This window comes from Kribbella sp. NPDC050241, from assembly GCF_044459685.1.
GTDB lineage: Bacteria > Actinomycetota > Actinomycetes > Propionibacteriales > Kribbellaceae > Kribbella.
In genome coordinates this window covers 855,592-966,729 of the sequence record NZ_JBITJE010000001.1, presented here as the reverse complement: position 1 = coordinate 966,729, position 111,138 = coordinate 855,592, and the positions used below count along the sequence as shown (strand labels likewise).

Sequence of the window (111,138 nt, the reverse complement as noted above, 5' to 3'; positions counted from 1 at the left end):
GCGAGATGATGCCGCCGTACTCGAAGACCGTGCGGTCCGGGTCGGAGGCCAGATCGCGCGGCATGAAGCCGAGCTCGACGCACGGGCGCAGGCCGATCGCGAGCAGCTTGTCGTACACCTCGTCGATCCGGCCGAAGTCGTACGCCGGTTCGCCGTCGACCTCCCGGTAGACGCCGAGGTCGTCGTGCAGGATCGCGTGCGCCCGCACGGTCGAGACGCCGATCTCGTCGTGGACCCGACGCAGCGCGGCTTCCAGCTCGGTCCCGATCACCTGGCCGCCGGAGGTGTCGGTGCACAGCAGCTGGCTCAGCCGCTCGCTGCCGATCATCGGCTGCCAGGGCTTCGCGAGCGGCGTACCGTCCGCTGCGGTGGCGACGGTCAGGTCGACCACTGGGACGCTTCCGCCTGCGGGCTTCGCGGTGGCGGTGACCGGCTCGCCCACCTCGCCGTGCTCGGTCACGGTCGGCACCGAGGCGACGGCGTAGTCGTAGGCGGTACCGGGCTCGCCGGTGGTGTCGACGTACCACGTCTCCGGGACCGACAGGACGTCACCACCGAGGTGGTCGACGGGTGCCAGGTCCGCGTGCGGCGAACCGGCCGGCGCACGGTGCACGAGGTAGCCGATCGCGCCGTCCACCGGCTCCCAGCGCAGCGTCACGTGTCCGAGGCCCTCGACGGCGGTCAGGCCGGCGGGCGGTGGCAGCTCCGGCACGGGGACGGCCTCGCGCTCGTCGGAACGACTCGCGATGCGTTGCTCCCAGTTCTCGCGGGCGGTGGTTCCGGTGCTCATCAGTCCTCCAGGGCGTTTGGTCTGAAACCGGTTTCAGACCACCCCATCTCACTACCGGCGAGGTGTCAAGGCGGATTTCAGGACCGTCGGTATTCGCGCGGCGACACACCGAAGTGGGACCGGAACCGGCGCGACAGGTGGAATTCGTCCGCGAAACCGAGGGTCCGCGCGATCTCCCGGTGGGTCAGGTCGGTCAGCCGCAGCAGCGTGGCCGCGGCCTGGAGCCGACGCACACTCCGGTACGCCGCCGGTGTCTGGCCGACCTGTTCCGCGAACCGGCGCCGGAACGTGTCGTAGCTCAGCCCCGACTCAGCGGCAACGGTCGCCAGGTCCGTGCTCGCGGTGAGGTCGTCGGCCAGCCGGCCCATCGCGTCCACGATCTCCATGCTCACGTCGGGACTGTCCGCGGTGTCGTCGGTGTCGATCAGCCAGTCGGCCAGCGCCAGCAACTGATGCTCCGCGACCCGGCGCGTCCGCGGCGGCGAGCGCAGTACGGTGCGCAGCGCCTCGATCGACGGCGGCGGCACCGGGTACCGCGGTCCGGCGCCGGCCAGGTGGGCCAGCGAGTCGAACAGCGGTCCGGTGAACACGACGAACAACTCCGTCCACCGCTCCCCCGCATCGGTGCCGTACGTGTGCGGGAACCCGGGCGGCACGATCGTGTGCGCGCCCGGCCTGATCCGCTCGTCCCGCCCGTCGGCGTCGCGATAGTTGCCCTCGCCCCCGATCAGCACCGACAGCACGTAAGCGTCCATCACCCGCAGCGTCGACGGCATGATCGGCTCGTCGTCGACCAGCTCGCCCGCGAGCACGATCTGACCGAGCCTGGTCACCGGCCCATCGGAGATCGCGACGACCGTCCGCTCCGCCATGCCGGCCACCGTACGCCAAAATGTTCATGCCACGGTCGCGCGGAGACATTCTTTGCCGGTCCCTGCCGCCCTAGCGTTTGGAGGGCAGGGACGAGCCGACCGACCGGAGGACCGCATGACGACCTCGACCGACCTGATCACGCCCCAGCACCTGGCCCAGTTCCGCGACGAGGGCTACTTCGTTCTGGACAGCGTGCTCACCGACGAGCAACTCGAGCTGCTGCGCGGCGGAGCGCAGTATTCGATCGACAAGCTCGACGCCGCCATGGACGAAGCCAGCACCGACTCGCTCGGCATCAACCACCGGGGCAAGCGGTACTTCAGCAGCATGATCTACCAGGACCGGCCGGAGCTGCGGCAGTTCCTGTTCAGCGACACGATGGCCGAGATCTGCCGGGCGACGCTGGGCGACGACGCCTTCCTGTTCTGGGAGCAGTACGTGATCAAGGCCGGCGACCCGAACACGGCGTTCGCGTGGCACCAGGACTCCGGCTACGTGCACGAGGACCATGACCCCTACCTCACCTGCTGGATCGCCCTCGACGACGTCACCGAGGAGAACGGCTCGGTCTACCTGCTGCCGTACTCGCGGTCCGGTATCAAGTCGTACATCAAGCACATCCAGGACCCGGAACTCAACGACATGGTCTGCTACTTCGGCTCCGATCCCGGCATCCCGATGACCGCGAAGGCGGGCTCGATCGTGGTGTTCTCCAGCGTCGTCATCCACCGCAGCGGGGCGAACCTGACCGACCGGAACCGGCGCGTGTACATCGCGCAGTACTCCAAGGAGGTCATCCCGGCCAAGGACGGTACGACGGCGCACGGGGCGTTCGACCCGTTCCTCGACGGCGGCCGCATCATCGCCGATCGCTGACGGTCAGGAGTTGCGCGGCGCGTACATGATCACGACGACGCCGACGAGACAGATCGCGGCACCCAGGAGGTCCCAGCGGTCCGGGCGGAAGCCGTCGACCACCATTCCCCACGCGAGCGAGCCGGCCACGAACACACCGCCGTAGGCCGCGAGGATGCGGCCGAAGTTCGGATCCGGCTGGAACGTCGCGACGAAGCCGTAGGCGCCGAGCGCGATCACGCCACCCGCGATCCACCACAGGCCACGATGCTCACGCCATCCCTGCCAGACCAGCCAGGCACCACCGATCTCCGCCAGCGCGGCCAACACGAAGAGCCCCGCAGACCGCACCACGGTCACAGGCGATCGGCCAGGGCGTCCAGGACCGCGGTCTGGGTGGGGGGTACGCCGATGTGTAGGTGGAATTGGTTGTTGGTTGGGTCGGTGAGGGTGAAGGTGAAGAACGAGCAGCACTCGGACTCGCGGGCGGTCAGGGCTGCGGTGGCGGCGCGGGCTTCGGCCGTGAGCGTCAGGTCGAGTGTCTGGGGGTCGACGCGGTGGGCGCTGCGGAGGTGGTCGGCGAAGAGCTGGTCGAACTCCGCGACCCGGAGTGGTTGCTCCGCGGTCGGCAGGGTGCACGCGGCCGGAGCCCAGGCGAGGTGATCGGTCATGAGATCGACGGTAAACCTGTACCCAGGTACCGGATGCAACTATTCGGGCTGATCGGTCCAGGTGAGTACGTACGCCACCCCGCCGAATCGGACCTGGTCGCCCGGCCGGACCCGGACCGCAGTGGTGAGCCGGAGGCCGTTGACCTGGGTCCCGTTCATCGAGCCGAGATCGCGCAGCATCCATCCGTCTTTCACATACCGGAGCTCCGCGTGGCACCGGGACACGGACAGGTCGGCCAACCGCAGCGACGCGCCAGGCCCGCGTCCGATCCGGACCGTCGGCGATCCTGGTGCCGGCAACGCGAGCCCGGGCGGCGGCAGAGCGGGCGTCTTCTGCACGACTCCAACCCGCGGAAGGGACCCGAGCCGCTCGAGGAACCCGAACCAGGCACCGACGACACCGCTCGGCTGCCCAGGGGTCCTGGCACCCGGCGAGCCCTCCACCCGCGCTGGTGGCCGGGTCGGGCTGGGGCTGCGGATGACTTCCAGCCGGGGAAGTCGGGTACGGAAGTCCCGGAGCCGGCGGGTGACGTGGGGCTCCTCGCGAGGCAGATCGCGGATGGCGTCGGCCAGTTCGCCGCGGCTCTGCGCGCGCAGGACGAAGTTCATCCGGCGGACGAAGGTGTCGTGTGACAGCCGCCCGGTCCCGGCGCCCTCGCGCAGGATGGCCAGGGCACGATCCCGCTCGGCGTCCGACGGACGCGTCCCCTCCGCCGGAACCGATGTCATCCCTGCATTGTCCGGTCCGGTCCGGTTCACTGTCCACCGCCTCCCGGGGGCGGCCGGGGACCAGGTCAGCGGTACTGAATCCGGTAGGCGACGTGCGCGTCACCCTGCGAGAGCCCGATGTTCGAGATCCCGACGACCAACTGGTGACCGTCGGCGTCGTTCCGGTACGTCAGGTACGTCGTACCTGCCGCACCTTCAGTCGCGATCCGGCGCCAGGACGGTCCGCCGGGCGCGGAGATCTGTGTCAACGCCTTCGTCACCGCGGGCGTCGCGTAGTACGACATCCACTTCGTGTCGCCACGGCCCCACGCGCGGACCAGGTTGTCGGACCACTGCACCGCGTTCCAGGCACGCGGTTCGTTGGCGAAGCTCACGACTCTGGCGGCGTGCCAGCCGTCCGGCCCACGCAGCTCCGGCGCGGCGTTCGCCACGCCGAGGGTGAGATTCCCGCCGCGGGCGTCGTCGTGGTACGTCACATAGATCGTCCCGGCCGCGCCTTCCGCGGAAACCCGGCGCCAGTGGATCCCGCCGGGCGACGCCTGCGCGAACAGAGCACGTGTGACTTCGGTCGTGCCGTAACAAGCTGTCGTTCTCGTGTCACCGCGACCCCAGGCGCGGACCAATCGGTCCGCGTAGGTGACCGCATCCAGCCGAGCGACCGACGCACCGCACGAGGCGGCCGTCTGAGCACCGGCCGCAACGGCCGGAGCCGCCGAACCGCCGAGCACGAGCGGGGCAGCAACCGCGAGCGCGGCCGCCATCCCACCGGCCTTGGATAGACCCTTGATCTTCATGATCAACCTCCCGAGTTGGTCATTTCGTCCTCACTGGTTCGACGCGCCCGATCGCCCACGAGTTGGCCGTGGGTGAGAATGACGGGATGCGACTGCCTGTGATGCCACCGGTCAAGCCGATGCTCGCCAAGCCCGTGAAGGAGATCCCGCGCGGGGAGATGAGCTACGAGCCCAAGTGGGACGGGTTCCGCTCGATCATCTTCCGGGACGGGGACGAGGTGGAGATCGGCAGCCGGAACGAGAAGCCGATGACGCGCTACTTCCCCGAGCTGGTCGAGGCGGTGAAGGCGAACCTGCCCGAGCGCTGCGCGATCGACGGCGAGATCATCGTGATCGGCGCGTCCGGCGACCGGCTGGACTTCGAGGTGCTGCAGCAGCGCATCCACCCCGCCGCCAGCCGGGTGAACATGCTGTCGGAGAAGACGCCGGCCCGGTTCGTCGCGTTCGACCTCCTGGCGCTCGGTGACGACGACTACAGGGAGCGTCCGTTCGCGGAACGGCGTACCGCGCTCATCGATGCGCTGGCCGATGTGAAGGCGCCGATCCACGTCACGCCCGCGACGACCAACCGCGACACGGCCGCGGAGTGGTTCGAGCAGTTCGAGGGTGCCGGCCTGGACGGGCTGATCGCGAAGCCGTTGGAGGTCACCTACCAGCCGGACAAGCGGGTGATGTTCAAGGTCAAGCCGGAGCGCACCGCGGACTGCGTGGTCGCCGGCTACCGCGTGCACAAGAGCGGCCCGGACCGGATCGGATCGCTGCTGCTCGGGCTCTACAGCGACGACGGCACGCTGGCGAGCGTCGGTGTGATCGGTGCGTTCCCGCTCGAGCGGCGCAAGGAGCTCTTCCAGGAGATGCAGCCGCTGGTCACCACGTTCGACGATCACCCGTGGGCGTGGGCGAAGCAGGAGGAAGGCGTCCGTACGCCGCGCAACGCGGAGGGCAGCCGCTGGCAGGCGGGCAAGGATCTGTCGTTCGTGCCGTTGCGGCCGGAGCTCGTGGTCGAGGTTCGCTACGACCACATGGAGGGCATCCGCTTCCGCCACACCGCACAGTTCGTCCGCTGGCGCCCCGACCGCACCCCCGAGTCCTGCACCTACGAGCAACTGGAAGAGCCGGTCAAGTTCGACCTGGCCGACGTACTGTCCAGCGCCCAACGCTGATGAAGGTCCTGTACGACGTCTACGCCAGGATCCTGCGACGCCAACTGGCCGGACTGCCGATGCCACGGCACATCGCGATCGCGATGGACGGCAACCGCCGCTGGGCACGACGAGCCGGGTACGACGACGTGCGGGTCGGCCACCGGTTCGGGGCGGAGCATCTGGAGCTGTTCCTGCGTTGGTGTTCCGAGGCAGGCGTCCAGTGCGTGACGGCGTGGGTGGCGTCGGCCGACAACATCCGGCGCCGCGACTCGGCCGAGGTCGACTACCTCATGCAGCTCACCGAGACCGTCCTGGCCGAGCATGTACGGCGTGACCACCGGTGGCGGCTCCACGTCGCGGGCCAGCTGGATTTGTTGCCTGACACAACTGCCCGTGCGCTGAAGGAGGCCGTCGAGGCGACGCGCGACCGGACGGATGCGGGTGACCTGACGCTCGCCATCGGGTACTCGGGCCGGCTCGAGGTGGTGGACGCCGTACGGGCTGTGCTGGACGAGGCTGCGGTCGCGGGGCGTTCGCTGGAGGATGTGGCTGACGAGCTGAGCGAGGACGTGATCGGTCGACACCTCTATCTGCCCGAACTGCCGGATCCCGACCTGGTGATCCGGACGAGTGGGGAGCTCCGGATGTCGGACTTCCTGCTGTGGCAGGCGACGCGCTCGGAGGTCGAGTTCTGCGACCTCTACTGGCCCGCGTTCCGGCAGGTCGACCTGCTGCGGGCGCTCCGCACCTACGGGCGGCGGCGGCTGGAACGATCCAGTTGATCATTTGAGCAGGTACCTCGGCCAGGAGCGAATACATCGGGCCGCCTTGGGGGCACTATGGAGGCATACCGACTGGTAGGAACCGGAGGTTGCGATGTACGACGTCGTACTGCTCGTCGAACAGGAACTGTCGGCGCCGGACGCGAGACGCGTCGTTGAACTGCACCAGGACATGCCCGAGTCCGTCACGTACCACGTGCTCGTGCCGTGCCACAACGCCGAGGCCGGTGTCGAGGCCTCGATCAGCGCGCTGGGCACCGCGGATCTGTACGGTCCAGGGCTGGCCACTCAGCGCCAGGATCTCGCCGAGGCGCAGAAGGCGATCGACACCGAGGCGAAGGGCTGCAGCGGACGCAGCGTCCAGCGGCTGCGAGACCTCGGGCACCACGCGGAGGGCGGCATCTCGCACGACCGTCCGATCGACGCACTGATCGCCACGGTGGAGCACGTGCAGGGCCAGGAGGTCATCATCCTGACCCGGCCGCACGTGGTGGCCGAGTTCTTCCACCTGGACTGGACCAACTCAGCCCGCCGCCACCTCGGCGTACCGGTCCTGCACCTTCTGGAGCACGACCCGCAGAAGGCCTCCGCCTCGTAGCGGGTCAGAACCGGAGCATGACTGCGTAGGTGACGCCGACCGCGAGGGCGGCCATCAGCAGCGACACCGTGGTGCGGATCGTTCGGTCGCCGGTTTCGCCGTAGTGACGGCCGTCCTCGGAGTTGTACGCGAGCTTGTAGCCGGCGTAGCCCGCGGCGAGTGCCAAGGCCAGTTTGATCATCGTCTGCTCTCCCCCCACTACCCCTCAGAACCAAGGTAGCTCGCTCAGACGCCGGCGGCGGTTCCGGTCTCGGCGAACTGCGTGTGATACAGGTCTGCGTACTCCCCGCCCTGGGCGAGCAACTGCTCGTGCGTACCCCGCTCGACAATGTTGCCGCGGTCAACGACCAGGATCAGGTCGGCGTTCCGCACCGTCGACAACCGGTGCGCGATCACCAGCGACGTACGCCCTTCCAGCGCGGTGTCGAGTGCCCGCTGTACGGCGACCTCGGACTCGGAATCCAGGTGCGCGGTCGCTTCGTCCAGTACGACGATCTGCGGTGCCTTCAGCAACAAACGCGCGATCGCCAGGCGCTGCCGTTCACCGCCGGACAGCCGGTGACCACGGTCCCCCACCACGGTCTCGAGACCATCAGGCAGGGACGACACCAACTCCCACACCTGCGCGGCCTTCAGTGCCTCGATCATCTCGTCGTCGGTGGCGTCCGGCTTCGCGTAGGCGAGGTTCGCCCGGATCGTGTCGTGGAACATGTGCGCGTCCTGCGTGACGTACCCGATCGTGTCGTGCAGCGACTGCAGCGTCACCTCGCGCACGTCCTGCCCGCCGACCCGCACGGCTCCGCCGGTCACGTCGTACAGGCGGGCCACCAGGTTGGTGATCGTGGTCTTGCCGGCGCCGGACGGGCCGACCAGCGCAACCATCTGACCGGGCTGGACGACGAAGTTCACATCCTCGAGCACCTGCGAGGACACCCGCTTGTCGAGCACAGCGACCGACTCCAGGCTCGCGAGGGAGACCTGCTCAGCCGTCGGGTAGGCGAACGCCACGTGGTCGAACTCGACCCCGGCCCGCTCACTGCGCAGTCCCTGGGCGTCCGGAGCGTCCTTGATCATCGGCTCGAGGTCGAGCACCTCGAAGACGCGCTCGAACGACACCAGCGCGGTCATCACGTCGACCCGCACGTTCGACAGTGCGGTCAGCGGGCCGTACAGTCGGCCGAGCAAGGCGACCAGTGCCAGCAGGGTCCCGACGGTCAGCGCCTCGCGGACGGCCAGGTTGCCGCCGACGCCGTACACCAAGGCGGTGGCCAGCGCGGCGACCAGCGTGAGCGCCGTGAAGAACACCCGGCCGAGCATCGCGATCCGGATGCCCAGGTCGCGGACCCGTCCGGCCCGCTCACCGAAGTCCCGGTTCTCGATCGAGGGCGTACCGAACAGCGTGACCAGCAGCGCTCCCCCGACGCTGAACCGCTCGGTCATCGCCGTCGACATCTCGGCGTTGAGGTTCATCTGCTCGCGCGTCAATGTGGCCAGCCGGCGACCCAGGATCCGCGCCGGGATCAGGAACACCGGCAGTAGCAGGATCGCCACCACCGTCAACTGCCAGCTCAGCACGAGCATCGCGCCGACCACGAGGATCAGGCTGATGATGTTCGACACCACGCCGGACAGCGTCGAGGTGAACGCCTGCTGGGCGCCGATCACGTCGTTGTTGAGCCGGGACACCAAGGCACCAGTCTGCGTCCGGGTGAAGAACGCGACCGGCATCCGCTGCACATGCCCGAAGACCTTGGTCCGCAGGTCGAAGATCAGCCCCTCACCGATCCGCGCCGAGAACCAGCGCTGCATCAGCCCCAGGGCGGCCTCGACCACGGCGAGCAGTGCCACCACCAGCGCGAGCGCGGTGACGAGTCCGGCGTTCCCCTTGGTGATGCCGTCGTCGACGATCTTCTTGAACAGCAGCGGCGAGGCGATGACCATGAACGCCGACAGGATGACGAGCACCAGGAACACCGAGATGTACCAGCGGTACGGCTTCGCGAACCGCGCGATCCGGCGCAGCGTGCCCTTGGCGAGCTTCTGCCCGGCCACGGACGAATCCTGACGCCGCCAGCCGTAGGCGCCCATGCCGGCGCGTGCCATCCCTGAGGACATACGGTTCCTCCCCGCTCCTGTGTCGTGAAGCTTCACAACAGTTCAGGTCATCACAATGTTCCCACTCACCGTCATGCAACCAATGGTTGCGGATGCGATGAGAGTGCTCTACAGTCATAGGCAACCAAAGGTTGCGAAAGGACGGTGGGTGAGATGGCGGACCGGACCATCGAGCGGGAGATCAGGGTGGAGGCGGCGCCCGAGGTGGTCTACGAGGTGATCAGCTCGCCGGAGCACCTGCGCGAGTGGTGGCCGGACGACGCGGACCTCGAGCCGGTCGCCGGCGCCACCGGGACCGTGTCCTTCGGCGAGAAGCCGGACGGGAAGGTCGTTTCGCTCACGGTCATCGAGGCCGATCCGCCGCGACGGTTCGCCTTCCGGTGGGACTATCCCGACGGCGAGACAGCCACCGAGGCCAACTCACTGCTGGTGACGTTCGACCTCGTCGCCGCCGGCACGGGCACGGTCCTCCGCTTCGCCGAGACCGGGTTCGACCAGGCCTCCGACGCGCAGTACCGCGATCACATCAACGGCTGGAACTACTTCCTCCCCCGCCTCGTCCCGTACGTCGACCGGCTGGTGTCCGCGCCGTGATCGACGACGGGCTCTGGTCGGCGGTCGGCGATCCGACCCGGCGACGGATGCTCGACCTGCTGCTCGCGAACGGCGGCGGGACCGCGACCGGCCTGAGCGATCAACTGCCGGTCACCCGGCAGGCCGTCGCCAAACATCTCGCCGTCCTCGAGCGGGTCGGCCTGGTGCACGCCAAGCCGTCGGGGCGCGAACGGCGTTACACCGTGGACGAATCACAGCTTTCCCGTGCGATCGCGCAACTGACCTCGGTCAGTGACGCCTGGGACCGCCGGCTCCAGCGCATCAAGCGGATCGCCGAAACCATTCAACGCAGTACAGACACCTGAACGAGAGGCACTCCCATGGTCGACATCCTGCACCGCGTCGGAATCACGGCGTCCCCCGAGGACGTCTCCAAAGCCCTCACCACGATCCCCGGCCTCGCGGGCTGGTGGACCGACGACACGCAAGGCGACGACTCGGTCGGCGGCGTGATCGACTTCCACTTCCCCGTCGCCGGTGGCTCGTTCGGCATGAAGGTGCTCGAGACCAAGCCCGGCGAGCTCGTCCGCTGGGAGGTCGTGCACGGTCCCGAGGAGTGGATCGGCACCGAGGTCCGCTTCGACCTCAGCACGGCCGACAACTACACGATCGTCCTGTTCAAGCACGAGGGCTGGAAGGAGCCGGTCGAGTTCATGTACCACTGCAGCACCAAGTGGGGCTCGTACCTGCTGAGCCTGAAGAAGTACGTCGAGACCGGTACGGGCGACCCCGCTCCGCGCGACGTACAGATCAGCAACTGGCACTAGGCGAGGGTTGCCAGGAGCTCCTTCAGCCGGCGCTCCTGGGCCTCCCGCTCGGCCTTCAGCTGGTCCTGGTAGGAACGGTCCGCGGCACCGAGGAGCAATGCCTTGGTCTCGCGGATCGCTCCTGGCAGCGGCGACAGCAGGGCCTCGGTCAGATCCTTGACCGTCCCGGCGAGCTCCTCCGGCGGTACGACGATGTTCGCCAGACCGAGCTCCTTCGCCTCGTCCGCCTCCACCCAGCGGGTGGTCGCGCAGAGCTCCAGCGCCCGTGAGTACCCGACGAGCTGGACGAGCGGTTGGGTGCCGCCGAGGTCGGGCACCAGGCCGAGCGCGGTCTCGCGCATGCTGAAGCGGACGTCCGGGGTGACGACACGGAGGTCGCAGGCCAGGGCCAGCTGGAAGCCGGCGCCGATGGCGTGACCCTGCACCGCGGCGATGCTGATGATCTCCGGCCGCCGCAACCAGGAGAATCCCGCCTGGAAACCGGCGATCAGCTCGTGCACCTCGGCGGTGGGCTTCGCCCCGAGCGTGAGCAACGCCTCCTGGCCGTCGACAGCCTCACCCATCATCAGCCGCCGGTCGAGTCCCGCCGAGAACGACGGCCCCTCCCCCGACACCACGACCACGCGGACGTCGGCCGGCAGCGACGTACCGAAGTCGGCCAGCGCCCGCCACATCGCCGGGGTCTGTGCGTTGCGCACCTCGGGCCGGTCCAGCACCACCCGTGCGACCGGGCCTTCCACGGTCAACCGCAGTTCCTTCATGCGAGGAACATTACTCGCGATTAACTTAGGCGAGCGACACCAGGTCGGCGTAGTCGTTGGTCCACAGGTCTTCGACGCCGTCCGGGAGCAGGAGGACGCGCTCTGGTTCGAGGGCCTCGACCGCACCCTCGTCGTGGGTGACCAGCACGATCGCACCGGCGTACGACCGGATCGCGTTCAGCACCTCGGCGCGCGAGGCGGGGTCGAGGTTGTTGGTCGGCTCGTCGAGCAGCAGCACGTTCGCAGCCGAGACCACCAGTGTCGCCAGGGCGAGTCGGGTCTTCTCACCACCGGACAGCACCCGGGCCGGCTTGTCCGCGTCGTCGCCGGTGAACAGGAACGAACCGAGCACGCTGCGCGCCTGCGTCTCGTTCAGATCCGGGGCTGCGGACTTCATGTTCTCCAGCACGGTCCGGTTCACGTCGAGCGTCTCGTGCTCCTGCGCGTAGTACCCGAGCTTGAGCCCGTGCCCGTCGATCACCTCGCCGGTGTCCGACTTCTCCAGCCCGGACAGCACCCGCAGCAGCGTCGTCTTGCCGGCACCGTTCAGGCCCAGCACCACGACCCGCGAGCCGCGGTCGATCGCGAGGTCGACGTCGGTGAAGATCTCCAGTGAGCCGTACGACTTCGACAGTTCGCGCGCCATCAACGGCGTCTTGCCGCACGGCGCCGGCGTCGGGAACGCGATCTTGGCCACGCGGTCGGTCTTGCGCTCGTCCTCGAGCGAGGACATCAACTGCTCGGCCCGCCGCAGCATCTGCTGGGCCGCGGTCGCCTTGGTCGCCTTGGCGCGCATCTTGTTCGCCTGGTCGACCAGTTGGGTCGCCTTCTTCTCGGCGTTCGCCCGCTCGCGCTTGCGCCGCCGCTCGTCGGCCTCGCGCTGCGTCAGGTACGCCTTCCAGCCGACGTTGTAGACGTCGATCTCGGCCCGGTTCGCGTCCAGGTGGAACACCCGGGTGACGGTCTCCTCGAGCAGGTTCACATCGTGGCTGATCATGATCACGCCGCCGGGGTACGACTTGAGGAAGTCGCGCAGCCAGACGATCGAGTCGGCGTCGAGGTGGTTGGTCGGCTCGTCCAGCAGCAGCGTCTCCGCCTGGGCGAACAGGATCCGGGCCAGCTCCACCCGTCGGCGCTGACCGCCCGACAGTGTGCCCAAGGGTTGCCCCAGCACCCGATCCGGCAGCCCGAGGTTCGCCGCGATCCGGGCCGCCTCCGACTCGGCGGCGTACCCACCGGCCGCGTGCAGGTCGGCCTCGGCCCGCTCGTAGCGCCGCATCCCCTTCGCGCGGGTCTTCTCGTCCGCGCTGGCCATCGACTTCTCCGCGCTGCGCAACCGGCGTACGACGTCGTCCAGGCCGCGGGCGGACAGGATCCGGTCCCGGGCCAGGATCTCCAGATCCCCGGTCCGCGGGTCCTGCGGGAGGTAGCCGATCTCACCGGAGGTGGACACCGAGCCGCTGGCCGGCAGACCCTCACCGGCCAGGATCTTGGTCAGCGTGGTCTTGCCGGCGCCGTTGCGCCCGACCAGACCCACCTTGTCGCCGGGCCCGACCCGGAACGAGGCGGGCGCGAGCAACTGCCTGGCACCGACGCGGACCTCGAGATTGGAGACAGTGATCATCGCGGTGGCAGGCGTCCTCAGGGTCGGGAGTCAAGGCAGGGGGCGGGCGGTAGCGGGTCGGCGGCGCAGCGTCACGACACGCCAAAGGCCCCCGCTCTCGGGACTAGTCTATGTGCTGTGAAATTCAACCCGGACGCGGATCTCGACACCAGTGGGGTCGAGGACACCCGTGGGAGCGGCGGAGGCGGCGGCGGGCTGCCCGGCGGGATGATCCCGGTGGGTGGTGGCATCGGCGGCATCATCCTGCTGGTCGTCATCCTGCTGCTGAACGGCGGTCTTCCGGGCGGCGACGGCGGCAGCCAGGAGCCGAGCGTCCGCAACACCGCGGCCGGCAATCTGGACTCGTGCAAGAAGGGCACTGATCTGCAGGACAACCCCGACTGCCGGTTCGTGTTCTACCAGAACTCGATCGAGGGCTTCTGGGCCGCGGAACTGCCGCGCCGGGGCAAGAAGTACACCCGGGCGCCGATGCGGGTCTTCGACGGCTCGGTCAACACCGGCTGCGGACCGGCCACCAGCGCGGTCGGGCCGTTCTACTGCCCGCCGGACAAGCGGGTCTACCTGGACCTCGGGTTCTTCCAGACGCTCCAGTCCGAACTGGGCGCGAAGGGCGGCAACTTCGCCGAGGCGTACGTCGTGGCCCACGAGTACGGCCACCACATCCAGAACCTGTACGGCATCCTCGGCCGGATCAAGACCCGCAACGGCCCGACGTCGGACTCGGTCCGGTCCGAGCTGCAGGCCGACTGCCTGGCCGGGATCTGGACCAACCACGCGACGACCGTGCCCGACAAGGACGGCGACACGTTCATCAGCGGTCTGACCGAGGACGACATCGCCCGCGGCCTGGACGCGGCAGCCGCCGTCGGTGACGACCGGATCCAGCAGAAGACCCAGGGTCAGGTGAATCCGGAGAGCTTCAGCCACGGCACCGCCGAGCAGCGGATGCGGTGGTTCAAGGCCGGGATGGACTCCGGCGACATGAACGCCTGCGACACCTGGTCGGCCAACCCGCTCTGACCCCAGCCTGCCCCACCGATCCCCATCTGGCTGGCTGACCAGCGAAAGTGTGGGTTTGCCAGCCGTACACCGGTGGCAAACCCACAACCTGGATGGTCAGCCAACCAGATGGGGAGTGGGTCAGATGGGAGGGGGGTCAGTCGGCGCCGGAGCGTTTGTCGACGACGCGGCGGACGATCAGGCCGACCGCCAGCGCGGCGGCGACCAGGATGGCCGAGATGATCGCCCATTCGAGCGACGACGCGCCGAACTGGGTCCGGCCCCCGCGGACACGCTGGGCGCGGGCCCTCGCCAGCGCATAGCCGGCCATGGCACGCCAGAACTGCAGTTCCGAGTTCAACCGCTGTCCTCCCCTGTGCGATGGCCGCGAGGACCTGAGTATGCCCACATGGGAGGACGTTCACGCCTCAGCGCGAATCGTCCGGAGGGTCGGTCAACTCGATCCGGATCGCCCGGGCGTCGGCGCCGGCCTGCTCGAGGACTCTCTGTTTCGGATCGGGTACGCCGAGGAACGGCGGCCGCACGAGTCCGGCCAGGTCCTTCAGTCGCGGATCCTCCAGCACCGTGTCGATCGCCCGGCGGTCTCCCCCGCACACGAGCGCTTCCAGCCGGGCTGACCCGAGGATCCGCACCGCAACCTCGGTCGCGGCGGCGAACGCCTCCCGCGCCTGGTTGTCCCGCCGCCGCGCGTACCGCTGCTGCGACCAGCCACCCGCCTTGGTCGTCCCCTGCACGTGGCGTGATCCGACCTTGGAGTCGACAAGCTTGCCCCCGGCAAACACTCCGGCGCCGTAGCCACCGCGCCGGACGAGCAGCACACCCAGCCGCCACTCGCGCAACACATGGGCGAGGAGCCCGTCTTTCGACAACTCCTCCAGTGGTGCGAACGGCACCTCGACGACGGCGACGGAGCCGTCCGACGCGGAGGCAGTGAACCGTGTCGGCGTCACGTCGTACGTCACTACGCCGTGGCGGTCACCGAAGCCGGTCAGCCACCTGTCCAGCCGCTCCGGTGCCACCGACACCGTTCGGGTCACACGTTGAAGCCGAGCGCCCGCAGCTGGTCGCGGCCGTCGTCGGTGATCTTCTCCGGGCCCCACGGCGGCATCCAGACCCAGTTGATCCGGAAGTCGTTGACCAGGCCGTCCAGCGCCATCCGGGTCTGGTCCTCGATCACGTCGGTCAGCGGGCAGGCCGCCGACGTCAGCGTCATGTCGATGATCGCCGTACTGGTGTCGTCCACGGTGATCCCGTAGATCAGGCCCAGGTCGACCACGTTGATGCCGAGCTCGGGGTCGACGACATCCTTGAGCGCCTCGGTCACGTCCTCGACCGCGGCCGGGCTGGTGCCGGGCTGTGATGCCTGGGACGCCTGCGCCGCCGCCTGCAGGTCGACCTCGGGCAGCTCGATCTTCTCGTCGGTCTGGTCAGGCATTGCTCACTCCTTCTTGCTGTGCGGCGTCCTGGGACTCGTTCTGCGCCAGCGCCCGGGCGGTCGCGTCCCGCCAGGCCGACCAGCCCAGCAGCGCACACTTCACCCGGGCCGGGAACTGCGCGACGCCCGCGAACGCGACGCCGTCCTCCAGAACCTCTTCGTCCGGCTCGACATTCCCCCGGCCCTGCATCAGCTCGAGGAACTTCTCGTACGTCGCCATCCCCTCGGCGACGGGCTTGCCGATCACCAGATCGGACATCACCGAGGTCGCGGCCTGACTGATCGAGCAGCCGACGCTCTCGTGCGTGACGCCGGTGACGGTGTCGCCGTTCAGCTCCACGCGCAGCGTCACCTCGTCCCCGCAGGACGGGTTCACGTGGTGCACTTCCACGTCGTACGGATCCGCCAGCCCCGCGTGGTGCGGGCTGCGGTAGTGATCCAGGATGATCTCCTGGTACAGCGAGTCAAGCTGCATGAGACGTCAAGCCACCTTGAAGAAAGAACGGACGAACCCGAGGCCGTCGACCAGCGCCTCGATCTCCTCCGGCGTCGTGTAGAGGTAGAACGACGCCCGCGTCGAGGACTGTACGCCGAACCGCTCGTGCACCGGCCGCGCACAGTGGTGCCCGGCCCGTACCGCGATCCCGCGGGTGTCCAGCACGGTCGCCACGTCGTGCGGGTGCACGCCGTCCAGCTCGAAACTGATCGCGCCACCGTGGTCCTTGGCCTCGGCCGGACCGAGGATCGTCAGCCCCGGCACCGTCTTCAGCCCTTCGAGCGCGTACTCCACGATCGCGTGCTCGTGCGCCGCGATCTTGTCCATCCCGATCCCGGACAGGTAGTCGACGGCCGCACCGAGCCCGACGGCCTGCGCGATCGGCGGCGTACCGGCCTCGAACCGGGCCGGCGGCGGGGCGTACGTCGAACCCGTCATCCGCACGACCTCGATCATCTCACCGCCACCAAGGAACGGCGGCAGCGACGCGAGCAGGTCGTACCGGCCCCAGAGCACACCGACGCCAGTCGGCCCGACCACCTTGTGCCCGGTGAAGCCGACCAGGTCGGCACCGAGCTCCGCCACGTTCACCGGCAGCTGGGGCACCGCCTGCGCGGCGTCCACCACCATCAGAGCGCCGACCGCGTGCGCCTTGGCGGCGAGCTCCTTGATCGGGTTGATGGTGCCGAGTGCGTTCGACACCCAGGTGAGCGAGACGATCTTGGTGCGCTCGTTGATCAGCTCGTCGGCGTTGCTCAGGTCCAGCCGGCCGTCGTCGGTGACGCCGAACCACTTCAGCGTCGCCCCGGTCCGCTCACAGACCATCTGCCACGGCACGATGTTCGAGTGGTGCTCCATCTCGGAGATGACCACCTCGTCACCCGGCTTCAGCGAGCCGCCGGCCGTGTGCGCCACCAGGTTCAGCGCCTCGGAGATGTTCTTCGTGAACACGATCTCGTTGCGGTCGGGCGCGCCGATGAAGTCCGCGATCTTGTCCCGGGCACCTTCGTACGCCGCGGTCGCCTCGGCACCGAGCTGGTGCATGGCGCGGGCGACGTTCGCGTTGTGCTTCAGGTAGTGGTCCTCCATCGCCTGCACCACCTGGCGGGGCTTCTGCGAGGAGTTCGCCGAGTCCAGGTAGACCAGGGGCAACCCGCCGGCGAGCTCGCGCGACAGGATCGGGAAGTCCGCCCGGACCGACTGGAGGTCCAGCGGACTGCTGAATGTGGTCCGGGCGTCAGTCACTTCGCGCCTGCCTTCAGGAACCGCTCGTAGCCGTTGGCCTCGAGCTCTTCGGCCAGCTCCGGTCCGCCTTCCTCGGCGACCCGGCCGTCGACGAAGACGTGCACGAAGTCCGGCGTGATGTAGCGCAGGATCCGGGTGTAGTGGGTGATCAGCAGGATGCCCTTGTCGCCCTGCTCCGCGAACCGGTTGACGCCGGTGGAGACGACCTTCAGCGCGTCGATGTCGAGGCCGGAGTCGGTCTCGTCGAGGATCGCGATCTTCGGGTTCAGCAGCTCCAGCTGGACGATCTCGTGCCGCTTCTTCTCACCACCGGAGAAGCCCTCGTTCACGTTGCGGGTGCCGAAGTCCGGGTCCATCTCGAGATCACCGAGCGCCTTGTTGACGTCCTTGACCCAGGTCCGCAGCTTCGGCGCCTCGCCGTCGATCGCGGTCTTCGCAGTGCGCAGGAAGTTCGCCACCGACACGCCCGGCACCTCGACCGGATACTGCATCGCCAGGAACAGGCCGGCCCGGGCCCGCACGTCGACGGCCATGGCCAGCACGTCCTCGCCGTCGAGCGTGACCGTGCCGCTGGTGATCTTGTACTTCGGGTGGCCGGCGATCGAGTACGCCAGCGTCGACTTGCCGGAACCGTTCGGGCCCATGATCGCGTGCGTCTGACCACCGGCGATGGTCAGGTCGACGCCGCGCAGGATCTGCTTCGGGCCGTTCTCGGTGTCGACCGACACGTGCAGGTCGCGGATCTCGAGTGTCGCCATGAGGATCTTCTATCTCCGTCGCTTTACAGGGATGCCTGATTCAGGGGGTTCTTGACGTCGACGAGCAGGTCGTCGCCGTCCAGCCGGACCGGGTAGATCGGCACCGGGTCGTACGCGGGCAGGCTGGTCGGCTCGCCGGTGCGCAGGTCGAAGCGGGATCCGTGCAGCCAGCACTCGATCTGGCACTCGCCGACGTCACCCTCGGACAGCTGGATCTGCGCGTGCGAGCACTCGTCCCGCACCGCGAAGTACTGCCCCTCGCTCTTCACGACCGCGACCTCCACGCCGCCGACCTCGACCGGGATGACTCCCTCATCCGGTACGTCGGCGGCAGCGCAGGCGCGCTCGAAGCTGTCGCTCACTGCCCGACAACTGCCTTGGCCGATGCGCTCAACTCCGCGGCCCGCGCCAGCTTCTGCTCGATCACGTCGTGCAGGTGCTCGGTGACCTCGGGAACGCCGATCTTGGCGATGATGTCGTTGAAGAAGCCGGACACCACCAGCCGCCGGGCCTCGTCCTCGGGGATGCCGCGGGCCTGCAGGTAGAACAGCTGCTCGTCGTCGAACCGGCCGGTCGCGGACGCGTGCCCGGCGCCAAGGATGTCGCCGGTCTCGATCTCCAGGTTCGGGACCGAGTCGGCGCGGGCGCCGTCAGTCAGGACCAGGTTGCGGTTCAGCTCGAACGTGTCGGTGCCCTCGGCCGCGGCCCGGATCAGCACGTCGCCGATCCACACCGAGCGGGCCTTGTCACCGGCCAGCGCGCCCTTGTAGAGCACGTTGCTCTTGCAGTTGGTGGCCTCGTGGTCGACGAACAGCCGGTTCTCGTGGTGCTGGCCCGACTCGGCGAAGTACACACCGAGGAGCTCCGCGTCGCCGCCAGGCCCGGCGTACCGGACGTTCGTGGCGATCCGGACGACCTTGCCGCCGAGGGTGACGACGACGTGGTGGAGCTTCGCGTCCCGCCCGATCAGCGCGTCGTGCTGGCCGAGGTGGATCGACTCGTGATCGCCCTGCTGGATGCTGACCACGCGCAGCTCGGCGCCGTCGCCGACGACGATCTCGACGTTGCTGCCGAGCTCACCCGCGCCGGTGTGATCGATGATCACGATCGCGCGGCTGTGCCGGCCGGCGTCCACGATCAGGTGGCTGAAGCCACGGGCACCGAGGCTCGCGACGTTCACGTGCACCGCCTCGGTCAGCTCGGCCTCGACCGGGATCCGCACCGCCAGCGCCTCGCCCGCCTGGTTCCAGGCGATGGCCGCGGAGCGGTCCTGCGGCGTACTGACCTTCAGCGAGTCCGCGGCGACGGTCTCGAACACCACACCGTCGGGACCGGACGCGTCGACCTTGGGGGTCTCGGTGCCGGCCTCGTCGGCGAACAGCGCCTTGAGCGCCTTGACCGGGGTGAAGCGCCACTCCTCCTCGCGCCCGTTCGGCACCGGGAAATCGGCGACGTCGTACGACGTCGGCCGCTCGCTCCGGGCCTGGAGCGGGACCGGGGAACCCGGCCCGTGGGAGTGCGCCCGGTTGCCGGTGGCGACCAGGGTTTCAGCGGCGGACATCAGCCGACGGCCCCTTCCATCTGCAGCTCGATCAAGCGGTTCAGTTCCAGCGCGTACTCCATCGGGAGCTCGCGGGCGATCGGCTCGATGAAGCCGCGGACGATCATCGCCATCGCCTCGTCCTCGGCCATGCCCCGGCTCATCAGGTAGAAGAGCTGGTCGTCGCTGACCTTGGACACGGTCGCCTCGTGTCCCATCGCCACGTCGTCCTCGCGGACGTCGACGTACGGGTAGGTGTCCGAACGGCTGATGGTGTCGACCAGCAGCGCGTCACAGCGCACCGTGGACTTGCTGTGGTGCGACCCCGGCGCCACCTCGACCAGGCCCCGGTACGACGTCCGGCCGCCACCGCGGGCCACCGACTTCGACACGATCGAGCTGGAGGTGTACGGCGCGTTGTGGACCATCTTCGACCCGGCGTCCTGGTGCTGGCCCTCGCCCGCGAACGCGACCGACAGGGTCTCGCCCTTGGCGTGCTCGCCCATCAGGTAGACGGCCGGGTACTTCATCGTCACCTTGGAGCCGATGTTGCCGTCGATCCACTCCATCGTGGCGCCCTCTTCGCAGGTGGCGCGCTTGGTGACCAGGTTGTAGACGTTGTTCGACCAGTTCTGGATCGTCGTGTAGCGGCAGCGGGCGCCCTTCTTCACGATGATCTCGACCACCGCGGAGTGCAGCGAGTCCGACTTGTAGATCGGCGCCGTACAGCCCTCGACGTAGTGCACGTAGGCGTCCTCGTCGACGATGATCAGGGTCCGCTCGAACTGGCCCATGTTCTCGGTGTTGATCCGGAAGTAGGCCTGCAGCGGGATGTCCACCTTGACGCCCTTGGGCACGTAGATGAACGATCCGCCGGACCAGACCGCCGTGTTCAGCGAGGCGAACTTGTTGTCGCCGACCGGGATGACCGAGCCGAAGTACTCCTGGAAGATCTCCGGGTGCTCGCGCAGGCCGGTGTCGGTGTCCAGGAAGAGGACGCCCTGGGCCTCCAGGTCCTCGCGGATCTGGTGGTAGACGACCTCGGACTCGTACTGCGCCGCGACGCCGGCGACCAGGCGCTGCTTCTCCGCCTCCGGGATGCCGAGCTTGTCGTAGGTGTTCTTGATGTCCTCGGGCAGCTCTTCCCAGCTGGACGCCTGCTTCTCGGTCGACCGGACGAAGTACTTGATGTTGTCGAAGTCGATCCCGGACAGATCCGCACCCCACGACGGCATCGGCTTGCGGTCGAAGAGTTTCAGACCTTTCAGGCGCAGGTCGAGCATCCACTCCGGCTCGTTCTTGAGGGTGGAGATGCCCCGCACCACGTCGGCGGACAGGCCGCGCTGTGCGACCGCGCCGGCGGCGTCGGAGTCGGCCCAGCCGTACTGGTAGTTGCCGAGGCCTTCCAGTTCGGGGTGAGCGGTTTGCGTCATCGTGCAGTCCTCGCAGATTCGCCGTCGGATACAGGGGCAGGACCGGGCACGGCCTGGGGGGCCGGGACGTGTCCGGGAATATGTGTGGTGCAGACACCGTCGCCGTGGGCGATGGTGGCCAGTCTCTGGACGTGCCGGCCGAGCAACCGCGAGAACACCTCGGTCTCGGCCTCGCACAACTGGGGGAACTGCTCGGCCACGTGCGCGACCGGGCAGTGGTGCTGGCAGAGCTGCTCGCCGTGCGCGGCCTTCGCCGTGGACGCGGCGTACCCGTCCGTGGTCAGGGCCCGCGCGAGTGCCTCCGCCTTGTCGCTCTCGGGAGCGGCGTCGATCAGCTCCCGGTACCGCTGCTCCACCTCGGCGACCCGGCCGCGGGCGAACTCCGCGACCGCCTCGTCACCGCCGGCCTCGGCGATGAACTTCAGTGCGGTGGCCGCCAGGTCGTCGTACGCCTGGTGGAACGCGTGCCGGCCGGTGTCGGTCAGCACGAAGACCTTCGCGGGGCGGCCGCGGCCACGCGGGCCGTAGACGCGCTCCTCGCGGGACTCGACCAGGCCGTCCTCGAGCAGGTGGTCGAGATGCCGGCGAACCGCCGCCGGCGTCAGCTCGAGGCGCTCGGCGAGCACCGCGGCGCTGGACGGACCGTTGGTCAGGATCGAGCGTGCGACCCGGTCCCGGGTGGACTCGTCCCGCGCCACAACCGCGCCGGTGGGCGCGGTTCCGGTAGTCGCAGGAGTTTTCACAACATCAGTGTCGCGTAATTCCCGGAGGCCTTCAAATAAGGCTCCCCTAACCGCGTCCCGCTCGTACGCTGGGCCTGGGAGCCGATCGTGACCAGCGTCACGCTGCTCGGCTCCGCTCCCGACCCGGGCCGAAGGCCGGGCAGCCCGGTCCTAGACTTCATCCGTGCCAGTCGCGGTGGAGATCGACAACCTCGTCGTGCGGTACGGCGAGAAGGCCGCGGTCGACGGTCTCAGTCTCACCGTAACCGTCGGCACGGTGACGTCGGTGCTCGGCCCCAACGGCGCCGGCAAGACCACCACCGTGGAGAGCTGTGAGGGGTTCCGGCGGCCCGAGTCCGGGCGGGTCCGGGTGCTCGGGCTGGACCCGATCGCGGACCACGACGAATTGATGCCGCGGATCGGCGTGATGCTCCAGGAGGGCGGCGCCTGGTCCGGCGTCCGCGCCGTCGAGATGCTGAAGTACGTCGCCACCCTGCATTCGCACCCGCTGGAGATCCCGGCCCTGGTCGAGCGCCTCGACCTGGGTAGCTGTGGCAGGACGCCGTACCGGCGCCTGTCCGGCGGGCAGAAGCAACGGCTGTCGTTCGCGCTGGCGATCGTCGGGCGGCCGGAGGTCGCGTTCCTGGACGAGCCGACGACCGGGCTCGATCCGCACGGCCGACGGGAGATCTGGCAGCTGATCCGCGACCTGCGCGACGACGGCGTGACCGTCGTACTCACCACGCACGGGATGGACGAGGCCGAACAGTTGTCGGACCAGGTCCACGTGGTGTCCGCGGGCAAGGTGATCGCCTCCGGCACTCCGGACGCGCTGACCGAGCACGGTGCGAAGTCCCTGGAGGACGTCTACCTCGCGTTGACGGCACCACCCAAGCGGGAGCACTCATGAGCACCTATGCGCCCCGGCCGGGAAGTGCGCCGTGGCCGCGGAAGGTGCTTGCGCACTCACGGATGGAGTTCCGGCTCCTGATCCGCAACGGCGAGCAGTTGCTGCTGGCGCTCGTCATCCCACTCGGGATCCTGTTGCTTCTGGGTGGCACCGGACTCGGCGACCGGTTGCCGCTCGGCGACGGGCGGGCGATCGACGACGCCGTACCGCGGGTGCTCGCGCTCGCCATACTGTCCTCGTCCTTCACCTCGCTCGCGATCGCGACCGGCTTCGAGCGTCGGTACGGCGTGATCAAGCGGCTCGGCGCCTCTCCCCTGTCCCGGACCGGACTGCTGGCCGGGAAGATCGGCGCCGTCCTGGTCGTGCAGGTGATCCAGCTCGCCATCCTGATCGGGACCGGCTTCGCCCTCGGGTGGGACCCGGCCGGCGGTTTCGACGCCGTGTTCGGGGTGATCCTGATGGTCCTGTGCGGTACGGCGGCCTTCGCGTCCCTCGGACTGCTGATGGCCGGCGTACTCCGGGCCGAGGCCACCCTGGCCGCGGCCAACCTGCTCTATCTGCTGTTGCTGGTCGGCGGTGCGGTGATGACACCGGTCGACGAGTACCCGGCCGGCATGCAGGGTGTCGTCCGGCTGCTGCCGAGCGCCGCGCTGGCCAACGGGCTGGCGAACTCGACCATCGAGGGTGTGATCCCGTGGGCCGCCGCACTGTCCCTCGCGCTATGGGCCGGGGTGCTCGGATACCTGGTGTCCAGGACCTTCCGCTGGGACTGAGCAGACCTTTCTCTAGAGTGTGCCGGTGATGAGCACGGAGACCCCGCCGCAAGAGACCGAACCAGTCAACGCCTTCTGGCGGCTGGTACCCGAGCCGAGCCTGGATGTCGTCCGGCGCTGGGGCTGGGCGTCGGTGGTGGCGAACATCGGCATCGTGGTGACCGGCGGACTGGTCCGGCTGACCGGCTCCGGTCTCGGCTGCCCGACCTGGCCGCAGTGCACCGACGAGTCGTACGTGCCGCACGCCGCGCTCGGCATCCACGGCGCGATCGAGTTCGGCAACCGGATGCTCGGCTTCGTGGTCGCGGTCGTCGCGATCTGCACCTGGCTCGTGGTGATGCGGTACCGCCCGATCCGCCGGGACCTGCGCCGGCTCGCGACCGCGGCCGCGCTCGGCGTACCGCTGCAGGCTGTGATCGGCGGCATCAGCGTGCTGACCGGACTGAATCCGTGGATCGTCTCGGCGCACTTCCTGGTCTCGCCGGTGATCATCACTCTGACGGTGTCGATGGTGCGGCGGTCCCGGACCAGTCCCTACCCACACACTCCCCCGGTGGTCCGGGCGCTCGCGACCGCCTGTGTGGTGGCGGTCTGGCTGACCGTTGCTCTCGGCACCTTGGTGACCGGCGCCGGCCCGCACTCGGGCGACCCGGACACCGGGCGGAACGGGTTCAACGAGGAACTGATCAGTCAGCTCCACGCGGATGTCGTCTTCGGACTGCTCGGGATCTCGATCGCGCTGGTGATCGCGACCCGGGTGACCGCGACGTCACGGACCTTGCGGAAGCTGGCTGCCTGGCTGCTCGCGATGGAACTCCTGCAGGGCGCCGTCGGCTTCACGCAGTACTTCACCGGCCTCCCGTGGGGCCTGGTCCTGGTGCACATGTTCTTCGCGGGCCTGCTGATCGCACTCGTCACCGCGGTCTACGGCGAACGCGGCACGCCCGCAACCTAGGACCTGCGCTCATCGCCGAACGTAGGACCCGCCGGTGAGATCCTCGACGATCGCCGGGCGGCTCGGTCGCCAGCCGAGCTCGGCCCGAGTCCGTGTGCTGCTGATCGCTTGGTCCAGCGCCAGCCAGCGGGCGTACTGCTCACCCAGCGCCTCGGCCGCGGACGCGACCGGCCAGGCTTCGGCTCGCCCGGTCCCGCCGGCCGCCAGGTCCGCGGCGGCCGCGATCGCGCTGACCTCGACGGCCTCATCGCTCACGCCGTGCAGGACAGCACCTGATCGGGCTCGTTCGATCGCCAGCAGAACCAGGTCGGCCAGATCGTCGACCTGCACCGTCGGCCAGCGAGTTCCGGGGTCGCCCACGTAGCGGCCGACGCCGTATTTGCGTGCCCACCCGACCATCTCAGCGGGAATGCCACCGCCACGTCCGTACACGACCCCGGGCCGGATCACGACGGTGCGGACCCGGTCGGCCGCGGCGAGGACGGCCCGCTCGATCTGTGCACGCGGCGTGTCGCCGCCCGGTGGATCCTCGGTGAACGGCGTCTCGCCCACCGCGCCCAACCACCAGATGCCGCTGATGTAGATGAGCGGAACACCGTGATCGAGGAGCGCGGCGGTGGACGCCAGGTCGACGTCGAGGTCGCCGCTGGGATTGCCGGCGTGTACGACGACATCCGGCCGGACGGCGGCGAGCGCGGAGCGCAGTGTCTCCGGGCGGGTGAGGTCGCCCGGCACGGTCGGGTAGTCCGCGACGGTCCCGCGCCGAGACACCGCAACGACCTCGTAGCCGGCACCCGTCAAGCGCTCGGCGACCGCCGTACCGATGTAGCCGCTAGCACCGATGACTGCCGCCTTCACCGTGAACCCCCTTCGAACTCACCGAGTACGGCGGACCTCAGCACATCGAGACCGACGCTCCCGAGGTCGAGCGCGCGGCGGTGGAAGGACTTGAGCTCGAACCCACTTCCTTCCCTGGCACGCACCTCGTCGCGCAGCAACAGCCAGGCACGCTCCGAGTCGACCGGTACGGCGGCCGCCAATGCGGTCAGCGTCCGCGATCGCAGGGTCGAGATCTCGGCTCTGCCGTCGGGCGACAGATCTGGGAGGCCGGTCTCGTGCCCGGTAATGCCGGCTCCGGTCGCCGCGATCGGGTCAAGGGCGACGAAGTCCGCCACGAATCGATCCATCACCTGGTCGACCACGGTGGCCGGACGTTGTTCGCTCGACATCAGGTCTGCCTCCCACTCGCTGACGGATGCCGGGCGGCTCAGGCTCGGCAGAGAACAGTCTGCCGAGCTGGATCGCAAACGTCCATTTACGAATCCTTCGAGGATCTATAAGCTGAGCTATTGTGTTGGATCTTCGGCGACTCCGGCTGCTGCACGCTCTGGCCGGGTACGGGACGGTCAGCGCGGCGGCCGAGGCACTCCATCTGACAGGCCCGGCGGTTTCCCAGCAGCTCGCGACACTGGAGCGCGAAGCCGGCGTTCGTCTGTTGCAGCGACAGGGGCGCCGCTTGACTCTCACCGAGGCGGGCCGGGTGCTCGTCGCGCACACCGACGTACTGCTCGACCAGCTGGCGGCGGCCGAGTCGGACCTGCTGGCTCTTCGCTCCGAGGTCGCGGGAACGGTGCGGATCGGCGCTTTCGCCTCGGCCGCGGCAACTCTTGTCGCATCGGCCTGGCGCACGCTCGACGCGGAGGGCGGCCGGCTGAAGCTACGGCTGGTGGGCATGGAACCGGAGGAGAGCCTGCCCGCTCTCTCCCGCGGCGAGGTCGAGATCGCGGTGGCGCACTCTTACGACCTGTTGCCGTTCACGGTCCCGCCGACGTGTGAGCGCCATGAGCTGTTGACCGATCCGGTGGTCGTCGCGCTGCCCGAGGCCGACCGGGTGGCCCTCAGCGGAGAGCCGCTCGATCTTGCCGTTCTCAGTGATCACGCCTGGCTGTCGGTTCCCTCCGACACCTCGTGTCACCAGATGCTGCAACGCGCCTGCGGAGCATCGGGTTTCGTGCCTCAGCTCGTCGCGCAGACCGGAGAATACGCAGCGGTGCTGGCACTGATCGCCGCCGGAGCTGGTGTCACGCTACTGCCCTTGCTCGGCGCCCGGACCGTTCCGCCGGGCGTGGTCTTAAGACCGCTCGCGCGGCCGATCAGCCGTCACATCTTTGCCATCACGCGCCACGGCGGAGAGCGACACCCCGCCGTGAATGTCGTCCTCGACCGCCTGCGGACAGCGACCCGGGAGTTCGAGGTTCAGGCACCTTCCGGCGGGACCTAGGCGGTCCCACCGGAAGGAGCACTACGACCGACTGTCAGTGACGGACCTTGTAGACCGCACCAGGACCGAAGACCGGGCCTGCGACATACAGGTCGCCCCACTTGCTGAACGCGGCGCCGCCCGGCAGGTTGAGCTGTCCGCGGACCAGTTCCTTCTTGTACCCGGCCTTGTGGTGCTTGCCCGGGTACTGCAGGTACAGCGAACCGATGGTCGAGCCGCCCATCTCGAACTTCAGCCAACTGTCCCTGGCGAGCTGAACGACGGCGAGCGTGCCACGCGGGCCACCGGCCAGGTCGACGATCGACGTGTAACCGTCGGCATACCGCTGGCACTTGCCCTTGTACGGCTTGGCCGGATCGCACACCGCGCCCACCGAGCCCGGCTTGATCCGCCAGATCTGCGACGTCCCCGGAGTCGCCGGGAAGCCACGCAGCTCACCGACGTACCAGTAGCCGTCCGATCCCACCGTCACCGACGTGGCGACAGCCTCGGCCACCCACGGCGTCCCGGCGGGTGGCGCGTCCGGCCCGAGACCGGCGGGAACCTTGACCGTGCGTGGCTTCAACCGCGCGACGGTCTTGATCTTGCCGTTCGGCCAGACCCGGAGCAGGTCGTTGCCGGCGGCATCCGCTACCAGCACCGTGCCGTCCTTCAGGGCCGCGACGCCGAACGGGTTGGTCTCCGTCGGCGGATCGTCCTGGTTGTACGGATCCGGGTCCTTGGCCTGGTACTTCGCGATGTCGGCCACCGCCACCGGTGACCTGCCCGGCCGGAGCCGGAACAGCGTCGCGCCCCCCGGCGGGATCGCGCCCTCGGGTCCGCCACCGCCGGTCAGGGCATACGTGACACCCCACTTGTTGGTGTCGATCGCCGGTGCGAACCCACCCGGGACCTGGCCGAGCTTCCAGGTCTTCTTGCCGTCGGTCGCGTAGACCGAACCGTCCGTGACGCTGTAGATGACCTTCTTGCCGAACGTCGAGACGCCGCGCGGGCCGTCGAGACCCGTTGCCACCGGCTTCAAACTGCTGGAATGCCCACCGGCGTCGGCTTGTCCTGCCACCAGGACAGAACCGGCCAAGGCGAGTGCCGCCACTGCGGCAATGCGTGTTCGTGCCCCCACTGCGAAACCCCCTGAAGTCACGCCTCCCCAGGTGCGGATCCCCCCGCAGACCCTCACATCGCAACATCGGATCACGATGAGGTCAACCGGAGAACTCCCCGCGCCCGCGGGGCGACGCTCAGTGCAGGAGCGGATCGATGGCCGCGGCAATGAACAGCAGGGCCAGGTAGATGTTCGAGAAGTGGAAGAGCCGCATCGGCCGCAGCGCGGCTCCGTCGGCGCCGGTGTGGGCCCGGAGCAACAACGCGCGAGCCTCGCGCAGGAACAGGAAACCGAGCACGATCGCGGCCAGCGGGTAGACGAAACCGGTGCCCGCGACCGGCCACAGCGCGATCGAGGTGATCACCATGACCACGGAGTACGCCATGATCTGCCGGGCCGTGGCGACCGGAGTGGCGACGACGGGCAGCATCGGTACGTCGACCGACGCGTAGTCCTCGCGGTAGCGCATCGCCAGCGACCAGGTGTGCGGCGGCGTCCAGAAGAACACCACACCGAACAGCACGACCGGGGTCCAGGCCAGCTCGTTGGTGACCGCGGTCCAGCCGATCAGCGTCGGGAAGCAACCCGCGATCCCGCCCCAGACGATGTTCTGCACGGTCCGGCGCTTCAGCACCATCGTGTAGCCGAACACGTAGAACGCGTTCGCGGCCAGGGCCAGCCCCGACGACAGCCAGTTCACCAGCAGGCCGAGCTCGAGGGTGGCCAGGATGCCGAGCACGATGCCGAAGATCGTCGCCGACCGCGGGCTGACCGCGTGCCGGGGCAGCGGGCGGCGGCGGGTCCGGCGCATCTGCTCGTCGATGTCGCGGTCGAGCACACAGTTGATCGTGTTCGCGCTGCCGGCCGCCAGGATGCCGCCGACCAGGGTGGCGGCGACGACCTGGAGGCCGGGCACTCCCCCGGCGGCCAGGAACATCACCGGCACGGTGGTGATCAGCAGCAGCTCGATGATGCGTGGCTTGGTCAGACCGACGTACGCCTTCACCACGTCGCGCACCGACGGACTGAGAACAGCAGTACCGTCCGGCTGCGGCGTCGGGTACGACGTCGTCGCGGCTGGACGCGGGTCGACGGCCGTCACGAACACCTCGAACTGAGTGGGTTGACGCCGGAGCCCCGGCGCTGACGGTTCGACAGTCTACGACGCCCCGTAGGAGGGTTCGTTCACCCCCCGGGTGAGTCCGACGAACAAGTGTGGGGCGGTGTTCATCCGGATGTGATTCCGATGGCGTGAAATGGGTCCGGGTGTGATGTCGCGGACGTCCGGAACGCCCCGGGAACAATGACGCCACGAACCAGGTTGCGGATCAGTGGAAGGCAGGAAAGGTCAGGGCGAGTAGGCTCGCTCACGGTGACGCGCGGGGGCGCGATCGAACCGGCCGGCGGGGCCGGTCGCGATCCCCTTCGACGCTGACCGGAAGACCTGACGCAGCCATCGAGAGGAGCGCCGCCGGCGTGACGGAGAAGACCAGCCCGAAGCTTGAATGGACCGACCTCGACCAGCGCGCGGTCGACACCGTACGGGTGCTCGCGATGGACGCGGTGGAGAAGGTCGGCAACGGCCATCCCGGTACGGCGATGAGCCTGGCGCCGGCGGCGTACCTGCTGTTCCAGAAGGTGATGCGGCACAACCCGGCGGACGCGCACTGGGCCGGCCGGGACCGGTTCGTGCTGTCGGCCGGCCACTCCAGCCTCACCCTGTACATCCAGCTCTACCTGGCCGGCTTCGGCCTCGAACTGGACGATCTGAAGGCGCTGCGGACCTGGGGCAGCAAGACCCCGGGCCACCCGGAGTACGCGCACACCAAGGGTGTCGAGACGACCACCGGCCCGCTCGGCCAGGGTGTCGGCAACGCGGTCGGGATGGCGATGGCGGCCCGCCGCGAGCGTGGCCTGCTCGACCCGGACGCCCCGAAGGGCGAGGGTTTGTTCGACCACCACATCTACGTGATCGCGTCGGACGGCGACCTGGAGGAAGGCGTCTCGGGTGAGGCGTCCTCGCTGGCCGGGCACCAGAAGCTCGGCAACCTGACGGTCATCTACGACGCGAACAAGATCTCGATCGAGGACGACACCGACATCGCGTTCTCCGAGGACGTGGCGGCGCGCTACGCGGCGTACGGCTGGCACACCCAGGACGTCGACTGGACCAATGGCGGCACGGGCTACGAGGAGAACGTCCAGGCCCTGTACGACGCCATCCAGGCGGCCGAGGCGGTCACCGACAAGCCGAGCTTCATCCGGCTGCACACGATCATCGGCTGGCCGGCCCCGAACAAGCAGAACACCGGCAAGATCCACGGCTCCGCCCTCGGCGCCGACGAGGTCGCCGCGACCAAGAAGGTGCTGGGCTGGGACCCGGAGCAGAGCTTCCAGGTCGCCGACGACGTGATCGCGCACACCCGCCAGGCGCTCGAGCGCGGCAAGGCCCTCCAGGACGACTGGGACGTCAGGTACGACGCTTGGCGGTCGGCGAACCCGGAGCGTGCCGCACTGCTCGACCGGCTGTCGAAGCGCGAGCTGCCGTCCGGCTGGAAGGACGCGCTACCGAGCTGGGAGGCCGACGCCAAGGGCGTCGCCACCCGCGCCGCGTCCGGTGAGGTGCTGACGAAGCTGTCGCCGGAGCTGCCCGAGCTCTGGGGTGGTTCGGCCGACCTGGCCGGCTCGAACAACACCACCCCCAAGGGCCAGCCGTCCTTCATCCCGCCGGAGTACTCCACCAAGGAGTTCCAGGGCGACGAGTACGGCCGTGTCCTGCACTTCGGCATCCGCGAGCACGCCATGGGCTCGGTGCTGAACGGCATCACCCTGCACGGCCTGACCCGCCCGTACGGCGGCACGTTCCTCGTCTTCAGCGACTACATGCGCCCGGCGGTCCGACTGGCGGCGCTGATGAAGCTGCCGGTCACTTACGTGTGGACGCACGACTCCATCGGCCTCGGCGAGGACGGCCCGACCCACCAGCCGGTCGAGCACCTGTCGGCGCTGCGCGCGATTCCGGGCCTGGACGTCGTACGTCCGGGTGACGCGAACGAGACCACCGCCGCGTGGGCCGCGATCCTGGAGCACACCGACCGCCCGGCCGGCCTGGCGCTGACCCGGCAGAACGTGCCGACGTTCCCGCGTGGCACCGACGGCTACGCCACCACCGAGAATGTCAAGAAGGGCGGCTACACGCTGCTCGACACCGACGGCACGCCGGACGTCGTACTGATCGCCACCGGCTCTGAGCTGCAGCTGGCCGTCGAGGCCCGCGAGACGCTGGCGGGCGAGGGCGTCAAGGCCCGAGTCGTCTCGATGGTCTCCCGCGAGTGGTTCGACGAGCAGGACGACGCGTACCGCGAGTCCGTCATCCCGGCCGGCGTCCGCGCCCGGGTCTCGGTCGAGGCGGGCATCGCGCAGAGCTGGCACGACATCGTCGGCGACGCCGGCCGCAGCGTCAGCCTCGAGCACTACGGCGCCTCGGCCGCCTACCAGACCCTGTACGACGAGTTCGGCATCACCGCCGGCGCCGTCGTCCAGGCCGCCAAGGACAGCATCGCCGCGGCCGCGCAGATCAGCGGCCCGGGTGTGCCGCCCAAGCGAGCCGCGGCCGGCCCGGTCGGACCCGCCGACGCCAACTGACACTCACACAACAGAACATTCGGAAGGCTCCGGACATGAACGATCGCTTGAAAGCACTCGCCGACGCGGGTGTGTCCATCTGGCTCGACGACCTCTCCCGGGAGCGGCTGACCAGCGGAAGCCTGGCCGACCTGATCCAGGACAAGCACGTCGTCGGCGTGACGACGAACCCGACCATCTTCGCCAAGGCGATCTCCGACGCCGACGCGTACGCCGAGAAGATCTCCCGGCTGGCCGCCGAGGGCGTCTCCACCGACGAGGCGATCCGGGTCATCACCACCGGCGACGTCCGGGACGCCGCCGACCTGTTCAAGCCCGTGTACGACGACACCGAGGGCCAGGACGGCCGGGTCTCGATCGAGGTGGAGCCGAGCCTGGCCCGCGACACCGAGAAGACGAACCGGCAGGCCAAGGAGCTGTGGGAGGCCGTCGGCCGGGAGAACGTGTTCGTGAAGATCCCGGCCACCAAGGAGGGCCTGCCCGCGATCACCGCGACGCTGGCCGCCGGGATCAGCGTGAACGTGACGCTGATCTTCTCCCTGGACCGCTACAAGGCGGTCGCGGACGCGTTCCTGTCCGGCCTGGAGCAGGCGATCGAGAACGGTCACGACGTGACCAAGCTGGCCAGCGTCGCGTCGTTCTTCGTCAGCCGGGTGGACACCGAGGTGGACAAGCGGCTGGACGCGATCGGCACCGACCAGGCCAAGGCGCTGAAGGGCAAGGCCGCGATCGCCAATGCCCGGCTCGCGTTCGAGGCGTACGAGGCGATCTTCGACACCGACCGCTGGCGCGAGATCGAGACCGCCGGCGCCAAGCCGCAGCGCCCGTTGTGGGCCTCCACCGGCACCAAGGACCCGTCGTACTCCCCCACCCTGTACGTCGACAACCTGGTCACCAGCGGCGTCGTCAACACGATGCCCGAGGCAACCATCAAGGCGGTCGAGGAGCACAGCGAGTTCGCCGGTGACACGGTCCGCGGCGAGTACGACGCCGACCGCAAGGTGATCGCGGACCTGGAGCGGCTGGGCATCTCCTACGACGAGGTCGTGCAGGTGCTCGAGGACGAGGGCGTGGCCAAGTTCGACGCGTCGTGGTCGGACCTGCAGGACACCGTCACCGCGGCCCTGAAGGGTGCTGCCAAGTGACCGCACCGAAGGTGAGCACGCAGAACGGCGACTGGGCCGAGGTCGTCGACCGGCTGGTGTCGGAGAAGATCGCATCCCGGATCGCGGCGAAGGACGCGACGATCTGGGGGCCGGAGGCCGAGCACGAGGCCTCGATCCGGCTCGGCTGGGTCGACCTGCACGAGACCTCCCGGCCGCTGCTGGCCGAGATCGAGGCCTTGCAGGCGGACTTCCGGTCCGAGGGTCTGGACCGGGTCGTGCTGTCCGGCATGGGCGGCTCGTCGCTGGCCCCCGAGGTGATCACCCGGACCGCCGGCGTGGAGCTCGTCGTACTGGACTCGACCGATCCGAGCGTGGTCGCGCGGGCGCTGGGCGGCGACCTGTCGAAGACGGTCATCGTGGTGTCGAGCAAGTCCGGTGGCACGGTGGAGACCGACAGCCACCGGCGGACGTTCGTCAAGGCGTTCACCGACGCGGGCATCGACGCCGCGTCACGGGTCGTCGTGGTGACCGACCCGGGTTCGCCGTTCGAGAAGCTGTCGGCCGACGAGGGCTACCGCAAGACGTTCCTCGCCGACCCGAACATCGGCGGTCGCTACAGCGCGCTGACCGCCTTCGGGCTGGTTCCGTCCGGTCTGGCCGGCGCGGACATCGCCGAGTTGCTGGACCAGGCAGCTGAGGCCGCTCCGGAGCTGCAGGCCGACTCGACCGACAACCCGGCGCTGTGGCTGGGCGCCGTACTCGCCGCCAGCGCGGGGCGGGACAAGGCGATCATCACGGCCGAAGGCTCGGACATCGTCGGCTTCCCGGACTGGGCGGAGCAGTTGATCGCCGAGAGCACCGGCAAGAACGGCACCGGCGTACTGCCGGTTGCGGTCGAGGTCGGTGCTCCTGAGCTGCGGAGCGAGGCTGCCGACCTCACCAACGCACTACTGGCCGAGAAGGCCGCAAGTGGTGTGCCGACGGCGCTGACCTCGGGCTCGCTCGGCGGTCAGTTCCTGCTGTGGGAGGTGGCCACGGCGGTGGCCGGCTACCTGCTCGGGATCAACCCGTTCGACCAGCCGGACGTGGAGAGCGCGAAGAAGGCGGCCCGCGGCCTGCTCGACGCACAGCCCGAGCCGGAGGCGGCGGCCTTCACCGAAGGTTCCGTCGAGGTCCGCGGTTCCGAGGGGCTGCTGGAGGGCGTGGACTCGCTGCAGGGTGCGGTCGACGCGCTGCTGGGCAAGCTCGACGCGAAGGGGTACCTGGCCGTCATGGCCTACCTCGACTCCGAGCGCGACGCCGATCTGGCCTCCGTACGCCCGGCGCTGGCGACCCGGACGGGCCGTCCGGTGACCTTCGGCTGGGGTCCGCGGTTCCTGCACTCCACCGGCCAGTACCACAAGGGCGGCCACCCGGAGGGCGTGTTCCTGCAGATCACCGGTGCGCACCCGACCGACGTGGAGATCCCCGACCGGCCGTTCACCTTCGGCACGCTGATCTCGGCCCAGGCGGCCGGTGACGCGAACGTGCTCGCCGAGCGCGGCCGTCCGGTACTGCGACTCCACCTGACCGACCCGGCGAGCGGCGTACAACAGCTCCGTGCCCTCTTCGGAAACTAGCCCTGTTCGAAACCACAACTCGGAGGGAAGCGGCTGATGACCGCTCAGCTCGACGAAGAGTCGTCCGGTCCGGTGAACCCGCTACGGGATCCGCAGGATCGGCGGCTCCCGAGGATCGCCGGGCCGTGCAGCCTGGTGATCTTCGGCGTCACCGGTGACCTGGCCCGCAAGAAGCTGATGCCGGCGGTCTACGACCTGGCGAACCGGGGGCTGCTGCCACCCGGTTTCGCCCTGGTCGGGTTCGCCCGTCGCGACTACACCAACCAGGACTTCGCCCAGATCGTGCACGACTCGGTCAAGGAGCACGCCCGGACCCCGTTCCGCGAGGAGGTCTGGCAGCAGCTGGCCGAGGGCTTCCGGTTCGTGCCGGGTGACCTGACCGACGACGCGGCGTTCGAGCGGCTGCGGGAGACCGTGGACGAACTGGACGTGAACCGCGGCACCGGCGGCAACCACGCGTTCTACCTGTCCATCCCGCCGAGCCTGTTCCCGCAGGTCGTGCAGCAGCTCTCCGAGCACGGGCTGACCAGGGAGATGCCAGGCTCGTGGCGGCGGGTGGTGATCGAGAAGCCGTTCGGCCACGACCTGAAGAGCGCCCGTGAGCTGAACCAGGTGGTCGAGTCGGTGTTCCCGCCCGAGGCGGTCTTCCGGATCGACCACTACCTGGGCAAGGAGACCGTCCAGAACATGCTGGCGCTGCGGTTCGCCAACTCCATGTTCGAGCCGGTCTGGAACAGCCACTACGTCGACCACGTCCAGATCACCATGGCAGAGGACATCGGCATCGGCGGCCGGGCCGGGTACTACGACGGCATCGGTGCGGCCCGCGACGTGATCCAGAACCACCTGCTCCAACTGCTCGCGCTGGTCGCGATGGAGGAGCCGGTGAGCTTCGACGCGTGGTCGCTGCGGCAGGAGAAGAAGAAGGTGCTCGCGGCGGTGAAGCTGCCGGAGCGCCTCGACCTGCACACCGCCCGCGGTCAGTACGCGGCCGGCTGGGCCGGCGGCGTCAAGGTGAAGGGCTACCTGCAGGAGGACGGCATCCCGCAGTCGTCGGCGACGGAGACCTTCGCGGCGCTCCGGGTCGACGTCGACACCCGCCGCTGGGCCGGCGTCCCGTTCTACCTGCGCACCGGCAAGCGGCTCGGCCGCCGGGTGACCGAGGTCGCGGTGATGTTCAAGCGCGCTCCGCACCTGCCGTTCACCAAGACCGAGACCGAGGAACTGGGCCAGAACGCACTGGTCCTGCGGATCCAGCCGGACGAGGGCATCACGATGCGCTTCGGCGCCAAGGTGCCCGGCACGATGATGGAGATCCGCGACGTGAACATGGACTTCCAGTACGGCGGTTCGTTCACGGAGTCCTCGCCCGAGGCGTACGAGCGGCTCATCCTCGACGTACTGCTCGGCGACCCGCCGCTGTTCCCGCAGCACACCGAGGTCGAGCTGGGCTGGAAGATCCTCGACCCGGTGATCGGGTACTGGGCCGAGCACGGCAAGCCGGAGCAGTACGCGTCCGGCGACTGGGGCCCGGCCTCCGCGCACGAGATGCTCGCCCGCGACGGACGCACCTGGAGGCGGCCATGATCATCGACCTCACCGGTACGACGTCGAGCGAGATCGCGTCGGCACTGCTCAAGGCGCGCCGGAACGCGGGCTCGCCGGCCATGGGCATGGTCGGCACCATCGTGGTGGTCGTCGACGAGGCGTCCCACCACGACGCGATGAAGGCCGCGAACGAGGCCGGTCGCGAGCACCCGTCCCGCGTCCTGGTCGCGATCCTGCGGCCCGGCCGGGGTGCACCCGGGCTCGATGCCGAAGTGCGGGTGGGGGAAGGCATTCCCGGCGAGGCGGTGCTGCTTCGGCTGCACGGTGAGCTGGCCAAGGTGCCCGAGTCCGTGGTCACCCCGCTGCTGCTGCCCGACTCCCCTGTCATCGTCTGGTGGCCGGGCGGCGGGCCGAAGGTCCCCGCCGACGACCCGCTGGGCAAGCTGGGCCGTCGCCGTGTCACCGATGCGGCCGCGACCCGGCGGGCGTCGGTCGACTTCTCGGCGCGGGCCGAGGGCTACGAGCCGGGCGACACCGACTTCGCGTGGTCGCGGCTGACGCCGTGGCGTGCGCTGATGGCGGCCGCCCTGGATCAGTACCCGACCAAGGTGAGCGCGGCCGAGGTCGTGTCCGCCAAGGGCAATCCGAGTGCCGACCTGATGGCGGCCTGGCTGCAGCGCCGGCTCGGCGTTCCGGTCGAGCAGAAGAACTCGCGCGGACCGGGTGTGACCGCGGTGCGCATGTTCACGCCGGCCGGACCCATCGCGCTGACCCGGCCGGATGGCGCGGTGGCGACGTTCAGCATCCCCGGCCAGCCGGACCGGCCGGTCGCATTGAAGCGCCGTACGACGTCCGAGCTGCTGAGTGAGGAACTGCGGCGGCTCGACCCGGACGATGTGTACGCGCAGACGCTCGCGTGCCTGGTCGAGCGGGAGTCGATGCCGGAGGACGTCAAGAAAGTCGGCGCCGTTCAGCGGAAGACCGCGGCGGAGCGAGCGTCTGCCGCTGCGAAGAAGGCGACGGTGGCGAGCACTCCGGTCCAGGAGACGGCGGCGAAGAAGTCCTTCGCGAGGAAGGCGACAGCGAAGAAGTCTGCCGGTCCGTCGGCCGCTGCCGGCGCTGCCAAGAAGACCGCTGCCAAGAAGACTGCGGCCAAGAAGACGGCTGCCGTGAAGAAGTCGCCGGCCAGGAAGACTGCTGCGAAGAAGGGCACGGGCAAGAGGGTGGCGGGGCGCTCATGAGCGCTCCGTCCGTCCTGGTGAACCGTGACGCCGAGGGGCTGGCTCATGCCGTCGCGGCGCGGTTCATCACCCGCCTCGTCGATGTCCAGAGCAGTGGCCGGGTCGCCCAGGTCGTATTGACCGGCGGCCGGGTCGCAGCGGTCGTCTACCGCGCGGTCGCCGAGTCTCCCGCCCGGCATGCGATCGACTGGCGGCGGGTCGAGTTCTGGTGGGGCGACGAGCGGTTCCTGCCGGACGGCGACCCGGAGCGCAACGAGACGCAGAACCGCGAGGCGCTGCTCTCCCGCGTGGACGTGGATCCGGCCCGGATCCACCCCATGCCGGCCGATGCCGGCCAGGGCGCGGAGGCTGCGGCAGCTGCCTACGCTGCCGAGCTGAAGGGCGCGATGGGTTCCGGCGATCAGGACGGCGTACCGACGTTCGACGTACTGATGCTCGGCGTCGGGCCCGATGGACACGTGGCGTCGCTCTTCCCCGGATTCGCGCAGCTGAAGGTCGCCGACGTCGCGGCCGTTGCCGTCCACGACTCGCCCAAGCCGCCGCCGACCCGCGTCTCGCTGACGCTCCCGGCGCTCGACCGGGCCCGCGAGGTGTGGTTCGTGGTGTCGGGTGACGACAAGGCTCATGCGGTTGGTCAGGCGTTGAGCGGCGGCGACGTACCCGCGGCGCAGCCGAAAGGCCTGGACCGCACGCTGTGGCTGGTCGACGAGGCCGCCGCGCAGGAGCTCCCGGGGTCATGACGACGTTCCGCGAGCTGCATGCCGGCCGCTTCGTGATGCCGAACGCCTGGGATGCCGGGAGTGCGGTGCTGCTGATCGAGGCCGGGTTCCCGGCGATCGCGACAACGAGTGCAGGGATCGCGTTCTCGATGGCGAAGGGCGATCACACGCTGCCCGACGGCGCGCCCGCCGTGTCGCGGGACGCCATGTTCGCGCGGATGCGGGAGATCACCGCGGCGAGCGCCGTACCGGTGAACGGGGATCTCGAGGACGGGTACGGCGCTGAGCCGGCCAAGGTCGCGGAGACGATCACGCTGGCCCGCGAGATCGGCCTGGCCGGCGGGAACATCGAGGACTTCGACGGACGCGAGCTGTACGACGTCGAGCTGGCGGTGGAGCGGATCGTCGCGGCCCGCGAGGCGGCCGGCCCGGACTTCGTGCTCACGGCGCGCACCGACGGGCAGATGCTGCGTACGCCGACCTCGTTGAGCGACTCGATCGACCGTGCCAACCGCTTCCGGGCAGCCGGCGCCGACTGCCTGTACGTGCCGGGCGTCAACGACCTCGACCCGATCCGCACCTTGATGCGCGAGATCGACGGTCCGGTCAATGTCGTGATCGGCCTGGGGACGTCGACCCTGACCGTCGGCGATCTGCAGGACGCCGGCGTGACCCGGATCAGCCTCGGCGGCAGCATCGCCCGCGCTGCCCTGGGTTTCATCCGCCGCAGCGCCCAAGAGCTCGCCACGCAAGGCACGATCACCTTCGCCGCCGACCAGATCCCCCAAGCCGAACTCAACCAGCTCTTCGCGAATCACCCCGGGTGAACTGACCCGAAGGCGGCTTCCAGCGGTGGGAACATCGCCCGTGCGTCGCCGCCGGTGACCCAGATGCCGATGGCCAAGGCGGCAGTGGCCTCCAGCAACTTCGCACGGACGACTCCGCCTGCTTGCACGGGCTCACAACCGAGTGCTCGGACCAGTCGGCCGACCTGCGCCAGCGCGGTTGGGTCGTCGCCACACAGGGGCACGGCCAGGTCCTCGGGTGGGTGACGCCAGACCGCGTCTGCGGCCAGGTTGAATGCCTTCACGACGTGGGCGTGTGGGACAGCTCGGGCGATGCGCTCGGCCATGGCTGACTCGGCGAGCGTGAAGTTCTGCTGGTCGATCGCGTTCGTGCAGTCGATCAGGATCCGGCCCGGCGGGACGTCGAGCTCGCCGACCGCCTCAACGGCAACCTCCGCGGGCAGTGCCAGCAACAGAACGTCACCGAAAGTCGTTGCCTCCTGCAAGGTCCCGGCCTGGGCGCCGATGCGCCTCGCCAGCTCGCCCGCGCGGCCGGGGTCGCGGCCACCGATCATCACCTCGTGTTCTCGAGCCCACTGCCCGGCCAGCGCCTCGGCCATCAACCCGTTGCCCAGTGTTCCAATTCGCATGCGGTCGACGGTAGACGTTTCGTTGCACACCTTCCGGTGCGCAACGGGCGAGGCAGAATGGGGCCGTGACGTTCTTCGCCGATTGCCAGGCACGGCTCGCCGCCGAGCTGCTCAGCGGACGCTGGCCGATGGTCGTGCTCTACGCGCTGTCCCACGGTCCCGCCCGTCCCGGCGAGCTCCGGCAGCAGATCGGCGGCATCAGCCAGAAGGTCCTGACCGAGACGCTGCGCCGCCTGGAACACAACGGCCTCGTCCAGCGCCACCGGTACGCCGAGGCGCCGCCGCGGGTCGAGTACTCGCTCACCAAGCCCGGTGAGGACCTCCTGGTTCCGATCCGCGCACTCGGTGACTGGGCAGCGGCGTACGCGGACCGGATACCGACCGGAAGGAAACCGTAAGACTGCTCGGGCACAGTGCTGGTGTCAGGTCGATCCAGCCAGGAGGTCCCGCTCATGTTCACGCTCACCCAGACTGTCGAGGCACCGCCCATGGAGGTGGCCCGGGCCTTCACCGAACCCGAGCCGTTCGCCGCGTGGTTCGTCGCGGATGGCTTCACCACCCCGGCCGACCGGGTGACCATCGACGCCCGGCCCGGCGGGCTGATCTCGGCCGTCTTCGTCAGCGCCGACGGCTCGAGTGAGGTGCCGTTCACCATCCGTTTCGGCTCGGTGGACCTGCCGCGGCAGGTCGTCCTGTACGTCGACGATCCCGAGGAGGTCACCGTCGAGCTGACGGAGGCCGGTGAGGGACGGACGCGGCTGGACTACCGGAGCACCGGGCTGGCGCCCGAACACGAGAACGAGGTCCGGACCGGTGTGGCACACATGCTCGGATGCCTGGCGACGTACTTCAAGTGACCAGCCTTCAAGTGATGGGCCTTCAAGTGATCAGCCCGGGTACAGGCCGGGGCGGGCCGGCTCGCCGGGTGAATAGTCCGGTACGTCGCCGTTGGTGGCTCCGAGGAGTCGGCGGGTGAGCGCGTCGCGAGACGACAGGAGCTCGTCGACAGCAGCCCGCAGGTGGCTCGAGTCAGGAGCTGCGCCGGACTCGGCGGCCAGCAGGACGGTACGGCGGACGAGTTCCTTCATGAAGGAAGCCGTGGTGCCCTCGGTCCGGCTGACCACCTCGTCGACAACGGCCGCGGTGGGTTGCAGGTTCGGGCCGTACAGGCTCAGTAGCCGGGTCCGTCCGTCGGCGTCGGGCAGCGGCACCTCGACGGCCAGATCGACGCGACCGGGGCGCTGCATCAGCGCCGGCTCGAGCAGGTCGGCGCGGTTCGTGGTCAGTAGGAAGGCGACGTCGGCGTCCTCGGCCAGCCCGTCCATCTCGTTGAGGACCTGGAACAACAGCGGATTCTCCATGCCCTTCGTATAGTCACGGGCCCCCGCCACCAGGTCGCAGTCCTCGAGTACGACCAGCGCCGGCTGCAGCAGTCGCGCCAGGGCACACGCCTCCGAGATGTACCTGATGCTGGTCCCCGCCAGCAGTACGACGGTGAACTCGGGCAACCGCGAGAGCAGGTACCGCACGGTGTGCGTCTTCCCCGTCCCGGGCGGCCCGTAGAGCAACACTCCGCGACGCAGGTGTTGACCGGCCGTCAGGAGCGTCTCCCGATGCTCCGCGATCCCGATCACCTCACGCTCGACCCGCTCCAGCACACCGTCCGGCAGTACCACGTCCGTACGAGCGACTCCCGGCCGTGGGTGCAGCCGGAAAGGGCCGACCCCGTGCCCGAAGTCGTGTCCTTCGAACGAGATCACCTTGCCGCGGAACACGTTGTGCTCGCGGATCAGGTCGGGCAGCGCCCCGAGGAAGCGATCGCCCGTCTCCTTCTCGACCGAGAGCACCTCCAGGTCGACCGACATCCGCCCGTACTGCGGGTTCGCCGCGCGCAACAGAGCGACGTACCGATCGGGGCCCTGGACGCCGAGGTAGAAACCGAAGGCGACGCAGTCCATCTCCTCGTCGACGTCGATCTGCAGCCGCTGGTAGTCGACCGCGCCGATCCCGAAGCGGTCGTACTCGGCCAGCTCGAGCAGCTCACCGAGGGTGTGGTGCCCACGGTTCGACCCGGCCAGGCCGAGCACCTCGAAATCGTCGAACCACGCCTCGACCGCGCGCTGCACGTTCGGCAGGTCGTACGGCGCGAAGCTCGCCGTGACCACCGGCACCTGCTCGGGATCGATGCCCAGATGGGCGCGTAATCGGTCCCGCAGGCTCTCCCGGCCGACCGGGCCGCTGTGCTGCATCCGCTCCAGGAACCGCTTGAACAGGCGCGCGAACTCGTCCACCCTGTCCTCGTCCGGCATACCGCCGTACCCCCTTCGTGGTCCATTCCCCGGGCCGATCCGGAGGGCCCTCCGCAACGCGGATAGGATCTCCACCATGACAGATTCCGAGTCCATCGACCGTCCGTACGCCGCCTTCCCGGTACGGATCGGCGTCCAGGTCCAGCCCCAGCACGCGCAGTACGCCGACATCCGGCGGACTGTCGCGGCGGCGGAGGAGATCGGCGTCGACGTTGCGTTCAACTGGGACCACTTCTACCCGCTGTCGGGTGAGCCGGAGGGTCTGCACTTCGAGTGCTGGACCATGCTGGCCGCCTGGGCCGAGGCGACCGAGCGGATCCAGTTCGGTGCCCTGGTCACCTGCAACTCCTACCGCAACCCCGACCTGCTCGCCGACATGGCCCGCACGGTCGACCACATCAGCGACGGCCGGCTGATCTTCGGCATCGGCTCGGGCTGGTTCGAGAAGGACTACGACGAGTACGGCTACGAGTTCGGTACGGCGGGCGGCCGGCTCGACGCGCTCGGCGAGGCGCTGCCGCGGATCGAGCAGCGGTGGGCCAAGCTGAACCCGCTGCCGACCCGCGACATCCCGGTGCTGATCGGCGGTGGCGGCGAGAAGAAGACGCTGAAGCTGGTCGCGAAGCACGCCAACATCTGGCACGGCTTCGGCGACGCCGAGACGCTCGCGCACAAGCACGCCGTACTGGACGAGCACTGCAAGACGATCGGCCGCGACCCGGGCGAGATCGAGCGCTCGGCCGCTGTCGGCGACAAGTCGCCCGAGCAGATCGGCAAGTCCCTGCTGGATGTCGGCACTCGCCTGTTCACCGTCTCGACCTCCGGCCCGGACTACGACCTGGGTCTGCTGCGCGAGTGGGTCGCCTGGCGGGACGAGCTGAACGCGAAGTAGTCCCTGCCGGCGCAGGTGGTCGCATCCTCGGCCACCTGCGCCGGAGCAGGCAGCTAGGATTTCCCGCATGTCTACGTTGCCTGCGAACGGTTCGGTGCGACCCATCACCCGGTGGGGCGAGGACGTCATGCACCGGGTCAACCAGCCCGTGACCGACTTCGGTGACGACCTGCAGACGCTCGTCGCCGACATGGTCGCGACGATGCGCGCGGCTGACGGCGTCGGCCTGGCCGCGAACCAGGTCGGCGTGGATCTGCAGCTGTTCGTGTTCGACTGCCCGGACAAAGACGGCAACCACGTCCAGGGCGTCGTGTGCAACCCGGTGGTCGAGGTCCCCGAGGGCAAGGACCGCAGCCTGGACGAGGGTGAGGAAGGCTGCCTGTCGCTGCCGGGTGCCTTCACCAAGTGCGCCCGCCCGGACTTCGCCCGCGTCACCGGCGTCGACCAGCACGGCGAGCCGGTCAGCTTCGAGGGCGACGGCCTGCTGGCGCGCTGCCTGCAGCACGAGACCGACCACACCCAGGGCACGGTCTTCGGCGACCGGCTGTCCCGCAAGTACCGCAAGCGCCTGTTCGGCGAGGCCGAGGAGCTCGCGCCGGACTACCCGTCGGACTGGCCGATCTCCCCGATGATCGAGCACGACGAGCACCACCAGGAATCCCAGGCCACCTGAGGTTCTACCAGCGAGCCTTCGGGAGATCCGCAAGGATCGCGTCGACCGACTGCTCCGGCGTCTGGTCGCTGGTGTCGAGCCACAGACCCCGGCGCGGCATCGCGTCCAGATCCTTCTGCAGGGCACGAACCGCGTCCGCGAGGGTGCCGCCAGGTTCCTGCCAGTCGCGGTAGGAGTTGTTGCCTCCTCGCGCGATCTCCCGTTCGACGATCGACTCCACCGACGGGTAGAGCACGACCAGGTACGTCTCCACGCCACGCAACCCGGCGAACCACTTCTCGACATGCTCCCCGATGACGATGTCGCTGCAGACGAAGTCGAACCCGGCGTCGGCGTAGTGCTGCGCCACGAGTGCCGAGGCGTCGTACCGCAACTCCAGCTGGCGGACCGCCTCGGCCGACGGTTGCGGCGTCATCACCTCGGCGCCCGCGACGACTGCCTTGTAGAAGACATCCCCGTCGAGCGTCGCGGCCGGCGGACCGAGCCGCGCGGCCAGCAGCGGCGCGATGGTGGACTTGCCCGCAGCCTGCATCCCCGTGATGAGTACTACTTTCGGCATGCCTGCCAAGCCTCCGCGGTCATCGTGTAGACAGTGGCACGAAACGGTACGCCGTCCTCCTCGAGATCCACCTCGTGGTCGAAGGTCATGCCGAGCCGGCGCATGACGGCGATGCTACGGAGGTTCGGCGAATCGGTCACGGCAATAATCCTGGGTAGCTCGAGCGTGGTGAAGCCGTGCTCCAGCCAGGACGCCGCGGCCTCCGTCGCGTACCCGTGTCCCCAGTACTCACGGGCCAGCCGCCAGCCGATCTCCAGATCGTCCGGATACCACTTCTCCCGAGTGAGACCGCACGCCCCGAGGAACGCGCCGTCGGAACGTCGTTCGACCGCGAGGAACCCGTACCCGTCGGAGGCGTACCGCTCGTTGACCGCGGAGGCGATCTGGTCACACTCGTCCCGGCTCAGCGGCCCGCCGAGATACGTCAGCACCTCTGGGTCCACGTTGAGCGCGGCCCACGGCTCCAGATCCTCTTCGCGGAACGGACGCAGTACCAGACGTTCCGTCGTACGCATGGCCCCCCTAAGGCATGGGTCGCGTGGCGTAGAAGGCGACCGCTGCTGAGCTTGCCACGTTCAGCGAGTCGACGCCGCCTGCCATCGGGATGCGTACCGCCAGATCTGCCTTTTCGAGCACGTGCGGCTTGAGGCCGTGTCCTTCGGTGCCGAAGATCAGCGCGAGCCGTTCGTCGTTCCGGGCGACCAGGTCGTTCAGCGTGATCGAGTCGTCGGTCAGTGCGAACGCGGCTGCGACGAAGCCGCGGTCCTGCAGTTGGGTGAGGTCGCCGGGCCAGGACTCCAGCCGGGTCCACGGCACCTGGAAGACCGTTCCCATCGACACCTTGATCGACCGGCGGTACAGCGGGTCGGCACAGGTCGGGGTCACCAGCACAAGGTCGACGCCCATCGCGGCGGCCGCGCGGAAGCCGGCACCGACGTTCGTGTGATCCACGATGTCGTCGAAGATCGCGATCCTTCTGATGTCCTGGTTGAGCAGCTGTTGGAGTGGCATCCGCGGCCGGCGACGGTACGACGCGAGTGCGCCGCGGTGGACGTGGAAGCCGGTGACTTGCTCGGCCAATTCCTCCGAGACAACGTACACCGGCACGTCAGGCCACTGTGCGAGGACGTCGGCCAGCGAGTCCAGCCAGCGCGGCGCGAGTAGGAACGACCGCGGCTCGTACCCGGCGTCCGCGGCCCGGCGGATCACCTTGTCGCCCTCGGCGATGAACAGCCCGTGCTCCTCCTCCAGCAGGCGGCGCAACGTCACCTCCCGCAGCCTGACGTAGTCCGCCAGCCGCGGGTCAGCCGGATCGTCCAGCGGGACCTGTGGGCTCATGCGGTCCCAGGCGATCGGGTGCCGTCGCCGCGTGCCTGCGCGGCGACGTCGACGACGTTGCCGATGACAACGATCGCGGGGGCGCCGACGCCGGCTTCGGCCATCGTTGCGGCGATCCCGGCCAGGTCGGACGTCACCATCCGCTGACCCGGAAGGGTGCCATCGGCAATGGCCGCGGCCGGGGTGTCAGCGGGGCGGCCGGCGGCGATCAGGCGCTCTGTGATCGCGGGCAGGTTCTCGACCGCCATCAGCAGCACGAGCGTGCCGGACAACTGCGCCAGCGCGTCCCAGTTGATCAGTGAGTCCGGGTGCCCCGGCGGGATGTGGCCCGACACAACTGTGAATTCGTGGGTGACCCCGCGATGCGTCACCGGGATGCCGGACACGGCCGGCACCGAGATCGAGCTGGTGATCCCCGGCACGACCGTCCACGGAACGCCGGCCTCGGCACAGGCCAGCGCTTCCTCGAAGCCGCGGCCGAAGACGTACGGGTCGCCGCCCTTCAGCCGTACGACGACCTTTCCCTGCTGACCGCGGTCGATCAGGATCCGGTTGATCTCCTCCTGCTGGGCCGCCCGGCCGCGCGGGAGCTTGGCCGCGTCGAACAGCTCGACATCCGGAGGCAATTCGTCCAGCAGCTGCTGCGGCGCGAGCCGGTCCGCGACGACCACGTCCGCCTCGGCCAGCAACCGCCGACCGCGCACCGTGATCAGGTCCGGGTCGCCCGGTCCCCCGCCGACCAGGTACACGCCAGGGTGCTTGCCGGCCTCGCGTGCACCCAGTTCCCCTGTCCGCAGACCTTCCAGGATGGCGTCGCGGACCGCTGCCGAACGGCGGTGATCGCCGCCGCCGAGTACGCCGATGGTCACGTTGTCGTGCTGGCCCGATGCCGGCGTCCACGCGGTTGCCCGGGATCGGTCGTCGGACCGTACGCAGAAGATCCGGCGTTCCTCGGCCTCCTCAGACACCTGGTCGTTGACCGCGGTGTCGTCGGTGGCCACGACGACGTACCAGGATCCATCCAGGTCGCCGTACCGATAGCCGCGTTCGGTCCAGGACAGGGACGGGTTGGAGAGCAGTCCCTCGATGGTGGGGGTGATCGACGGCGAGATCAGGTCGATCCGGGCGCCGGACTCGAGCAGGCGCGGGAGCCGCCGCTGCGCGACACCTCCGCCACCGACGACGACCACGCGTCGTCCCTCCAGCACGAGGCCGGACAGGTACTGATCGGTCACGAGCTGATCCCCGCGGACTCGAAGGTCGCCATCTCGGCGAGCGCCCGGACCGCGCAGGTCAGGATCGGGTACGCGAGCACCGCGCCGGTACCCTCACCGAGCCTGAGGTCCAGGTCGACCAGCGGCTGGAGGCCGAGTGTCTTCAACGCGACCGCGTGCCCCGGCTCCGCCGAGCGGTGCCCGGCGACGCAGTAGTCGATCACTGCCGGGTTGAGCGCCTGGGCGACGAGCGCCGCGGCACCCGCGATCACGCCGTCGAGGATGACCGGCACCTTGTTGGCCGCTCCGCCGAGGAGATATCCGGCGAGCGCTGCGTGCTCCAGACCGCCGTACGCCTGGAGCGCTTTGAGCGGCTCGGTCGCCGGTACGTCGTGCATCGCGAGGGCAGCCTGGACGATCGCGGTCTTGTGGGCCAGCGTGGCGTCGTCGATGCCGGTGCCCCGGCCGGTCACCACGTCCGCGGTCGAGCCGGTGAAGGTGGCGATCAGGGCGGCACTCGCGGTCGTGTTGGCGATGCCCATGTCGCCGGTGAGCAGACAGCGGTAGCCGTCCTGGATGAGCCGGTCCGCCAGGTCGAAGCCGACGGCGATCGCGGCACGCACCTCGTCCTCGGTGAGGGCTGCCCCGGCGGACAGATCACGCGTCCCCGGCCGGACCTTGGCGTGGATGATGTCCAGTTGGTCCACCGGGGTCGCAACGCCGACGTCGACGACCCGGACATCGACCCGGTTGTTGACTGCGAAGGCGTTCACCGCGGCGCCGCCGGCGGCGAAGTTCGCCAGCATCGCGGCGGTCACCTCCTGCGGCCAGGGCGACACACCCTGTGCGTGTACGCCGTGGTCCGCGGCGAACACCGTCACCACGGCCGGCGCGGGCACCGCGGGCGGGCAGCTACCGGTCATCCCGGCGACGCGGACAGACAGCTCCTCCAGCACCCCGAGCGAGCCGGCCGGCTTCGTCAGCTGCGACTGACGCTCCGCGGCAGCCCGCATCGCCGCACCATCCGCCGGCCCGATCCGATCCAGGTACTCCTCCACCGCGCTCCTCCAGTCCACCACGCCCCTCCCGCCCGGTTGGGCGGGTCGAGTCCGATCTTCGCATCCCCCGACGTGTGCCCCGGTCCGGACCAGCGTGATGTGGACAGTAATGTCGGAATCACCACACCTTGCGAGATCCCGGAGGATCACAGATGTCGCTCGATCGTCCCGTTGCCCCGGACCCGTACGAACTGCTCCCGCAGGCCGGTACCTTCACCGTCACCAGCACCGACGTCGCCGACAACGAACAACTGGCCGAGGACCACGCGTTCGCCGGCGGCAACAAGTCGCCGCAGCTGAGCTGGTCCGGGTTCCCGGCGGAGACCAAGGGTTTCGTCGTCACCTGCTACGACCCGGACGCGCCGGTCGTGTCCGGCTTCTGGCACTGGGTCCTGGTCAACCTGCCCGCCAGTGTGACCGAGCTCCCCACCGGCGCCGGCACCCCCGAACGCCTCGACAACGGCGCCTTCCACGTCCGCAGCGACCTCGGCACCAAGTCCTTCGGCGGCGCAGCCCCGCCCCCCGGTGACCAGGTCCACCGGTACTACTTCGTCGTTCACGCGATGGACGTGGAAGCCCTCGACGTAGACAGCGACGCCTCCCCCGCCGTAGTCGGCTTCAACCTCGCCTTCCACACCCTGGCCCGAGCCATCATCACCCCCACCTACAAGATCGCCGAGTAACCCACCACACCCCACGAGGGAGGAGTCGCCTCCCCCAAGGCGACTCCCCACCGGCGTACTGCTCGGTGGGTGTTAGGACGCGGTGGGGTCGAGGTGGCAGAGGGGGGTCTGGGGGTTGGGGTGCTGCTGTCGGGTTCGGGTGCCGAGTGCGGTGAAGGCGGTCAGGAGCAGGGTCAGGGTCGTGGCCGCGGCAGCTACGGTGACGCAGGTTATGAAGCCGGTGTTGAGGTTGGTGGTGGTGCCTAGGAGGGGGCCGAAGGTGGCTATGCCGATCGCGGCGCCTAGTTGGCGGGACGTGTTGAAAGCGGCGGAGGCTGCGCCGTGGGCGGCTGGTACGACGGCGGCCAGCGACTGTGAGGTCATGGTGGGTACTAGCAGGCCCGAACTGAAGCCGGCAGGAACCAGAGCGAGTGCCAGCGGCCATAGTGCGCTCGACGTACTGGCCCATGCGACGGCGGCGAGGGTGACGGCGAGGACTGCCTGACCTAGGGCGAGTACGCCCTGGCGGCCGAGGCGTCTGGCGAGTGGGGCTGCGCTGATGCTGCCGATCGAGATCAAGCCGGTGAGTGGCAGGAACAGCAGTCCGCTGACCAGTGGGCCGAGTCCGCGGCCTTGCTGCAGCATCAGGCTCATGGCGAACAGCAACCCGTAGAACGCGAAGTTGAACAACGCGCCCTGTACGGCGATGACCACGAAACCGCGATCGGAGTAGACGCCCCGCGGCAGCAGCGGCGTACGGGTGGAGCGTTCGGCCCAGACGAAGCCGACCAGCCCGGCCAAGGTCAGGGCGGCTGCGGTCACGACAGGAGGGTTCAGCCAACCCTGGGCGGGCGCTTCGATGAGGGCGAAGACCAGTCCGCCGATCAGGACGGTCGCCGTACCCATACCTGCCAGGTCCAGGCGCCGACCGGCACTCGCGACCCTAGGCATGAAGCGCAGAGCCCAGATCGCCGCCGGGATGCCGATGACGACGTTCACCGCGAACACAGCGCGCCAGTCGGCGACAGCGACCAGCGCACCGCCCAGCAGCGGTCCGGCAGCCATGCCAACGCCTCCCGCGGCGGCCCACCAGCCGACGAGACGGTGCCGCATCTGCTCGTCCCGCGCGGTCGCGGTGGCGAGTACCAGCGCGCTCGGCAGGAGCAACGCGGAGCCGGCACCCTGGATCAGCCGGGCGAGGTTGAGCATCAGCATCGACGTCGAGACCGCGCACACCGCGGAGGACGCGGTGAAGATCAGCAACCCGGCAACGAACGCCCGCTTGGCGCCGAGCGTGTCCGTGATCGCACCGGCGCCGAGCATCACCGCCGCGAACGACAGCGTGTACGCGTTCACAGCCCACTCCAGCTCCGGCCGCGAAGCGTGCAGGTGCTCGGCGAGTTGCGCGAGGGTCAACTGCACGATCGTGCCGTCGACGAAAACCATGAAGGCGGCCACCAGTGCGAGCACCGTGACACCTCGCCGATGTTCGATAGCCATAGAACTACCCTAGAACAAGTTCGATGCTCATCGAACTCCGGTTCGCGGACCGGACGCCAGGCCTGATGGTGCGGGCTCCCGCGTGCCACGATGAACGGGCGGTCGCGACAGGAAGGAGAGTCCGGTGTCGGAGGCTGACGATCCGTACGGCGATAGGACGCCGACCAGTCATGAGCGGATGTCCGGCCGGCCGTGGGATGCGTCGTACTGGGACGGTCCGGCTCCTTGGGATTTCGGTGGGCCGCAGCCGGCTGTTGAACGAGTGGCGGCAGCCGGTGGATTCGCCGGCACGGTGCTTGACGCAGGGTGCGGGAGTGGCGAGAACACGCTGGTGATCGCCTCGCTGGGGTTGCCGGTGCTGGGCGTTGATGTCGCGGAGACCGGGTTGACGATGGCGCGCGACAAGGCTGCTGAGCGTGGGATCCCGGCCGAGTTCGCGATGGCTGACGCGTTGCACCTCGAGCGATTGGGGCGGCAGTTCGAGACGGTGCTGGACTCCGGGTTGTTCCACACGTTCAACACCGAGGAACGGCGGGAGTACGCCGCCAGCCTCGCGACAGCCACGGAGTACGGCGGGACGTTGTATGTGCTGTGCTTCGGCGACGAAGGGCCTGACGTCGGCCCGCATCCCGTGAGTCAGGAGGATCTGCGGTTGGCGTTCGGTCCGGGCTCTGGTTGGTCCATCGCGTCCATCGTGCCGGAGCGGGTCAGGACGGTGTTCCACGACGAGAACGGCGCTCCGGCCTGGCTCGCGACCGTCAAGCGAAGCGCCGCGTACACCCGTTGCTGGTGCCGATCGGCGCCGTTAGCGTCGACGACCATGACGGACGACGATCCGAAGCAGATAGTTCGCCGCGGGTACGACGTACTGTCGCTGCGGTACGACGAGGCGACCGGCGCCGACTCGAAGTACCGGAGCTGGATCGACGAGCTGATCGCGCGGCTCGAGGGTGGCAGTCGAGTGCTCGACGTTGGCTGCGGGAGCGGGGTGCCGGTCGCGCGTGAACTCGTGGCGGCGGGACATCAGGTCACCGGGGTCGACATCAGCGAGGTGCAGATCCGTCGCGCTCGTGAACTCGTGCCGGACGGTGAGTTCATCAACGCCGACGCCACATCGCTGGACTTCCCGGCCGAATCGTTCGACGCCGTCGTGTCTCTGTACGCCCTGATCCACATGCCCCAGGACGAGCAGCAACAACTGCTCCACAACATCGCGACTTGGCTCCGCCCGGGCGGATGGTTCCTGTGCACCACCGGTCAGTCCGCGTGGACCGGCGTCGACGAGGACTGGCTCGACGGCGGAGCCTCCATGTGGTGGAGCCACACCGACGCCGACACCAATCGCACCTGGATCACCCAAGCCGGCCTGACCATCGAACACCAGGCGTTCATCCCCGAAGGCTCCGGCGGCCACGCCCTCTTCTGGTCCCGCCGGCCCCAGCAGCCCTGACCCGGAACACGAACCGGCGGGGAGCCTGGTGGACTCCCCGCCGGGGCCGTGCCAACTTCTTCACGGTTCAAGAAGTTGGAGCATTTTCCTCAGTCCTTGATGCCGGATTGGGTTACTCCTTGGATCAGGTAGCGCTGGAGGAAGGCGAAGATCAGGACCAGCGGCAGGATCGAGACCGCCACAGCCATGAACAGCTCGTGGATGTTGATGGTTTGCGCGGTCACGAACGTCGACATCGCGACCTGGACGGTCCACGACGACGAGTCCTGCCCGATCACCAGCGGCCAGAGGAACGAGTTCCAGTTGGCGATGAACGTGATCGCGGCCAGCGCGGCGAAGAACGGCAGCGAGTTCGGGACCACGATGCGCCAGAACACACCGAAGTACCCGGCACCGTCCACCCGGGCCGCCTCCTCCAGCTCCTTGGGGAAGCCCAGGAAGTACTGCCGGAACAGGAACGCCGCGAACCCACTGAACAACGTCGGGATGATCAGCCCGCGCAGCGTGCTGACCCAGCCGAGCGACGAGACCACGATGAAGCTCGGGATGAAGGTGACCGCGGCCGGGATCATCAGTGTGGCCACGATCGCGTAGAAGATCTTGTCCGCGTGCCGGTACGGGATCCGGGCCAGGCCGTACCCCGCCATCGAGGCCAGTAGCAACTGTCCGGCGGTGCCGAGGACGCCGACCACCGCGGAGTTGTACATCGCCCGCGCCATCGGCACCTGGGTGTCGTTGAACAGTTCGCTGATATTGCTCCACTGCAGATCCTTCGGGAACAGCGTCCAGTCCGGCGCGGTGATGTCCGCTTCGGTGGACAGCGCGTTGCGCAGGATCAGGTAGAACGGCAGCAGGAACAGCACCACCGCGACGAACAGCGCGATCCAGCGTCCCACCATCCCGACCATGCCGAGCGGGCTGCGGCTGAAGCCGATCGGCTGTGGGGTTCCCGTCGTACGTTCGGTGGCCGACATCAGTCACCCGCCTTTCCGAAGCCGAAGATCCGGCCCTGCAGCAACGTCACGATCATGATGATCACGGCCAGGATGAGCGCTCCCGCGGAGCCGTGCCCGAGGTCCTGGATCGACCCGAGCGAGATGCCGTACAGGTAGACCAGTGGCGGCCGCGCGTAGTTCACGTTGCCGATCAGGTTGTAGAACTCGTCGAACGCCTGGTACGCCGCGATCAGGTTCAGGATCAGTACGGCGACCGACGTGGCCCGCAACTGCGGCAGCGTGATGTAGCGGAACACCTGCCAGCCGGGTTTGGCACCGTCGACGTACGCCGCCTCGTAGAGCGTCGGCGAGATCCGCTGCAGACCCGCGATGAACAGGATCATGTAGAACCCGAGTTGCAGCCACAGCCGGACGGTGACGATCGGGATCCAGTACCACGGCGGATCGACCGTCGACAGCCAGGCGATCCCGTCGATGCCGAACCAGCCGAGGACCGTGTTGGCCAGGCCGAACCGGACACCGTTGAAGATCGACAGCCGCCAGATCAGCGACGCGACGACGTACGAGCACGCGGTCGGCAGGAAGAACACGGACCGGAAGAACGCCCGCGCGATCTTGACCTGGTTGACCAGCAACGCCAGCGCCAGCGACAGCACGAACGTCAGCGGCACGATGAACACCGCGAAGATCGTGAACGTGCCCAGGCTGGACAGGAAGTTGTGGTCGGTGAGCATGTCGACGTAGTTCTGCAGCCCGACGAACTTCGACGGCGTGACCGTGTTGTAGGCCTCGAAGAAGCTGAGGACCAGGCTCCAGATGATCGGCAGGTAGGAGAAGATCAGCAGCCCGACGACGAACGGTCCGACGAAGAGCCAGAACGACATCGTGGTGCCGGCGATCCCCCGCCGGCGTCGCGTCCCCCGCCGCTCACCAGTGGTGGCGGAGGACGCGGCCGGCTTCGTGTCTGCCGGTGCGGTGCGGCTCACCCGAACAACCGGGTCAACTCGTCGTTGACGGTCTTCTCGGCTTTGGCGATCTCGGCGGCGGGGTCGGCTCCCTTCTTGATCACGTTGGTGAGCATGTCGCCGAACGCCGTACCCATCTTGGGAGTCCAGGCCGGGTTGTCGGTGTGGCCGTAGTCAGCGGTGAGCTTGACCGTCTCGGCCGCCACGCCGCTCTGCAGCTTCGCCGCCTTGGCCGCAAGGCTCTTACGGGGCGGGATGTGGAAGCCGTAGTTCAGCGACCAGTCCTCCTGGAAGTCTTCCTTGTCGATCCACAGCCACTTCACGAACTTCTTCGCCGCGTCGACGTTCGCGCTCTTGGACGAGACGAACTGCGTCCAGCCGCCGGAGTACACGGCCGGCTTGCCCTGCGCGTCCAGCGCGGGGAACGGGAACACGCCGAGGTCGTCGCCGAGGGCCTTCTGCATGCCCGGCACGGCCCACATGCCGATCCACTGCATCGCCGCCAGACCCTGGTTGATCGCACCTGGGTCGGTCCAGTCGGTCGGCGAGCCCAGCAGCACGCTCTTGCTCGCGTACAGCTCGTGCAGCTTGCCGAACGCCTGCGCCGCACGGGCATCGGTGAAGCCCGGCTTGTTGTCGTCGGTCAGGTAGCTGCCTCCGGACGACCACAGCGCCGGTCCGCCGAGTGCGAGGCCGCCGTCGTTGCCGACGAAGATGCCCTTCACCTTGTCCGTGGTGAGTTCCTTGGCCGCGGCGATCAGGTCGTCGATCGTCTCCGGCGGCTTGATCCCGGCCTTGTCCAGCAGGGACTTGCGGTAGTAGATGACCTGCGGGTCGACGATCATCCGGATCCCGTAGATCTTGCCGTCGACGGTGTTGGTGGCCAGGTCGCCCGGCTGGAAGTCGTCCTTGACGTCGGCCATGATGTCGTCCAGCGCGACCACCTGGTTGCTCTTCACCATGCCGATGTTGAGCTGACTCTCGAAGACGTCCGGGCCCTTGCTCGACAGCAGGCCGGACGACAGCTTGGCGGCGTAGTCACCGGGGGTCCACGCGACCGTGACGTTCGCGTCGGTGTAGGCCTTGGCGTACTTCGTCGCGGCTTGCTGGGTGCCGGTCTCGCCGTACTGGTGGTACCACTGCGACAAGGTCGCCTTGGCGCCACCGCCGCCGTCGCCACCGCTCGAGGGCCGGCCGGTATTACCGCCGCAGGCCGCGGTGAACGCGGCGAGCGCGGCCAGGCCGCCGGTCCGCTTGAGCAGATCCCGCCGGGTCAGACCGGCGTTCGGAACATGAGCAGGCATGAATTCCACCTTCCCGAGGAACAGCGCCGCAGGGGGTACGACGCCGGCGGTTCCGAGTTACTTAACGGCGTTAAGCATCTCCGATTTCGCACACGCTACAACTAGATCCAACATTCCAACAGCCTTCGACACAGGTCTTTCCGGCACGGTACCCAGCCCGCTGGTGGATTCCGCTCCGACGCTCCCAGGTGAATCGTTGGAGAAGTGTGTAGCACCATCGCTCAAAAGCGCGCCCGGCGCAAGACCGGGCGCGCTCTTCTTTGTTCGAATCTGTGGACTGTTGCTGGGGTGGTATCAGACCGTGATCAGTGGAACGTCTCCCCCGCCGAAGCCTTACGCACCAGGAGTTCCGGCGGCTCGAACCGGGTGCCGTACGACGACGCCAACGCCTGCGCACGCTCGACGAACGCGGGCAGCCCGTAGCCGTTGATGTACTGCAGCGCGCCGCCGTACAGCGGTGGAAAACCGATGCCGAAGATCGATCCGATGTTGGCGTCGGCAACGGAGCGTAGTACCCCTTCGTCCAGGCACTTGACCGTCTCCAGCGCCATCGCGAACGTCATCCGCTCCTGCAGATCGATCAGCGGTACGCCGTTCCGTTGCGCGAAGTGCTCCCACAGCCCGGGCCACAGGGTCTTGGGACCATCCGCCGGGTAGTCGTAGAAGCCGGCACCCGCAGCCTTCCCGCGCCGGTCGAACTCGTTCACGAGCCGGTCCGCGACCGCCATCCCCGGATGCTCGTCGAACGCGCCGGCACTGTCGCCGGCCGCCCGGGCCGCGTCCCGGATCTTCTGCGGCAAGGTCAGCGTGACCTCGTCCAGCATCGCCAGCGGCGGCGCCGGGAAGCCCATCTGGGTCGCGGCCCGTTCGATCGTCACCGGGTCGATGCCCTCGGCGACCATCGCCGCGCCCTCCATCACCAGCGTGCCGAACACGCGCGAGGTGAAGAAACCCCGGCTGTCGTTGACCACGATCGGCGTCTTCTTGATCCGCCGGACCACGTCGTACGCCTTGGCGATGGTTCGGTCGGAGGTCTTCTGCCCGACGATCAGCTCGACCAGCGGCATCCGGTCGACCGGTGAGAAGAAGTGCATGCCGAGGAAGTCGTCCGGCCGGTCGATGCCGTCGGCCAGTGAGGTGATCGGCAGCGTCGAGGTGTTCGAGCAGAGCAGCGCGTCCGGCTCGACCACGCCGGCGATCTCGGCGAACACCTTCTGCTTGAGCTCCTCGCTCTCGAACACCGCCTCGATCACCAGATCGCAGCCGGCCAGGTCGTTCGGGTCAGCGGTCGGGGTGATCCGGCTGAGGAACACCTCCACCTCCCCCGCCGTCATGCGGCCCTTCTGCACCTGCTTGGCCAGCAGCTTCTCGGAGTACGCCTTGCCCTTGCCGGCCGCCTCCAGCGACACGTCCTTGAGCACGACCTCGATACCGGCCTTCGCGCACACGTACGCGATCCCGGCGCCCATCATGCCCGCGCCGAGCACGCCGATCTTGCGCGCGGAGTACTTCGGTACGCCGTCCGGCCGCGACGCGCCGGCGTTGATCGCCTGCAGGTCGAAGAAGAACGCCTGGATCATGTTCTTCGCGATCTGCCCGGTCGCCAGCGACACGAAGTACCGCGACTCGATCCGCGAAGCGGTGGCGAAGTCGACCTGGCTGCCCTCGACGGCCGCGCTCATGATCGCCCGCGGCGCCGGGTAGGGCGCGCCCTTCAGTTGCTTGCGCAGGTTCGCCGGGAAGGCCGGCAGGAACGCGGCCAGCTTCGGGGACGACGGCGTACCGCCGGGGACCTTGTAGCCGTCACGATCCCACGGCTGCTTGGCGTCACCGTCGTACCCATCGATCCACCGGTAGGCGGCGTCGAGCAACTCCGCGGCCGGGACGACCTCGTCCACGATGCCGACCGACCTGGCATGGGCGGGCTTCATCCGTTGCCCCTGCAACAGGACTTTCATCAATGCGTCCTGCAGGCCGAGCATTCGGACCGTCCGGGTCACGCCGCCACCGCCGGGCAGCAGGCCGAGCGTCACCTCGGGGACGCCGATCTCGATCCGATTGTCGTCCGCAACGATCCGGTGATGACAGGCGAGGGCGATCTCGAGACCGCCACCGAGCGCGGACCCGTTGATCGCGGCAACGACCGGGACACCCAGGGTCTCCAGTGCACGGAGTTGCCGCTTCACCTCTTCCACCGTGTCGAAGACCTCGGCCGCATCGCTGGGCTGGATCTGCGACAACATCTGCAGGTTGCCGCCCGCGAAGAAGGTGGATTTGGCGCTGGTGATCACGACACCTCTGAGGCCTGACTCCGACCGGAGTCGGGAGACGGTGTCCCCCATCGCGGTCAGATACGCCTCGTTCATGGTGTTCGCCGACGCGTCCGGGTCGTCCATCGTCAGCGTGACGACACCGTCGACGTTCTGCCAGGAGATCATGCCGCAAGCCTCTCGATGATCGTCGCGACGCCCATCCCGCCGCCGACGCACAGGGTGGCCAGTCCGTACCGGAGCTCGCGCCGCTCCAGTTCGTCCAGCAGGGTTCCGATCAGCATGGCGCCGGTGGCACCGAGCGGGTGACCGAGTGCGATCGCACCGCCGTTCACGTTCACCTTCTCGTGCGGTACGCCGAGGTCCTTCATGAAATGCATGACCGCGGCGGCGAACGCCTCGTTCATCTCGAACAGGTCGATGTCGCTCACATCGAGGCCGGCCTTGGCCAGCGCCTTGCGTGCGGCCGGTGCCGGTCCGGTCAGCATGATGGTCGGGTCGGCGCCACTGACTCCGGTGGCGACGACCCGGCCGCGAGGTGCCTGCCCGAGCGCCTCCCCGGCCTTCTCGTTGCCAACAGCAACCAGGGCGGCACCGTCGACGATGCCGGACGAGTTGCCGGCGTGGTGCACGTGATTGATCCGCTCGACAGTCACGTACTTCTCCAGCGCGACCGCGTCGAAGCCGCCGTGCTCCCCGATGGCCGCGAACGACACGGGCAGTCCGGCCAGCGTCTCGACCGTCGTACCCGGCCTGACGAGTTGATCGTGATCCAGGATCTGCAACCCGTTGCGGTCCTGCACCGGGATGACCGAACGGCCGAAGTAGCCGTTCGCCCAGGCCTTGGCGGCTCGGGCGTGCGACTCGGCGGCGTACGCGTCGACGTCGGTGCGGGAGAAGCCGTCGAGAGTCGCGATCAGGTCCGCGCTGATGCCCTGCGGGATGAAGTTCGTCGCCAGGGCCGTCTCCGGGTCCATCGCCCACGCGCCGCCGTCCGAGGCCATCGGCACCCGGGACATCGACTCGACGCCGCCGGCGAGGATGAAGTCCTCCCACCCGGACCGGACCCGCTGCGCTGCTTGGTTGACCGCCTCGAGGCCGGACGCGCAGAACCGGTTGAGCTGCACGCCGCCGGTCGTCTCCGGGTAGCCCGCCGCCAGCACCGCGGTCCGGGCGATGTCCATGCCCTGGTCGCCGATCGGCGTGACGACACCGAGGACGACGTCGTCGATCGTGGCCGGGTCCAGCTCGGGGTGCCGGTTCCGCAGTTCGTGCAGGAGGCCGGTGATCAGCTGGATCGGCTTGACCTCGTACAGGGCACCCGTCGGTTTGCCCTTGCCGCGTGGGGTGCGGATCGCGTCGTACAGGAAGGCTTCACTGGTCATCATGATCCCGTCGGTCGAAGACTCTCCTCGATTGTGACAGTTCTGGTGTCACGGTGGTCAAGGGGGCCTCGTTATGATCTCCGCCATGCCGGAAACCAGCGCGGGGGGAACCGTGGACGAGGCGACACTGACGGTGGACGAACTCTCAACCCGGGTCGGGATGACGGTGCGGACGCTCCGCTTCTACGCCGGCCGCGGCCTGATCCCGCCACCCATCCGGCGCGGCCGGGTCGGCTACTACGGCCCGGAACACATCGCCCGGCTCGATCTGGTCCGCGAGCTGCAGGCCCACGGCTTCACCCTGTCCGCGATCGAGGGCTACCTGGATCGCATCCCGCCGAACGCAACGCCGCAGGACATCGCCCTGCACCGGACCCTGCTGACCCCCTGGATGCGCGACCTCCCGGAGACCCTGGATCGCACCGCGTTGGTACGACGTACCGGTCGCGAGCTCACCGACGACGACATCGAGATGCTGGTCGCGCTCGGCGTGGTCGAGCCGACGCCGGACGAGGACGTGTTCCAGGTCGCCACCGCGCACCTCAGTCTGGGCGTCGAGCTCCTCGATCTGGACCTGCCGGTCGACGCCGTACTCGCCGCCGGCCGGATCTTCACCGAGCACGGCCGCGCGATCGCGGAGGAGCTCACCGAGGTGTTCCGGACCAAGGTGTGGCCGCACTACCGGGATTCGGGCGGCCCGCCGGAGCACATCCAGCAGCTGGTCGAGCGGTTCAAGCCGGTGACCATCCAGGGCCTGGTGCTGGCGTACGAGCGAGCCGTCGGCGAGACCCAGCGCGACACGATCCGCCGGACCCAGAGCAAGCGCCGCTGACGGCCGGCGGAGCTCGTCTCCCCGGCCGCTGCTGTGAAAGTTCTAGGCGGACGGTGACTCTTGCGCCGGTTCGACGATTCTCACCCGGCCCTCGACGACGTCGTTGGCGACATCGGTGAGGCGGCGATTGTGGGTCCTCGCATAGGACCGCATGATGGCGAACGCCTCGTCGACGCCGACCGAAAGGCTGTGGGTGAGGAAACCCTTGGCCTGCTCGATCAGGATACGACTGTTGAGCGCCGACTGGAGTTGCTCGGTGACGATCTCCTGGCGGGCCAGCGCGCGCTGGTGGATGATGCCGATGCTGGCGGCAGCGGCCATCGCCTGTCCCAGCGCGACCGTGTCGTCGTCGAGGGGTCCGGCGGTAGCGCTGAACAGGTTGACCGCTCCGAGGACGGTACCGCGCAGCCGCATGGGCAATGCGTGCACCGCCAAGTAGCCGGCGTCGAGGGCGGCAGCACCGAAACCCGGCCAGCGCGAAGAATCCTCGCGCAGGTCGGCGCACTGCACCGCCCGGCCGGTCGTGAACGCCTCCAAGCACGGCCCCTCGGAGTTCTGCAACTGGGTCAGCTCCACCAACCGCGCCTGCTCGGTGGAGGCCGCCACCAGGTTCAGTGCGCCGTGGTGGTCAACGAGCAGAATGCCGCACGCAGACACCCCCAGCAGCTCGCTGCAACGTGTGGCGAGCCGATCCAGGAAGTCGATGATGTCGAAATCGTCGACGAGGGTGTCGGCCAGCTCGATGAACACTTCTCTCGCCCTGCGGTCAGACACGCTCATCTCTCATCCTCCTCTTCATTCTCAGCTTGCTCCGATTCCTGCTTGTCCGGATTGCGGGCGCCCGGCGGGTCCGGGTCCGTTTCCGGCGGACCGCCGCGCCCGTCGGCGGAGACGCCGTGATGGTCGCCGTTCAGGTACAGGCGGCGGGCCATGACGTCGGTGGCGACCAGGTGCAACGGCCTGCCGCTGCTGAATGCGTGGGCACGCAGAAGAGCCAGCGCATCGGTGACGCTGATGCGCTGCTGGGCCGCCACGAATCCAGCAGCCTGGTGCACCTCCGCACGGCGCGCGGTGAACGCCGCATCGATCACCTGATCCAAGTCTGCGCTCAGTCCATGACGATCGTCGAGCGCAAGGACGAAAACCGCGTCGGCGTACACCAAGGCGTCCAGAATCTCATCGCCGCCGAGGGGTCCGGGCTGCCGCCGGTAGACACTCAGGGCGCCGATCCTGGCCGCGCCCGCACCGATCGGGAACGCGAAGATGGCACGCACGCCGTGCCGGGCCGCGGCCGGCGCGAACGCCGGCCACCGATTGACCGCATCGAACCCGGACAGATCAGCCGCCAGTACCGGCGCGCCGCTCGCGATCGCGTCAGCGCTGGGGCCTTGGCCGAGGGTGAACTGTAACTCCTCCAACTCACCGACGTCGGGCATGCTGGCGAGCAGAGGTTCGTAGGGTCCGGCATCAGGCGACATGGACAGCCCGGCGCCTACGGCCGACAAGGCCGTGGCGCAGGCCAGTACGGCGTAGCGCAAGGAAGGCAATGCGCCGTCGATTCTCGCGGCGGCGTCGATCGCCTCCCACACTCTGGCACCGCGGTTCTGTTCCACCCGCTCCATCCAGACTCATGCCGCCGCCGGACGGATCCTTCACCCTAGCGGCCTTACTCGTCGTTCGGCTCGCCGTCCGTCGGCGACACGCTCGGTTCCGAGTCCGGGACCCGTTCCGGCTCCGGCTCTTTCGCTCGTTTCGGTGTAGCCGCCTTGTCGGCGACAACAGAGCGCAGACCGATCCATTCGCTCATCGATGCTCCATCCCACTCAGCCCGCGCAAAGCTGCCGGGGTCCGGGGCAGCACCTTGCCTGACAGTCTAGGCCGCAGCGTGGTTGACTGCCTTCAGAGAACTAGGGGAGGTCGCGATGGGGATTGTGTCGCCGGGATTCACCGGCCGCCGGCGGAGTGGATCGGAGCTTCCGCCCGGGCAGTACCTGACGCGGGACTTCCCGGTGCTGTCCGCCGGCCCGACCCCACAGATCCGCACGGAGCACTGGGAGTTCACCGTCACCACCGAGACAGGTGAGGCGACCAAGTGGGACTGGGCCGGGTTGCTGGCACTGCCGGCCGACGAGATCACCAAGGACATCCACTGCGTCACCCGGTGGTCGAAGCTGGAGACGAGCTGGAAGGGCGTCTCGCTCGACACACTGCTCGCAGATGTGGAGACCAGCGCCGGCTACGCACTCGTGCACAGCTACGGCGGGTACACGACCAACGTGCCGATGGACGACCTGCTCGACGGTCAGGCCTGGATCGCCTACGAGTACGACGGCGAGCCGATCCACCCCGAGCACGGCGGCCCGGCCCGTCTGCTGGTGCCGCACCTGTACTTCTGGAAGAGCGCGAAGTGGGTCCGAGGCATGGTGCTGTCCGACACCCAGGACCTCGGCTTCTGGGAGACCGCTGGCTACCACGAGTACGGAGACCCATGGAAAGAACAGCGCTACGCCGGCGACTGACCTGGCAGGTCGGCACGGTCACCGACGTACGACGGGAGACTGCGACCGCCCGCACGCTCGTGCTCGACGTACCGGACTGGCCGGGGCACCTCGCCGGGCAGCACCTGGACGTCCGGCTGACCGCGCCCGACGGGTATCGCGCCTCCCGGTCGTACTCGGTCGCCTCGGCGTGGACCGGTGGCACGATCGAGCTCACCGTCGAGCAGGTGCCCGAGGGTGAGGTCTCGCCGTACCTGGTCGATGTGCTGAAAGTGGGCGATCCACTGGAGATCCGCGGTCCGGTCGGCGGGTGGTTCGTCTGGAAGCCGGAGCAGGAAGGGCCGGTCCAGCTCATCGGCGGCGGATCGGGGATCGTGCCGCTGCGCGCGATGCTGCGTGCCCACGCGGCCGCGGACAGCACGACGCCGGTGCGCCTGCTCTACTCGGTACGACGGCCGGCTTCGGTGATCTACGTGGACGACCTGAAGGAGTTGGCCGCGTCGGACGACGTCGACGTACGACTCGTCTACACGCGGGAGGCGCCGGCCGGAGAACCGCGCGTGGGGCGTATCGACGCCGACCTGATCGAGCGGCTCGCGTTCACGCCGGCGGACGGGCCGACGACGTACGTGTGTGGGCCGACGCCGTTCGTGGAGGCGGCGGCGGACCTGCTGGTCGCCGCCGGTCACGACCCGGCCCGCGTCAGAACCGAGCGTTTCGGACCGACTGGAGGCCCCCGATGACCACAGATGCCACCTATTTGGACGGCAATGCCGCCGCCGGAGCGCTGAGCGAAGTCTTCGCGAGGGATGTGACCGCCGCGATCGCCCAGTGCAACGGGTGCGGACAGACCGGCGTGTTCGCGGAGTCGCACGTCTATGTGAACGCGCCCGGCCTGGTCGCTCGCTGTGCCGGCTGTGACGGCGTGCTACTGCGCGTCGTGACCACCCCGTCAGATGTCTATGTGGATCTCCGCGGCCTGACATACCTCAGGCTGCCCAATCCATAGCCTCAGGCGTAGTCTGGAGACGAGATTCGTCACACGCGGCCCCAGACCCTGGCCCTCTACCCTGCCTGGGAGGACCGGTGGCCAATGCAGATCACGGGGCCGACTATCTCGATCGCCTCGCGCGTTCCGAGCCTTTGGACGTATGGCAACATGAGGAACTGGCGGCCGCGCTGACCGTGGTCGACGACCTCCATGCCCAGCGGCCGCACACGGCAGGCACAGCCAGAGTCATCGACCTGAGGCTGGCGATCTACCGGAGCAGGCTGCGCTACGAGCTGTCCCAGCGGTTCGAGCTGGAGCAACCCGAGCCCTAGATCCCGCGCTACACGCCGAGGCTGCGGCCCACGATCTCTTTCATGATCTCGGTGGTGCCGCCGTAGATCGTCTGGATCCGCGTGTCCAGGTAGGCCTTGGCGATCGGGTACTCGGTCATGAAGCCGTAGCCGCCGTGCAGTTGCAGACAGCGGTCGACGACCTTCTTCTGCAGCTCGGTGGTCCACCACTTGGCCATCGCGGCCTCGGCCACGGTGAGAGTGCCGGCGTTCAGCTCCTGGACGCAGCGATCCACGAACACGCGGGCGATCTGCGTCTCCGTGGCGATCTCGGCGAGCACGAAGCGGCTGTTCTGGAACGAGCCGATCGGCCGGCCGAACGCCTTGCGCTCCTTCACGTAGCGCAGCGTGTCGTCGAGCAGGTTCTCGCAGGCGGCCGCCGCGACGACCGCGATGGTCAGCCGTTCCTGCGGCAGCTTCTCCATCAGGTAGACGAAGCCCTTGCCCTCCTCGCCGAGCAGGTTCTCCGCCGGGACCCGGACCTGGTCGAAGAACAGCTCCGCGGTGTCCTGCGCCTTCAGTCCGATCTTGTCCAGATTGCGGCCGCGCTCGAACCCGGGCATTCCGCGCTCGACCACCAGCAGGGAGACACCCTGCGCCCCTGCTGCCGGGTCGGTCTTGGCCACCACGATGACGAGGTCGGCCAGGATGCCGTTCGAGATGAACGTCTTCTGCCCGTTCAGCACGTAGTGATCGCCGTCGCGGCGCGCCGTGGTCTGGATGCCCTGCAGGTCGCTGCCCGCGCCCGGCTCGGTCATCGCGATCGCGGTGATCGTCTCCCCGGAACAGAACTTCGGCAGCCACCGCGCCTTCTGCTCCTCGGTGGCATAGTCCAGCAGGTACGCCGAATTGATGTCGGTGTGAATCGTGAAGCCGACACCACTCGCACGAGCCCGGGTCAGTTCCTCGATCAGCACAGTGTTGAACCGGTAGTCCCGCACACCTCCACCGCCGTACTCCTCCGGCATCATGAAGCCGAGCAGGCCCGCCTGGCCGGCCGCGGTCCACAGCTCGCGCGGGACGATGCCGGCCTCCTCCCAGCCGTCGTGCTGCGGCACGATCTCCTTGTCGCAGAACGCTCGCGCGGTCTCCCGGAAGGCATCATGATCGGCGTCGAAGAGCTGACGTTCCATCGGGCGGTTCCTCTCAGTCCTGAACGGCGGCGCCGGTCTCCAGCAGCTCGTCGATGTCGGTGATGCCCCACTCGGCCAGTGCGTCGCGGGTGTGCTGTCCGGGCCGCGCGGGCGGTCGCCCGAGGCTGGTCGGCGTACCGGAGAAGCGTGGTGCCGGGGCGGCCTGGCGGATTCCGCCGTGGTCCATGAAGGTGCCCCGGGCAACAAGATGCGGGTGGTCGGCGGCGAGTGGCAACACCGGCGCCACGCAGGCGTCGGTGCCGTCGAAGGCCTGCGCCCACTCGTCCTGGGTGCGTTGCAGGAAGGTCTCGGTCAGCACTTTGCGCAGCTCTGGCCAGTTCGCCGGGTCGTTGCGATCCGGAGCGCTGATCCCGAGTGTCGCGATCAGTTCGTCGTAGAACTGCGGCTCGATCGCGCCGACGGCGACGTGTTTGCCGTCCGCCGTCTCGTACACGTCGTAGAACGGGGCGCCGGTGTCGAGCAGGTTCGTCCCGCGGTCCTGCCGCCAGTTCCCGGCGGCCAGCGCACCGAGCAGCATCGTGGTCAGATGCGCGGAACCGTCGACGATCGCAGCGTCGACCACCTGACCCCGGCCGCTGCGCTGAGCCTCGTGCAACGCGGCGAGTACGCCGACCACCAGGTAGAGCGAGCCGCCGGCGAAGTCACCGAGCAGGTTGGCCGGCACCTGCGGCGGTCCACCCGCGCGACCGATCAGATGCAGGGCGCCCGAGACCGCGAGGTAGTCGATGTCGTGGCCGGCGGTCTGCGCGAGTGGACCGTCCTGACCCCAGCCGGTCATCCGCCCGTAGACCAGCCTGGGATTGATCGCGTGACAGTCCTCCGGACCGACGCCGAGGCGCTCGGCAACACCCGGCCGGAAGCCCTCGACGAGCACGTCGGCCTGCGCGGCCAAGCGTCGTACGACGTCGATCGCGGTCGGGTTCTTCAGGTCCAGGGCCACGCTGCGGCGACCGCGGTTCACCAGCTCGTACTCCGGCGGGCCGAACGCCAGTCCACCGCCGGGCCGGTCGATGCGGAGGACGTCGGCGCCCAGCTCGGCCAGCATCATGCACGCGAACGGCGCCGGTCCGATCCCGGCCAGCTCGACCACCTTGACGCCCTGCAGTGGACCCATGAGCGCTATTGTGACAGTTCTACTGTCACAGTCGTCAAGTCACTTTGCGAACCATCGCCAGCGCCGCTGCCGGAACCAGCACGCTCAGGGCCAGCACCACGCCGAGCGCGATCGACCACCCTGGCGACTCGCCCTCGAGATGACCGAGGTGGAAGATCAGGTGTGGCACCGCGCCGACGAGGTACGCCACCAGCGCGACCACACTGAGCACTCGGTCGAATCGCACCGCGGCCGCGATGAAGATCACCGCCAGGCCGAGCGTCGCGCCGCCGAAGTCGCGGAACAGGTGCTCGCTGTACGGCGGCGTCCAGTCCACCGTCGGCACGTCGTCGTAGAACGAGAACGGGAAGAACAGCAACCACAGACCGAGGACGAGTTGGTACGCCCCGAACACCACCAGCACCGACCGCACATAGCCCCTCATGCGAGGTACTCCGCGAACGTGACCCGACCGTACGGTGTCCCGTCGACCAGAGGCCCTGTGGTGGCGTAGGCGCGAAAGGTCTTTCCCGGGATCCGCAGTGGAACGGTCGGCCGGTGAGAACTCCTGGCTCGCTTCCACAGCCGGGCCAGGTCGGGGACCCGGCGGCGTTCAGGACCGCCGATGTCGGCGACGCGCCCGTTGGCGGGTGCTGCCGTGACCAGCTCGACCAGCCGACCGGCAACGTCCTCGACGGCGATCGGCTGGAGGGTGACAGCGGGCGCGAACAGCACGGGGAGGAACCGCTGCGCGCGGAAGATCTGGTCGATCAGGTCGTGGAACTGGGTCGCCCGCAAGATCGTGAACGGTACGCAGGACTCCTCGACGAGCCGCTCGACGGCGAACTTGGTCCGGTAGTACGGCATCGGGATCCGGTCGACGGCGACGATCGACATCTGTACGACGTGCCCCGTACCGGCAGCTCGGGCGGCGTCGAGCACGTTGCGTGCCTGCCGCTCGTCCCGGCGGCCGAGGCTGGTGGCCAGGTTCACGATCACGTCGATGCCCTCGACCGCGGCGGCCAGCCCCGCGCAGGTCGTCAGGTCTCCGACGAAGCGATCTGGCCCGGGCTTCCGGCTGAAAATCCGGACCTGGTGTCCGGCCGCACGAAGCCGCCCGACGGTCGGCCGGCCGAGTGTCCCGGTGCCGCCAGTGACCAAGATGGAACTCATCTGGTGTCCTTTCTGTCACCAGCTCAGATCGGGTAGGCCGTCGATTCGTGACAGCTGGCGGCCCGCGAAGGTGAGTTTGTCCGGGTTCATCACCAGGCGCAGGTCGGTGATGCCCTCGGCACCGAACTCGATGAAGCACACCGCGTGCACGCCGTTGGGGCCCAAGGCAACCAGTGCGGGACGGCCGTTCGCCTCGGCGAAGCCCGCCTCGATGCCGCCGCCGAAGCGCTCGATCACGCCGACCAGGTAGCGCGCGACCCGCTCCTTGCCGACAAGCGCGTTCCGGGCCGCGATCACCTTGCCGCCGCCGTCTGCCCGCGACACGACGTCGCCGGCGAGCAGCTTCTCCAGTTCCTCGATCTCACCCAGCCGGGCCGCGGCAATGAACCGCTCCACCAGCTCGCGCCAGCCGGCCCGGTCGACAGGCTGGTCCCGCCGCGGCTCGGCGGCGATCCGTTTCGCCGCGCGGGAGGTCAGCTGCCGGGCGTTGATCTCGGTCGTGCCGATCAGCTCGGCCACCTCGCGATGGCTGTAACCGAACGCCTCCTTCAGCACATACGCCGCCCGCTCCGCCGGCGTCAGCCGCTCGAGCACCAGCAGCAGCGCGAACGACACCGACTCCCGCTCGGCCACGACGTCCAGCGGCCCGAGCTCGTCGAACTCCGCCCGCCCACTCAGCACCGGCTCCGGCAGCCACTCCCCCACATACGTCTCCCGGCGCGCTCGCGCGGAGGTGAGCTGCTTGATCGACAGGTTGGTGACCACTCGCGCGAGGTAGGCGTCCGGGTCGCGCACGGAATCCTGATCGGCGGCCTGCCAGCGCAGCCAGGCGTCCTGCAGGATCTCCTCGGCATCGGTCGCCGTACCCATCATCCGGTAGGCGATCCCGAACATCCGTCCGCGCAGGCGTTCGAAGTCATCCACCCGGTCAGTCTGTCAGGAAGGCCTCCGCCGCTCGCTGGATCTTCGCGTAGTACTCCGACCAGCCGGCCTCATCCATGTGGCCCGCGTCGGACCCGCCCTGGCCGTCGATCAGTTCACGCACGATGTCCGCATGACCGGCGTGGTGGGCCGTCTCGTCGACGACTCGGACCAGCAACGCGCCGAACGTCGTACTGCGGCCGCCCTCGGGCCAGTGCGGGACCTCGGCCGGTGTGTCCAGGTCGAGCTCGTCGATGGATCGGTCGCTGTGGGCGCACGCGTCGCGGTAGAGACCGGTGAGGTACTCCGTGCTCTCGGATGGCAGCGCCCACATGTCGCCACCGTCCCAGACAGTGCCGTCCTCCTCCCACGGCAGCGGCTTCGCCGGTGGTCGCCCGACGCTCGTGCCGAGGTAGACGTACTCGATCCCGATCAGGTGTTTGACCAGCCCGAGCAGGTTCGTCCCGGACGGCACCAGCGGGCGGCGGCGATCGTACTCACTCAGGCCGTCGAGCTTGGCCAGCATCACCGCACGGGTGCCTTGGAGGTACTTCTGCAGTTCGGCCTTCATGGACGGGACGCTAGTGCAGGCGTCAGACAGTTTCCGGCGCGCCCGGCGGAATGAACGGCACCGAGCCTGGGCCGTCAGCGATGAGCCTCAGCAGGGAGTCGGTGTCGACGTACTCGTCGATGGCGTCCGCGAGCCGATCGAGCCGCGCCTCACGGAGACCGGCGAACGAGACCGTGCCATCCGGTGCCGGCTTGCCGGTCAGCTGAGCCACCTCGGTCAGGAACCTGTGCCGGGCGGCGTCGTCGTCGAGCAGCCCGTGCCAGATCGTCCCCCACGTGTTCCCCACCCGGCAGCCACCTGGGAACGATGACGCCTCGCCCGTCACGGTCACCACGCCGTGATGGATCTCGTACGCCGTCGGCGCCGGGCGAGCCAGCACCTTCGCCCGCGCGAACTCCGTTGCTACCGGCAACAAGCCCAGGCCGGCGTGTACGCCGCCACCCTCGACTCCGTGCGGATCGGTGATCTCGCCGCCCAACGCCTGGTAGCCGCCACAGATCCCGAGCACAGGCCGTCCGGCCGCAACGCGCGCGCTGACCGCATCCGCGAGACCGAGCGACCGCAGCCAGGCCAGGTCCGACACCGTTGCCCGCGACCCCGGCAACACGACGAGGTCCGCATCCCGTACCTCGGCCGGGCTGGTGGTGAAGAACACGCTGTTCGTCGGCTCGACCGCCAGCGCGTCGAGGTCGGTGAAGTTGCTGATCCGCGGGAACCGGATCACCGCCACCGTGAGCAGCTCGGCCGAGGAGGTACGACGTACCGGGATGTCCAGCGCGTCCTCGGAGTCCAGCCACAGTTCGGGCAGCCACGGCAGAACGCCGTACGTCGGGCGGCCGGTGACGGACGTGAGCATGTCGATGCCCGGCTGGAGCAGCGCCGCGTCGCCGCGGAACTTGTTCACCAGGAACCCGCTGACCAGCGCCTGGTCGGCCGCGTCCAGCAGCGCCACCGTGCCGAACATCGAGGCGAACACTCCCCCGCGATCGATGTCGCCGACAACAACCACGGGAGCCTTGCTGTGCTGCGCGAGCCCCATGTTCACGTAGTCCGACCGCCGCAGATTGATCTCCGTCGGACTGCCTGCGCCCTCGCTGATCACCACGTCGTACCGCGAGGACAGATCGTCGTACGCCGCGAACGCGGCCTTGGCCAGCTCGGCCCGCTCGGTGAGGAAGCCGCGGGACGACAACTCGCCCCACGGCTCCCCCATCAGTACGACGTGACTGCGCTGGTCACTGCCCGGCTTGAGCAGCACCGGGTTCATCGCCGCCTCGGGCTCCGCGCCGGCCGCGACGGCCTGGATCCACTGGGCCCGCCCGATCTCGGTGCCGTCCGCGCAGACCATCGAGTTGTTCGACATGTTCTGTGCCTTGTACGGCGCCACCCGGACACCCTGCCGCGCCAGCCAGCGGCACAACCCGGTCACCACGGTCGTCTTGCCAGCATCCGACGTAGTACCAGCAACCAGGAGTGAGCCCACGGTGTGATCTTAGGTTTCGTCGGACGGTCTGCCCTGCTCGGCCTCGGGTTTGACCGGGGTGATCCGGCGGCCCTGGGCGTCGGTGCTGGGCAGCCGCGGCCGCGGGCCCTGGAACCGGGTCCCCGCGCCACCCTCGCGGGCCGACAGCGGCTTCGCGATGTTCTCCAACGACCGGCCTTCCGCGTCGACCCCGAAGAACCAGGCGATCAGACCACCGATCAGCATCACGGCCGCGCCGACGATGTACCCGACGGTCAGCGGACCACGCGCCGGGTTGTCGCCCTCACCGATCAGCGAGGCGAACAGGAACGGCGCGATCACACCACCGGTCAGCTGCGAGATCGCGAAGAAGAACGAGATCGCCTGACCGCGCAGCTCGATCGGGAAGATCTCGCTCACCGTCAGGTACGCCGACGACGCGCCGGCCGAGGCGAAGAAGAACACCACGCACCACAGCAGGGTCAGCGTGACCGCACTCAGCGCGCCGGCGTTGAACAGCAGCGCGGTGATGAACAGCACCACGGCCGACACGGAGTACGTGCCGAGGATCATCTTGCGACGGCCGATGGTGTCGAAGAAGTGGCCGAGCAGCAGCGGACCGGCCAGGTTGCCGATCGCGAACGGGAAGAAGTAGAGCGCGATGCTGGAGTCGTTCAGGCCGAAGTACGCCTTCAGCACCAGCGCGTAGGTGAAGAAGATCGCGTTGTAGAGGAACGCCTGGGTGACCATCATCGAGAAGCCGAGGAAGGATCGGCTGCGGTAGTCGCGCAGCATCACGCGGGCGATCTCGCGGTACGTCACCGGCGGGTAGTCGATCACGTTGATCGCCTCGTCGTCGGTCACCTCGCGCAGCTCGCCGCCCTGCCGCCGGACAGTGTCCTCGATCTCGTCGACGGTCCGCTCGGCTTCCTCGACCCGGCCGTGCGTCATCAGCCAGCGCGGGCTCTCCGGGATGTGCCGGCGCAGGTAGATGATCATCAGACCCATCACCGGACCGATCAGGAAGCACAGCCGCCAGCCCCACTCGATCGGGATGATGTCCTCGTTCAGGAACACCAGACCGACCGCGGACCCGATCAGCGCTCCGGCCCAGTAGGTGCCGTTGATGCCGATGTCGACGCGACCGCGGAACTTCGACGGGATCAGCTCGTCGATCGCGGAGTTGATCGCGGCGTACTCACCGCCGATGCCCATACCGGCGATGAACCGGACGAACAGCAGCGAGTAGATGTCCCAGGACAGGCCGGCCAGACCGGACGCGACCAGGTAGAGCATCAGCGTGATGATGAACAGGCTACGCCGGCCCCACTTGTCGGTGAGCCGGCCGAAGACCAGCGCACCGACCACCTCACCGGCCAGATAGATCGAGGCCATCAGACCGACCTCGGACGTGGTCAGGTGGAGCGTCTCCGGCTCCTTCAGCACGTTCCCGACCAGCGAGACCAGCTGGATCTCGAGGCCGTCCAGGATCCACGAGACGCCGAGTCCGACGACGATCATCCAGTGGAACTTGGTCCACGGCAGCCGGTCCATCCGGGCGGGTACGAGACTGGGTATCGCTCTGCCTTCTTCCAGTGCGTGCTCGCTGCTCATCCCTGCTCCTCCCGAGCCCGTGGTGCCACGGTGTGTCCGGCCGGAAACATCTCCCGAGCCCGTACCCCAGGAGTCACGAAGTCCAAACCCACGGTCACGCGGCACCGCCGCCGGGTGCGCTGGCTACAGTGGCGGACATGGAGAACGAGATCAGCGTCGTCGACGCCAAGGAGCGCAGCCGGTACGAGGCACTCGACACCGACGGCAACCTGATGGGATTCGTCGACTACAAGCTGCACCCGGGCGTGATCAGCTTCCTGCACGCCGAGACGCTGCCCGAGTTCCGCGGCCGCGGCGTAGCCGGCCTGATCGCGTCGAAGTCCCTCGACGACGCCCGCGCCCTCGGTCTGCGGGTCAAGCCGGCCTGTCCGTTCTACAAGGACTACCTCGAGCAGCACACCGAGTACGCCGACCTGGTCCGCCGTCCAGGTGAGGAGGCAGCCCAGTGACCGCACCGGTACTGGGCAAGGTCGAGTGGCGACCAGCCGCGGAGGTACCAGAGCTCCTGGCGGCGCCTGTGCGCGACGCGCTCGGCGACCTCGCTGCCTACGCTGCCCCGATCGACCCGGGCCTGGCCGACACTGCCGCCTTCTGCGCGGAGTACGACGTACCGATGGACGCGTCGGCGAACTGCGTGATCGTGCACGGCAAGCGCGCCGGGGAGTCGACGTACGCCGCGGTGATGGTGCTGGCCACCGATCGAGCGGATGTGAACGGCGTGATCCGCAAGCATCTCGGCGTACGGAAGATCTCCTTCGCCGCTCAGGACGAAGCGGTCAGCTCGACCGGCATGGAGTACGGCGGGATCACCCCGATCGGACTGCCGGCCGAGTGGCCGGTGCTGGTCGACGAGGGGGTCACCCGGGCCGGACTGGTCGTGATCGGCAGCGGGATCCGCGGGTCCAAGATCCTGCTGGACGGCGCCGACCTAGCCAAGTTGCCGGCAGCAACAGTGTTGGCGCTGGCACAGAGCTAGCTGTACTGACCCGGGGCGGTTGGGGGGTGTGATGGAACAGTACGACTGGCCGGCCGAGTACGCCGAGCTGACCACCGCCGACCAGCGCAGCCCCCTCCCGCCGGAAAATCTGGACCGGCTGGCCGTCGCCGCCTTCGTCCTCGGCCACGACGACGAGGTTGCCGGCTACCGTGAGCGCGCGTTCGACGACCATCTCGCCCGCGGTGACGTCGACCGGGCGGTCCGCAGCGCGTTCTGGCTCGGCTTCCACCTGCAGAACCGTGGCGAGTTCGCCCGGGCCGCCGGTTGGCGTGCCCGGGTCGGGCGGATGATTCCGGCCGGGAACAACGAGCTGACCGGACTGCTCCTGCAGGCGGACGCGGCCGCGCGGATGATGACCGGCGACCCCGTCACCGCACTCCCCCGGTTCGAACAGGCCCGCGAGCTCGCGGGCGAACCGTCCGCGATCGCGTTGGCATCGCTCGGCCGCGGCCGATGTCTGGAGATGCTCGGTCGGCGGACCGAGGCCCTGACGGCGCTGGACGAGGCGATGGTGCACGTCACCGCCGGGCAGGTCGGCCCTGAGGTCGCTGGGATCGCCTACTGCGCCGTGATCGACCTGTGCATGCGGCTGTACGACGTACGCCGGGCGCAGGAGTGGACACACGCGCTGACCGGTTGGTGCGACCAGCAGTCCGGCCTGGTGCCGTACCGCGGGGTGTGTCTGGTGCACCGGTCGCAAATCCTGCAACTGCGCGGGGCCTGGTCCGAGGCGGCGGGCGCCGCAGAGGATGCCTGCCGTCGGCTGGCCCCCGGCGCGGTCGGCTCTGCGTGGTACCAGCTGGCCGAGCTCGATCGCCAGCGTGGAAGGTATGCGGAGGCCGAGCAGGCGTATCAGCGAGCCGGTAGCGAGGGTGCAGAGGTGCAGCCAGGTCTGGCCAGGCTGCGGGCCGCGCAGGGGAACCACGCGTCGGCGATCGCGGGACTCGAACGAGCGCTGGCTGAGGACCCACTGGCTCCGACCCGTCCGGCGCTCCTCGCGGCGAGGGTGGACCTCGCCGTCGACTGTGGTGATCTCGAGGCGGCGCGGAAGGCCGCTGCCGAGCTGAACGAGTTCTCCCGCGTCGACTCGCCGTACCTGCAGGCGTTGGCGGCGTACTGCGAAGGGGCGGTGCGCGTTGCGGGTGAGGATGCGCGAGGGGCGATGCCGTTGTTGCGGCGGGCATGGATGTTGTGGCAGGAGCTGGAGATGCCGTACGAGGCGGCGCGGACCCGGGTGCTGGTCGGGCGGGCGTGTGGAGCGCTCGGCGATGGTGATGCGGAGCAGATGGAGCTCGACAGCGCCCGGGCAGCGTTCGAGCAGCTCGGGGCGCTGGCTGACCTGGCGGCACTCGGGCACACCGATCAGACCGGCGGGTTGAGCCCACGGGAGCTGGAGGTACTGCGCCTGCTGGCCACGGGCATCACCAACCGGGCGGTCGGTGAGCAGCTGTTCCTCAGCGAGCGGACCGTCGCCCGGCACGTGAGCAACATCTTCGGCAAGCTCGGCGTCTCCAGCCGGGCCGCGGCCACGGCGTACGCCTATGAGAAGGGCCTGGTCTGACTGGGTAGAAATGACCAGTCCGCCGCGCCCTGCTTGGCGTGGTCGGTCGATGTGGCGGCACGGTCCGCAGTCCTACGTTGAGCCGAACGAACGGCACAAGGGGGCTGGGATGAACAGGTTCGGGACTGTGGTGATCGGCGGCGGACAAGCCGGTCTGGTGATGGGCTACCACCTGCGGCGGCTTGGTGAGGACTTCGTGATCCTCGAAGGGCATCCGCGGATCGGTGACTCGTGGCGGCGACGGTACGACTCGCTGCGGCTGTTCAGTCCGCCGCGCTACGCGAGTCTGCCGGGTCTGCCGATCCCGGTGGACGACTGCCCTACGCGGGACGAGATGGGCGACTACCTGGAGCGGTACGCCGCCCACTTCGAGCTGCCCGTCCGGACCGGCGTACGAGTGACGCGGGTGTCGCGCGACGCCGAGGGCTTCCGGGTGGAGACCGACGAGGGTGAGTACCTGGCCGACCGGGTGATCGTGGCCGGCGGATCGCACACGGTGCCGCAGCGGCCGTCGTTCGCGAGTGAACTCGACCCGGCGATCCGGCAGCTGCACTCGCTCGAGTACCGCAACCCGGAACAGCTTGCCGACGGCACCGTCCTGGTGGTCGGCGCCGCGAACTCCGGCACCGACATCGCGTTGGAGGCCGCCAAGACCCACCGCACGCTGCTCGCCGGGCGGCATCCGGGGCAGGTCCCGGTCGACATCGACTCGGGGCGCGGCCGGATGATCCTGCCGATCGTGATGTTCGTGTTCCGGCACGTCCTCACCCGTCGTACGCCGATGGGCCGCAAGGCGCTGGCCGAGCAGGAAGGCCACGGAGTCATGCTGGTCCGCAACAAGCTCGCGGATCTCGACGCGGCCGGAGTGGTCGCGACGAGCCGGATCGAGAGCGTGCGCGACGGGCAGCCGGTGACCGCCGAGGGCGACGTACTGTCCGATGTCGGGACCGTGGTGTGGTGCACCGGGTCGGGTCCGGACCACAGCTTCCTCGACCTGCCCGTCTTCGGCGACGGCCGGGTGCGGCACGAGCGCGGCGTCGCGACCGGTGAACCCGGCCTGATGTTCCTCGGGCTCGAGTTCCAATTCGCTGTCGCGTCAGGAACTATCCAAGGGCTGGACCGGGATGCCCGTTATCTGCTACGGCAGATGCGCCAAAACACCCTCCGGGGTGCCAGTCGGCCCGTTACCGTGGACAGGCGGTAGCATCGCGGGCTGAAATGGGTGAGTGGACGGGTGCCGGGTTGCCCTCGCAACCCCGGAGCGAGGGCGTGGGTGAGTCAGTGACAGTGGCTGGTGGCGAGGGCGGTCCGACCGCCCTCCGGATCATGCTGGGCGGACAACTGCGGCGGATGCGGGAGTCGGCCGGGATCAGTCGCGCCGATGCGGGCTGGCAGATCCGTGCCTCGGAGTCCAAGGTCAGCCGGATGGAACTCGGGCGCGTCGGGTTCAAGGAGCGCGACGTCAACGACCTGCTCGGGCTCTACGGGATGGACGACGAGGAGGAACGCAACCGGCTGATGGAACTGGCCCGGGCCGCGAACAACCCCGGCTGGTGGTCCCGGTACGGCGACGTGATGCCGAGCTGGTTCAACAACTACGTCGGGCTCGAGGTCGCGGCGACGCTGATCCGGACCTACGAGGTGATGTTCGTCCCAGGGTTGCTGCAGACCGAGGAGTACGCCCGGGCCGTCGTCCAGCTGGGCAAGTCGTTCCTGCCCGGCGAGGAGGTCGAGCAGCGGGTCTCGCTGCGGGTGACCCGGCAGCAGATCCTGACCCGGCTGAATCCGGCCCGGCTGTGGGTGGTCATCGACGAGTCGGTGCTGCACCGGCCGGTCGGCGGCGAGGCGATCCTGCGGGCCCAGATCGAGCACCTGATCATGTGGGCGCAGCAGCCCAACATCACCTTGCAGATCATGCCGTTCAGCAGTGTCGGGTACCCCGGCACCGGCGGCGCGTTCAGCCTGCTGCGGTTCCCCGACGGGGACCTGCCGGACATCGTCTACATCGAGCACGCGGCCAGCGCGCTCTACCTGGACAAGCTCGAAGAGGTCGACGAGTACGTCGCGATCATGGAGGCACTCACGATCGCGGCGGCGCCGGTCTCGGCGACCGAGGGCCTCCTGAAAGAAGCCCTCGCCCGCCTCTGACACCCCCACCCCCACCCCCGCCCCCACCCCCATCCCCACCCTCACGTCTCAGGTCGACTTTGGGCACGGTTCGACCACTCAGAGGGCCGAGATTTGGTTGGTGGGTGCACAAAGTGCTCGGGGTTCAGGCGACCTTGAGGTCGACCTTGATGTTGCCGCGGGTGGCGTTGGAGTACGGGCACACCTCGTGCGCCTTGGCGACCAGTTCCTCGGCGACGGCACGGTCGACGCCGGGCAGGCTCACCTCGAGCTCCACCTCCAGGCCGTAGCCGGCGCCGCCGTTGATCGGGCCGATGCCGACCGCCGCGGTCACGGTCGAGCCGTCGGCGTCTTGGCGAGCCTTGCGCGCGACCAGCTTCAGCGCGCTGTGGAAGCAGGCCGCGTAGCCGGCCGCGAACAGCTGCTCCGGGTTGGTTCCGTTGCCATTGCCACCCATCTCGACGGGCGGGGCGACGACGACTTCGAGCTTGCCGTCGTTGGTGGCCACCTTGCCGTCGCGGCCGCCCTGGGCGGTCGCGCGCGCGGTGTACAGAACCTTCTCGACTGCGATGGTCATATCTGTCGTTCTCCTGGTTCGTTCAGCGAGTGGGGTCGAGCACGAGCTTGCCGACGGTCCGGCGGGCTCGCATGTCTTCATGGGCGGTTGCGACGTCGGACAGCGCGTAGTCGCCGCCGACGATCGAGGTGAGCTTGCCGCTGGCGGTCAGGTCGAACAGCTCGGCCAATGGACCGCCGACAGCGGCGGGATCACGCAGGCAGTCGACCAGCCAGAAACCGGCGATCGTCTTCGAGCCCTTCATCAGCCGGCCCGGGTCGATCGCCGCGGCGGCCTGCCGGGACGCGGCACCGAAGGTCACCAGCCGGCCGAACGGCGCCAGCGCCGCGAACGACTCGTCGAACGTCGGCCCGCCGACCATCTCCAGCACGATGTCGACCGGCTTGCCGCCGTTCGCCTCGATGATCCGGTCCTTCAGGCCTTCCGGCGTACCGTCGATGGCGGCGTCCGCACCGAGCTCGAGAGTCTGGTTCCGCTTCTCCTCCGAGGACGCGGTCGCGATCACGCGACCGGCGCCCCACAGCTTCGCGAGCTGCACAGCCAGCGAGCCGACACCGCCGGCACCGGCGTGCACCAGCACGGATTCGCCGGGCGCCAGGTGGGTCATGGTCTTCAGCAGATGCCAGGCTGTGGTCCCCTGGACCACGAGTGCGAGCGCCGCTCCGTCACTGACGCCTTCGGGTACGTCGAACGCCACCGCGGCCTGGGCGACCGCCTTCTCGGCGTATCCGCCTGAGCCGACCAGCGCGACCACCCGGCGCCCGTCAGGCGTGTGTCCGACCACCTCACCACCCGGGGTCAGCGGCAGCTGCGCCTTGGTCAGGTAGCTGTTCTCGACCTGATGCGTGTCCGCGTAGTTGATCCCCGCACGGTCCACCGTGATCAGGAGCTGCCCGTCGCCGGCCACCGGCTCCGCAACGTCGCTGACCTTCAGCACCTCAGGTCCGCCGAACTCGGCGATCTGTACCGCTCGCACGTTCTTCCCGCCTTCCGTCGTCCGCTCGATACGCTGTACTATACATCGTACGTTAACTGCTTCCAAGGAGGGATCGAGAGATGGGCCGGACACCGCGCAACACCCTCAGCTCCGAGCTGATCGTCCGGACCGCACTCGAGCTGATGGAGTCCAAGGGCACCGACGCGTTCAGCCTGCGCGGCGTGGCCGCCGAGCTCGGGGTCGGCCCGATGGCGCTCTACACCTACTTCCGCAACAAGGACGACCTGTACGACGCCGTCCGCGACCACCTGATGGGCCTGCTGCCCGCCGTACCGCAGGACGCGTCCTGGCCGGATCAGGTCCGGGCGGTGTGCCGGGGGCTGCGGCTGCTGATGCTTCAGCATCCTTGCCTGGCGCAACTACTCGCGAGCCGGCCGTTGGCCGGGCACGAGACGGCCCGGGTGGCCGAGGGTCTGCTCGGAGTACTGCGTGCCGCCGGGTTCGACCCGGAGACGGCCGCGCGGACTCACACCACCCTGTTCACCTATGTGCTCGGGGCAACGTCATGGGAGATCCAGATGGCCGCCGAGCGCCGTGATCCGGAGGCGTGGCGGCGGCTGCGGACGACGATGGAGTCACTGTCGGCGCGGGACTTCCCGACGGTCGTCGAGCTGGCGCCGGAGCTGGCCCGGACCACGGGCGGCGACGACCAGTTCGACTACGGCCTGGACCTCCTCCTCCAAGGCCTCCAATCCCCCACCCACCCCTAGCTCCCCCGCCCTACCCCATCCCCATCCCACCTGATCCCCGTCTGGTGGGCTCACCCACCGGCCCGTGGGTTCGCACACCGCACGCGCCTGGCCAACCCACCATCCGATGGGCTAACCCACTAGCCAGCCGCATCAGTACCCCGTACTTCCCCTGCACCAACCCCATCTCATGGGCTGACCCACCGGCCCGTGGGTTCGCACACCGCACGCGCCTGGCCAACCCACCATCCGATGGGCTAACCCACTAGCCAGCGCATCCAGTACCCCGTACCTCCCCTGCACCGACCCCATCTCATGGGCTGACCCACCGGCGCGTGGGTTCGCACACCGCACGCGCCTGGCCAACCCAGTGCCTGGTGGGTGAGCCCACCAGACGGGGGCGGCGGGTCAGAAGACCATCGTGATGATGGCGAGGATGCCGATGCAGACGATCAGCACGCGTAGCGCGATCGGGGGGAGCTTGCGGCCGTAGCGGGCGCCGAGGAAGCCACCGATCGTCGAGCCGACCGCGATCAGGCCGGCGGCCAGCCAGTCGACGTCGGCGACGATGATGAACAGAATCGCGGCGACCGTGTTGACGACGGTGGCGAGGACGTTCTTGAGGCCGTTCATCCGCTGCAGGTTCGAGTCCAGGCCGAGGCCGAGGATCGCCATCAGCAGCACGCCTTGCGCGGCACCGAAGTACCCGCCATAGATGCCGGTGGCAAAGACCGCGGGGATCACCCACCAGGCACCGCGATGGGCGTGCGACGGCACGCTGATCCACTTCGACAACCAGGGCTGGAAGGCGACCAGCAGGCACCCGAGCAGGATCAGCACCGGTACGACGGCATGGAACGCGGAGTCGGGCAAGGTGAGTAGCAGCACTCCCCCGACGAGGCCGCCGAGCAGCGAAACCGGGATCAGCCGGATCATCCGGCCGCGCTGGCCTTCCAGTTCACGCCGGTAGCCGATCGCACCGGCCGCCGTACCGGGAGAAAGACCGACGGTGTTGCTGACGTTCGCCAGCACCGGCGGGATTCCCACGGCCAGCAGGGCGGGAAACGTCAGCAGCGTGCCCGACCCCACCACAGCGTTGATCGTGCCCGCGCCCATCCCCGCCACCAAGACGAACAGCGCCTCGAACCATGTCATCGCTGCCAGACTTTACGCACGTGATCGGCGGTCGTGCTCATCGGTCCGTCCGTTGAGCAGTCAGGCTTCGATCGTTCCAGCGCCGACGTGAGGACAGGGCCTCCCCGGACGTACCGGGAAGGCCCTGTCGACGGTTAGTGCTCAGCGATCCTGCGGCGGCTCGGCAGCCGGCGGAGCCGAGGGGTCGGAGTTCGGCGACACCGGCGGCACCGTCGGCGGGGTCTGCTGACTGCGGGTGCTGACAGCGGCCTTCTGCGCGGCCGCGATCGCCTCCGCAACGGCGTTGTCGGCCTCGACCACCGCGGCGTCCGGGACGTCCGCGGAGACGCCCGCGAGCTCCGGTGCGTGGCCGTTCTCGAGCTCCGGCGCCTGCCAGGTCCCCTCGGCCTTCTGAGTGATGCCGGCCACCTGGCCGACCGCACTGCCGAGACCCTTGAGCGCGTCGCCGATCTCGCTCGGCACGATCCACAGCTTGTTCGCGTCGCCCTGGGCGATCGACGGCAGCATCTGCAGGTACTGGTACGCGAGCAGACCCTGGTCCGGCTTGCCGGCGTGGATCGCGTTGAACACCGTGGTGATGGCCTGCGCCTCACCCTGTGCCTTCAGGATCCGGGCCTCCCGCTCGGCCTGCGCACGCAGGATCCGGGACTCGCGGTCACCCTGGGCGGTGAGGATCGCGGACTGCTTCTGGCCTTCGGCCGACAGAACGGCCGACTGCCGCATACCTTCGGCGGTCAGGATCGCGGCGCGCTTGTCGCGGTCGGCGCGCATCTGCTTCTCCATCGAGTCCTGGATCGACGGCGGCGGGTCGATCGAGCGCAGTTCGACCCGGTTGACCCGGATGCCCCACTTGCCGGTCGCCTCGTCCAGCACGTAGCGGAGCTTCTCGTTGATCTCCTCACGGCTGGTCAGCGTCTGCTCCAGGTCCATGCCACCGATGATGTTTCGCAGCGTCGTCATGGTCAGCTGCTCGATCGCCTGGATGTAGTTCGAGATCTCGTACGTCGCCCGGACCGGGTCGTTCACCTGGAAGTAGATGACGGAGTCGATCGACACCATCAGGTTGTCCTCGGTGATGACCCCCTGGGGCGGGAACGCGACCACTTGTTCGCGCATGTCGATGGTGTAGCGAACCTTGTCGACGAACGGCGTCAACAGGTTCAGGCCAGGCTGCAAACCCGTCTTGAACTTGCCGAACCGCTCGACGATCCCGACGGTCTGCTGCTGCACCACCCGGACGGACTTGACCAATGTGACGATCACCAGCAAGGCGACCACCGCAAGCACTATGAGGAACGCGGTCACTAGACCCTCCACTCGACAGAACCCTCAGGACGGACAGTCTTTCCTATCGACGGGCCACCAGGCGTTCCGGTTCCCGGCGAGTCGGAGGCCTGATCCCTCAGGGATCGCTGCCGTCCCTCGATTCCGACAGTACTGCGCGTAGGGGCCGACTCAACCGGCCCACCGCGTCGGTTGTGTGTCAGTTCTGGGGCGGGTCGGCCGGATCGGGGTTCGGCGTCGAGTCCGGCGTGTTCAGCTCGTGGTGCAGCGGGTCGCCGACCGGGTAGACGACGGCCGTCGCACCGTCGATCGCCATCACCTCGACCCGCTGACCCGGCTCGATCGTCGACACCTCGTCGTACGGGCGAGCGGTCCAGAGCTCACCGTTCAGCCGGATCGAGCCGCCGCCGTCGGGATGGATCTCCTTGACCACGGTCCCCATCCGGCCGATGACGTGGGCCGATCCGGTCTTGAGCTCGCCACCGTGGTGCATCTTGCGCACGAGCAGCGGACGGATCGCGGCGAGCATCGCGCCGGCCGTGATGAGTCCGACGACGATCTGCAGCCAGAGCAGTCCTGGGAGGAAGGCCGCCACCCCGGCGGCCGTGAGCGCACCGGCAGCCAGCATGAGCAGGGTGAAGTCGAGCGAAGCGAGCTCGGCCAGACCGAGGACGGCGGCGATCGTCAGCCAAGCCGCCCACACGTTGTCCCGCAGCCAATCCATCATTTGCCAAGCCTATCCACGTTCCGGTCCCCACACAGGCTCTTGGACGTGCCTGGCCCGTCACAGGATCCGTCACCGTCTGGTGGGCTGACCCAGGAGCTGGTGGGTTGGCCCAGCGCACGCGGCTGGCCGACCCACCATCTCCCTGGCCCACCCACCAGACGAGGCGGGGCGGCGGACGGGGCGGGGCGGGGCGGCGGACGGGGCGGGGCAGCGGCACGGCAGGGCGGGGCGGCGGCGCGGGCGGACGCGGTGGGGTTGGGGCGGCAGTGCGGCCGGGCGGGGGCGGCGGGGCGGGGTGGTTGGGTTGGGGTTGGGGTCAGAGTGCGCGGGCGGTGTATCTGCCGTCTTCGTGGTTGAGGGAGAGGGCGAGGTCGAAGGTGTCGCTCAAGGTCTGGGCGGTGAGGGCCTCGGCGATCGGGCCGGCCGAGACGATCCGGCCCTGCTTGAGCAGGAGCGCGTGGGTGAAGCCGGGCGGGATCTCCTCGACGTGGTGCGTGACGAGGACCATCGCCGGGGCACCGACCGCGGTCGCGATCGAGCTGAGTGAGCGCACCAGCTGCTCACGACCGGTCAAGTCGAGACCGGCAGCCGGCTCGTCCATCAGCATCAGCTCGGGATCGGTCATCAGGGCACGGGCGATCTGCACCCGCTTCCGCTCCCCCTCCGACAGCGTGCCGAACGTTCGCTCGCTCAGGTGCGCGATGCCGAGCTCGGCCAGCAACTCCTTGGCCCGCTGGTGGTCCAGCTCGTCGTACTCCTCCCGCCAGCGACCGAGTACGGCGTACGACGCGGAGACGACGACATCCGCGACCCGCTCACCCCTGGGGAGGCGGTCGGCCAATGCTGCACTGGTGAGTCCGATCCGCGGCCGCAGTTCGAAGACGTCGACCGCACCGAGCACCTCACCGAGCAGTCCGGCGACACCCGCGGTCGGGTGGATCTGGGCGGCGAGGATCTGCAGCAGGGTCGTCTTGCCGGCACCGTTCGGTCCGATCACCACCCACCGATCGGCCTCGTCGACGGTCCAGTCGATCCCGTCGAGCAGAAGCGCGTTACCGCGGACGATCGACACCCCGGCCAGCTCCACCACTGCAGTCATGCCCCAAAACCTACGGGGTGGCTCCGCGTGCCCGGTACCCACCCTGGACCTGCCTGGCCGGAGTCGTCCGGCCGGTGTAATGGTGGGACACTGTCGGGCGTGCTGACCACCTCCGCCTCGGTCCGGTTCACCGTCTGGACGAACGCGATGCTGACCGGTGCCTGCGACCCCGACACCGCCGCACAGAAGATCCTCGGCGACGACGTCGGGCACCACGTCGCGGGCCTGGCCGGACATCCGGACCCGGCCACTCTCCCGGTCGCACTGAACCTCCTGCGTGCCGCCGGCGCGACCCAGGCCCACCTTGCACTGCCGGTTCCGGGTGACCCGATCGGACTCGCCGGCCCGCCGCCGTTCAACGAGGCCGCCTTGGAGACGGGTGAGGCCGTCGTACTGTCAGGCGCTGAGATCGGGCTGGTTCCGGCGTACGTCGGTCCGGCGGTGCAGTGGAGTGTGATGCCGGCGACAAGTCCGCCGCCGGCCGACATCGGCGAGGCGGACCGTGGTCTGCGGCTCGCGCTGATCGAGGCTGCGGACTCACTGGCCGCACTCGACGTCGCGCGCTGGAAGCCCGAGGTCGCGGACGCGCTGATCGACATCCGCAAGATCGGCAGCGGCCGGAACGACGACCTTGCCCCGGGCTACCAACCTCGCGCGGTGAAGGCGGCCGCGACCGCCCGGCGGTGCCTGGCGATCGCGGACGCCGCGCTCGAGGACGACGGCGCGGCGGTCACCGGCGCCGAGGCCGACGCTCGCCGCCGGGCGCTGCTCGACCTGGCCGCCGCGGCCCGGCGAGCGTTGGTCGCGGCCTGCGCGCCTCCTGTTCACGCCTGAGATATGGACCGGACAGCAGACCGACAGGTGATTTGGGTAGCGTCGGTGCTGCGATGACAGAAGAGGCTGAGCTCGAGAAGCATTCACCCGATCGACCGACCGTGCTGGTCACCCTGACCGGCACCGACCGGCCCGGGCTGACGTCCGCCGTACTCTCGACGATCGCGACCCGCGGCCTCGAGGTGATCGACGCGGAGCAGGTCGTACTCCGGGGCCGGCTGGTTCTTGGCGTACTGCTGTCGGCACCGCGTGACCACAAGGACCTGAAAGAGGAACTGAAGGCGCTGGCCGACGTCCTCGACGTCGACATCTCGGTCAAGAAGGGTGTCGGCGACAACGAGCCGCGGCGCAAGGGCCGCAGCCAGGTGACCGTGATCGGGCATCCGTTGTCCGCGGCCGGGCTGGCCGCGATCGCCGGCCGGATCGCCGACACCGGCGCGAACATCGACCGGATCAGCCGGATGGCGCGGTACCCGGTGACCGCGATGGAGATCGCCGTCTCCGGTGCCGACTCGGACACGCTGCGTACCGTGCTCGCGCTGGAGGGTGTCCGCCAGGGTCTCGACGTCGCGGTGCAGGACGGCGGCCTGTACCGCCGGGCCAAGCGGCTGATCGTGATGGACGTCGACTCGACGCTGATCCAGGGCGAGGTCATCGAGATGCTCGCCGGGCACGCGGGCCGGCTGGAGGAGGTCGCGGCCGTCACGGAGCAGGCGATGCGCGGCGAGCTCGACTTCGCCGAGTCACTGCGGCACCGGGTCTCCAAGCTGGAGGGCCTGCCCGCGTCCGCGCTCGACGAGGTGTACGACGCGATCCAGCTGGCGCCCGGCGCGCGGACGCTGGTGCGGACGCTCAAGCGGCTGGGGTACAAGTTCGCGATCGTCAGCGGCGGGTTCAGCCAGATCACGGGCAAGCTGGTCGCGGAGCTCGGCATCGACTACGCGCAGGCGAACGAGCTGGAGATCGTCGACGGCAAGCTCACCGGCCGGCTGATCGGCGAGATCGTCGACCGGGCCGGCAAGGCGACCGCCCTGCGGCGGTTCGCCGCACAGTCCGGTACGCCGCTGTCCCAGACGGTCGCGATCGGTGACGGCGCCAACGACCTCGACATGCTCGCCGCGGCCGGTCTCGGCGTCGCGTTCAACGCCAAGCCAGTCGTCCGCGCGGCCGCCGACACCCACTTGAGCGTGCCGTACCTGGACACGATCCTGTACCTGCTGGGCATCAGCCGCGAGGAAGTCGAAGCCGCGGACGCGGACAACCCGGCCTGACTGCAACATCCGGCCGGGAGATTCCCGCAGCCACGCGGGTGCGGGAAGATCGCGACATGGAGCTTTCCACCCGGCCCGCGACGCCCGACGACGCGGGCGCCATGTACCAGGTGATCGCTGCCAGCGAGCAGGACTGGCACGGTCAGGTCGAGGCGATTCCGGACCAGGTCGCGGCGGACCTGCGCCGCCCCGGGCTGAACCCTGAGCGCGACACCCTCGTCGTGCACGCGGAGAACGGCGATCTGGCCGGCTGGGTCTGGCTCCACCTGGGCAAACGCGCCCAGGTCGCCGTCCACCCGTCGTACCGCGGACGCGGGATCGGGACGATGCTGCTCGACTGGATCGAGGCTCGGTCCCGTGAGGCCGGGAGCGACTGGGTCGCCCAGACCGTGGACGACGCGGACAAGGCCGGCGCCGACCTGCTCCGATCCCGCGGGTACGAGGTGCTCGCGACGAACTGGCTGCTCGTGCGGTCGATCGACGTACCCGCGGCTCCGGAACTGTCGGCAGGGATCAGGCTGGACAGCTACGAGCCGGCGCGGGCGCACGACGTGCATGAGCTGGTCGAGAACGCGTTCTCCGCCTTCCAACCACGCCGGAAGTCCTTCGAGGAGTGGAGGCAGCTGACCGTCGAGCGGCCCAGCTTCCTGCCCGAGGTGTCGACACTGGCGTACGCCGGGGACGAGCTGGTCGGCGCAGTGCTCGCGCTCGACCTCCCGGACAGCGGCGAGGGGTACGTCGAGCAGCTCGCGGTCCGGGCCGACCAGCGGAACAAGGGCATCGCCCGCGCGATGCTCGACGAGACCTGCGCTGAGTTCGCCCGCCTAGGGCGCGACAGCTGCATCCTCTGGACCCACTCCGGAACCGGCGCCCTCGCCATGTACGAACACCTCGGCATGCACGTCCGCCGCAGTACGACGGTGTATCGCGCACCGATCTGACACGAGCCATGCGCAATCGGCCGAACGGAGACCGGCGCGTCTATTAATTGCGAAACGATAGGTAGCGGGAACGTTACACGCTGCCCCCTTCCCCCGGTAACTGTCTGTGCTTAACATTCAGCCACTGGCGTGTATCAGACGGTGGGGGAAAAATGACACGCAGTAGGCACGCTCCGCGTCTCAGCTCAGGATTCTCTCTCGGCGGACAGCAGGCGGAGGCCGACCCGCTTCTCGAGGAAGCCTTCGACGAAACGAACCAATACAAGGCCGTCTCGTCCAGGGACGATCATCGGTGCTTCATCATCGGACGAACGGGTAGTGGCAAGTCGGCACTCCTTCGGCGATTGGAGTACGAATACCCGGACCACGTCATCCGCATCAGCCCGGAAGACCTGTCCCTGACCTATGTAGCCGATCTCCAGTCGGTCCGGTGGCTGAGCGAGCACGAAGTACACCTGGACCCGTTCTTCGTTGCACTCTGGAAACATGTTCTGCTGGTCGAGATCATCAAGCACCGCTACCAGGTCGACTCATCGGCCGGCAAGCAAAACTTCCTTGCCCTACTGGCCGACAGGCTCAAGCGCGACAAAAGCCAGACGGAAGCTCTGAAGTATCTCGAGGACTTCCAGGGCAAATTCTGGTGCGAAGCAGATGAACGCGTCCGGCAGATCGCCGATCGCTTCGAGTCCCGGATCAACGGTGCCGGCTCGTTCGACGCCAAACTCGTGAAGGCCTCGGCAGGCGGCGCGATCACCGCCACTCAGGCGAGCAAGATCGAGATCGTCAACCGCTACCAGAGAATCGTCAACGCGACTCAACTGCCACGACTCAACCAGATGATCAAGGTACTCGACGAGGACATCCTCGAGTCCCGCCAGAACTTCACCTTCATCCTCATTGACGATCTGGACCAGGACTGGGCCGACGACTCGGTCGTCAACGCTCTCATCCGTTGTCTCTTCCGAGCGGTTTCCGACCTGCAGCGCGTGCAGAACCTGAAGGTCCTCGTCGCACTCCGGACGAATATCTTCGAGGCCCTCGACTTCGGTCGGCGGACCGGCGGACAGGAGGAGAAGTTCCGCGCCTTGTCGATGCACCTGCGGTGGTCGTCGGCCGATCTCGAGGCCATGCTGGACGAACGCGTCCGGGCAGCCGCAGCCCCTCGCGACCTGGGTTTGGCAACGGTTCGTCACCTGCTGCCGTCGACGAACAAGGCGCGCGGCGACCCACTGACTTTCATCCTCCGCCGCACGCTGATGAGACCTCGAGACGCCATTGCCTATCTCAATGAATGTCTCGAAGGGACCGTCGACGACCCCAGAATCACCTGGGAGCGGATCAGAGCAGCCGAATCCCCGTACTCACACGACCGAAGACTCGCGCTGCGCGATGAATGGAAACCCACCTATCCGGGAATCGATGAGGTGCTTTCCACTTTCGAAGGAAGGCCGTACAAGTTGTCCCGAGCTCAAATGTCCGCGGCCTTGGACGACATCGCGACGCTGGCCGCGGACCACGCATTCGTCGGGACCAGTTGGCTCTGCCGGCTGACCGCTGAGATCTGGAATCCCGAGCCCTGCGTCTGGACCGACAAGTACAAGGACGTCATCGGGCTCCTGTTCGACATCGGCTTCATCGGATGCGTCGGGACCGGTGGTCAGCCGGTCTTCAGCCACGACGACCCGGACTACCTCGATCGACCGTCGAAACTCGCTCGCACCACCTCCTTCGTCGTACATCCGGCCTTCCGGAACGCGTTGGACATGACGACTCCCGCTCGTCAGCGGCAGCGCTTGTAGTACATCTGGCTCCGGCTCGTCGAGCTCGTCGGCCCTGGACCCCGGTCGACGTCGCTGCCCGGATTACGCTTCCGGACGGGGTGAGCACCTATCCTTCGGCTATGTCTGATCTGCCGGGTGGGCCGGGGGCCCTGTTCGCCATTGGTGGCGCCGAGGACAAGCTGAAGAAACGCACGGTGCTGCAGGAGTTCGTCGAGTCCGCCGGTGGATCCAAGGCTCGGATCGTGGTCGTACCGACCGCGTCCGCGCTCGGGCCTGACGTCGTCGACGTGTACCACGCCCTGTTCGCCGCCCTCGGCGCCGCGAGCGTCGTCGGAGTCCGCCCGGAGAACCGCGAGGACGCCGACGATCCGGCGTTCCTCGAGCCGCTGGACGACGCGACCGGCATCTTCATGACCGGCGGCAACCAGCTCAAGCTCGCCGGTGTCGTCACCGGTACGGCGTTCGGCCGCGCGGTCACCGCCGCCCACGCCCGTGGCGCAACCGTCGGCGGTACGTCGGCCGGCGCGAGCATCCTGGCCGAGCACATGATCGCGTTCGGCCGCTCGGGCGCCACTCCACGGCAGCGGATGAGCCAGCTGTCCGGCGGCCTCGGCCTGGTCCAGGGTGCGATCGTCGACCAGCACTTCGCCCAGCGGAACCGGTACGGCCGGCTGCTGTCGCTGGTCGCCCAGTCCCCCGGCCTGCTCGGCATCGGCGTCGACGAGGACACGGCCGCCGTTGTCCGCGGCACGCACCTGGAGGTCGTCGGCCGTGGCGCGGTGACGATCTTCGACGGCAGCCGGATCGCGTCCAACGCCCACTACGCCAAGCGATCCGAGCCCATCCTCGCGTCGGGCGTCGTACTGCATGTGCTCCCGGCGACCGCGACGTTCGACCTGGAGGCTCGGGTGCTGCTGTCGTATGGCCCGCAGCCGCCGGCCGAGGAGATCGCTGAGATGGAGGCCGCTGAGGCGGACCTGCAGAAGCTGGCGAGGGAGATCGCAGCCGAAGGGGTGTCACCCAAGTACTACGCGGATCGCAAGCGGCGAGCGGGACGTCGTACGGCGCAGGCTGAACGGGCGGCCGGCAGATCATCGGCGGCCGGGGAGTCCAGACCGGAGGCGACCGAGCCGTTCACGGCCGGCGCCCATCTCGACGACCCCTCCGACCGCACGCCGCCACCAGAGTAGGACCGAATGACTGACACTGCCGCAACCCACGGGGCGCCCAGCCCGGACCTGAAGATCATCGAGACACGCGTCTACCGCGGGCCGAACATGTGGAGCTACGACCCGGCCATCCACCTGGTCGTTGACCTCGGATCGCTGGAGAACTTCCCGTCGAACACCATCCCCGGCTTCACCGAGAAGCTGCTGGAGTACCTGCCCCGGCTCGACCAGCACCACTGCTCGCGCGGCCGCAGAGGCGGTTTCATCGAGCGGCTGCAGGAGGGCACCTGGCTGGGCCACATCGCCGAGCACGTGTCGCTGCAGCTCCAGCAGGAGGCCGGCCACGACATGCGGCGCGGCAAGACCCGCCAGGTCAAGGGAATGCCCGGCCGCTACAACATCACCTACGCGTACGCCGACGAGGCGGTCGGACTGGCCGCCGGTGAACTCGCCGTGCGGTTCGTGAACAACCTGGTGCAGCCGGCTCCGGACTTCGACTTCACCACCGAGCTGGAGAAGTTCATCAAGCAGGCCGAGCGGACCGCGTTCGGCCCCTCGACGCAGGCGATCGTGGACGAGGCGGTGTCCCGCGACATCCCGTGGATCCGGCTGAACAAGGCCAGCCTGGTCCAGCTCGGCCAAGGAGTGCACGCCAAGCGGATCCGGGCGACGATGACCTCGGAGACCGGGTCCATCGCGGTCGACGTCGCCAGCGACAAGGACCTGACCACTCGGCTGCTCGCCTCGGCCGGCCTACCGGTGCCGCGGTCAGAGTCGGTACGCACGGTCGACGAGGCGGTCACGGTCGCACACAAGATCGGGTACCCGGTCGTCTGCAAGCCGCTCGACGGCAACCACGGCCGCGGCGTCTGCCTGAACCTGCAGGACGCGGACGAGCTGCGGGAGGCGTTCCCCATCGCGGCCGAACAGTCCCGCCGCGGCTGGGTGATCGTGGAGAACTTCGTCACCGGCAAGGACTACCGGTGCCTGATCATCAACGGCCGGATGGAGGCGATCGCCGAACGCGTGCCCGCGCACGTGGTCGGCGACGGCATCCACACCGTCGCCGAACTGGTCGACATCACGAACGCCGACCCACGCCGCGGCGTCGGGCACGAGAAGATCCTGACCCGGATCACCGTGAACGCGGCGGCGCGTGAGCTCGTCCGGAGCCAGGGTTTCGAGCTGGACGACGTACCGCCGGAAGACGAGATGGTGAAGGTCACGCTGACCGGCAACATGTCCACCGGCGGGATCTCGATCGACCGGACCTTCGAGGCGCACCCGGAGAACGTCGAGATCGCCGAGGAGGCGGCCCGGATGATCGGGCTCGACATCGCCGGCATCGACTTCATCTGCCCGGACATCACCCAGCCGGTGCGCGAGACCGGTGGCGCGATCTGCGAGGTGAACGCGGCGCCCGGGTTCCGGATGCACACCAACCCGACGATCGGCGAACCGCAGTACATCGCCAAGCCTGTCGTCGACATGCTGTTCCCGCCGGGCGCGACCAGCCGGATCCCGATCGTCGCGGTGACCGGGACCAACGGCAAGACCACCACGGCGCGGATGATCAGCCACGTCTTCAAGGGGATGGGCCGCAAGGTCGGGATGACCTCGACCGACGGCATCGTGATCGACGAACGGCTGGTGATCCGTTCCGACGCGTCCGGGCCGAAGTCCGCCCGGATGGTGCTGCAGAACCCGCGGGTCGACTTCGCCGTGTTCGAGGTGGCGCGCGGCGGGATCCTGCGCGAGGGGCTCGGGTACGAACGCAACGATGTCGCCGTCGTGCTGAACATCCAGCCCGACCACCTCGGGATGCGCGGTGTCGACACGCTCGAGCAGCTCGCGGACGTGAAGGCGGTTCTGGTCGAGGCCGTACCGCGGACCGGGTACGCCGTACTGAACGCCGACGACCCGCTGGTGCGGAAGATGCGGCGGAAGTGTTCCGGGCAGGTGGTGTGGTTCAGCATGGCCGAGCCGGGCAGTGAGGTGCGCGACTACATCGAGGGGCACTGCCGTCGGGGTGGCCGAGCGGTGGTGCTGGAGCGGTCCGATCTGGGCGACATGATCGTGGTCAAGCACGGCCGGCGGTCGATGCAGCTCGCCTGGACACACTTGCTCCCGGCAACGTTCGGCGGACGGGCGATGATGAACGTGCAGAACGCGATGGCCGCGGCGGCCGCCGGGTTCGCCGCCGGGGCGCCGCTGCACGACATCCGGCAGGGCCTGCGGACGTTCAACACGTCGTACTACCTGTCCCCCGGACGGCTCAACGAGATCGACGTCGACGGACGCACGGTGATCGTCGACTACTGCCACAACGCGCCGGCGATGCGGATGCTCGGCGACTTCGTCGACCGGCTCGGCGAGAGCCTGAGCGCGTCGTCCGAGCTCGGCCGGCCGTCGCGGATCGGTGTGGTCGCAACCGCGGGCGACCGCCGTGACGACGACATCCGCGAGCTCGGTGAGGTCGCGGCGCAACACTTCGACGTGGTGATCGTCCGCGAGGACGCCCGGCTGCGGGGTCGCAAGCGCGGTGAGACCGCCGCGCTGGTCGAGGCCGGGGTACGGCGTGCGATGGAGAACGGAGCGCGCTGCCGCCAGATCGACATCGTGCTGGACGAACTGGCCGCGATCCGGCACGCGCTGAGCCGATCCAACCCCGGCGATCTCGTCGTCCTGTGTGTCGACCAGCATCAGACCGTGCTGGCTGAGCTCGAGTCCGTCTCGCACCTGGCACAGGCCGGTGCGCGGTCGGGCGACGAAGGCGGTGACCCCGACTTCGTCCAGCCTGACGAGGAAGCCGAGGCTGTGCCGGAGTGAGGCCTACCGTTCTGGCGTACTACTTCCCCGACTGGCATCAGGATCCCCGCAACGCCGCGTGGTTCGGTGACGGGTGGACCGAGTGGGATTTGCTGAAGGCTGCTCGGCCTCGGTTCCAGAGTCATCGGCAGCCACGGGTGCCGATGCTGGGGTGCGGCACCCGGGTTGCTGAAGGACGGTGCGCTGGATCGGCGTTCGTTCGAGGCGATGGCGACGTACGTGATCGAGCGGTACTTCTCGCGGCCGAACTATCTGACGGTGGACGGCCGGCCGTGGTTCACGGTGTACGACCTGGCGAACTTCATCGACGGGCTCGGTGGGGTCGAGGCGGCGCGGGACGCACTCGACTGGTTCGGCGAGCGGGTGCGGTCGGCGGGGTTTCCCGGGCTGCATCTGGATGCCGTGTTGTGGAGCTCGGCGGTGATTCCGACGTCGGCCGAGTCACCGCTGGTGGTCGATTGGGTGCGTGCGCTCGGGTTCGATTCGGGTACGTCGTACGTCTGGGTGCATCACCATGACGTCGGCGGATCGTCCTTTCCGACGGCATCGATGGCTGAGCTGCGGGAGTCGGCGTTCGCGGAGTACGAGCGGTACGCCGGGCTGCTCGACGTGGACTTCCATCCGAATGTGACGGTCGGATGGGATCCGTCGCCGCGGACGGATCAGTCGCTCGAGTACGTCGACGGGCGGTATCCGTGGACGTCGGTGTGGGATCAGAGTCCGGACGAGTTCGCGGCGGCGGTGCGGCAGGCGGTGGACTTCGTCGAGCGGTGGACGCCGCGGTTTCCGGTGATCACCGTGAACGCGTGGAACGAGTGGACCGAGGGGTCGTACTTGTTGCCTGACACAACGCATCGGCTCGGGTACCTCGAAGCCATTCGCGACATACTCGGAACTCACTGACGGTGGCGGTCGTTGGCTGTCCGTGAAGATGAAGTTGCTGGCGGCCACTATGGCTGTCGCCCTCCCGGTACTGCTGTCGTCCTGCGGCTCGTCCACTGCCACCCAGGAGGCGGCGGTGAGTACGCCGAGTGTGCTGGTCGAGGACGCCTGGGTGCGTGCCACCACCGGCGCCAAGGACACCACGATGACGGCCGCCTTCATGGCGCTGACGAACCCGGGCACGACCGATATCAAGTTGACCTCGGCAACTTCCCCGGTGGCCGGCGTGGTTCAGCTGCATGAGATGGCGGCGAAGGACGGCAAGATGGTCATGCAGGAGAAGCCCGGCGGCATCACCGTCCCGGCCACCTCGCATACCCATCTCTCCCCCGGTGGCGACCACATCATGCTGATGGGCCTCAAGCAGCCCCTCGAGCCCGGCGACGAGCTTCCCCTCACCCTCACGTTCTCCGACTACACCAGCCACGACCTCACCGTCCCGGTCAAGTCCTTCACCGAGGAAGAAGATCACTACCACCCCACCGAGACCCCGCCCACCAAATGACCACCCCACCCCCACCCACCGACCCGGCGACCCCCTCTCCCCCACCCGCCGACCCGGCGTCGTCACCCTCTCCCCCACCGGCCCCGCCGGCATCTCCCGCGCAAGGGCCGTCCAGGCGGCGGCTGCTCGGCTTTGCCGGTGCCGCAGTTGCGGGTGCAGCCGTGGTTGGTGGCGTGGTTGCCTTGGGCAAGGACGAGGTAGCTGCCGCGGCTGGTCGGAGTGTGGACCCGTACGGGGAGCATCAGCCCAAGATCGCGGCTGCTTCTCCTCGGCATGCAGAGTTGGTGGCGTTCACCCTGAGGCCTGGCCTGGACAAGGCGGCGCTCGGCCGGTTGATGCGGTTGTGGACCGGTGACATTGTTGCCTTGGCCAACGGGCGGGCGGCACCTGGTGACACCGCTCCGGAGTTGGCGACCGGCAATGTCGCCCTGACGACGACGGTTGGATTCGGGCCGCGGGTGTTCGAGCTGACGGGTGAGAAGCCGCCCGGGCTGGACGATCTGCCGGCGATGAAGCACGACCGGCTCGAGCCCGCGTGGTCGGGCGGCGATCTGCTGATCATGGTGGGCGCCGACGATCCCGTCAGCGTCGTACACGCCGTACGACGCCTGGTTGCCGACGCACAGCCGTTCGCCACCCCAGCCTGGCGCCAGACCGGGTTCTGGAACGGCACCGGCTCCGACGGCCGACCCGTCACCGGCCGCAACCTCTTCGGTCAGGTCGACGGCACCGGCAATCCGGCCGTCGGTACGCCGGAGTTCGACACCACCGTGTGGTCGTCCGACGGTCCCGACTGGTTCCGCGGCGGTACGACGCTCGTCGTACGCCGGATCCGGATGAACCTCGACGCGTGGAACGAACTGACCCGCTCGGAGCAAGAGCGCGCCGTCGGCCGCAAGCTCTCCACCGGTGCACCGCTGACCGGCACGGCCGAGCACGACGAACTCGATCTCGAAGCTCGGGGCCCCGACGGCCGCCTGGTGATCGCGGAGAACGCGCACGCCCGCCTCTCCCACCACTCCGAGAACGACGGCCGCCGGATCTTCCGCAAGGGCCTCAACTACGTCCAGGACACCGGCCCGGCCCGCGAATCCGGCCTGATCTTCCTCAGTCACCAGGCCGACATCGCCGCCCAGTTCCTCCCACTCCTTTTCCGCCTGGACGCGGCCGACGCCCTCAACGAGTGGACCACCACCGTCGGCTCGGCCGTCTTCGCCCTCCCACCCGGCTTCCAGCCCGGCACCTGGCTCGCCCAGAAACTCCTCGCCTGACCTGTCACCCTGCAACGCTGGCGACGGCGTTCAGAGGGTGTGAGGAGAGGATGCCCATGAGAGCTGATCCGGTCGATGATGACTTCGACGCGTTCGTGCGGGCGCGGTGGTCGACCACTGCGCGGCTGGCGTACGCGCTGACCCTGGACCACCAGAAAGCCGAGGATCTCGCCCAGGAGGCCTTTACCAAGCTGTGGTTCCACTGGCGCAAGGTGAGCGGTGGGAACCCCGAGGCGTACCTGCGGAAGATCGTCACCACCACGTTCCTGTCCGGCCGGCGCCGCCGCTGGATCGGCGAGCGCCCGACCGAGACGCCACCTGACACCGCGGTGGGCGCGGGCACGGCCCAGGTGGACGAGCGGCTCGCCCTCCGCGAAGCGATGGCCCGGCTGAGTCCGCGGCAACGCGCCGCCGTCTACCTGCGGTACGCCGAGGACCTGCCCGAGCGCTCCGTCGCCGACCTCCTCGGTTGCTCGGTCGGAGCAGTCAAGCAGCACACCCGCCGCGGACTCGACGCGCTCCGCACCGACCTTCATTTCGGCACACCTGACGAACTGGCCGACCTGGCCGGGAGGGGGATCGCATGACCGACGACCTGACCACGAAGCTCGCCGTACTGACCGACGACCGCCCCGAGCCGTCGGACCCCGCGGCTCCGATCCGGCTGCGGATCAAGCGCCGGCAGCGTCGCCGCCGCGGCACGGCCGCGATCCTGACTGTGGCCGGCGTGACCGCCGCTGCCCTGGCCACCGGCCCCCTGCTCGACTCGATGCGGCCATCCGAACCTGCCGTGGCCGGATTCGGGACTCCGTCGCCCGCCTCGGTCCAGCCGAGCACGCCGCAACTACCGAGCACGAAGACCACGCCGATCACCACTCCGACATCCGCAGCCGGTGATCACAACAAGATCCTGCCGCCACCCTGGTCGGCGGAGCGGTTCACCAAGATGCCGGACGCGAACGCCTACCGGCCGCACGCGTACTACGTCGCCAAGGGCACCATCCCGACCGAGTCCTGGGCGGTCCTGGTCTACTCCCGCGAAGGCTGCCTGGTCACCGACGAGGGACCCGCGGTCAGCTTCGGCCGGCCGCTCGTCTGCTTCGACCCGCCGCTCAACGGCACGCACTGGGTGGTGCAGGGGTACGGCAAGGAGAAGGGCAGCACGAAGATCGACGCCACCCTGGTGATGGGCTCGGCCCCGATCGGCGCCCGCAAGGTCCGCATCACCGCCGGCGGCAAGACCTACACCACCAACGCCGTCGCGACCCCGGCCACTGACACGCTGCGGTTCTTCGCGATCGTGATCCCACGACGCGACCTGACGGTCACCACCGTCCAGCCCCTCGACGCGAACGGCCACGCGATCAAACGCTGACCGACAGTCCGGGGAGGAGCCACCACCGGTTCCTCCCCAGGTGCCGTGGTTCAGGAGGCTTGTTCTTGGCGGCGGGCGAGGAGGCGGCGGCGGGGTTCGTCTCGGTCGATCCAGTCGAGGTCGTCGGACAGGACGGCGTCGTTGGACTTGTTGGCGTACGGGTCCGGTGGTGGCGGGGGCGGCGGCAAGGCGCGGAGCTTGAGGACCACCATCGGGATCGCCAGGAGTACGGCGAGCACCAGCCAGACGCCGTACTCGCGCAGGACCGGTTCGAAGGACTGGAAGAACGCGTCGGTGGCCGCGTCGGCGGTGTCGTTGGCGGACTGTGCGGCCGGCGCCCGATCGACGACGCGGATCGCGTTCACGATGCCGAAGGAGGCCAGGTAGAAGCCCGCCAGTGGCACCCAGAAGTACGCGGATCGCCAGCCGCGCCGCCAGCAGGCGACGTACAGAACGAGAGCCAGGCCGACCGCCACAAGCAGGCCGTTCAGCTGCCAGAGCCACCGCCACTCGTCCAACTGGTTCGCAGGCCGCACGGCGTACCACGCGATCGGCAGGGCGAGAGCGAAGGCGGCGACCACCGAGCTTCTGGTACCCAGGGCACCGAACAGACCACCAACAGCGCTTGCCACCAGCAACGTGGTCAGCTGCGACCGATCCGACCAGTCGTTGCCCGTCAGCCACCACAGGCCGGCGCCGACAGCCACGACCAGCGGCACGGTGATGCGCACCCGCGTGACCAGCAACCCGGCCAGCACGCCACCGGCGAACCCACCCAGAACCAGCAGATCCACCCGCTGCGGCACGAACATCGTCGCACCCTCAGGCAGACCCTTCAGGTACGTCGCGGAGAAGCCGGCCACGAACCAGGCGGCCACGGCGGCCGGGATCGACCACAGGTAGCGCATGACACCCCGTTCCCGCCCCAACCGCGGCGGAGGGGCTAGCGCTGGGCTCTCTCGACCTTGGCTCTCAAGGTCTCCGGTGTGTCGACGGTAGCCCCCTCGGACCGCAACCAGGCGTCAAGACTCGCCCGATCCTGCAGAGACATCACCGCGACCACGTCCCCGGCCTCCGCCTCGGCGACCAGCGCCTGCGCCGCCTCGAGCTCGGACGGGTACGCCGGTACGTCGTCCACGCCGACCGACGCGGCGCCCTCGCGGAACACCGCCTCCAGCTCGGACGGCGGCCGGCCGCGCAGGTAGTCGCTCTTGTGCCCGATCATCACCCGGTCGGCCGCCCGGGCCCCGATGGCGCCGAGCGCGGCGACCATGTCGTCGGCCCGGTCCCCCGGCGAACCGAGCGCCAGCAGCAACCGTCCGCCCGGCCGCCGGACGCCGTTCATGATCTCGAGCAGCGCCTCCAGGCCGGCCTCGTTGTGGGCGAGGTCGATCACGACGGTGAAGTCGCGCAGCGAGTACATGTTCATCCGGCCGGGGTTGTTCTCGTTCGGCGCGAACGTGCTCAGCCCTTCGATCACGGCCGCTCGCGGCAGCCCGAGGCCGAACGCCGCGGAGGCCGCTGCCAGCACGTTCTCGACGTTGTAGTGCGACAGGCCAGACAGCGTCATCGGTACGTCGACGACCTTCAGCAGCGGCTCCGGATCGGCCGCCTGGTCGAGCACGGTGATGAACCCGTCCAGGACGGTCGTCGCCCGCCCGCCCTCGTCGAGCACGCTCCGGATCGACGGCGAGTCGGGGTCGCGGGAGAACACCCAGCACTTGGCCGGCGAGCCGAGCCGCATCGCGAAGGTTCGCGGGTCGTCGCCGTTCACGACGCACCAGCCACGGGGCTTGGTGATCTGGGTGATGACCGCTTTCACCTCGGCCAACTGGTCGACCGTGTCGATCCCGCCCAGGCCGAGGTGGTCCGCGGTCACGTTGGTGACGACCGAGACGTCGTTCGACGCCACGCCGACCCCGCGGCGCAGGATGCCGCCACGGGCCGTCTCGGTGACCGCGAGCTGGATGCCGGGCTGGGACAGCACCTGACCGGCCCCGCTCGGCCCGGAGAAGTCGCCGTACTTGACCAGCTTGCCGTCGAAGTAGACGCCGTCGGTGCTGGACCAACCGACGTGCAGACCGGCCGCACGGCCGATGTGCGCGATCATCCGCGAGGTCGTCGTCTTCCCGTTCGTCCCGGTCACCGCCACCACCGGCACCTTGGGCCGGATCGTCGGCGGCGGGTTGCCGGGTGGCTCGTTGCGGACCCGGTCGCCGACGGTCGCGATCAGCTCGGTCAGATCCTCGGCGCCGAACGCGTCCAGCACCTCGACGATCGCGGCACCGAGCGCCCGCGCCCGCTCCTCGTGCGCCCACGGGAACGCCACCACAAGCCGGCGTACGTCGGACTCCGCGCGGACCCGGACGCCGATCCGGCCGATCCCGGCCTCCCGCGCGATCCGTCGTACGACGTGACCCGCGACGCGGATCGCGAACCGCTGCCGGAACCCGGAGCCGATCCGCCCGGGCCGGGTGGTCCCCAGACCGATGGCCTGCCCGTACGCCTTCGCGGCCGGGGCCGGTGCGTCAACGAGTGCGGACACGTCGAGCGTCAGCTTGATGGCGGCACGACTGAAGTAGAGGTTGGCGCCGTCGAGGACCCGGAGCTCAACCAACGAGGTGGCCACCGACCCTAGGCTCCCATCGCGTGGTAACCGCCGTCGACGTGGATGATCTCGCCGGTGGTCGAGGGAAAGAAGTCACTCAGCAGGGCGACGATGGTCCGGCCGGTCGGCTCGAGGTCGGTCGGGTCCCAACCCAGCGGCGCACGGTCCAGCCACGGCTCCTCGAACTTCTCGAAGCCCGGGATCGCCTTCGCGGCCAGCGTCTTCAGCGGACCGGCCGAGACCAGGTTGCAGCGGATGCCCTGAGCACCGAGGTCGCGGGCCAGGTACCGGCTCGTGGACTCGAGGGCCGCCTTGGCGACTCCCATCCAGTCGTACCCGGGCCAGGCGACGGTCGCGTCGAAGGTCATCCCGACCACGCTGCCACCACGGCTCATCAGCGGGGCACAGGTCACCGCGAGCGCCTTCAGCGAGTACGCCGAGACGTGCACCGCCTGGGACACGTCATCCCACGGACCGTCCAGGAACTTCCCGCCGAGGATGGTCTCCGGGTTGCCGTACGCGATCGAGTGGACCACACCGTCAAGACCGTCGACGTGCTCGCGTACGGCGTCCGGCAGTGCGGCCAGATGCTCGGCGTTGGTCACGTCCAACTCGAGGACCGGCGGCTCCTGCGGCAGGCGTTTCGCGATGCGTCTGGTGATGCTGAGCGCCCGGCCGAAGTTGGAGATCAGCACGGTGGCGCCCTGCTCCTGCGCCACCTTCGCGGTCGCGAAACCGATCGAGGAGTCGAGCGTGACGCCCGCGACCAGGATGCGTTTGCCGTCGAGGATGCCCACCGGCATGCCCTTTCTCGAAAATGAACGTTAGTTGCCCATGCCGATGCCGCCGTCGACCGGGATCACCGCACCGGTGATGTAGCCGGCCTCGGGCGAGGCGAGCCAGCGGACCGCGTTCGCGATCTCCTCGGTCAGGCCGAAGCGGCCGAGCGGGATCTGGCTCAGGTACTGCTTCTGCGTCTCCTCCGGCAGGACCGCGGTCATGTCGGTCTCGACGAAGCCGGGGGCGACCACGTTCGCGGTGATGCCGCGGCTGCCGAGTTCGCGGGCGATCGAGCGGGACATGCCGATCAGGCCCGACTTGCTGGCGGCGTAGTTCACCTGGCCGGGCGAGCCGAGCATGCCGACGACCGACGAGATGAACACGATCCGGCCCTTGCGCAGCCGCAGCATGCCCTTGGCCGCCCGGCGGGCGACCCGGAACGCGCCGGTGAGGTTGGTCTGGATGACGGTGTCCCAGTCGTCGTCGGACATCCGCAGCAGCAGCGTGTCGCGAGTGACGCCGGCGTTGGCCACCAGCACCTCGACCGGACCGTGGGCCTCCTGGATCGCGTCGAACGCCGCGTCCACCTGCTCCTGGTCGGTGATGTCGCACTTGACCCCGAGGAAGCCCTCCGGTGGCGGGCTGGTGTTGTACGTGACGGCGACCTGGTCGCCGGCCTCCCGGAACGCGGTAGCGATCGCCAGCCCGATCCCCCGGCTGCCGCCGGTCACCAACACAGACCTGCTCACAAGCCCTCCTCACTCGTCACCAGTCGCACGAACGCTATCGCCCGCCGTCCGCCCATCCGGACGGCGGGTACTCACCGGGCTGCCGCCGTACTGCGAATCAGGAGTCTTCGAGGCGGAAGCCGACCTTGAGGCCGACCTGGTAGTGGTCGATCTCGTTGTCGATGATGTGGCCGCGGATCTCGGTCACCTCGAACCAGTCCAGGTGGCGCAGTGTCTCGCCGGCCCGGCTGACGGCGTTGGTGATGGCCTGGTTCAGGCCCTCTTTGGACGTGCCCACGATCTCGGTCACGCGGTAGGTGCGATCGGTCATCGAACGTTCCTTCCATCCTGCCTGCGCCCGGGCGGCCGGCGCGGCGTACCGTTGGTGTTGGTGAGGAGGATAGATGTCGAGACGTCATGAACGGACCGGCGAAACCGTCATCTCGGTGACGAATGCGCAGCCGGGCCGGTCCGAGGATCTGGACAGCCGGATCGCTCGGTACGCCTGGATGATGTCGATCCGCATCGTCTGCTTCGTGCTCGCCGTGCTCACCCCGTCGCCGTGGCGCTGGATCTTCATCGTGGCGGCGGTGTTCCTGCCCTACATCGCGGTGGTGCTGGCGAACACGCAGCGCTCCTCCACGATGTCCGGTGCCGCGCCCTTCATCGCCCCCGAGCGGCCCGCGATCGGCCCGCATCCCGGCGTCGTCACGCAGCCGGATCCGGACCCGGATACGGACCGGCCGATCGACACCGAAAAGTGATCTGTGCCGGGACTGGAAACTCGGACAGGATCCGTGTCAGAATCTCCCGCGTGCTCTGAAGTTCATGAGTGGAATTCAGGGACTTGATGCGGCGTCGGACGGCTCCCCCCGTGGCTGTCCGACGTCGCTTCATTTTGCCCACACTTTGATTATTGAGTGGTCAGGAACAATTGCCTGCGGCCACTGGAATGGCTCTGACGATGACCGAAGAAGCACTCCCGTCCGTCTGCTCCGCCAAGGGATGTGGGCAGCCGGCCACGTGGGCGCTGCGGTGGAACAACCCGAAGATCCACACCCCGGACCGGCGCAAGACCTGGCTCGCGTGCGACGAACACAAGGAGAGCCTGTCGGACTTCCTGGACCGCAGGTCATTCCTGCGGGAGGTCGAGCCTTTCTCCTAAGTGTTAAGCCCGCACCGAAAAACTGCATTTCCGGATTGGGCCGGTATGACGGTCAGCCGCCGATCGCCGACATCGGGCGGGTGGGCTGTAGGAAGCTCGGGTCGTTGATGCCGTGGCCGGGGAGTTTGTTCCGCATCGCGCGCCGCCAGCGGTCCGCCAGCTCCTCGTCGTCGGCACCGCCGCGCAAGGCCGACCGCAGGTCCGACTCGGTGCGCGCGAACAGGCAGTCGCGGACCTGACCGTCGGCCGTCAGCCGAACGCGGTCGCAGTCTCCGCAGAACGGCCTGGTGACCGAGGCAATGATCCCGACCGTCTGTGGTCCGCCCCGAACTGTAAACGATTCCGCCGGAGCACTCCCCCGGGACGCCGCGTCGGTCGGCTCCAGGTCGAACCGGTCCGACAACTGCTCGAGGATCTCGTCCGCTGTGACCATGCTGGCGCGAGTCCAGCCGTGCTGGGCGTCGAGCGGCATCTGCTCGATGAACCGCAGTTCGTAGCCACGCTCGAGGCAGTACTCCAGCAACTGCGGCGCCTGCCGGTCGTTCACGCCGCGCATGAGTACGGCGTTGACCTTGACCGGCGTCAGTCCGGCCGCCTGCGCCGCATCGAGTCCGGCCAGTACGTCCTTGAGCCGGTCCCGCCGGGCCAGCTGTACGAAGGTGTCCGACTCGATCGTGTCGAGGCTCACATTCACCCGGTCCAGGCCGGCGTCCTTGAGTGCCTGAGCTTGCCGGGCAAGGCCGATCCCGTTGGTCGTCAGCGAGACCTCTGGTCGCGGCGTCAGCTCCGTCGTACGGGCGACGATGCCGACCAGGCCTCGCCGCAGCAGTGGCTCGCCACCAGTGAAGCGAATCTCCTGCACACCAAGGCGTGTCACGGCCACCGACACCAGCCGTACGACCTCGTCGTCGGTGAGCAGCTCCGGCTTGGGCAGCCAGTCCAGGCCTTCCTCGGGCATGCAGTACGCGCAGCGCAGGTTGCAGCGGTCCGTGAGTGAGACGCGCAGGTCGGTGGCGACGCGGCCGAACCGGTCCGCCAGACCCAGCTGCATCACTTCCTCCGTTGCCGTCATCCCCCCAGCCTACGTGCCGGGGACAGACCGTTTCAGGTGATGGCTTAAGTTCGAGATGTGGGTCGTCTCCTGAATGTCCGCTGGATCGCCGCTGCGCTGGCGGTCCTGGTGCTCGCCGGCGTGTGCGTCGAGCTCGGTCGCTGGCAGTTGCATCGCCTGGGCGACCGGAAGGCGCGCAACGACGTGACGCGGGCCAATCTGGCCGCTCCGCCGGCGCCGATCGACCAGATCGTCGGCGCGCAGGGCCTGGTCGGCGACCAGCACGCCTGGCGTACGGCGGTCGTCACCGGCCGGTACGACGCCTCGAAGCAGATCGTGATGCGGTACCGCAATGTGGACGACCGTCCAGGCTTCGAGATCGTCACCCCGCTGGTCCTCTCGACCGGCAAGGCAGTGCTGGTCGACCGGGGCTTCCTTGCCCGTCAGGGCCCCGAACTCGCGCCCGGCCACATCCCCGCCGTACCCACCGGCGAGGTGAGCATCACCGGCCGCCTACGCCGCAGCGAGCGCGGCGGCAGCACCAATGGCGGCACGCCGGACGACGGTACGGCGCGGCTGATCAACGGACCGGACTTCGCAAAGGTCCTCGGCCTCAACCTGTACGACGGCTACCTCACCGTGGACAAGCAGGATCCGCCCAACGACCCGGACTTCGGCGCGTTCCCCGGTCCGGAGATCGACGACGGGCCACACTTCTTCTACGCGCTGCAGTGGTTCTTCTTCGCCCTGCTCGCGATCGGCGGACTGATCTACTTCTCCCGACAGGACACACGCGGTGACACCTCCTCCAGCGACGACGGGCAGGCACCAGTCACAGCAGAAGAAGACAAACCCGAAGAAGCTCGCGCCGGAGCGCCGGATTGAGGACTACGCACTGATCGGAGACCTCCAGACCGCCGCGCTGGTGTCCCGGGAGGGCTCGATCGACTGGCTGTGCGTTCCGCGGTTCGACTCCCCCGCCTGCTTCGCCGCCCTGGTAGGTACCGACGACAACGGTCATTGGCGGCTCTCCCCGCAGGACGCCGACGCGACCAGCAGCCGCCACTACCGCGGCGACACGCTCGTGCTGGAGACCGAGTGGTCCACCGGCAGCGGTTCGGTCCGGGTGATCGACTTCATGCCGCCGCGGGACGCCGCGCCGGACGTCGTACGGATCGTGCAAGGCATCAGCGGACGGGTCGCGATGCGGTCCGAGGTGCGTCTGCGCTTCGACTACGGGCATGTGGTTCCCTGGGTGCGGAGCATCGACGGTCAGGTCGTGGCGATCGCCGGCCCGGACGCGGTGTCGCTGCGGTCCGACGTTCACCAGTACGGCCGCGACTTCGCGACGTACGCCGACTTCGAGGTGTCGGCCGGCGACCAGGCCTGGTTCGTGCTCACGTGGCATCCGTCGCATGACGCCGTACCGGATCCGATCGACGCACTCGATGCGCTGGAGCCGACGGAGTCGTTCTGGACCGAGTGGATCGGGCGCAGCACCGACGCCAACGGGACCAGCGAGGAGGTCACCCGGTCGCTGCTCACGCTGAAGGCGCTGACCTACGCGCCGTCCGGCGGCATCGTCGCGGCGCCGACGACTTCGCTCCCCGAGGCGCTCGGCGGGTCGCGCAACTGGGACTACCGGTTCTGCTGGTTGCGGGACGCGACGATGACGCTGTCGGCGATGCTGCGGACCGGGTACACCGAGGAGGCGCACGCGTGGCGGGACTGGCTGCTGCGCGCCATCGCCGGCTCACCCGCCGACCTCCAGATCATGTACGGCGTGACCGGTGAACGGCGGTTGCGGGAGTTCGAGGCGGAGTGGCTGCCCGGGTTCGCGTCCTCGGCGCCGGTGCGGATCGGGAACGCGGCCGCCGAACAACTGCAGATCGACGTGTTCGGCGAGGTGATGGACGTGCTCGCACTGGCGCGGGAGTCGCAGATCGGGCCGAGCGACGACGCCTGGTCGATGCAGCGCGGGCTGATGCGCCACCTGAGCGAGGTGTGGACGCAGCCGGACGAAGGGATCTGGGAGGTGCGCGGCGGCCGGCAGCACTTCACCTACTCCAAGGTGATGGCGTGGGTGGCGTTCGACCGCGCGGCGCGGGCGGTCGAGCGGTACGGGATGGGTGGGCCGGCCAAGCAGTGGCGGGCGACCGCGGACGAGATCCACCGGGAGGTGTGCGAGAAGGCGTACGACTCCGGCCGCAACACCTTCACCCAGGCGTACGGCAGCAAGGCGCTGGATGCCGCCGTACTGCTGATCCCGCAGGTCGGGTTCCTGCCGCCGGAGGATCCGCGGGTCGTGGGCACAGTCGAGACCGTGCGCCGGGAGCTGGCGCCGGACGGGTTCGTCCGCCGGTATCTCACCGAGCACACCGACGACGGGTTGGGCGGTGACGAGGGTGCGTTCCTGATCTGCTCGTTCTGGCTGGCCGACTCGCTGGCGATGATCGGGCGGGTCGGCGAGGCGAGGACGCTGTACGAGAAGCTTGTTGCCCTGCGCAACGACGTGGGACTGCTCGCGGAGGAGTACGACCCGGTCGCCGGGCGGATGCTCGGGAACTTCCCGCAGGCGTTCTCGCATCTCGGTCTGGTCAACACCGCCTGGCACCTGAACACCGCGGCGTCGCCGCTGCGCAGGTCGGCGTACTAGGACTCTGCTGGTTCTTGCCATCGGCCACGAACCGTCAAGGTGCGCGATGGGTTGCGGTGAGGCAGGATGGTGGTCGTGGACCTCGGACTTCGCGACCGCACGTACATCGTCACCGGAGCCAGCGCCGGACTCGGCTTCGCCACCGCCAAAGCCCTCGCGGGTGAAGGTGCCCGGCTGGTGATCTCCAGCCGCAACGAGGAGTCGATCGCGCGGGCCGCGGCCGAGCTGGGGGAGAACGTGGTCGGCATCCCGGTCGACAACGCCGACCCGGAGAGTGCCGAGCGGCTGGCCGCGACGGCGATCGCCAAGTGGGGCGCGTTGCACGGGGCCCTGGTCAGCGTCGGTGGCCCGCGGCCGGGGACGGCTCTCGACACCGACGAGGAGGACTGGCGGGCCGCGTTCGACAGCGTCTTCCTGGGTGCACTGCGGATCGCGCGGTCGGTCGCCCGAGCGGGATCCGAGGGTACGTCGATCGCGTTCGTCCTGTCGTCGTCGGTGAAGTCACCGATCACCGGGCTGGCGATCTCCAACGGGCTGCGTCCCGGGCTGGCAATGGTCGCCAAGACGCTCGCCGACGAGCTCGGCCCGAACGGGATCCGCGTCAACGGCCTGATGCCGGGCCGGATCGCCACCGACCGGCTGAAGGAACTCGACGCCAAGGGCGGCGACCCCGAGGCCGCCCGCCGCGCCTCCGAGAAGACCATCCCGCTGCGCCGCTACGGCGACCCCGACGAGTTCGGCCGAGCCGCCGCCTTCATCCTCTCCCCCGCCGCCTCCTACATCACCGGCGCCATCATCCCCATCGACGGCGGAGCCCTCCGCACCATCTGACGCCTCACCGGTTCTGCTTGCTGACGCTGTACTAGATCCGCTCGCTGGCGGGTTAGCTAACCGCCGGCGGCTTGTATCCCGCCAGCCGTGAAACAACCCGCCAGCGAGGGCCAACCGAGGACCCAGGGCCGGGTGCAGCGGCTCGCACGTCGCCGCGGTGGCCGGTCAGGTTGTGTAACAGTCCGGTCAGTGCCCCCGATGTCGCAGGCAAGGGCGGCGTGCGAGGGGGACGAGATGGAGAGCTCGGCGGAACTGAAGGTCTGGTTGTGGAGCGACCAGTCCAAAGACAGGTCATTGCTCGACAACGCGGCGCAGGAGTTCGGCTGGGACGTAACACTCAAGCCACCATCCGACGAAGCCGCCGTCTCGGCGCACCTGAGCCTGGCACCGAGTGCGCTCGAGGTCACCATCGATCAGCTCGTCATGCTGATCGCCGTGGCGAACGACGAGAGCCCCCGGCAGGTCCTCAAGGCCAGCCGTGACCGGATCCGCGGCAACGGCCGCCGGCTCGGCAGCAGGCCGCGCCGGAGGCTCAGGAGCTGAGCACTGAGGGCTGTCAGCTCTGGGGCGCGATGCGGTTGCCTTCGTCGTCCCAGTGGTCGGCCACCTTCTTGCTCGGCTGCACACGCGGCGGCTCCCCCGGCATCTTCGGGTAGTCCGGCGGGAAGTTCAGCTCCCCGCCCGGCAGTTCCTCCCACAGCCGCAACAGCGGGTCGAGCGAGTACGCCGTGTCGTCCATGTCCGCCCACGGGTCACCATCAGTGAGGTACTCCGGGACGGTGTGCAGGTTGAACGCCCGCGGATCGTCGACCTCGGCCAGCCGCTCCCACGTCATCGGCGTACTGACCGGCGCACCAGGCCGCGGCCGGAGCGACCACGCACCGGCGACCGTGCGGTCGCGCAGGTTCTGGTTGAAGTCGAGGAAGACCGCTGCATCGCCGCGCTCCTCCTTCCACCAGGCGGTGGTCACACCGTCGTCGCGGCGCTCCAGCTCCCGCCCGAGGCCGATCGCCGCGTGCCGGACCTCGTCGAACGACCACTGCGGCCGGATCCGCACGTAGATGTGGATCCCCCGGTTGCCGCTGCTCTTCGGATACCCGCGAAGACCGAGCTCCTCAAGCAACTCACGGGCGACTCCGGCTACCCGCCGGGCGTCGGCGAAGGTCGCCCCCGGCTGCGGGTCGAGGTCGATCCGCAGCTCGTCCGGATGGTCGAGATCGCCCTTGCGCACGGCCCACGGGTGGAAGGTCAGGGTGCCCATCTGGGCCGCCCATATTGCGGCCCCGATCTCCGTCAGGCACAGCTCGTCGATCGGGCGGTCGTTCGGCGTCAGCACCCTGCAGGTCTCGAGCCAGTCCGGGGCGCCCTTCGGCAGGCGCTTGGAGTAGAAGCCGTCGCCGGTCTGCCGGCCGGTCGCGTCCACGGACAGCGTCATCCCCTCGCGCCAGCCGCCGGGCCAGCGCTCCAGCGCGACCGGACGGTCGCCGGACGCGTGCATGAACGCGGTCCCGACGCCGGCGAAGTACTCACAGACCTGGAGCTTGGTGACCTCCGGGGCCCACTCGGTCGCCTCGTAGACGACCCGCTCCGGGCTGGACACGCGGACCTCCCGGTCCCCCACGGGGAGCATCACCGCTGTGGTCTTCGCCATGGCGTGACGGTATCGCCCGGAACCGACCAAACCGGCGGCAGAACGGCGGAAAGGCAACTTTTCTCCACCCCTGGCCACGCCGGGTGACCGGGCGGTAACGTTCCAGCACCTCGTTCCCGGGGCGTGAGGCCCCCGAGACGCTGATAAAGGAGCGCGAGGATGAACAGATCCGCCCTGTTCGCCGCTGCCACCGCAGTGGCGACCACTACCGCCCTCGGTCTGACCAGCGCCACCACAGCCATCGGTGCGCCGACGGCAGACCCAGTCCCCACGCCGGCCGCCGCCGTCGCCCGGGCCAAGGCCGCCATCGGCGACAATCTCGCCGTACTGCGAGCCACCGGTTCGGACGCGTTCGTCGTCCGCACTGTCCTCGTCGACCCGGACGGGTCCAGCCACGTGCGGATGGACCGGACCATCGGCGGGCTCAAGGTCCTCGGCGGCGACGTCGTCGTGCACCAGGCCAAGGACGGCAGCTGGAAGGGCGCCAGCCTGAGCCTGACCCGCAGCGCGAACGTCGGCCGCACCCCGAAGCTCAGCCTCGCCACGGCCACCTCGAAGGCACTCGCCCGCGGTCAGAAGGCCGAGGGCAAGCCCGCGCTGGTGATCGAGGCCCGCGAGGGCGCTCCGCGGCTGGCCTACTTGGTCACCACCGTCGGGACCCAGCCGGACGGTACGCCGAGCCACATCACCACCACCGTGGACGCACTCACCGGCGCGAAGCTGGTCAGCGAACAGCACATCGAGACCGCGACCGGCGACGGCCAGAGTCTGTACTCCGGCACCGTGCCGCTGGACACGACCGCGGCCACCGGCGGCTTCACGCTGACCGACCCGGTCCGCGGCAACGGCTTCACTGCCGACGCGAACAACAAGACCGACTCGATCCTGTGCCAGCTGCTCGGCCTCGGCTGCCCGACCCCGACCCGGTTCACCGACGCCGACAATCACTGGGGCACCGGCACGAACGCGAACCGCGCCACCGCCGCGGTCGACGCGCACTACGGCGCCGCGACCACGTTCGACTACTACAAGAACGTGCACAGCCGGAACGGCATCTTCAATGACGGCAAGGGCGTCCCGAGCCGGGTGCACTACGGCACCAACTACGTGAACGCCTTCTGGGACGGCAGGCAGATGACGTACGGCGACGGCGACGGTGTGACCGCCGGCCCGCTGGTGTCGATCGACGTGGCCGGCCACGAGATGTCCCACGGCGTCACCTCGGCGACCGCGAACCTGACCTACTCCGGTGAGTCCGGCGGCCTGAACGAGGCGACCAGCGACATCTTCGGCACCATGGTCGAGTTCTACTCGAACAAGGCCTCCGACCCGGGTGACTACTACATCGGCGAGGAGATCATGAAGGACCGGCCGGCGCTGCGGTTCATGGACAAGCCGAGCAAGGACGGCAACTCCCCCGACTGCTACTCCTCCGGCGTCGGCAACCTGGACGTGCACTACTCCTCCGGCATCGCGAACCACTTCGCCTATCTGCTGGCCGAGGGCAGCGGCGCGAAGACGATCGGCGGCCTGCCGCACAACTCGCCGACCTGCAACGGCTCGACGCTGGCCGGCATCGGCCACCAGAAGCTCGAGAAGATCTGGTACCGCGCGCTGACGACGTACATGACCACCGGTACGACGTACGCCCAGGCCCGGACGGCGACGCTGAACGCGGCCACCGACCTGTACGGCGCGAGCAGCCCCGAGCGGGCGGCGGTCGCCGCGACCTGGTCCGCGGTCAGCGTCAACTGACCGTTTGAACTTCACCGGTCCTGTCCCACTGGGGCGGACAGGACCGGTGAACAAACGCTTTGTCCATTGCCCTGCGGGGGCGACCCACCTACCGTCACAATCATGGGTGGGGAGCCCGGGGGACATTTCGGACGGCGTGAGGCCAAGCTGCGTGAAGCCAGGCCACTACTGCTGGTCGTCGACGCTGACCCGGAGCGTCTGGAACGGTGTGAAACCGAGCTGGAGCGGGGCTTCGGCGTCGACTACAGAGTCCGCGGCGAGCTGACCACGGCCGCTGCGCTGAGCTGCCTACAGCTCGCACACGACCTGCAGCACCGGGTCGCCGTCGTGATGGTCGACAATGCTCTGCCGGACGACGAGCGCGCCGAGATCCTGGCCGCGTCGAGGACCCTGCATCCGGACGCACGCCGTGCCCTGCTGATCGAGTGGGGCGCTTGGGCGACCCGCAGTACGGCGGCGGCGATCCTGTCCGCGATGTCTGTCGGCGACATCAACTACTACGTGCTGAAGCCGTGGATCGCGCAGGACGAGCTGTTCCACCGGACGGTCGCGGAGTTCGTCCAGGAGTGGTCGCGCTACGAGGTCGCGAACCTGCGCGAGGTGGTCGTGATCGCGTCCGACCACTCGGTCCGCGGTCAGGCGGTGCGCAGTCTGCTGGCGCGCAACGGGATCCCGAGTGCGTTCCGGCTCAGCGGTTCGGTGCCGGCAAACGCCGTACTGGAGTGGATCGGTGAGCCGGATCCCGGGGACAGCGTGCTGGTGTGGATGCCGGCGGTGGGCGGCACAGTGCTGCGTGATCCGACCGACGTCGAGATAGCCGAGGCGTGGGGCGTCTCGACGACGCTGGACGACGGCGAGGATTCGTTCGACCTTCTGGTGATCGGAGCCGGTCCGGGTGGATTGGCGGCAGCCGTGTATGCGTCGTCCGAAGGGCTGCGCACGTTGGTCGTGGAGCGGGAGGCGATCGGCGGGCAGGCGGGGACGAGTTCGCTGATCCGCAACTACCTGGGTTTCTCGCGCGGGATCCGCGGCTCCGAGCTGGCCCAGCGCGGCTATCAGCAGGCGTGGGTGTTCGGCGCGCACTTCGTGCTGATGCGGTCGATCGAACGGCTCGAGCGGCGGGACGGTCATTTCGTCGCGGAGATCGGTGACGTGGGCCAGGTGACGGCCCGGGCGGTCATCCTGGCGACCGGGGTGGCGTACCGGCGGCTCGACGTACCCGCGCTGGAGCAGTTGATGGGGACGGGCGTGTACTACGGCGCCAGTGTGTCGGAGGCCCATGGTCTGACGGATCGCGACGCGTGCGTGGTCGGTGGCGGCAACTCGGCCGGGCAGGCGGTGCTGCATCTGGCCCGCTACTGCAAGCTGGTCACCTTGGTGATCCGGGGCAAAGATCTCGTCGCGAGCATGTCGAAGTACCTGATCGACGCGATCGATGCCGCGCCCAACGTGGTCGTGCGGTCCTGGAGCGAGGTCGTCGGCGGTGGTGGCGACGGGCGGCTGCAGTGGGTGACGTTGCGCGACCGTACGTCGGGCGGCGAGGAGCGGCTCGACGTCGACGGGTTGTTCGTGATGATCGGCGCCGTACCCGGCACGCAGTGGCTGCCGGACGAGGTCGGCCGGGACGAGCGCGGCTTCGTGCTGACCGGGTCGGATGCCGCGGCGGATCCGGGCTGGGCCGAGGACCGGCCGCCACAGCCGTACGAGACCACGATGCCCGGGGTGTTCGCGATCGGCGACGTACGCAGTGGTTCGGTGAAGCGGGTGGCCTCGGCGGTCGGTGAAGGGTCCGTGGTCGTCTCGCAGGTCCACACTCATCTCAGGGTGTCCGAGGATGCCTGAACGGCGGTTCGTCTACACCCCGGCGATGGTTGTCCTGACCACGCTCGTGCTGCTGGTGCCGCTGGCCGGATTGTTCCTCCTGGTCCAGAGCCCGCAGTTGGATGTGCACTGGGAGCACCACCCAGCGCATTTCTGGCTGGTGTTGTTTACCGCGGGATTGAGCGCCGTACTGGCGTACATCACGGGTGCGGCGGCGCTGCGGCGAGGTGATCCGCGGGTTCTGCTGGTGTCACTGGCGTTCTTGTCGGCGGCCGGGTTCCTCGGGTTGCATGCGCTGGCGACGCCGAAGGTTCTGCTGGACACACCGAACGCGGGATTCACGCTGGCGACGCCCATCGGGGTCGCGGTCGCGTCGATCTTCGCGATTCTGTCGAGCCTGAACATGTCGGGCGGGCGGGTAGCGGCCGCGGTCCGGTGGGGGCGCGTTGGGCGTGCGGCACTGCTGACTCTGATGGCATTGTGGGCGGTGGCGTCGATCCTGCGTCTACCTCCGTTGCACGACACCGCCGTACCAGAGGTTGCCGATGGCATCCTCACCGCGCTCGCCGTACCGGCCGTGCTGTTGTACGCCATCGCGGCCGCCCGCTACCTGCACATGTGGTGGCGGAAGCCGTCGTTGATGCTCCTGTCGATGATCGCCGCGTTCATCCTGCTCGCCGAGGCGATGGTCGCGATGGTGTTCGCGACGAACTGGGCGCTGTCGTGGTGGGAGTGGCATGTGCTGATGCTGACCGCGTTCGTGCTGGTGGTCGTCGGCGTCCGGATCCAGTGGTACGAGGAACGGTTCGCCGATCTGTATCTCGACGACACCGTCTCGGGCCGGCGCGAGTTGAGCGTGCTGTTCGCGGATCTGCAGGGGTTCACCACGTTCTCCGAGAACCACGACCCGGCCGAGGTCACCACGATGCTGAACACCTACTTCCAGGTCGTCGTGCCTCCCGTCGTACGACGTCATGGCGGCGACGTCGACCGGATCATCGGCGACGCGCTGATGGTGACCTTCAACAAGCGCGGCAACCAGCCCGACCACGCGGCCCGCGCGGCCGCGGCCGGGTTGGCGCTGCAGGAGGCCGCGGCCGCTGTGCAGGCGGCACACCCGAACTGGCCGCGGTTCCGGGTCGGGATCAACAGCGGGATCGCCTCGGTCAGCCTGCTCGGCACCGAGGGCGGCCGGACCCACACGGTCATCGGCGACACCGTGAACGTCGCCTCCCGGATCGAGGGCAAGGCGCCGGGTGGCGGGGTCGCCATCGGGCCCGCGACGAAGGCGCTGCTGCCGGATGCGGTGACGCAGTCCCTGGGCCTGGTCGACCTGAAAGGGAAGGCCGAACCGGTCGAGGTTCACCAGCTGCTGGCGCTGTCCGGCGAATGATCACCCCTGCCTTCAGGGGCCGCACCTGGTGTTCACGTGTTGGACCTTGGCGGCGACTGGTCCGGGTGTGAGAATCCGGCTCATGTCTGCCCCGAACCGATCACGGCGCCGCCTGGGCGCCCTCGTGGTCACGTCCAGTCTCATCGTCTCCGGCCTGGCAGTGGCACTCGCCGCCGCGCCGGCGGACGCCGCGTCGACCGATGTGGTCATCACCGAGGTGTACGGCGGCGGCGGTAACAGTGGCGCGCCCTACACGAACGACTTCATCGAGT

The 111,138-nt window shown here is 68.8% G+C and carries 118 protein-coding genes and 1 pseudogene (2 of these 119 cut by a window edge); 58 read left to right on the top strand and 61 right to left on the bottom strand.

Going from position 1 to position 111,138, the window contains the following annotated elements; translation table 11 throughout:
* Together ACIBG5_RS04495 and ACIBG5_RS04490 are read right to left on the bottom strand one after the other, a co-directional pair.
* On the bottom strand, positions 1–790 hold the beginning of the coding sequence (locus ACIBG5_RS04495) for a xylan 1,4-beta-xylosidase (RefSeq protein ID WP_396390060.1). It extends 1,022 nt beyond the left edge of the window; the window shows 790 of its 1,812 coding nt (coding positions 1–790); its start codon is at positions 788–790; its stop codon lies beyond the left edge, outside the window.
* A gap of 77 nt (positions 791–867) precedes the next feature.
* Entirely contained in the window at positions 868–1,662 is a 795-nt protein-coding gene (locus ACIBG5_RS04490; RefSeq protein ID WP_396390058.1) for an AraC family transcriptional regulator, read from the bottom strand.
* 115 nt (positions 1,663–1,777) lie between these two features.
* Between ACIBG5_RS04490 and ACIBG5_RS04485 the strand changes: the two genes are divergently transcribed.
* On the top strand, positions 1,778–2,539 hold the full coding sequence (locus ACIBG5_RS04485; protein ID WP_396390056.1) for a phytanoyl-CoA dioxygenase family protein: 762 nt from the start codon (positions 1,778–1,780) through the stop codon (positions 2,537–2,539).
* A 3-nt stretch (positions 2,540–2,542) separates the two neighbouring features.
* Here the strand turns inward: ACIBG5_RS04485 and ACIBG5_RS04480 are convergent, their stop codons facing one another.
* The 4 genes from ACIBG5_RS04480 to ACIBG5_RS04465 all read right to left on the bottom strand — a co-directional run bounded on the left by ACIBG5_RS04480 (position 2,543) and on the right by ACIBG5_RS04465 (position 4,712).
* The gene (locus tag ACIBG5_RS04480) at positions 2,543–2,878 is read right to left on the bottom strand and encodes a YnfA family protein (RefSeq protein ID WP_360439252.1); all 336 of its coding nucleotides are present in this window, start codon (positions 2,876–2,878) and stop codon (positions 2,543–2,545) included.
* Positions 2,875–3,189, bottom strand: a complete 315-nt coding sequence (locus ACIBG5_RS04475; protein WP_396390054.1) for a hypothetical protein — start codon at positions 3,187–3,189, stop codon at positions 2,875–2,877. The genes ACIBG5_RS04480 and ACIBG5_RS04475 overlap by 4 nt, the downstream gene beginning before the upstream one ends.
* A gap of 39 nt (positions 3,190–3,228) precedes the next feature.
* Entirely contained in the window at positions 3,229–3,918 is a 690-nt protein-coding gene (locus ACIBG5_RS04470; RefSeq protein WP_396390052.1) for an FHA domain-containing protein, read from the bottom strand.
* Between the two features lie 65 nt (positions 3,919–3,983).
* Positions 3,984–4,712, bottom strand: a complete 729-nt coding sequence (locus tag ACIBG5_RS04465) for a hypothetical protein (RefSeq protein ID WP_396390050.1) — start codon at positions 4,710–4,712, stop codon at positions 3,984–3,986.
* Between the two features lie 86 nt (positions 4,713–4,798).
* On the opposite strand from ACIBG5_RS04465, the gene ACIBG5_RS04460 reads away from it, so the two are divergent.
* From ACIBG5_RS04460 to ACIBG5_RS04450, 3 genes are all read left to right on the top strand, one after another.
* A complete protein-coding gene (locus ACIBG5_RS04460; protein WP_396390048.1) occupies positions 4,799–5,875 on the top strand; it encodes an ATP-dependent DNA ligase in 1,077 nt (358 codons plus the stop codon).
* The gene (uppS, locus tag ACIBG5_RS04455; protein ID WP_396390046.1) at positions 5,875–6,639 is read left to right on the top strand and encodes a polyprenyl diphosphate synthase; all 765 of its coding nucleotides are present in this window, start codon (positions 5,875–5,877) and stop codon (positions 6,637–6,639) included. The genes ACIBG5_RS04460 and uppS overlap by 1 nt, the downstream gene beginning before the upstream one ends.
* Positions 6,640–6,733: 94 nt before the next feature.
* Positions 6,734–7,237: a hypothetical protein gene (locus ACIBG5_RS04450; protein ID WP_396390044.1), complete on the top strand. Its 504-nt coding sequence runs from the start codon at positions 6,734–6,736 to the stop codon at positions 7,235–7,237.
* Positions 7,238–7,241: 4 nt separating this feature from the next.
* Here the strand turns inward: ACIBG5_RS04450 and ACIBG5_RS04445 are convergent, their stop codons facing one another.
* Both ACIBG5_RS04445 and ACIBG5_RS04440 read right to left on the bottom strand, forming a co-directional pair.
* Positions 7,242–7,418, bottom strand: a complete 177-nt coding sequence (locus ACIBG5_RS04445; RefSeq protein ID WP_396390042.1) for a hypothetical protein — start codon at positions 7,416–7,418, stop codon at positions 7,242–7,244.
* 44 nt (positions 7,419–7,462) lie between these two features.
* On the bottom strand, positions 7,463–9,352 hold the full coding sequence (locus ACIBG5_RS04440) for an ABC transporter ATP-binding protein (RefSeq protein WP_396390040.1): 1,890 nt from the start codon (positions 9,350–9,352) through the stop codon (positions 7,463–7,465).
* Positions 9,353–9,505: 153 nt separating this feature from the next.
* Between ACIBG5_RS04440 and ACIBG5_RS04435 the strand changes: the two genes are divergently transcribed.
* From ACIBG5_RS04435 to ACIBG5_RS04425, 3 genes are read left to right on the top strand one after another with little or no spacing between them, the layout of a single operon-like run.
* A complete protein-coding gene (locus tag ACIBG5_RS04435; RefSeq protein WP_396390038.1) occupies positions 9,506–9,946 on the top strand; it encodes an SRPBCC domain-containing protein in 441 nt (146 codons plus the stop codon).
* The gene (locus tag ACIBG5_RS04430) at positions 9,943–10,272 is read left to right on the top strand and encodes a metalloregulator ArsR/SmtB family transcription factor (RefSeq protein ID WP_360439280.1); all 330 of its coding nucleotides are present in this window, start codon (positions 9,943–9,945) and stop codon (positions 10,270–10,272) included. The genes ACIBG5_RS04435 and ACIBG5_RS04430 overlap by 4 nt, the downstream gene beginning before the upstream one ends.
* 15 nt (positions 10,273–10,287) lie before the next feature.
* Positions 10,288–10,734, top strand: coding sequence for an SRPBCC domain-containing protein (locus ACIBG5_RS04425; protein ID WP_396390036.1), 447 nt, complete (start codon positions 10,288–10,290; stop codon positions 10,732–10,734).
* Here ACIBG5_RS04425 and ACIBG5_RS04420 read toward each other — a convergent pair.
* Together ACIBG5_RS04420 and abc-f are read right to left on the bottom strand one after the other, a co-directional pair.
* Positions 10,731–11,495 (bottom strand): enoyl-CoA hydratase/isomerase family protein, encoded by a 765-nt coding sequence (locus tag ACIBG5_RS04420; RefSeq protein WP_396390034.1) that lies wholly within the window; start codon positions 11,493–11,495, stop codon positions 10,731–10,733. The genes ACIBG5_RS04425 and ACIBG5_RS04420 overlap by 4 nt on opposite strands.
* A 25-nt stretch (positions 11,496–11,520) precedes the next feature.
* Positions 11,521–13,119 carry a ribosomal protection-like ABC-F family protein gene (abc-f, locus tag ACIBG5_RS04415; RefSeq protein WP_360439288.1) on the bottom strand — a complete coding sequence of 533 codons (1,599 nt, stop codon included), beginning with the start codon at positions 13,117–13,119 and terminating at the stop codon, positions 11,521–11,523.
* Between the two features lie 117 nt (positions 13,120–13,236).
* Here abc-f and ACIBG5_RS04410 point away from each other — a divergent pair, with 117 nt between their 5' ends.
* The gene (locus tag ACIBG5_RS04410; RefSeq protein WP_396390032.1) at positions 13,237–14,139 is read left to right on the top strand and encodes a neutral zinc metallopeptidase; all 903 of its coding nucleotides are present in this window, start codon (positions 13,237–13,239) and stop codon (positions 14,137–14,139) included.
* A 136-nt stretch (positions 14,140–14,275) separates the two neighbouring features.
* Here the strand turns inward: ACIBG5_RS04410 and ACIBG5_RS04405 are convergent, their stop codons facing one another.
* The 10 genes from ACIBG5_RS04405 to ACIBG5_RS04360 all read right to left on the bottom strand — a co-directional run bounded on the left by ACIBG5_RS04405 (position 14,276) and on the right by ACIBG5_RS04360 (position 21,789).
* Positions 14,276–14,479: a hypothetical protein gene (locus tag ACIBG5_RS04405; RefSeq protein ID WP_396390030.1), complete on the bottom strand. Its 204-nt coding sequence runs from the start codon at positions 14,477–14,479 to the stop codon at positions 14,276–14,278.
* Positions 14,480–14,546: 67 nt separating this feature from the next.
* Complete coding sequence (locus tag ACIBG5_RS04400) at positions 14,547–15,176, bottom strand: acVLRF1 family peptidyl-tRNA hydrolase (protein ID WP_396390029.1); 630 nt, start codon at positions 15,174–15,176, stop codon at positions 14,547–14,549.
* Entirely contained in the window at positions 15,173–15,574 is a 402-nt protein-coding gene (locus ACIBG5_RS04395; protein ID WP_360439300.1) for a metal-sulfur cluster assembly factor, read from the bottom strand. Before ACIBG5_RS04395 ends, ACIBG5_RS04400 begins: the two co-directional genes overlap by 4 nt.
* A complete protein-coding gene (sufU, locus tag ACIBG5_RS04390) occupies positions 15,567–16,049 on the bottom strand; it encodes a Fe-S cluster assembly sulfur transfer protein SufU (RefSeq protein ID WP_360439303.1) in 483 nt (160 codons plus the stop codon). Before sufU ends, ACIBG5_RS04395 begins: the two co-directional genes overlap by 8 nt.
* Before the next feature lie 6 nt (positions 16,050–16,055).
* Complete coding sequence (locus ACIBG5_RS04385; protein ID WP_396390028.1) at positions 16,056–17,315, bottom strand: cysteine desulfurase; 1,260 nt, start codon at positions 17,313–17,315, stop codon at positions 16,056–16,058.
* Entirely contained in the window at positions 17,312–18,073 is a 762-nt protein-coding gene (gene sufC, locus ACIBG5_RS04380; RefSeq protein WP_396390027.1) for a Fe-S cluster assembly ATPase SufC, read from the bottom strand. Before sufC ends, ACIBG5_RS04385 begins: the two co-directional genes overlap by 4 nt.
* Before the next feature lie 23 nt (positions 18,074–18,096).
* Positions 18,097–18,435, bottom strand: coding sequence for a non-heme iron oxygenase ferredoxin subunit (locus ACIBG5_RS04375; RefSeq protein ID WP_396390026.1), 339 nt, complete (start codon positions 18,433–18,435; stop codon positions 18,097–18,099).
* Entirely contained in the window at positions 18,432–19,634 is a 1,203-nt protein-coding gene (sufD, locus tag ACIBG5_RS04370; protein ID WP_396390024.1) for a Fe-S cluster assembly protein SufD, read from the bottom strand. Before sufD ends, ACIBG5_RS04375 begins: the two co-directional genes overlap by 4 nt.
* Positions 19,634–21,046 (bottom strand): Fe-S cluster assembly protein SufB, encoded by a 1,413-nt coding sequence (sufB, locus tag ACIBG5_RS04365; RefSeq protein ID WP_396390023.1) that lies wholly within the window; start codon positions 21,044–21,046, stop codon positions 19,634–19,636. Before sufB ends, sufD begins: the two co-directional genes overlap by 1 nt.
* Complete coding sequence (locus ACIBG5_RS04360) at positions 21,043–21,789, bottom strand: helix-turn-helix transcriptional regulator (RefSeq protein ID WP_396390022.1); 747 nt, start codon at positions 21,787–21,789, stop codon at positions 21,043–21,045. The genes sufB and ACIBG5_RS04360 overlap by 4 nt, the downstream gene beginning before the upstream one ends.
* 163 nt (positions 21,790–21,952) lie before the next feature.
* Between ACIBG5_RS04360 and ACIBG5_RS04355 the strand changes: the two genes are divergently transcribed.
* Genes ACIBG5_RS04355 through ACIBG5_RS04345 form a run of 3 tightly spaced genes read left to right on the top strand, consistent with a single transcriptional unit; the run spans position 21,953 to position 24,406 of the window.
* Positions 21,953–22,678, top strand: a complete 726-nt coding sequence (locus ACIBG5_RS04355; RefSeq protein WP_396390020.1) for an ABC transporter ATP-binding protein — start codon at positions 21,953–21,955, stop codon at positions 22,676–22,678.
* Positions 22,675–23,451 (top strand): ABC transporter permease, encoded by a 777-nt coding sequence (locus ACIBG5_RS04350; protein WP_396390019.1) that lies wholly within the window; start codon positions 22,675–22,677, stop codon positions 23,449–23,451. Before ACIBG5_RS04355 ends, ACIBG5_RS04350 begins: the two co-directional genes overlap by 4 nt.
* Before the next feature lie 28 nt (positions 23,452–23,479).
* On the top strand, positions 23,480–24,406 hold the full coding sequence (locus ACIBG5_RS04345) for a heme A synthase (protein WP_396390018.1): 927 nt from the start codon (positions 23,480–23,482) through the stop codon (positions 24,404–24,406).
* Positions 24,407–24,415: 9 nt separating this feature from the next.
* On the opposite strand, the gene ACIBG5_RS04340 is transcribed toward ACIBG5_RS04345, so the two are convergent.
* Positions 24,416–25,264: an NAD-dependent epimerase/dehydratase family protein gene (locus tag ACIBG5_RS04340; protein WP_396390016.1), complete on the bottom strand. Its 849-nt coding sequence runs from the start codon at positions 25,262–25,264 to the stop codon at positions 24,416–24,418.
* Positions 25,261–25,635: a DUF885 family protein gene (locus tag ACIBG5_RS04335; protein ID WP_396390015.1), complete on the bottom strand. Its 375-nt coding sequence runs from the start codon at positions 25,633–25,635 to the stop codon at positions 25,261–25,263. The genes ACIBG5_RS04340 and ACIBG5_RS04335 overlap by 4 nt, the downstream gene beginning before the upstream one ends.
* 122 nt (positions 25,636–25,757) lie before the next feature.
* Between ACIBG5_RS04335 and ACIBG5_RS04330 the strand changes: the two genes are divergently transcribed.
* A complete protein-coding gene (locus ACIBG5_RS04330) occupies positions 25,758–26,687 on the top strand; it encodes a LysR family transcriptional regulator (RefSeq protein ID WP_396390014.1) in 930 nt (309 codons plus the stop codon).
* A gap of 34 nt (positions 26,688–26,721) precedes the next feature.
* Here the strand turns inward: ACIBG5_RS04330 and ACIBG5_RS04325 are convergent, their stop codons facing one another.
* Positions 26,722–27,699, bottom strand: coding sequence for a ScyD/ScyE family protein (locus tag ACIBG5_RS04325; protein ID WP_396390013.1), 978 nt, complete (start codon positions 27,697–27,699; stop codon positions 26,722–26,724).
* A gap of 226 nt (positions 27,700–27,925) precedes the next feature.
* Entirely contained in the window at positions 27,926–28,891 is a 966-nt protein-coding gene (locus tag ACIBG5_RS04320; protein ID WP_396390012.1) for a heme o synthase, read from the bottom strand.
* Between the two features lie 374 nt (positions 28,892–29,265).
* Here ACIBG5_RS04320 and tkt point away from each other — a divergent pair, with 374 nt between their 5' ends.
* The 7 genes from tkt to ACIBG5_RS04285 are packed head-to-tail and all read left to right on the top strand — an operon-like array spanning position 29,266 to position 38,494.
* Positions 29,266–31,434, top strand: coding sequence for a transketolase (tkt, locus tag ACIBG5_RS04315; protein WP_396390011.1), 2,169 nt, complete (start codon positions 29,266–29,268; stop codon positions 31,432–31,434).
* A gap of 35 nt (positions 31,435–31,469) precedes the next feature.
* Positions 31,470–32,579 carry a transaldolase gene (gene tal / locus ACIBG5_RS04310; RefSeq protein ID WP_396390009.1) on the top strand — a complete coding sequence of 370 codons (1,110 nt, stop codon included), beginning with the start codon at positions 31,470–31,472 and terminating at the stop codon, positions 32,577–32,579.
* Complete coding sequence (locus ACIBG5_RS04305; protein ID WP_396390008.1) at positions 32,576–34,159, top strand: glucose-6-phosphate isomerase; 1,584 nt, start codon at positions 32,576–32,578, stop codon at positions 34,157–34,159. Before tal ends, ACIBG5_RS04305 begins: the two co-directional genes overlap by 4 nt.
* Positions 34,160–34,195: 36 nt before the next feature.
* Positions 34,196–35,746 carry a glucose-6-phosphate dehydrogenase gene (gene zwf, locus ACIBG5_RS04300; RefSeq protein ID WP_396390006.1) on the top strand — a complete coding sequence of 517 codons (1,551 nt, stop codon included), beginning with the start codon at positions 34,196–34,198 and terminating at the stop codon, positions 35,744–35,746.
* The gene (locus tag ACIBG5_RS04295) at positions 35,743–36,948 is read left to right on the top strand and encodes a glucose-6-phosphate dehydrogenase assembly protein OpcA (protein WP_396390005.1); all 1,206 of its coding nucleotides are present in this window, start codon (positions 35,743–35,745) and stop codon (positions 36,946–36,948) included. The genes zwf and ACIBG5_RS04295 overlap by 4 nt, the downstream gene beginning before the upstream one ends.
* Positions 36,945–37,688 carry a 6-phosphogluconolactonase gene (gene pgl / locus ACIBG5_RS04290; protein WP_396390004.1) on the top strand — a complete coding sequence of 248 codons (744 nt, stop codon included), beginning with the start codon at positions 36,945–36,947 and terminating at the stop codon, positions 37,686–37,688. Before ACIBG5_RS04295 ends, pgl begins: the two co-directional genes overlap by 4 nt.
* Positions 37,685–38,494: an oxaloacetate decarboxylase gene (locus ACIBG5_RS04285; protein WP_396390003.1), complete on the top strand. Its 810-nt coding sequence runs from the start codon at positions 37,685–37,687 to the stop codon at positions 38,492–38,494. Before pgl ends, ACIBG5_RS04285 begins: the two co-directional genes overlap by 4 nt.
* Here the strand turns inward: ACIBG5_RS04285 and ACIBG5_RS04280 are convergent.
* Positions 38,482–39,102 (bottom strand): NADPH-dependent F420 reductase, encoded by a 621-nt coding sequence (locus ACIBG5_RS04280; RefSeq protein ID WP_396390002.1) that lies wholly within the window; start codon positions 39,100–39,102, stop codon positions 38,482–38,484. The genes ACIBG5_RS04285 and ACIBG5_RS04280 overlap by 13 nt on opposite strands.
* 65 nt (positions 39,103–39,167) lie before the next feature.
* Between ACIBG5_RS04280 and ACIBG5_RS04275 the strand changes: the two genes are divergently transcribed.
* Together ACIBG5_RS04275 and ACIBG5_RS04270 are read left to right on the top strand one after the other, a co-directional pair.
* Positions 39,168–39,500: a winged helix-turn-helix transcriptional regulator gene (locus ACIBG5_RS04275; RefSeq protein WP_396390001.1), complete on the top strand. Its 333-nt coding sequence runs from the start codon at positions 39,168–39,170 to the stop codon at positions 39,498–39,500.
* 54 nt (positions 39,501–39,554) lie between these two features.
* Entirely contained in the window at positions 39,555–39,959 is a 405-nt protein-coding gene (locus tag ACIBG5_RS04270; protein WP_396390000.1) for an SRPBCC domain-containing protein, read from the top strand.
* A gap of 30 nt (positions 39,960–39,989) precedes the next feature.
* Here the strand turns inward: ACIBG5_RS04270 and ACIBG5_RS04265 are convergent, their stop codons facing one another.
* Positions 39,990–41,411 carry an AAA family ATPase gene (locus ACIBG5_RS04265; protein WP_396389999.1) on the bottom strand — a complete coding sequence of 474 codons (1,422 nt, stop codon included), beginning with the start codon at positions 41,409–41,411 and terminating at the stop codon, positions 39,990–39,992.
* Between the two features lie 76 nt (positions 41,412–41,487).
* On the opposite strand from ACIBG5_RS04265, the gene ACIBG5_RS04260 reads away from it, so the two are divergent.
* Positions 41,488–42,303 (top strand): LLM class F420-dependent oxidoreductase, encoded by an 816-nt coding sequence (locus tag ACIBG5_RS04260; protein WP_396389997.1) that lies wholly within the window; start codon positions 41,488–41,490, stop codon positions 42,301–42,303.
* A gap of 67 nt (positions 42,304–42,370) precedes the next feature.
* The gene (def, locus tag ACIBG5_RS04255; RefSeq protein WP_396389996.1) at positions 42,371–42,976 is read left to right on the top strand and encodes a peptide deformylase; all 606 of its coding nucleotides are present in this window, start codon (positions 42,371–42,373) and stop codon (positions 42,974–42,976) included.
* A gap of 4 nt (positions 42,977–42,980) precedes the next feature.
* Here the strand turns inward: def and ACIBG5_RS04250 are convergent, their stop codons facing one another.
* The 5 genes from ACIBG5_RS04250 to cobT are packed head-to-tail and all read right to left on the bottom strand — an operon-like array spanning position 42,981 to position 47,145.
* Positions 42,981–43,535 carry an AAA family ATPase gene (locus ACIBG5_RS04250; RefSeq protein WP_396389995.1) on the bottom strand — a complete coding sequence of 185 codons (555 nt, stop codon included), beginning with the start codon at positions 43,533–43,535 and terminating at the stop codon, positions 42,981–42,983.
* Entirely contained in the window at positions 43,523–44,050 is a 528-nt protein-coding gene (locus ACIBG5_RS04245; protein ID WP_396389994.1) for a GNAT family N-acetyltransferase, read from the bottom strand. The genes ACIBG5_RS04250 and ACIBG5_RS04245 overlap by 13 nt, the downstream gene beginning before the upstream one ends.
* A gap of 7 nt (positions 44,051–44,057) precedes the next feature.
* Positions 44,058–44,873, bottom strand: a complete 816-nt coding sequence (locus tag ACIBG5_RS04240) for a TrmH family RNA methyltransferase (RefSeq protein WP_396389992.1) — start codon at positions 44,871–44,873, stop codon at positions 44,058–44,060.
* Positions 44,870–46,108, bottom strand: a complete 1,239-nt coding sequence (cobA, locus tag ACIBG5_RS04235; RefSeq protein WP_396389990.1) for a uroporphyrinogen-III C-methyltransferase — start codon at positions 46,106–46,108, stop codon at positions 44,870–44,872. The genes ACIBG5_RS04240 and cobA overlap by 4 nt, the downstream gene beginning before the upstream one ends.
* Complete coding sequence (cobT, locus tag ACIBG5_RS04230) at positions 46,105–47,145, bottom strand: nicotinate-nucleotide--dimethylbenzimidazole phosphoribosyltransferase (protein ID WP_396389989.1); 1,041 nt, start codon at positions 47,143–47,145, stop codon at positions 46,105–46,107. Before cobT ends, cobA begins: the two co-directional genes overlap by 4 nt.
* A 152-nt stretch (positions 47,146–47,297) precedes the next feature.
* On the opposite strand from cobT, the gene ACIBG5_RS04225 reads away from it, so the two are divergent.
* Complete coding sequence (locus ACIBG5_RS04225; protein WP_396389988.1) at positions 47,298–47,828, top strand: YbhB/YbcL family Raf kinase inhibitor-like protein; 531 nt, start codon at positions 47,298–47,300, stop codon at positions 47,826–47,828.
* Between the two features lie 72 nt (positions 47,829–47,900).
* Here the strand turns inward: ACIBG5_RS04225 and ACIBG5_RS04220 are convergent, their stop codons facing one another.
* Entirely contained in the window at positions 47,901–49,307 is a 1,407-nt protein-coding gene (locus ACIBG5_RS04220; RefSeq protein WP_396389987.1) for an MFS transporter, read from the bottom strand.
* A 124-nt stretch (positions 49,308–49,431) separates the two neighbouring features.
* Between ACIBG5_RS04220 and ACIBG5_RS04215 the strand changes: the two genes are divergently transcribed.
* The gene (locus ACIBG5_RS04215; protein WP_396389986.1) at positions 49,432–50,757 is read left to right on the top strand and encodes a methyltransferase domain-containing protein; all 1,326 of its coding nucleotides are present in this window, start codon (positions 49,432–49,434) and stop codon (positions 50,755–50,757) included.
* An 89-nt stretch (positions 50,758–50,846) separates the two neighbouring features.
* On the opposite strand, the gene ACIBG5_RS04210 is transcribed toward ACIBG5_RS04215, so the two are convergent.
* The 5 genes from ACIBG5_RS04210 to ACIBG5_RS04190 form a co-directional block, all read right to left on the bottom strand.
* Entirely contained in the window at positions 50,847–51,731 is an 885-nt protein-coding gene (locus ACIBG5_RS04210; protein WP_396389985.1) for a carbohydrate ABC transporter permease, read from the bottom strand.
* Positions 51,731–52,699 (bottom strand): carbohydrate ABC transporter permease, encoded by a 969-nt coding sequence (locus ACIBG5_RS04205; RefSeq protein WP_396389984.1) that lies wholly within the window; start codon positions 52,697–52,699, stop codon positions 51,731–51,733. Before ACIBG5_RS04205 ends, ACIBG5_RS04210 begins: the two co-directional genes overlap by 1 nt.
* Positions 52,696–53,982 carry an ABC transporter substrate-binding protein gene (locus ACIBG5_RS04200; RefSeq protein ID WP_396389983.1) on the bottom strand — a complete coding sequence of 429 codons (1,287 nt, stop codon included), beginning with the start codon at positions 53,980–53,982 and terminating at the stop codon, positions 52,696–52,698. Before ACIBG5_RS04200 ends, ACIBG5_RS04205 begins: the two co-directional genes overlap by 4 nt.
* A 305-nt stretch (positions 53,983–54,287) precedes the next feature.
* Entirely contained in the window at positions 54,288–56,420 is a 2,133-nt protein-coding gene (locus ACIBG5_RS04195; protein WP_396389982.1) for a 3-hydroxyacyl-CoA dehydrogenase NAD-binding domain-containing protein, read from the bottom strand.
* Complete coding sequence (locus ACIBG5_RS04190) at positions 56,417–57,637, bottom strand: acetyl-CoA C-acetyltransferase (protein WP_396390762.1); 1,221 nt, start codon at positions 57,635–57,637, stop codon at positions 56,417–56,419. The genes ACIBG5_RS04195 and ACIBG5_RS04190 overlap by 4 nt, the downstream gene beginning before the upstream one ends.
* Before the next feature lie 85 nt (positions 57,638–57,722).
* On the opposite strand from ACIBG5_RS04190, the gene ACIBG5_RS04185 reads away from it, so the two are divergent.
* Positions 57,723–58,469, top strand: a complete 747-nt coding sequence (locus tag ACIBG5_RS04185) for a MerR family transcriptional regulator (protein WP_360439429.1) — start codon at positions 57,723–57,725, stop codon at positions 58,467–58,469.
* 42 nt (positions 58,470–58,511) lie between these two features.
* Here ACIBG5_RS04185 and ACIBG5_RS04180 read toward each other — a convergent pair whose 3' ends face one another.
* Genes ACIBG5_RS04180 through ACIBG5_RS04170 form a run of 3 tightly spaced genes read right to left on the bottom strand, consistent with a single transcriptional unit; the run spans position 58,512 to position 60,276 of the window.
* Positions 58,512–59,219, bottom strand: coding sequence for a GAF and ANTAR domain-containing protein (locus ACIBG5_RS04180; protein WP_396389980.1), 708 nt, complete (start codon positions 59,217–59,219; stop codon positions 58,512–58,514).
* 26 nt (positions 59,220–59,245) lie between these two features.
* A complete protein-coding gene (locus ACIBG5_RS04175) occupies positions 59,246–60,091 on the bottom strand; it encodes a GAF and ANTAR domain-containing protein (RefSeq protein ID WP_396389979.1) in 846 nt (281 codons plus the stop codon).
* A gap of 44 nt (positions 60,092–60,135) precedes the next feature.
* On the bottom strand, positions 60,136–60,276 hold the full coding sequence (locus tag ACIBG5_RS04170; RefSeq protein WP_396389978.1) for a hypothetical protein: 141 nt from the start codon (positions 60,274–60,276) through the stop codon (positions 60,136–60,138).
* 115 nt (positions 60,277–60,391) lie between these two features.
* Here ACIBG5_RS04170 and ACIBG5_RS04165 point away from each other — a divergent pair, with 115 nt between their 5' ends.
* The 4 genes from ACIBG5_RS04165 to ACIBG5_RS04150 all read left to right on the top strand — a co-directional run bounded on the left by ACIBG5_RS04165 (position 60,392) and on the right by ACIBG5_RS04150 (position 62,290).
* Positions 60,392–60,988: a sulfite oxidase-like oxidoreductase gene (locus tag ACIBG5_RS04165; protein ID WP_396389977.1), complete on the top strand. Its 597-nt coding sequence runs from the start codon at positions 60,392–60,394 to the stop codon at positions 60,986–60,988.
* Positions 60,958–61,710: a ferredoxin reductase gene (locus ACIBG5_RS04160; RefSeq protein ID WP_396389976.1), complete on the top strand. Its 753-nt coding sequence runs from the start codon at positions 60,958–60,960 to the stop codon at positions 61,708–61,710. Before ACIBG5_RS04165 ends, ACIBG5_RS04160 begins: the two co-directional genes overlap by 31 nt.
* Entirely contained in the window at positions 61,707–61,976 is a 270-nt protein-coding gene (locus tag ACIBG5_RS04155) for a DUF6510 family protein (RefSeq protein ID WP_396389975.1), read from the top strand. The genes ACIBG5_RS04160 and ACIBG5_RS04155 overlap by 4 nt, the downstream gene beginning before the upstream one ends.
* 77 nt (positions 61,977–62,053) lie before the next feature.
* Positions 62,054–62,290, top strand: coding sequence for a hypothetical protein (locus ACIBG5_RS04150; protein WP_396389974.1), 237 nt, complete (start codon positions 62,054–62,056; stop codon positions 62,288–62,290).
* An 8-nt stretch (positions 62,291–62,298) separates the two neighbouring features.
* Here ACIBG5_RS04150 and ACIBG5_RS04145 read toward each other — a convergent pair whose 3' ends face one another.
* From ACIBG5_RS04145 to ACIBG5_RS04110, 8 genes are read right to left on the bottom strand one after another with little or no spacing between them, the layout of a single operon-like run.
* Entirely contained in the window at positions 62,299–63,441 is a 1,143-nt protein-coding gene (locus tag ACIBG5_RS04145; RefSeq protein WP_396389973.1) for an acyl-CoA dehydrogenase family protein, read from the bottom strand.
* Between the two features lie 13 nt (positions 63,442–63,454).
* On the bottom strand, positions 63,455–64,576 hold the full coding sequence (locus ACIBG5_RS04140; protein WP_396389972.1) for a CaiB/BaiF CoA transferase family protein: 1,122 nt from the start codon (positions 64,574–64,576) through the stop codon (positions 63,455–63,457).
* Positions 64,577–64,610: 34 nt separating this feature from the next.
* Entirely contained in the window at positions 64,611–65,000 is a 390-nt protein-coding gene (locus ACIBG5_RS04135; RefSeq protein ID WP_396389971.1) for a hypothetical protein, read from the bottom strand.
* Positions 64,997–65,728 (bottom strand): SDR family oxidoreductase, encoded by a 732-nt coding sequence (locus tag ACIBG5_RS04130; RefSeq protein WP_396389970.1) that lies wholly within the window; start codon positions 65,726–65,728, stop codon positions 64,997–64,999. Before ACIBG5_RS04130 ends, ACIBG5_RS04135 begins: the two co-directional genes overlap by 4 nt.
* A gap of 15 nt (positions 65,729–65,743) precedes the next feature.
* A complete protein-coding gene (gene sigJ, locus ACIBG5_RS04125; RefSeq protein WP_396389969.1) occupies positions 65,744–66,652 on the bottom strand; it encodes an RNA polymerase sigma factor SigJ in 909 nt (302 codons plus the stop codon).
* Positions 66,653–66,656: 4 nt separating this feature from the next.
* On the bottom strand, positions 66,657–67,220 hold the full coding sequence (locus tag ACIBG5_RS04120) for a DinB family protein (RefSeq protein WP_396389968.1): 564 nt from the start codon (positions 67,218–67,220) through the stop codon (positions 66,657–66,659).
* 22 nt (positions 67,221–67,242) lie between these two features.
* Positions 67,243–68,703: a cobyric acid synthase gene (locus tag ACIBG5_RS04115; RefSeq protein WP_396389967.1), complete on the bottom strand. Its 1,461-nt coding sequence runs from the start codon at positions 68,701–68,703 to the stop codon at positions 67,243–67,245.
* 9 nt (positions 68,704–68,712) lie between these two features.
* The gene (locus ACIBG5_RS04110) at positions 68,713–70,296 is read right to left on the bottom strand and encodes an MFS transporter (protein WP_396389966.1); all 1,584 of its coding nucleotides are present in this window, start codon (positions 70,294–70,296) and stop codon (positions 68,713–68,715) included.
* 137 nt (positions 70,297–70,433) lie between these two features.
* Here ACIBG5_RS04110 and ACIBG5_RS04105 point away from each other — a divergent pair, with 137 nt between their 5' ends.
* From ACIBG5_RS04105 to ACIBG5_RS04085, 5 genes are all read left to right on the top strand, one after another.
* Entirely contained in the window at positions 70,434–70,745 is a 312-nt protein-coding gene (locus ACIBG5_RS04105; protein ID WP_396389965.1) for a GNAT family N-acetyltransferase, read from the top strand.
* A complete protein-coding gene (locus ACIBG5_RS04100) occupies positions 70,742–71,272 on the top strand; it encodes a YbaK/EbsC family protein (RefSeq protein ID WP_396389964.1) in 531 nt (176 codons plus the stop codon). Before ACIBG5_RS04105 ends, ACIBG5_RS04100 begins: the two co-directional genes overlap by 4 nt.
* 31 nt (positions 71,273–71,303) lie before the next feature.
* Positions 71,304–72,854 (top strand): LuxR C-terminal-related transcriptional regulator, encoded by a 1,551-nt coding sequence (locus ACIBG5_RS04095; protein WP_396389963.1) that lies wholly within the window; start codon positions 71,304–71,306, stop codon positions 72,852–72,854.
* A 109-nt stretch (positions 72,855–72,963) separates the two neighbouring features.
* Positions 72,964–74,058: a flavin-containing monooxygenase gene (locus ACIBG5_RS04090; protein ID WP_396389962.1), complete on the top strand. Its 1,095-nt coding sequence runs from the start codon at positions 72,964–72,966 to the stop codon at positions 74,056–74,058.
* Positions 74,059–74,180: 122 nt separating this feature from the next.
* Positions 74,181–75,002 (top strand): helix-turn-helix transcriptional regulator, encoded by an 822-nt coding sequence (locus tag ACIBG5_RS04085; protein ID WP_360440082.1) that lies wholly within the window; start codon positions 74,181–74,183, stop codon positions 75,000–75,002.
* A gap of 124 nt (positions 75,003–75,126) precedes the next feature.
* Here the strand turns inward: ACIBG5_RS04085 and ACIBG5_RS04080 are convergent, their stop codons facing one another.
* Together ACIBG5_RS04080 and ACIBG5_RS04075 are read right to left on the bottom strand one after the other, a co-directional pair.
* A complete protein-coding gene (locus ACIBG5_RS04080) occupies positions 75,127–75,558 on the bottom strand; it encodes an organic hydroperoxide resistance protein (RefSeq protein WP_396389960.1) in 432 nt (143 codons plus the stop codon).
* Between the two features lie 22 nt (positions 75,559–75,580).
* Entirely contained in the window at positions 75,581–76,534 is a 954-nt protein-coding gene (locus ACIBG5_RS04075) for a zinc-binding alcohol dehydrogenase family protein (RefSeq protein ID WP_396389959.1), read from the bottom strand.
* 80 nt (positions 76,535–76,614) lie between these two features.
* Between ACIBG5_RS04075 and ACIBG5_RS04070 the strand changes: the two genes are divergently transcribed.
* Positions 76,615–77,265, top strand: coding sequence for a TetR/AcrR family transcriptional regulator (locus tag ACIBG5_RS04070; protein ID WP_396389958.1), 651 nt, complete (start codon positions 76,615–76,617; stop codon positions 77,263–77,265).
* A 387-nt stretch (positions 77,266–77,652) separates the two neighbouring features.
* Here ACIBG5_RS04070 and ACIBG5_RS04065 read toward each other — a convergent pair whose 3' ends face one another.
* The 4 genes from ACIBG5_RS04065 to ACIBG5_RS04050 all read right to left on the bottom strand — a co-directional run bounded on the left by ACIBG5_RS04065 (position 77,653) and on the right by ACIBG5_RS04050 (position 81,509).
* A complete protein-coding gene (locus ACIBG5_RS04065) occupies positions 77,653–78,399 on the bottom strand; it encodes a sulfite exporter TauE/SafE family protein (RefSeq protein WP_396389956.1) in 747 nt (248 codons plus the stop codon).
* Positions 78,400–78,540: 141 nt separating this feature from the next.
* A complete protein-coding gene (locus tag ACIBG5_RS04060; protein WP_396389955.1) occupies positions 78,541–79,716 on the bottom strand; it encodes an SPFH domain-containing protein in 1,176 nt (391 codons plus the stop codon).
* A 166-nt stretch (positions 79,717–79,882) separates the two neighbouring features.
* Entirely contained in the window at positions 79,883–80,410 is a 528-nt protein-coding gene (locus tag ACIBG5_RS04055; protein ID WP_360439503.1) for an NfeD family protein, read from the bottom strand.
* Positions 80,411–80,726: 316 nt separating this feature from the next.
* On the bottom strand, positions 80,727–81,509 hold the full coding sequence (locus ACIBG5_RS04050) for an ABC transporter ATP-binding protein (RefSeq protein WP_396389954.1): 783 nt from the start codon (positions 81,507–81,509) through the stop codon (positions 80,727–80,729).
* A gap of 99 nt (positions 81,510–81,608) precedes the next feature.
* Between ACIBG5_RS04050 and ACIBG5_RS04045 the strand changes: the two genes are divergently transcribed.
* The 12 genes and pseudogenes from ACIBG5_RS04045 (at position 81,609) to ACIBG5_RS03990 (ending at position 94,427) form a co-directional block, all read left to right on the top strand.
* The gene (locus tag ACIBG5_RS04045; RefSeq protein WP_396389952.1) at positions 81,609–82,343 is read left to right on the top strand and encodes a hypothetical protein; all 735 of its coding nucleotides are present in this window, start codon (positions 81,609–81,611) and stop codon (positions 82,341–82,343) included.
* A gap of 53 nt (positions 82,344–82,396) precedes the next feature.
* Positions 82,397–83,614 carry a phosphoserine phosphatase SerB gene (gene serB, locus ACIBG5_RS04040; protein WP_396389951.1) on the top strand — a complete coding sequence of 406 codons (1,218 nt, stop codon included), beginning with the start codon at positions 82,397–82,399 and terminating at the stop codon, positions 83,612–83,614.
* Between the two features lie 56 nt (positions 83,615–83,670).
* Positions 83,671–84,555 carry a GNAT family N-acetyltransferase gene (locus tag ACIBG5_RS04035; RefSeq protein ID WP_396389949.1) on the top strand — a complete coding sequence of 295 codons (885 nt, stop codon included), beginning with the start codon at positions 83,671–83,673 and terminating at the stop codon, positions 84,553–84,555.
* A gap of 152 nt (positions 84,556–84,707) precedes the next feature.
* Positions 84,708–86,354: a P-loop ATPase, Sll1717 family gene (locus ACIBG5_RS04030; RefSeq protein ID WP_396389948.1), complete on the top strand. Its 1,647-nt coding sequence runs from the start codon at positions 84,708–84,710 to the stop codon at positions 86,352–86,354.
* Between the two features lie 101 nt (positions 86,355–86,455).
* Complete coding sequence (locus ACIBG5_RS04025) at positions 86,456–87,526, top strand: cyanophycinase (protein ID WP_396389947.1); 1,071 nt, start codon at positions 86,456–86,458, stop codon at positions 87,524–87,526.
* A gap of 6 nt (positions 87,527–87,532) precedes the next feature.
* On the top strand, positions 87,533–90,334 hold the full coding sequence (gene cphA / locus ACIBG5_RS04020) for a cyanophycin synthetase (RefSeq protein ID WP_396389946.1): 2,802 nt from the start codon (positions 87,533–87,535) through the stop codon (positions 90,332–90,334).
* Positions 90,331–90,468 (top strand): annotated as a pseudogene (locus ACIBG5_RS04015) (glycoside hydrolase family 99-like domain-containing protein); the annotation flags it as partial. The gene cphA and the pseudogene ACIBG5_RS04015, both read left to right, overlap by 4 nt.
* Positions 90,469–90,499: 31 nt before the next feature.
* Positions 90,500–91,237 carry a glycoside hydrolase family 99-like domain-containing protein gene (locus ACIBG5_RS04010; RefSeq protein ID WP_396389945.1) on the top strand — a complete coding sequence of 246 codons (738 nt, stop codon included), beginning with the start codon at positions 90,500–90,502 and terminating at the stop codon, positions 91,235–91,237.
* Positions 91,238–91,265: 28 nt separating this feature from the next.
* A complete protein-coding gene (locus ACIBG5_RS04005; RefSeq protein ID WP_396389944.1) occupies positions 91,266–91,781 on the top strand; it encodes a copper chaperone PCu(A)C in 516 nt (171 codons plus the stop codon).
* A gap of 122 nt (positions 91,782–91,903) precedes the next feature.
* Entirely contained in the window at positions 91,904–93,052 is a 1,149-nt protein-coding gene (locus tag ACIBG5_RS04000; RefSeq protein WP_396390761.1) for a Dyp-type peroxidase, read from the top strand.
* 56 nt (positions 93,053–93,108) lie between these two features.
* On the top strand, positions 93,109–93,639 hold the full coding sequence (locus ACIBG5_RS03995) for a SigE family RNA polymerase sigma factor (RefSeq protein ID WP_396389943.1): 531 nt from the start codon (positions 93,109–93,111) through the stop codon (positions 93,637–93,639).
* Positions 93,636–94,427: a hypothetical protein gene (locus ACIBG5_RS03990; protein ID WP_396389942.1), complete on the top strand. Its 792-nt coding sequence runs from the start codon at positions 93,636–93,638 to the stop codon at positions 94,425–94,427. The genes ACIBG5_RS03995 and ACIBG5_RS03990 overlap by 4 nt, the downstream gene beginning before the upstream one ends.
* A gap of 50 nt (positions 94,428–94,477) precedes the next feature.
* On the opposite strand, the gene ACIBG5_RS03985 is transcribed toward ACIBG5_RS03990, so the two are convergent.
* From ACIBG5_RS03985 to ACIBG5_RS03965, 5 genes are all read right to left on the bottom strand, one after another.
* Positions 94,478–95,335: a hypothetical protein gene (locus ACIBG5_RS03985; RefSeq protein WP_396389941.1), complete on the bottom strand. Its 858-nt coding sequence runs from the start codon at positions 95,333–95,335 to the stop codon at positions 94,478–94,480.
* 35 nt (positions 95,336–95,370) lie between these two features.
* The gene (locus ACIBG5_RS03980) at positions 95,371–97,056 is read right to left on the bottom strand and encodes a Mur ligase family protein (RefSeq protein WP_396389940.1); all 1,686 of its coding nucleotides are present in this window, start codon (positions 97,054–97,056) and stop codon (positions 95,371–95,373) included.
* A gap of 5 nt (positions 97,057–97,061) precedes the next feature.
* Positions 97,062–97,838 carry an enoyl-ACP reductase FabI gene (gene fabI / locus ACIBG5_RS03975; protein WP_396389939.1) on the bottom strand — a complete coding sequence of 259 codons (777 nt, stop codon included), beginning with the start codon at positions 97,836–97,838 and terminating at the stop codon, positions 97,062–97,064.
* Between the two features lie 21 nt (positions 97,839–97,859).
* Entirely contained in the window at positions 97,860–98,564 is a 705-nt protein-coding gene (gene fabG / locus ACIBG5_RS03970; RefSeq protein ID WP_360439545.1) for a 3-oxoacyl-[acyl-carrier-protein] reductase, read from the bottom strand.
* A gap of 97 nt (positions 98,565–98,661) precedes the next feature.
* Complete coding sequence (locus tag ACIBG5_RS03965; protein ID WP_131352382.1) at positions 98,662–98,874, bottom strand: dodecin; 213 nt, start codon at positions 98,872–98,874, stop codon at positions 98,662–98,664.
* A gap of 73 nt (positions 98,875–98,947) precedes the next feature.
* On the opposite strand from ACIBG5_RS03965, the gene ACIBG5_RS03960 reads away from it, so the two are divergent.
* Together ACIBG5_RS03960 and ACIBG5_RS03955 are read left to right on the top strand one after the other, a co-directional pair.
* Positions 98,948–99,307: a DUF3099 domain-containing protein gene (locus ACIBG5_RS03960; protein ID WP_396389938.1), complete on the top strand. Its 360-nt coding sequence runs from the start codon at positions 98,948–98,950 to the stop codon at positions 99,305–99,307.
* Positions 99,308–99,507: 200 nt separating this feature from the next.
* Positions 99,508–99,708, top strand: a complete 201-nt coding sequence (locus ACIBG5_RS03955; RefSeq protein ID WP_396389937.1) for a hypothetical protein — start codon at positions 99,508–99,510, stop codon at positions 99,706–99,708.
* Positions 99,709–99,760: 52 nt separating this feature from the next.
* On the opposite strand, the gene moaA is transcribed toward ACIBG5_RS03955, so the two are convergent.
* On the bottom strand, positions 99,761–100,780 hold the full coding sequence (moaA, locus tag ACIBG5_RS03950; RefSeq protein ID WP_396389936.1) for a GTP 3',8-cyclase MoaA: 1,020 nt from the start codon (positions 100,778–100,780) through the stop codon (positions 99,761–99,763).
* A 57-nt stretch (positions 100,781–100,837) separates the two neighbouring features.
* Between moaA and ACIBG5_RS03945 the strand changes: the two genes are divergently transcribed.
* The 4 genes from ACIBG5_RS03945 to ACIBG5_RS03930 all read left to right on the top strand — a co-directional run bounded on the left by ACIBG5_RS03945 (position 100,838) and on the right by ACIBG5_RS03930 (position 104,789).
* The gene (locus ACIBG5_RS03945; RefSeq protein ID WP_396389935.1) at positions 100,838–101,644 is read left to right on the top strand and encodes an SURF1 family protein; all 807 of its coding nucleotides are present in this window, start codon (positions 100,838–100,840) and stop codon (positions 101,642–101,644) included.
* Entirely contained in the window at positions 101,556–103,415 is a 1,860-nt protein-coding gene (locus ACIBG5_RS03940; RefSeq protein WP_396389934.1) for a glycoside hydrolase family 15 protein, read from the top strand. Before ACIBG5_RS03945 ends, ACIBG5_RS03940 begins: the two co-directional genes overlap by 89 nt.
* Before the next feature lie 66 nt (positions 103,416–103,481).
* Positions 103,482–104,246, top strand: coding sequence for an SDR family oxidoreductase (locus tag ACIBG5_RS03935; RefSeq protein ID WP_396389933.1), 765 nt, complete (start codon positions 103,482–103,484; stop codon positions 104,244–104,246).
* 234 nt (positions 104,247–104,480) lie between these two features.
* Positions 104,481–104,789, top strand: coding sequence for a hypothetical protein (locus ACIBG5_RS03930; RefSeq protein ID WP_396389931.1), 309 nt, complete (start codon positions 104,481–104,483; stop codon positions 104,787–104,789).
* Positions 104,790–104,802: 13 nt separating this feature from the next.
* Here the strand turns inward: ACIBG5_RS03930 and ACIBG5_RS03925 are convergent, their stop codons facing one another.
* Positions 104,803–105,897: a DNA polymerase domain-containing protein gene (locus ACIBG5_RS03925; protein WP_396389929.1), complete on the bottom strand. Its 1,095-nt coding sequence runs from the start codon at positions 105,895–105,897 to the stop codon at positions 104,803–104,805.
* A 159-nt stretch (positions 105,898–106,056) separates the two neighbouring features.
* Here ACIBG5_RS03925 and ACIBG5_RS03920 point away from each other — a divergent pair, with 159 nt between their 5' ends.
* The 4 genes from ACIBG5_RS03920 to ACIBG5_RS03905 form a co-directional block, all read left to right on the top strand.
* The gene (locus ACIBG5_RS03920) at positions 106,057–107,652 is read left to right on the top strand and encodes a M4 family metallopeptidase (protein ID WP_396389928.1); all 1,596 of its coding nucleotides are present in this window, start codon (positions 106,057–106,059) and stop codon (positions 107,650–107,652) included.
* 102 nt (positions 107,653–107,754) lie between these two features.
* Positions 107,755–109,494: an FAD-dependent oxidoreductase gene (locus tag ACIBG5_RS03915; RefSeq protein WP_396389925.1), complete on the top strand. Its 1,740-nt coding sequence runs from the start codon at positions 107,755–107,757 to the stop codon at positions 109,492–109,494.
* Positions 109,487–110,866, top strand: coding sequence for an adenylate/guanylate cyclase domain-containing protein (locus ACIBG5_RS03910; RefSeq protein ID WP_396389924.1), 1,380 nt, complete (start codon positions 109,487–109,489; stop codon positions 110,864–110,866). Before ACIBG5_RS03915 ends, ACIBG5_RS03910 begins: the two co-directional genes overlap by 8 nt.
* 82 nt (positions 110,867–110,948) lie before the next feature.
* A protein-coding gene (locus ACIBG5_RS03905) for a lamin tail domain-containing protein (RefSeq protein ID WP_396389923.1) crosses the window boundary here: on the top strand, positions 110,949–111,138 show its 5' portion. Its footprint extends 2,210 nt past the window's final position; 190 of the gene's 2,400 nt are visible here — the first part of the coding sequence; the start codon lies at positions 110,949–110,951; its stop codon lies beyond the right edge, outside the window.

Bases quoted from the DNA above. Each gene is read 5' to 3' on its own strand.
- ACIBG5_RS04490 (WP_396390058.1), bottom strand. From the start codon at position 1,662: ATGGCGGAGCGGACGGTCGTCGCGATCTCCGATGGGCCGGTGACCAGG.
- ACIBG5_RS04485 (WP_396390056.1), top strand. From the start codon at position 1,778: ATGACGACCTCGACCGACCTGATCACGCCCCAGCACCTGGCCCAGTTC.
- ACIBG5_RS04475 (WP_396390054.1), bottom strand. From the start codon at position 3,189: ATGACCGATCACCTCGCCTGGGCTCCGGCCGCGTGCACCCTGCCGACC.
- ACIBG5_RS04470 (WP_396390052.1), bottom strand. From the start codon at position 3,918: ATGACATCGGTTCCGGCGGAGGGGACGCGTCCGTCGGACGCCGAGCGG.
- ACIBG5_RS04465 (WP_396390050.1), bottom strand. From the start codon at position 4,712: ATGAAGATCAAGGGTCTATCCAAGGCCGGTGGGATGGCGGCCGCGCTC.
- ACIBG5_RS04460 (WP_396390048.1), top strand. From the start codon at position 4,799: ATGCGACTGCCTGTGATGCCACCGGTCAAGCCGATGCTCGCCAAGCCC.
- uppS (WP_396390046.1), top strand. From the start codon at position 5,875: ATGAAGGTCCTGTACGACGTCTACGCCAGGATCCTGCGACGCCAACTG.
- ACIBG5_RS04450 (WP_396390044.1), top strand. From the start codon at position 6,734: ATGTACGACGTCGTACTGCTCGTCGAACAGGAACTGTCGGCGCCGGAC.
- ACIBG5_RS04445 (WP_396390042.1), bottom strand. From the start codon at position 7,418: ATGATCAAACTGGCCTTGGCACTCGCCGCGGGCTACGCCGGCTACAAG.
- ACIBG5_RS04440 (WP_396390040.1), bottom strand. From the start codon at position 9,352: ATGTCCTCAGGGATGGCACGCGCCGGCATGGGCGCCTACGGCTGGCGG.
- ACIBG5_RS04435 (WP_396390038.1), top strand. From the start codon at position 9,506: ATGGCGGACCGGACCATCGAGCGGGAGATCAGGGTGGAGGCGGCGCCC.
- ACIBG5_RS04425 (WP_396390036.1), top strand. From the start codon at position 10,288: ATGGTCGACATCCTGCACCGCGTCGGAATCACGGCGTCCCCCGAGGAC.
- ACIBG5_RS04420 (WP_396390034.1), bottom strand. From the start codon at position 11,495: ATGAAGGAACTGCGGTTGACCGTGGAAGGCCCGGTCGCACGGGTGGTG.
- abc-f (WP_360439288.1), bottom strand. From the start codon at position 13,119: ATGATCACTGTCTCCAATCTCGAGGTCCGCGTCGGTGCCAGGCAGTTG.
- ACIBG5_RS04395 (WP_360439300.1), bottom strand. From the start codon at position 15,574: ATGCCTGACCAGACCGACGAGAAGATCGAGCTGCCCGAGGTCGACCTG.
- sufU (WP_360439303.1), bottom strand. From the start codon at position 16,049: ATGCAGCTTGACTCGCTGTACCAGGAGATCATCCTGGATCACTACCGC.
- sufC (WP_396390027.1), bottom strand. From the start codon at position 18,073: ATGGCGACACTCGAGATCCGCGACCTGCACGTGTCGGTCGACACCGAG.
- sufD (WP_396390024.1), bottom strand. From the start codon at position 19,634: ATGTCCGCCGCTGAAACCCTGGTCGCCACCGGCAACCGGGCGCACTCC.
- sufB (WP_396390023.1), bottom strand. From the start codon at position 21,046: ATGACGCAAACCGCTCACCCCGAACTGGAAGGCCTCGGCAACTACCAG.
- ACIBG5_RS04350 (WP_396390019.1), top strand. From the start codon at position 22,675: ATGAGCACCTATGCGCCCCGGCCGGGAAGTGCGCCGTGGCCGCGGAAG.
- ACIBG5_RS04345 (WP_396390018.1), top strand. From the start codon at position 23,480: ATGAGCACGGAGACCCCGCCGCAAGAGACCGAACCAGTCAACGCCTTC.
- ACIBG5_RS04335 (WP_396390015.1), bottom strand. From the start codon at position 25,635: ATGTCGAGCGAACAACGTCCGGCCACCGTGGTCGACCAGGTGATGGAT.
- tal (WP_396390009.1), top strand. From the start codon at position 31,470: ATGAACGATCGCTTGAAAGCACTCGCCGACGCGGGTGTGTCCATCTGG.
- zwf (WP_396390006.1), top strand. From the start codon at position 34,196: ATGACCGCTCAGCTCGACGAAGAGTCGTCCGGTCCGGTGAACCCGCTA.
- ACIBG5_RS04295 (WP_396390005.1), top strand. From the start codon at position 35,743: ATGATCATCGACCTCACCGGTACGACGTCGAGCGAGATCGCGTCGGCA.
- pgl (WP_396390004.1), top strand. From the start codon at position 36,945: ATGAGCGCTCCGTCCGTCCTGGTGAACCGTGACGCCGAGGGGCTGGCT.
- ACIBG5_RS04285 (WP_396390003.1), top strand. From the start codon at position 37,685: ATGACGACGTTCCGCGAGCTGCATGCCGGCCGCTTCGTGATGCCGAAC.
- ACIBG5_RS04280 (WP_396390002.1), bottom strand. From the start codon at position 39,102: ATGCGAATTGGAACACTGGGCAACGGGTTGATGGCCGAGGCGCTGGCC.
- ACIBG5_RS04270 (WP_396390000.1), top strand. From the start codon at position 39,555: ATGTTCACGCTCACCCAGACTGTCGAGGCACCGCCCATGGAGGTGGCC.
- ACIBG5_RS04265 (WP_396389999.1), bottom strand. From the start codon at position 41,411: ATGCCGGACGAGGACAGGGTGGACGAGTTCGCGCGCCTGTTCAAGCGG.
- ACIBG5_RS04260 (WP_396389997.1), top strand. From the start codon at position 41,488: ATGACAGATTCCGAGTCCATCGACCGTCCGTACGCCGCCTTCCCGGTA.
- def (WP_396389996.1), top strand. From the start codon at position 42,371: ATGTCTACGTTGCCTGCGAACGGTTCGGTGCGACCCATCACCCGGTGG.
- ACIBG5_RS04250 (WP_396389995.1), bottom strand. From the start codon at position 43,535: ATGCCGAAAGTAGTACTCATCACGGGGATGCAGGCTGCGGGCAAGTCC.
- ACIBG5_RS04245 (WP_396389994.1), bottom strand. From the start codon at position 44,050: ATGCGTACGACGGAACGTCTGGTACTGCGTCCGTTCCGCGAAGAGGAT.
- ACIBG5_RS04240 (WP_396389992.1), bottom strand. From the start codon at position 44,873: ATGAGCCCACAGGTCCCGCTGGACGATCCGGCTGACCCGCGGCTGGCG.
- ACIBG5_RS04225 (WP_396389988.1), top strand. From the start codon at position 47,298: ATGTCGCTCGATCGTCCCGTTGCCCCGGACCCGTACGAACTGCTCCCG.
- ACIBG5_RS04220 (WP_396389987.1), bottom strand. From the start codon at position 49,307: ATGGCTATCGAACATCGGCGAGGTGTCACGGTGCTCGCACTGGTGGCC.
- ACIBG5_RS04210 (WP_396389985.1), bottom strand. From the start codon at position 51,731: ATGTCGGCCACCGAACGTACGACGGGAACCCCACAGCCGATCGGCTTC.
- ACIBG5_RS04200 (WP_396389983.1), bottom strand. From the start codon at position 53,982: ATGCCTGCTCATGTTCCGAACGCCGGTCTGACCCGGCGGGATCTGCTC.
- ACIBG5_RS04195 (WP_396389982.1), bottom strand. From the start codon at position 56,420: ATGATCTCCTGGCAGAACGTCGACGGTGTCGTCACGCTGACGATGGAC.
- ACIBG5_RS04190 (WP_396390762.1), bottom strand. From the start codon at position 57,637: ATGACCAGTGAAGCCTTCCTGTACGACGCGATCCGCACCCCACGCGGC.
- ACIBG5_RS04185 (WP_360439429.1), top strand. From the start codon at position 57,723: ATGCCGGAAACCAGCGCGGGGGGAACCGTGGACGAGGCGACACTGACG.
- ACIBG5_RS04175 (WP_396389979.1), bottom strand. From the start codon at position 60,091: ATGGAGCGGGTGGAACAGAACCGCGGTGCCAGAGTGTGGGAGGCGATC.
- ACIBG5_RS04170 (WP_396389978.1), bottom strand. From the start codon at position 60,276: ATGAGCGAATGGATCGGTCTGCGCTCTGTTGTCGCCGACAAGGCGGCT.
- ACIBG5_RS04165 (WP_396389977.1), top strand. From the start codon at position 60,392: ATGGGGATTGTGTCGCCGGGATTCACCGGCCGCCGGCGGAGTGGATCG.
- ACIBG5_RS04160 (WP_396389976.1), top strand. From the start codon at position 60,958: ATGGAAAGAACAGCGCTACGCCGGCGACTGACCTGGCAGGTCGGCACG.
- ACIBG5_RS04155 (WP_396389975.1), top strand. From the start codon at position 61,707: ATGACCACAGATGCCACCTATTTGGACGGCAATGCCGCCGCCGGAGCG.
- ACIBG5_RS04145 (WP_396389973.1), bottom strand. From the start codon at position 63,441: ATGGAACGTCAGCTCTTCGACGCCGATCATGATGCCTTCCGGGAGACC.
- ACIBG5_RS04140 (WP_396389972.1), bottom strand. From the start codon at position 64,576: ATGGGTCCACTGCAGGGCGTCAAGGTGGTCGAGCTGGCCGGGATCGGA.
- ACIBG5_RS04135 (WP_396389971.1), bottom strand. From the start codon at position 65,000: ATGAGGGGCTATGTGCGGTCGGTGCTGGTGGTGTTCGGGGCGTACCAA.
- ACIBG5_RS04130 (WP_396389970.1), bottom strand. From the start codon at position 65,728: ATGAGTTCCATCTTGGTCACTGGCGGCACCGGGACACTCGGCCGGCCG.
- ACIBG5_RS04120 (WP_396389968.1), bottom strand. From the start codon at position 67,220: ATGAAGGCCGAACTGCAGAAGTACCTCCAAGGCACCCGTGCGGTGATG.
- ACIBG5_RS04110 (WP_396389966.1), bottom strand. From the start codon at position 70,296: ATGAGCAGCGAGCACGCACTGGAAGAAGGCAGAGCGATACCCAGTCTC.
- ACIBG5_RS04105 (WP_396389965.1), top strand. From the start codon at position 70,434: ATGGAGAACGAGATCAGCGTCGTCGACGCCAAGGAGCGCAGCCGGTAC.
- ACIBG5_RS04095 (WP_396389963.1), top strand. From the start codon at position 71,304: ATGGAACAGTACGACTGGCCGGCCGAGTACGCCGAGCTGACCACCGCC.
- ACIBG5_RS04090 (WP_396389962.1), top strand. From the start codon at position 72,964: ATGAACAGGTTCGGGACTGTGGTGATCGGCGGCGGACAAGCCGGTCTG.
- ACIBG5_RS04085 (WP_360440082.1), top strand. From the start codon at position 74,181: ATGCTGGGCGGACAACTGCGGCGGATGCGGGAGTCGGCCGGGATCAGT.
- ACIBG5_RS04080 (WP_396389960.1), bottom strand. From the start codon at position 75,558: ATGACCATCGCAGTCGAGAAGGTTCTGTACACCGCGCGCGCGACCGCC.
- ACIBG5_RS04070 (WP_396389958.1), top strand. From the start codon at position 76,615: ATGGGCCGGACACCGCGCAACACCCTCAGCTCCGAGCTGATCGTCCGG.
- ACIBG5_RS04065 (WP_396389956.1), bottom strand. From the start codon at position 78,399: ATGACATGGTTCGAGGCGCTGTTCGTCTTGGTGGCGGGGATGGGCGCG.
- ACIBG5_RS04055 (WP_360439503.1), bottom strand. From the start codon at position 80,410: ATGATGGATTGGCTGCGGGACAACGTGTGGGCGGCTTGGCTGACGATC.
- ACIBG5_RS04050 (WP_396389954.1), bottom strand. From the start codon at position 81,509: ATGACTGCAGTGGTGGAGCTGGCCGGGGTGTCGATCGTCCGCGGTAAC.
- serB (WP_396389951.1), top strand. From the start codon at position 82,397: ATGACAGAAGAGGCTGAGCTCGAGAAGCATTCACCCGATCGACCGACC.
- ACIBG5_RS04035 (WP_396389949.1), top strand. From the start codon at position 83,671: ATGGAGCTTTCCACCCGGCCCGCGACGCCCGACGACGCGGGCGCCATG.
- ACIBG5_RS04030 (WP_396389948.1), top strand. From the start codon at position 84,708: ATGACACGCAGTAGGCACGCTCCGCGTCTCAGCTCAGGATTCTCTCTC.
- ACIBG5_RS04025 (WP_396389947.1), top strand. From the start codon at position 86,456: ATGTCTGATCTGCCGGGTGGGCCGGGGGCCCTGTTCGCCATTGGTGGC.
- cphA (WP_396389946.1), top strand. From the start codon at position 87,533: ATGACTGACACTGCCGCAACCCACGGGGCGCCCAGCCCGGACCTGAAG.
- ACIBG5_RS04005 (WP_396389944.1), top strand. From the start codon at position 91,266: ATGAAGTTGCTGGCGGCCACTATGGCTGTCGCCCTCCCGGTACTGCTG.
- ACIBG5_RS03995 (WP_396389943.1), top strand. From the start codon at position 93,109: ATGAGAGCTGATCCGGTCGATGATGACTTCGACGCGTTCGTGCGGGCG.
- ACIBG5_RS03990 (WP_396389942.1), top strand. From the start codon at position 93,636: ATGACCGACGACCTGACCACGAAGCTCGCCGTACTGACCGACGACCGC.
- ACIBG5_RS03985 (WP_396389941.1), bottom strand. From the start codon at position 95,335: ATGCGCTACCTGTGGTCGATCCCGGCCGCCGTGGCCGCCTGGTTCGTG.
- fabI (WP_396389939.1), bottom strand. From the start codon at position 97,838: ATGCCGGTGGGCATCCTCGACGGCAAACGCATCCTGGTCGCGGGCGTC.
- ACIBG5_RS03965 (WP_131352382.1), bottom strand. From the start codon at position 98,874: ATGACCGATCGCACCTACCGCGTGACCGAGATCGTGGGCACGTCCAAA.
- ACIBG5_RS03960 (WP_396389938.1), top strand. From the start codon at position 98,948: ATGTCGAGACGTCATGAACGGACCGGCGAAACCGTCATCTCGGTGACG.
- ACIBG5_RS03955 (WP_396389937.1), top strand. From the start codon at position 99,508: ATGACCGAAGAAGCACTCCCGTCCGTCTGCTCCGCCAAGGGATGTGGG.
- moaA (WP_396389936.1), bottom strand. From the start codon at position 100,780: ATGACGGCAACGGAGGAAGTGATGCAGCTGGGTCTGGCGGACCGGTTC.
- ACIBG5_RS03935 (WP_396389933.1), top strand. From the start codon at position 103,482: ATGGTGGTCGTGGACCTCGGACTTCGCGACCGCACGTACATCGTCACC.
- ACIBG5_RS03930 (WP_396389931.1), top strand. From the start codon at position 104,481: ATGGAGAGCTCGGCGGAACTGAAGGTCTGGTTGTGGAGCGACCAGTCC.
- ACIBG5_RS03925 (WP_396389929.1), bottom strand. From the start codon at position 105,897: ATGGCGAAGACCACAGCGGTGATGCTCCCCGTGGGGGACCGGGAGGTC.
- ACIBG5_RS03920 (WP_396389928.1), top strand. From the start codon at position 106,057: ATGAACAGATCCGCCCTGTTCGCCGCTGCCACCGCAGTGGCGACCACT.
- ACIBG5_RS03915 (WP_396389925.1), top strand. From the start codon at position 107,755: ATGGGTGGGGAGCCCGGGGGACATTTCGGACGGCGTGAGGCCAAGCTG.
- ACIBG5_RS03910 (WP_396389924.1), top strand. From the start codon at position 109,487: ATGCCTGAACGGCGGTTCGTCTACACCCCGGCGATGGTTGTCCTGACC.